The sequence below is a fragment of the Algoriphagus sp. NBT04N3 genome, from assembly GCF_019443765.1.
Classification (GTDB): Bacteria; Bacteroidota; Bacteroidia; order Cytophagales; family Cyclobacteriaceae; genus Algoriphagus; species Algoriphagus ornithinivorans.
The window spans coordinates 3,758,282-3,873,624 of the sequence record NZ_CP048415.1 but is presented as its reverse complement, the minus strand read 5'-3'; the positions used below and the strand labels follow the sequence as shown (position 1 = coordinate 3,873,624).

General features: G+C 41.0%; 102 protein-coding genes and 2 pseudogenes (1 of these 104 cut by a window edge). 63 read left to right on the top strand and 41 right to left on the bottom strand.

Going from position 1 to position 115,343, the window contains the following annotated elements:
• The first annotated feature begins 457 nt into the window (after window positions 1-457).
• The 3 genes from ltrA (GYM62_RS16805) to GYM62_RS21100 all read left to right on the top strand — a co-directional run bounded on the left by ltrA (GYM62_RS16805) (window position 458) and on the right by GYM62_RS21100 (window position 3,577).
• Window positions 458-1,738 carry a group II intron reverse transcriptase/maturase gene (ltrA, locus tag GYM62_RS16805; protein WP_219957260.1) on the top strand — a complete coding sequence of 427 codons (1,281 nt, stop codon included), beginning with the start codon at window positions 458-460 and terminating at the stop codon, window positions 1,736-1,738.
• Between the two features lie 586 nt (window positions 1,739-2,324).
• Window positions 2,325-3,260: a group II intron reverse transcriptase/maturase gene (gene ltrA / locus GYM62_RS16800; RefSeq protein ID WP_255590342.1), complete on the top strand. Its 936-nt coding sequence runs from the start codon at window positions 2,325-2,327 to the stop codon at window positions 3,258-3,260.
• A complete protein-coding gene (locus GYM62_RS21100; protein ID WP_255590341.1) occupies window positions 3,257-3,577 on the top strand; it encodes a group II intron maturase-specific domain-containing protein in 321 nt (106 codons plus the stop codon). Before ltrA (GYM62_RS16800) ends, GYM62_RS21100 begins: the two co-directional genes overlap by 4 nt.
• Window positions 3,578-4,236: 659 nt before the next feature.
• On the opposite strand, the gene GYM62_RS16795 is transcribed toward GYM62_RS21100, so the two are convergent.
• Window positions 4,237-4,608: a UDP-glucuronosyltransferase gene (locus tag GYM62_RS16795; protein ID WP_219957259.1), complete on the bottom strand. Its 372-nt coding sequence runs from the start codon at window positions 4,606-4,608 to the stop codon at window positions 4,237-4,239.
• A 170-nt stretch (window positions 4,609-4,778) separates the two neighbouring features.
• Here GYM62_RS16795 and glyA point away from each other — a divergent pair, with 170 nt between their 5' ends.
• The 3 genes from glyA (at window position 4,779) to rpiB (ending at window position 7,473) form a co-directional block, all read left to right on the top strand.
• Window positions 4,779-6,047 (top strand): serine hydroxymethyltransferase, encoded by a 1,269-nt coding sequence (glyA, locus tag GYM62_RS16790; RefSeq protein WP_219957258.1) that lies wholly within the window; start codon window positions 4,779-4,781, stop codon window positions 6,045-6,047.
• 17 nt (window positions 6,048-6,064) lie between these two features.
• Window positions 6,065-6,913, top strand: coding sequence for a twin-arginine translocase subunit TatC (tatC, locus tag GYM62_RS16785; RefSeq protein ID WP_091653566.1), 849 nt, complete (start codon window positions 6,065-6,067; stop codon window positions 6,911-6,913).
• 128 nt (window positions 6,914-7,041) lie between these two features.
• Window positions 7,042-7,473: a ribose 5-phosphate isomerase B gene (gene rpiB, locus GYM62_RS16780; protein ID WP_219957257.1), complete on the top strand. Its 432-nt coding sequence runs from the start codon at window positions 7,042-7,044 to the stop codon at window positions 7,471-7,473.
• Window positions 7,474-7,520: 47 nt separating this feature from the next.
• Here rpiB and pheS read toward each other — a convergent pair whose 3' ends face one another.
• Window positions 7,521-8,549, bottom strand: a complete 1,029-nt coding sequence (gene pheS, locus GYM62_RS16775; protein WP_219957256.1) for a phenylalanine--tRNA ligase subunit alpha — start codon at window positions 8,547-8,549, stop codon at window positions 7,521-7,523.
• A 298-nt stretch (window positions 8,550-8,847) separates the two neighbouring features.
• On the opposite strand from pheS, the gene GYM62_RS16770 reads away from it, so the two are divergent.
• Window positions 8,848-9,408, top strand: a complete 561-nt coding sequence (locus tag GYM62_RS16770) for a fasciclin domain-containing protein (RefSeq protein WP_219957255.1) — start codon at window positions 8,848-8,850, stop codon at window positions 9,406-9,408.
• A 515-nt stretch (window positions 9,409-9,923) separates the two neighbouring features.
• Here GYM62_RS16770 and GYM62_RS16765 read toward each other — a convergent pair.
• Together GYM62_RS16765 and ytxJ are read right to left on the bottom strand one after the other, a co-directional pair.
• Window positions 9,924-12,782 (bottom strand): outer membrane beta-barrel protein, encoded by a 2,859-nt coding sequence (locus tag GYM62_RS16765; protein ID WP_219957254.1) that lies wholly within the window; start codon window positions 12,780-12,782, stop codon window positions 9,924-9,926.
• Window positions 12,783-12,903: 121 nt separating this feature from the next.
• A complete protein-coding gene (gene ytxJ, locus GYM62_RS16760; RefSeq protein WP_219957253.1) occupies window positions 12,904-13,239 on the bottom strand; it encodes a bacillithiol system redox-active protein YtxJ in 336 nt (111 codons plus the stop codon).
• A 74-nt stretch (window positions 13,240-13,313) separates the two neighbouring features.
• Here ytxJ and GYM62_RS16755 point away from each other — a divergent pair, with 74 nt between their 5' ends.
• Window positions 13,314-14,714 carry a DUF4403 family protein gene (locus GYM62_RS16755; protein WP_219957252.1) on the top strand — a complete coding sequence of 467 codons (1,401 nt, stop codon included), beginning with the start codon at window positions 13,314-13,316 and terminating at the stop codon, window positions 14,712-14,714.
• Here the strand turns inward: GYM62_RS16755 and GYM62_RS16750 are convergent, their stop codons facing one another.
• The 7 genes from GYM62_RS16750 to GYM62_RS16720 all read right to left on the bottom strand — a co-directional run bounded on the left by GYM62_RS16750 (window position 14,715) and on the right by GYM62_RS16720 (window position 23,346).
• Window positions 14,715-15,386: a PolC-type DNA polymerase III gene (locus GYM62_RS16750; protein WP_219957251.1), complete on the bottom strand. Its 672-nt coding sequence runs from the start codon at window positions 15,384-15,386 to the stop codon at window positions 14,715-14,717.
• The gene (locus GYM62_RS16745) at window positions 15,383-17,317 is read right to left on the bottom strand and encodes a DUF294 nucleotidyltransferase-like domain-containing protein (RefSeq protein ID WP_219957250.1); all 1,935 of its coding nucleotides are present in this window, start codon (window positions 17,315-17,317) and stop codon (window positions 15,383-15,385) included. Before GYM62_RS16745 ends, GYM62_RS16750 begins: the two co-directional genes overlap by 4 nt.
• A gap of 74 nt (window positions 17,318-17,391) precedes the next feature.
• Window positions 17,392-19,284, bottom strand: coding sequence for an acetate--CoA ligase (gene acs / locus GYM62_RS16740; RefSeq protein WP_091653583.1), 1,893 nt, complete (start codon window positions 19,282-19,284; stop codon window positions 17,392-17,394).
• A 48-nt stretch (window positions 19,285-19,332) separates the two neighbouring features.
• Window positions 19,333-21,015: a sodium:solute symporter family protein gene (locus GYM62_RS16735; RefSeq protein WP_091653585.1), complete on the bottom strand. Its 1,683-nt coding sequence runs from the start codon at window positions 21,013-21,015 to the stop codon at window positions 19,333-19,335.
• A gap of 12 nt (window positions 21,016-21,027) precedes the next feature.
• The gene (locus GYM62_RS16730) at window positions 21,028-21,294 is read right to left on the bottom strand and encodes a DUF4212 domain-containing protein (RefSeq protein ID WP_219957249.1); all 267 of its coding nucleotides are present in this window, start codon (window positions 21,292-21,294) and stop codon (window positions 21,028-21,030) included.
• A gap of 119 nt (window positions 21,295-21,413) precedes the next feature.
• The gene (locus GYM62_RS16725; RefSeq protein ID WP_219957248.1) at window positions 21,414-22,166 is read right to left on the bottom strand and encodes a ZIP family metal transporter; all 753 of its coding nucleotides are present in this window, start codon (window positions 22,164-22,166) and stop codon (window positions 21,414-21,416) included.
• A gap of 115 nt (window positions 22,167-22,281) precedes the next feature.
• A complete protein-coding gene (locus GYM62_RS16720; RefSeq protein ID WP_219957247.1) occupies window positions 22,282-23,346 on the bottom strand; it encodes an FAD:protein FMN transferase in 1,065 nt (354 codons plus the stop codon).
• A gap of 275 nt (window positions 23,347-23,621) precedes the next feature.
• Between GYM62_RS16720 and ruvB the strand changes: the two genes are divergently transcribed.
• From ruvB to GYM62_RS16670, 10 genes and pseudogenes are all read left to right on the top strand, one after another.
• A complete protein-coding gene (gene ruvB, locus GYM62_RS16715) occupies window positions 23,622-24,653 on the top strand; it encodes a Holliday junction branch migration DNA helicase RuvB (protein ID WP_144606210.1) in 1,032 nt (343 codons plus the stop codon).
• Window positions 24,654-24,766: 113 nt separating this feature from the next.
• Window positions 24,767-25,411, top strand: a complete 645-nt coding sequence (locus GYM62_RS16710) for a hypothetical protein (RefSeq protein ID WP_219957246.1) — start codon at window positions 24,767-24,769, stop codon at window positions 25,409-25,411.
• Window positions 25,412-25,528: 117 nt separating this feature from the next.
• Window positions 25,529-25,906, top strand: coding sequence for a transposase (locus tag GYM62_RS16705; RefSeq protein WP_219956869.1), 378 nt, complete (start codon window positions 25,529-25,531; stop codon window positions 25,904-25,906).
• Between the two features lie 2 nt (window positions 25,907-25,908).
• Window positions 25,909-26,112 (top strand): hypothetical protein, encoded by a 204-nt coding sequence (locus GYM62_RS16700; RefSeq protein ID WP_219957245.1) that lies wholly within the window; start codon window positions 25,909-25,911, stop codon window positions 26,110-26,112.
• An 8-nt stretch (window positions 26,113-26,120) separates the two neighbouring features.
• On the top strand, window positions 26,121-26,723 hold the full coding sequence (locus GYM62_RS16695) for a DDE-type integrase/transposase/recombinase (RefSeq protein WP_255590410.1): 603 nt from the start codon (window positions 26,121-26,123) through the stop codon (window positions 26,721-26,723).
• A 47-nt stretch (window positions 26,724-26,770) separates the two neighbouring features.
• Window positions 26,771-27,367: a hypothetical protein gene (locus tag GYM62_RS16690; RefSeq protein ID WP_219957243.1), complete on the top strand. Its 597-nt coding sequence runs from the start codon at window positions 26,771-26,773 to the stop codon at window positions 27,365-27,367.
• 352 nt (window positions 27,368-27,719) lie between these two features.
• Window positions 27,720-27,971: a hypothetical protein gene (locus GYM62_RS16685; RefSeq protein WP_219957242.1), complete on the top strand. Its 252-nt coding sequence runs from the start codon at window positions 27,720-27,722 to the stop codon at window positions 27,969-27,971.
• 8 nt (window positions 27,972-27,979) lie between these two features.
• Window positions 27,980-28,138 (top strand): annotated as a pseudogene (locus tag GYM62_RS16680) (Holliday junction DNA helicase RuvB C-terminal domain-containing protein); the annotation flags it as partial.
• A gap of 52 nt (window positions 28,139-28,190) precedes the next feature.
• Complete coding sequence (locus tag GYM62_RS16675) at window positions 28,191-28,427, top strand: hypothetical protein (protein WP_219957241.1); 237 nt, start codon at window positions 28,191-28,193, stop codon at window positions 28,425-28,427.
• A complete protein-coding gene (locus tag GYM62_RS16670; protein WP_219957240.1) occupies window positions 28,412-28,705 on the top strand; it encodes a type II toxin-antitoxin system RelE/ParE family toxin in 294 nt (97 codons plus the stop codon). The genes GYM62_RS16675 and GYM62_RS16670 overlap by 16 nt, the downstream gene beginning before the upstream one ends.
• 48 nt (window positions 28,706-28,753) lie before the next feature.
• Here the strand turns inward: GYM62_RS16670 and GYM62_RS16665 are convergent, their stop codons facing one another.
• From GYM62_RS16665 to zwf, 3 genes are all read right to left on the bottom strand, one after another.
• On the bottom strand, window positions 28,754-29,806 hold the full coding sequence (locus tag GYM62_RS16665) for an NAD(P)-dependent alcohol dehydrogenase (RefSeq protein ID WP_219957239.1): 1,053 nt from the start codon (window positions 29,804-29,806) through the stop codon (window positions 28,754-28,756).
• 89 nt (window positions 29,807-29,895) lie between these two features.
• Window positions 29,896-30,609, bottom strand: coding sequence for a 6-phosphogluconolactonase (gene pgl / locus GYM62_RS16660; protein ID WP_219957238.1), 714 nt, complete (start codon window positions 30,607-30,609; stop codon window positions 29,896-29,898).
• Between the two features lie 21 nt (window positions 30,610-30,630).
• Window positions 30,631-32,163: a glucose-6-phosphate dehydrogenase gene (zwf, locus tag GYM62_RS16655; protein WP_091653609.1), complete on the bottom strand. Its 1,533-nt coding sequence runs from the start codon at window positions 32,161-32,163 to the stop codon at window positions 30,631-30,633.
• Window positions 32,164-32,355: 192 nt separating this feature from the next.
• Between zwf and gndA the strand changes: the two genes are divergently transcribed.
• Entirely contained in the window at window positions 32,356-33,768 is a 1,413-nt protein-coding gene (gndA, locus tag GYM62_RS16650) for an NADP-dependent phosphogluconate dehydrogenase (RefSeq protein ID WP_219957237.1), read from the top strand.
• 862 nt (window positions 33,769-34,630) lie between these two features.
• Here gndA and GYM62_RS16645 read toward each other — a convergent pair.
• The 4 genes from GYM62_RS16645 to GYM62_RS16630 all read right to left on the bottom strand — a co-directional run bounded on the left by GYM62_RS16645 (window position 34,631) and on the right by GYM62_RS16630 (window position 37,127).
• Window positions 34,631-35,047, bottom strand: a complete 417-nt coding sequence (locus GYM62_RS16645; RefSeq protein WP_219957236.1) for a hypothetical protein — start codon at window positions 35,045-35,047, stop codon at window positions 34,631-34,633.
• Window positions 35,044-35,622, bottom strand: a complete 579-nt coding sequence (locus GYM62_RS16640; RefSeq protein WP_219957235.1) for a hypothetical protein — start codon at window positions 35,620-35,622, stop codon at window positions 35,044-35,046. Before GYM62_RS16640 ends, GYM62_RS16645 begins: the two co-directional genes overlap by 4 nt.
• Window positions 35,623-35,944: 322 nt before the next feature.
• The gene (locus tag GYM62_RS16635) at window positions 35,945-36,448 is read right to left on the bottom strand and encodes a hypothetical protein (RefSeq protein ID WP_091653617.1); all 504 of its coding nucleotides are present in this window, start codon (window positions 36,446-36,448) and stop codon (window positions 35,945-35,947) included.
• A 115-nt stretch (window positions 36,449-36,563) separates the two neighbouring features.
• Window positions 36,564-37,127 (bottom strand): TIGR00730 family Rossman fold protein, encoded by a 564-nt coding sequence (locus tag GYM62_RS16630; protein WP_091653619.1) that lies wholly within the window; start codon window positions 37,125-37,127, stop codon window positions 36,564-36,566.
• Between the two features lie 92 nt (window positions 37,128-37,219).
• Here GYM62_RS16630 and GYM62_RS16625 point away from each other — a divergent pair, with 92 nt between their 5' ends.
• The 4 genes from GYM62_RS16625 to secDF all read left to right on the top strand — a co-directional run bounded on the left by GYM62_RS16625 (window position 37,220) and on the right by secDF (window position 41,918).
• Entirely contained in the window at window positions 37,220-37,801 is a 582-nt protein-coding gene (locus tag GYM62_RS16625; RefSeq protein WP_219957234.1) for a non-canonical purine NTP diphosphatase, read from the top strand.
• Between the two features lie 32 nt (window positions 37,802-37,833).
• Window positions 37,834-38,454, top strand: coding sequence for a uridine kinase (locus GYM62_RS16620; RefSeq protein ID WP_219957233.1), 621 nt, complete (start codon window positions 37,834-37,836; stop codon window positions 38,452-38,454).
• Window positions 38,455-38,510: 56 nt separating this feature from the next.
• On the top strand, window positions 38,511-38,855 hold the full coding sequence (locus tag GYM62_RS16615; protein WP_219957232.1) for a hypothetical protein: 345 nt from the start codon (window positions 38,511-38,513) through the stop codon (window positions 38,853-38,855).
• 90 nt (window positions 38,856-38,945) lie between these two features.
• Window positions 38,946-41,918 carry a protein translocase subunit SecDF gene (gene secDF, locus GYM62_RS16610; RefSeq protein WP_219957231.1) on the top strand — a complete coding sequence of 991 codons (2,973 nt, stop codon included), beginning with the start codon at window positions 38,946-38,948 and terminating at the stop codon, window positions 41,916-41,918.
• Window positions 41,919-42,144: 226 nt separating this feature from the next.
• Here secDF and GYM62_RS16605 read toward each other — a convergent pair whose 3' ends face one another.
• On the bottom strand, window positions 42,145-43,470 hold the full coding sequence (locus tag GYM62_RS16605) for a hypothetical protein (protein ID WP_219957230.1): 1,326 nt from the start codon (window positions 43,468-43,470) through the stop codon (window positions 42,145-42,147).
• A gap of 142 nt (window positions 43,471-43,612) precedes the next feature.
• On the opposite strand from GYM62_RS16605, the gene rbfA reads away from it, so the two are divergent.
• Both rbfA and GYM62_RS16595 read left to right on the top strand, forming a co-directional pair.
• Window positions 43,613-43,996, top strand: a complete 384-nt coding sequence (rbfA, locus tag GYM62_RS16600; protein WP_091653629.1) for a 30S ribosome-binding factor RbfA — start codon at window positions 43,613-43,615, stop codon at window positions 43,994-43,996.
• A gap of 9 nt (window positions 43,997-44,005) precedes the next feature.
• Window positions 44,006-45,232, top strand: a complete 1,227-nt coding sequence (locus tag GYM62_RS16595; protein WP_219957229.1) for an FtsX-like permease family protein — start codon at window positions 44,006-44,008, stop codon at window positions 45,230-45,232.
• Window positions 45,233-45,236: 4 nt separating this feature from the next.
• Here GYM62_RS16595 and GYM62_RS16590 read toward each other — a convergent pair whose 3' ends face one another.
• Window positions 45,237-46,415, bottom strand: a complete 1,179-nt coding sequence (locus GYM62_RS16590) for a tetratricopeptide repeat protein (RefSeq protein ID WP_219957228.1) — start codon at window positions 46,413-46,415, stop codon at window positions 45,237-45,239.
• Window positions 46,416-46,632: 217 nt separating this feature from the next.
• On the opposite strand from GYM62_RS16590, the gene GYM62_RS16585 reads away from it, so the two are divergent.
• From GYM62_RS16585 to GYM62_RS16570, 4 genes are all read left to right on the top strand, one after another.
• Complete coding sequence (locus tag GYM62_RS16585; RefSeq protein ID WP_219957227.1) at window positions 46,633-47,232, top strand: hypothetical protein; 600 nt, start codon at window positions 46,633-46,635, stop codon at window positions 47,230-47,232.
• Between the two features lie 88 nt (window positions 47,233-47,320).
• Window positions 47,321-48,442 carry an N-methyl-L-tryptophan oxidase gene (gene solA / locus GYM62_RS16580; RefSeq protein WP_219957226.1) on the top strand — a complete coding sequence of 374 codons (1,122 nt, stop codon included), beginning with the start codon at window positions 47,321-47,323 and terminating at the stop codon, window positions 48,440-48,442.
• Between the two features lie 75 nt (window positions 48,443-48,517).
• Window positions 48,518-50,308, top strand: a complete 1,791-nt coding sequence (locus GYM62_RS16575; protein ID WP_219957225.1) for an ABC transporter ATP-binding protein — start codon at window positions 48,518-48,520, stop codon at window positions 50,306-50,308.
• Window positions 50,309-50,391: 83 nt separating this feature from the next.
• A complete protein-coding gene (locus tag GYM62_RS16570) occupies window positions 50,392-51,180 on the top strand; it encodes a DUF3050 domain-containing protein (protein ID WP_219957224.1) in 789 nt (262 codons plus the stop codon).
• Here the strand turns inward: GYM62_RS16570 and GYM62_RS16565 are convergent.
• Complete coding sequence (locus GYM62_RS16565; protein ID WP_219957223.1) at window positions 51,177-51,848, bottom strand: class I SAM-dependent methyltransferase; 672 nt, start codon at window positions 51,846-51,848, stop codon at window positions 51,177-51,179. The genes GYM62_RS16570 and GYM62_RS16565 overlap by 4 nt on opposite strands.
• Before the next feature lie 156 nt (window positions 51,849-52,004).
• Here GYM62_RS16565 and GYM62_RS16560 point away from each other — a divergent pair, with 156 nt between their 5' ends.
• Complete coding sequence (locus GYM62_RS16560; protein ID WP_219957222.1) at window positions 52,005-53,375, top strand: exopolysaccharide biosynthesis polyprenyl glycosylphosphotransferase; 1,371 nt, start codon at window positions 52,005-52,007, stop codon at window positions 53,373-53,375.
• Window positions 53,375-54,295 carry a bifunctional 2-polyprenyl-6-hydroxyphenol methylase/3-demethylubiquinol 3-O-methyltransferase UbiG gene (locus GYM62_RS16555; RefSeq protein ID WP_219957221.1) on the top strand — a complete coding sequence of 307 codons (921 nt, stop codon included), beginning with the start codon at window positions 53,375-53,377 and terminating at the stop codon, window positions 54,293-54,295. The genes GYM62_RS16560 and GYM62_RS16555 overlap by 1 nt, the downstream gene beginning before the upstream one ends.
• Here GYM62_RS16555 and GYM62_RS16550 read toward each other — a convergent pair.
• Window positions 54,292-55,206, bottom strand: a complete 915-nt coding sequence (locus GYM62_RS16550) for a universal stress protein (protein WP_219957220.1) — start codon at window positions 55,204-55,206, stop codon at window positions 54,292-54,294. The genes GYM62_RS16555 and GYM62_RS16550 overlap by 4 nt on opposite strands.
• A gap of 213 nt (window positions 55,207-55,419) precedes the next feature.
• Here GYM62_RS16550 and thpR point away from each other — a divergent pair, with 213 nt between their 5' ends.
• The 3 genes from thpR (at window position 55,420) to GYM62_RS16535 (ending at window position 61,199) form a co-directional block, all read left to right on the top strand.
• The gene (thpR, locus tag GYM62_RS16545) at window positions 55,420-55,959 is read left to right on the top strand and encodes an RNA 2',3'-cyclic phosphodiesterase (RefSeq protein WP_219957219.1); all 540 of its coding nucleotides are present in this window, start codon (window positions 55,420-55,422) and stop codon (window positions 55,957-55,959) included.
• Between the two features lie 580 nt (window positions 55,960-56,539).
• The gene (locus GYM62_RS16540; RefSeq protein WP_219957218.1) at window positions 56,540-59,695 is read left to right on the top strand and encodes a SusC/RagA family TonB-linked outer membrane protein; all 3,156 of its coding nucleotides are present in this window, start codon (window positions 56,540-56,542) and stop codon (window positions 59,693-59,695) included.
• Between the two features lie 13 nt (window positions 59,696-59,708).
• The gene (locus GYM62_RS16535) at window positions 59,709-61,199 is read left to right on the top strand and encodes a RagB/SusD family nutrient uptake outer membrane protein (protein WP_219957217.1); all 1,491 of its coding nucleotides are present in this window, start codon (window positions 59,709-59,711) and stop codon (window positions 61,197-61,199) included.
• Window positions 61,200-61,295: 96 nt separating this feature from the next.
• Here GYM62_RS16535 and GYM62_RS16530 read toward each other — a convergent pair whose 3' ends face one another.
• A complete protein-coding gene (locus GYM62_RS16530) occupies window positions 61,296-61,787 on the bottom strand; it encodes a DUF6702 family protein (RefSeq protein ID WP_219957216.1) in 492 nt (163 codons plus the stop codon).
• An 82-nt stretch (window positions 61,788-61,869) separates the two neighbouring features.
• Here GYM62_RS16530 and GYM62_RS16525 point away from each other — a divergent pair, with 82 nt between their 5' ends.
• Together GYM62_RS16525 and GYM62_RS16520 are read left to right on the top strand one after the other, a co-directional pair.
• Window positions 61,870-62,451: a HupE/UreJ family protein gene (locus GYM62_RS16525; protein ID WP_091653659.1), complete on the top strand. Its 582-nt coding sequence runs from the start codon at window positions 61,870-61,872 to the stop codon at window positions 62,449-62,451.
• A 37-nt stretch (window positions 62,452-62,488) separates the two neighbouring features.
• On the top strand, window positions 62,489-64,804 hold the full coding sequence (locus GYM62_RS16520) for a M1 family metallopeptidase (protein WP_370627674.1): 2,316 nt from the start codon (window positions 62,489-62,491) through the stop codon (window positions 64,802-64,804).
• A 68-nt stretch (window positions 64,805-64,872) separates the two neighbouring features.
• Here GYM62_RS16520 and GYM62_RS16515 read toward each other — a convergent pair whose 3' ends face one another.
• Complete coding sequence (locus GYM62_RS16515) at window positions 64,873-65,982, bottom strand: amidohydrolase (protein ID WP_219957214.1); 1,110 nt, start codon at window positions 65,980-65,982, stop codon at window positions 64,873-64,875.
• A gap of 124 nt (window positions 65,983-66,106) precedes the next feature.
• Here GYM62_RS16515 and GYM62_RS16510 point away from each other — a divergent pair, with 124 nt between their 5' ends.
• The gene (locus tag GYM62_RS16510; RefSeq protein ID WP_219957213.1) at window positions 66,107-66,373 is read left to right on the top strand and encodes a hypothetical protein; all 267 of its coding nucleotides are present in this window, start codon (window positions 66,107-66,109) and stop codon (window positions 66,371-66,373) included.
• A complete protein-coding gene (locus tag GYM62_RS16505) occupies window positions 66,370-66,720 on the top strand; it encodes a type II toxin-antitoxin system RelE/ParE family toxin (RefSeq protein ID WP_219957212.1) in 351 nt (116 codons plus the stop codon). Before GYM62_RS16510 ends, GYM62_RS16505 begins: the two co-directional genes overlap by 4 nt.
• Window positions 66,721-67,420: 700 nt before the next feature.
• Here GYM62_RS16505 and GYM62_RS16500 read toward each other — a convergent pair.
• A complete protein-coding gene (locus tag GYM62_RS16500; RefSeq protein ID WP_219957211.1) occupies window positions 67,421-67,663 on the bottom strand; it encodes a hypothetical protein in 243 nt (80 codons plus the stop codon).
• Window positions 67,664-67,695: 32 nt separating this feature from the next.
• Here GYM62_RS16500 and GYM62_RS16495 point away from each other — a divergent pair, with 32 nt between their 5' ends.
• The 5 genes from GYM62_RS16495 to GYM62_RS16475 all read left to right on the top strand — a co-directional run bounded on the left by GYM62_RS16495 (window position 67,696) and on the right by GYM62_RS16475 (window position 74,368).
• Complete coding sequence (locus tag GYM62_RS16495; protein WP_175557884.1) at window positions 67,696-67,872, top strand: hypothetical protein; 177 nt, start codon at window positions 67,696-67,698, stop codon at window positions 67,870-67,872.
• 6 nt (window positions 67,873-67,878) lie between these two features.
• Window positions 67,879-68,475, top strand: coding sequence for a pseudouridine synthase (locus GYM62_RS16490; protein WP_219957210.1), 597 nt, complete (start codon window positions 67,879-67,881; stop codon window positions 68,473-68,475).
• 520 nt (window positions 68,476-68,995) lie between these two features.
• Window positions 68,996-69,967, top strand: coding sequence for a MoxR family ATPase (locus GYM62_RS16485; RefSeq protein ID WP_091653666.1), 972 nt, complete (start codon window positions 68,996-68,998; stop codon window positions 69,965-69,967).
• A gap of 185 nt (window positions 69,968-70,152) precedes the next feature.
• Window positions 70,153-71,385, top strand: coding sequence for a hypothetical protein (locus GYM62_RS16480; protein ID WP_255590409.1), 1,233 nt, complete (start codon window positions 70,153-70,155; stop codon window positions 71,383-71,385).
• A 79-nt stretch (window positions 71,386-71,464) separates the two neighbouring features.
• Window positions 71,465-74,368 carry a TonB-dependent receptor gene (locus tag GYM62_RS16475; RefSeq protein WP_144606707.1) on the top strand — a complete coding sequence of 968 codons (2,904 nt, stop codon included), beginning with the start codon at window positions 71,465-71,467 and terminating at the stop codon, window positions 74,366-74,368.
• A 66-nt stretch (window positions 74,369-74,434) separates the two neighbouring features.
• Here the strand turns inward: GYM62_RS16475 and GYM62_RS16470 are convergent, their stop codons facing one another.
• The gene (locus tag GYM62_RS16470; RefSeq protein ID WP_219957208.1) at window positions 74,435-74,920 is read right to left on the bottom strand and encodes a cupin domain-containing protein; all 486 of its coding nucleotides are present in this window, start codon (window positions 74,918-74,920) and stop codon (window positions 74,435-74,437) included.
• Window positions 74,921-76,015, bottom strand: coding sequence for a non-hydrolyzing UDP-N-acetylglucosamine 2-epimerase (wecB, locus tag GYM62_RS16465; protein WP_219957207.1), 1,095 nt, complete (start codon window positions 76,013-76,015; stop codon window positions 74,921-74,923).
• Between the two features lie 130 nt (window positions 76,016-76,145).
• Here wecB and GYM62_RS16460 point away from each other — a divergent pair, with 130 nt between their 5' ends.
• The 3 genes from GYM62_RS16460 to GYM62_RS16450 are packed head-to-tail and all read left to right on the top strand — an operon-like array spanning window position 76,146 to window position 79,040.
• The gene (locus GYM62_RS16460; protein ID WP_219957206.1) at window positions 76,146-76,811 is read left to right on the top strand and encodes a hypothetical protein; all 666 of its coding nucleotides are present in this window, start codon (window positions 76,146-76,148) and stop codon (window positions 76,809-76,811) included.
• 1 nt (window position 76,812) lies between these two features.
• Window positions 76,813-78,513, top strand: a complete 1,701-nt coding sequence (locus GYM62_RS16455) for a capsule assembly Wzi family protein (protein WP_219957205.1) — start codon at window positions 76,813-76,815, stop codon at window positions 78,511-78,513.
• Between the two features lie 11 nt (window positions 78,514-78,524).
• Complete coding sequence (locus tag GYM62_RS16450; RefSeq protein ID WP_144606717.1) at window positions 78,525-79,040, top strand: peptidylprolyl isomerase; 516 nt, start codon at window positions 78,525-78,527, stop codon at window positions 79,038-79,040.
• A 238-nt stretch (window positions 79,041-79,278) separates the two neighbouring features.
• Here GYM62_RS16450 and GYM62_RS16445 read toward each other — a convergent pair whose 3' ends face one another.
• Both GYM62_RS16445 and rlmH read right to left on the bottom strand, forming a co-directional pair.
• Window positions 79,279-80,118 carry a hypothetical protein gene (locus GYM62_RS16445; RefSeq protein WP_219957204.1) on the bottom strand — a complete coding sequence of 280 codons (840 nt, stop codon included), beginning with the start codon at window positions 80,116-80,118 and terminating at the stop codon, window positions 79,279-79,281.
• Between the two features lie 99 nt (window positions 80,119-80,217).
• Window positions 80,218-80,691, bottom strand: coding sequence for a 23S rRNA (pseudouridine(1915)-N(3))-methyltransferase RlmH (gene rlmH / locus GYM62_RS16440; RefSeq protein WP_219957203.1), 474 nt, complete (start codon window positions 80,689-80,691; stop codon window positions 80,218-80,220).
• Window positions 80,692-80,872: 181 nt separating this feature from the next.
• On the opposite strand from rlmH, the gene GYM62_RS16435 reads away from it, so the two are divergent.
• Entirely contained in the window at window positions 80,873-81,373 is a 501-nt protein-coding gene (locus GYM62_RS16435) for a fasciclin domain-containing protein (protein ID WP_219957202.1), read from the top strand.
• Between the two features lie 357 nt (window positions 81,374-81,730).
• Here the strand turns inward: GYM62_RS16435 and GYM62_RS16430 are convergent, their stop codons facing one another.
• On the bottom strand, window positions 81,731-82,204 hold the full coding sequence (locus GYM62_RS16430; RefSeq protein WP_091653685.1) for a YcxB family protein: 474 nt from the start codon (window positions 82,202-82,204) through the stop codon (window positions 81,731-81,733).
• A 151-nt stretch (window positions 82,205-82,355) separates the two neighbouring features.
• Between GYM62_RS16430 and GYM62_RS16425 the strand changes: the two genes are divergently transcribed.
• Window positions 82,356-82,586 (top strand): hypothetical protein, encoded by a 231-nt coding sequence (locus GYM62_RS16425; RefSeq protein WP_091653686.1) that lies wholly within the window; start codon window positions 82,356-82,358, stop codon window positions 82,584-82,586.
• Here GYM62_RS16425 and GYM62_RS16420 read toward each other — a convergent pair.
• Together GYM62_RS16420 and GYM62_RS16415 are read right to left on the bottom strand one after the other, a co-directional pair.
• On the bottom strand, window positions 82,583-82,993 hold the full coding sequence (locus tag GYM62_RS16420; RefSeq protein ID WP_091653688.1) for a Fur family transcriptional regulator: 411 nt from the start codon (window positions 82,991-82,993) through the stop codon (window positions 82,583-82,585). The two genes, GYM62_RS16425 and GYM62_RS16420, sit on opposite strands and share 4 nt — an antisense overlap.
• A gap of 92 nt (window positions 82,994-83,085) precedes the next feature.
• Window positions 83,086-85,617 carry a zinc-dependent metalloprotease gene (locus GYM62_RS16415; protein ID WP_144606724.1) on the bottom strand — a complete coding sequence of 844 codons (2,532 nt, stop codon included), beginning with the start codon at window positions 85,615-85,617 and terminating at the stop codon, window positions 83,086-83,088.
• A gap of 111 nt (window positions 85,618-85,728) precedes the next feature.
• Between GYM62_RS16415 and GYM62_RS16410 the strand changes: the two genes are divergently transcribed.
• Window positions 85,729-86,835: an NAD(P)/FAD-dependent oxidoreductase gene (locus tag GYM62_RS16410; protein WP_219957201.1), complete on the top strand. Its 1,107-nt coding sequence runs from the start codon at window positions 85,729-85,731 to the stop codon at window positions 86,833-86,835.
• On the opposite strand, the gene GYM62_RS16405 is transcribed toward GYM62_RS16410, so the two are convergent.
• The gene (locus GYM62_RS16405) at window positions 86,832-87,728 is read right to left on the bottom strand and encodes a UbiA family prenyltransferase (protein ID WP_219957200.1); all 897 of its coding nucleotides are present in this window, start codon (window positions 87,726-87,728) and stop codon (window positions 86,832-86,834) included. The two genes, GYM62_RS16410 and GYM62_RS16405, sit on opposite strands and share 4 nt — an antisense overlap.
• Window positions 87,729-87,817: 89 nt before the next feature.
• Here GYM62_RS16405 and GYM62_RS16400 point away from each other — a divergent pair, with 89 nt between their 5' ends.
• The 3 genes from GYM62_RS16400 to GYM62_RS16390 all read left to right on the top strand — a co-directional run bounded on the left by GYM62_RS16400 (window position 87,818) and on the right by GYM62_RS16390 (window position 90,543).
• Window positions 87,818-88,897 (top strand): type III polyketide synthase, encoded by a 1,080-nt coding sequence (locus tag GYM62_RS16400; protein WP_219957199.1) that lies wholly within the window; start codon window positions 87,818-87,820, stop codon window positions 88,895-88,897.
• A complete protein-coding gene (locus GYM62_RS16395; protein WP_219957198.1) occupies window positions 88,894-89,607 on the top strand; it encodes a methyltransferase domain-containing protein in 714 nt (237 codons plus the stop codon). Before GYM62_RS16400 ends, GYM62_RS16395 begins: the two co-directional genes overlap by 4 nt.
• A gap of 105 nt (window positions 89,608-89,712) precedes the next feature.
• Window positions 89,713-90,543 (top strand): mechanosensitive ion channel family protein, encoded by an 831-nt coding sequence (locus tag GYM62_RS16390; RefSeq protein WP_219957197.1) that lies wholly within the window; start codon window positions 89,713-89,715, stop codon window positions 90,541-90,543.
• 42 nt (window positions 90,544-90,585) lie between these two features.
• Here GYM62_RS16390 and GYM62_RS16385 read toward each other — a convergent pair whose 3' ends face one another.
• The 4 genes from GYM62_RS16385 to GYM62_RS16370 all read right to left on the bottom strand — a co-directional run bounded on the left by GYM62_RS16385 (window position 90,586) and on the right by GYM62_RS16370 (window position 93,226).
• Window positions 90,586-91,395: a hypothetical protein gene (locus GYM62_RS16385; RefSeq protein ID WP_219957196.1), complete on the bottom strand. Its 810-nt coding sequence runs from the start codon at window positions 91,393-91,395 to the stop codon at window positions 90,586-90,588.
• A 93-nt stretch (window positions 91,396-91,488) separates the two neighbouring features.
• Window positions 91,489-92,166: a nitroreductase family protein gene (locus GYM62_RS16380; protein WP_219957195.1), complete on the bottom strand. Its 678-nt coding sequence runs from the start codon at window positions 92,164-92,166 to the stop codon at window positions 91,489-91,491.
• Window positions 92,167-92,222: 56 nt separating this feature from the next.
• The gene (locus GYM62_RS16375) at window positions 92,223-93,041 is read right to left on the bottom strand and encodes a hypothetical protein (protein ID WP_219957194.1); all 819 of its coding nucleotides are present in this window, start codon (window positions 93,039-93,041) and stop codon (window positions 92,223-92,225) included.
• Between the two features lie 23 nt (window positions 93,042-93,064).
• Window positions 93,065-93,226 (bottom strand): hypothetical protein, encoded by a 162-nt coding sequence (locus GYM62_RS16370; protein ID WP_175557886.1) that lies wholly within the window; start codon window positions 93,224-93,226, stop codon window positions 93,065-93,067.
• 89 nt (window positions 93,227-93,315) lie between these two features.
• On the opposite strand from GYM62_RS16370, the gene GYM62_RS16365 reads away from it, so the two are divergent.
• The 5 genes from GYM62_RS16365 (at window position 93,316) to GYM62_RS16345 (ending at window position 97,191) form a co-directional block, all read left to right on the top strand.
• Window positions 93,316-95,085: a DNA mismatch repair protein gene (locus GYM62_RS16365; RefSeq protein ID WP_219957193.1), complete on the top strand. Its 1,770-nt coding sequence runs from the start codon at window positions 93,316-93,318 to the stop codon at window positions 95,083-95,085.
• 61 nt (window positions 95,086-95,146) lie between these two features.
• Window positions 95,147-95,293 (top strand): lmo0937 family membrane protein, encoded by a 147-nt coding sequence (locus GYM62_RS16360; RefSeq protein ID WP_144606742.1) that lies wholly within the window; start codon window positions 95,147-95,149, stop codon window positions 95,291-95,293.
• 69 nt (window positions 95,294-95,362) lie between these two features.
• Entirely contained in the window at window positions 95,363-96,499 is a 1,137-nt protein-coding gene (locus GYM62_RS16355) for a 5-(carboxyamino)imidazole ribonucleotide synthase (RefSeq protein WP_219957192.1), read from the top strand.
• Between the two features lie 2 nt (window positions 96,500-96,501).
• A complete protein-coding gene (purE, locus tag GYM62_RS16350) occupies window positions 96,502-97,020 on the top strand; it encodes a 5-(carboxyamino)imidazole ribonucleotide mutase (protein ID WP_091653706.1) in 519 nt (172 codons plus the stop codon).
• A gap of 9 nt (window positions 97,021-97,029) precedes the next feature.
• Entirely contained in the window at window positions 97,030-97,191 is a 162-nt protein-coding gene (locus GYM62_RS16345) for a hypothetical protein (RefSeq protein WP_219957191.1), read from the top strand.
• On the opposite strand, the gene GYM62_RS16340 is transcribed toward GYM62_RS16345, so the two are convergent.
• Window positions 97,181-97,639, bottom strand: coding sequence for a hypothetical protein (locus GYM62_RS16340; protein WP_219957190.1), 459 nt, complete (start codon window positions 97,637-97,639; stop codon window positions 97,181-97,183). The genes GYM62_RS16345 and GYM62_RS16340 overlap by 11 nt on opposite strands.
• A gap of 22 nt (window positions 97,640-97,661) precedes the next feature.
• Window positions 97,662-98,012 (bottom strand): DUF3127 domain-containing protein, encoded by a 351-nt coding sequence (locus GYM62_RS16335; protein ID WP_219957189.1) that lies wholly within the window; start codon window positions 98,010-98,012, stop codon window positions 97,662-97,664.
• 336 nt (window positions 98,013-98,348) lie between these two features.
• Here GYM62_RS16335 and GYM62_RS16330 point away from each other — a divergent pair, with 336 nt between their 5' ends.
• Together GYM62_RS16330 and GYM62_RS16325 are read left to right on the top strand one after the other, a co-directional pair.
• Window positions 98,349-98,951 carry an RNA polymerase sigma factor gene (locus GYM62_RS16330; RefSeq protein ID WP_091653712.1) on the top strand — a complete coding sequence of 201 codons (603 nt, stop codon included), beginning with the start codon at window positions 98,349-98,351 and terminating at the stop codon, window positions 98,949-98,951.
• Window positions 98,926-99,159, top strand: a complete 234-nt coding sequence (locus GYM62_RS16325; RefSeq protein WP_091653714.1) for a hypothetical protein — start codon at window positions 98,926-98,928, stop codon at window positions 99,157-99,159. Before GYM62_RS16330 ends, GYM62_RS16325 begins: the two co-directional genes overlap by 26 nt.
• 33 nt (window positions 99,160-99,192) lie before the next feature.
• On the opposite strand, the gene GYM62_RS16320 is transcribed toward GYM62_RS16325, so the two are convergent.
• Window positions 99,193-100,065: an alpha/beta hydrolase gene (locus GYM62_RS16320; RefSeq protein WP_219957188.1), complete on the bottom strand. Its 873-nt coding sequence runs from the start codon at window positions 100,063-100,065 to the stop codon at window positions 99,193-99,195.
• A 3-nt stretch (window positions 100,066-100,068) separates the two neighbouring features.
• Window positions 100,069-101,502, bottom strand: coding sequence for an aldehyde dehydrogenase family protein (locus tag GYM62_RS16315; protein WP_219957187.1), 1,434 nt, complete (start codon window positions 101,500-101,502; stop codon window positions 100,069-100,071).
• A gap of 615 nt (window positions 101,503-102,117) precedes the next feature.
• Here GYM62_RS16315 and GYM62_RS16310 point away from each other — a divergent pair.
• The 4 genes and pseudogenes from GYM62_RS16310 to GYM62_RS16295 all read left to right on the top strand — a co-directional run.
• Window positions 102,118-110,412: a gliding motility-associated C-terminal domain-containing protein gene (locus GYM62_RS16310; protein WP_219957186.1), complete on the top strand. Its 8,295-nt coding sequence runs from the start codon at window positions 102,118-102,120 to the stop codon at window positions 110,410-110,412.
• Window positions 110,413-110,424: 12 nt separating this feature from the next.
• Window positions 110,425-111,398 (top strand): annotated as a pseudogene (locus tag GYM62_RS16305) (type IX secretion system membrane protein PorP/SprF).
• Between the two features lies 1 nt (window position 111,399).
• Entirely contained in the window at window positions 111,400-113,814 is a 2,415-nt protein-coding gene (locus GYM62_RS16300; RefSeq protein WP_219957185.1) for an OmpA family protein, read from the top strand.
• A gap of 388 nt (window positions 113,815-114,202) precedes the next feature.
• On the top strand, window positions 114,203-115,343 hold the beginning of the coding sequence (locus tag GYM62_RS16295; RefSeq protein ID WP_219957184.1) for an Ig-like domain-containing protein. Its footprint extends 5,774 nt past the window's final position; only the first 1,141 of its 6,915 coding nucleotides appear in the window; the start codon lies at window positions 114,203-114,205; the stop codon falls past the right edge of the window.

Sequence of the window (115,343 nt, the reverse complement as noted above, 5' to 3'; positions counted from 1 at the left end):
AAAGATGGTCGTTCCAACGGGTGAAAGTCCCTTAAGCGCGGGAGTCGTTACCCGAAGCCAAGCAAGTGGCAAGGTGGTTTACCGTGAGGTATGCACTGAAGTAAGCCAGACTGCGGTGTCTGTACTGACGAAAAGGAACTCTATACTGAGGCTATGAGGCTGGATGAGGTAGCACATCATGCCGAAGTCCTAAGCTCTGGAAACAGAGATAAGCCAAAATAGTAGATAGAGCAGCGATAGACACAAGGATATTCATCTTACCGAGGGAGGTCTCTGGACGTCTGGAATGTCCAAGAGAAGTCAGCCGAGGTCATAGTAGTTATCGGAAACGAGCTGTAAATACTGCAGAGGTCTCACTGAATAACGAAGGACTGAACATTGAATCGCGTCCTAATTCGGATAGGAATCCCGCACATGCGAGATAGCCTATTCTTAAGCGGACAAGGAGAACAAAGTAATGATAGAAAGAGTACTTCAATCCAAAAACCTTTATAAAGCCTACCGTCAAGTAGTGGGTAATAAAGGCTCATCGGGAGTGGACGGTATGCAGGTGACCGAATTGAAGTCGTTTATCGACCAAGGCAGGACAGCTGTATTAACCGACATCCTGAAAAGGAGGTACGTACCTAAAGCTATCAGAGGGGTTGAAATCCCAAAGAGTAACGGAAAAACCAGATTACTCGGAGTCCCATGCGTAGTGGATAGATGGCTTCAACAGGCAGTTAGCCAGCAATTAGCCACCCGATTCGAATTAACTTTCGAAGAGGAGAGCCACGGTTTTCGACCCGGAAAGAACCTTCACGGAGCAGTAACACAAGCCCTGAAAAACATCAATGATGGCTATCAGGACATTGTGGACATTGACCTGAAAGGTTTCTTTGATGAGGTACAACACTACAAACTGCTTCAGTTAATCTACAATAGGGTAAAATGTCCCACAACTTTGTGGCTGATCCGAAAATGGCTGAGAGCACCAATCCAGATCAATGGAAAACTGCACAAACGCCGAAAGGGTATGCCACAGGGAAGTCCCCTGAGTCCATTGCTGTCCAATATATTATTGGACGAACTGGACAAGTACCTCAAAAGTAAAGGGTTGAAATTCGTGCGCTATGCCGATGACTTCAGTATCTATACTAAGTCCAAAGCATCCGCCCAAAAAGTAGGCAATGAAGTCTATCTGTTTCTGAAGAACAAACTGGATTTGCCTATCAACAAGGAGAAAAGCGGAATCCGAAGACCCTCTGACTTTGAGCTGCTAGGTCATGGCTTCGTGCCAACCTACAAAAAAGGGGAAAAGGGCAAATACCAACTGATAGTGAAGAAGCAAAGCTGGGTAAACCTGAAACGTAAGCTCAAATGGATCACCAAGAAAACCCTGCCATACAGTTTTGAGGAAAGGCTTCAAAAACTCAATGAGGTATGGATGGGATGGGTAAACAATTACCGACTGGCCAGTATTCAGGCCAAGCTCAAACAACTCGACGAGTGGCTGAGGAACCGACTCAGATATTGTATTTGGCACGACTGGAAGAAACCCGAGCGAAAACGTAAAAACCTAATCAGACTTGGAGTGGATCATGACCATGCTTACGCATGGAGCAGGACCAGAAAAGGAGGATGGGCTGTGGCCCAAAGTCCCATACTCGGAACAACAATTACGCTCTCTAGACTGAGAAGAAAAGGTTATCTAAGTATGCTGGACTATTACTCTAAATCAAAGCCTGAGATTCAATGAACCGCCGTATACGAGACCCGTACGTACGGTGGTGTGAGAGGCGCACCGTGGGCCTATGGCTCACGGCCGTCTACTCGATGTGTGCTGTGTAAGCTATGATAAAGATGAGGGCAGGCCCCTCGGTGAGGGTTGTTTAGGAACACTCACCAAACCACTTCTATGATGCATCTGCGGTAACAATGATGTGTGAAGCGATAGAAGAAAAGGCTGTTTAAATGGTCAGGTAAGGATAGAAGAGATGAGCGAAAGCGAACCTTCCGATGAAGTGACGAAAAGACCAGTCGTTGTCAAAATCCGGTTTATATCGAGAGGCCGGAGATAAGTATAGAAGGTGCCTAATTTACTGTCTATACGGCAACCGTCATAAAGGGGGCATGACTTCTATTCAGGCTTTATTGTGGAATCGCAGGAAGCCTATATGCTATGCCAAAAGGAAAACACAAGCAGGCAATACCTGTGAGTTGATTACTGATGAGTATATAGGTGACGGATGAAGTCGTAGTAGTGATGAAACTCCTGTAATGGGAGCGGAGCGAAGGGCTTCAATTATGCAGTTTTAATTTAAGAACAACTTAACTAGTTAAGGATGATTTTTAAAGAACAGACAAAGTCGGTACCAATTACCAAAGAGATGGTTTGGGAATCCTACAAGAAGGTAAAAAGTAATGGAGGTAGTGCAGGGATTGACCAGCAGAGCCTGTCGGAATTTGACAGGGTACGTTCCAAAGAACTGTACAAACTCTGGAACAGACTGGCTTCTGGAAGTTACTTTGCACCAGCGATAAAGCGGGTAACAATACCCAAGGCAGGGGGTAAGACCCGTCCTTTGGGAATTCCCACTGTAAGCGACAGGATTGCCCAACAGGTAGTAAAGACGTACCTAGAACCAAGGCTGGAATCAGTATTTGTGGACAATTCCTACGGATACCGCCCGAACAAAAATGCGCACACAGCAATCCAAAGCGTACAACAGAATGTACGTCGATACAGCTGGGTTATAGATTTGGATATACAGGAGTTCTTCGAAAATGTGAACCATGAGCTTTTGTTGAAAGCTTTGGAAAGACACGTTTCAGAGAAATGGGTATTGCTGTACATCAAAAGGTGGCTGGAAGCACCAGTCATACTTGAGGATGGTGCGGTCAAAGTATCCACGGGAAAAGGTACTCCTCAGGGAGGGGTAATCAGCCCGCTTCTTGCCAATCTTTACATGCATTATTGTGTTGATAAATGGCTGGAGAAATTCCATCCATCCGTAATCATGGTTCGGTATGCTGATGACCTTATTATCCATTGCAGTAGCTATCAGGAAGCTGTCAGAACACTTACAGATTTGAAGGATCGTTTAGAAAAATGCGGCTTGAGAGCCCATCCCGAAAAGACGAAAATTGTTTACTGTAAGAAGGAAGGCAGAAATCTGAATGATTACCCTGTACAGTTTGACTTTCTGGGCTTTAGTTTTCAGCCCATGAGAAACAGATTAAGAAATGGGGAAGCTTTCTGCAATTTGATTGTAAGATGAGCCGAAAGTCCAAAGTGCGCATCAACGGAGAACTCCGAAAGCTCAATTTCCATAACAAAACCCAAAGGGGTATTCAGGATCTGGCCATATTGCTAAATCCAAAGATACGAGGGTGGGTTCAATACTATGGGAAGATAAGCCGAAGAAGTCTAAAACCGGTGTTCTATTATCTGCACCATCGATTGATCAGGTGGATTCTGAACAAGTACAAGAGCTTTAAAGGAAGCAAGGTCAAAGCAGTGAAATGGCTTAGACAAGTTACGGTCTCTTATCCAAACCTGTTCTACCATTGGGAACTGGGATACAAGTTAGTCTAACTTGATAGACTATAAACCGACTGCATAATAAGAGCCGTATGAATCGAGAGGTTCACGTACGGTTCTGTGAGAGGTTTAGGGGTGGAATTCCCCTTTACCTACTCGACTCGATATTTTCTGGAATTTGTAATTAGGTAACTGAGAAATTGAGTCGGCTTTTGTTCAGGGTTCAGGGTTCAATGTTCACCGTTCATGCCCGTAAATCGTAATTCTATTATTATTTATTCGCTCGTCTAGGCATCTTGAAGAATAAATCTCATTTCTAATCACCGCTTTCACTTCGAAATTCAACATTCATCATTCGATGTTCGATATTTTCTGGAATGTATAATTAGGTAACTGAGAAATTTAGTAGGCTTTTGTTCAGGGTTCAATGTTCAATGTTCACCGTTCATGCCCGTAAATCGTAAATCGTAATTCTATTATTATTTATTCGCTCGTCTAGGCATCTTGAAGAATAAATCTCATTTCTAATCACCGCTTTCACTTCGAAGTTCCTCATTCGATGTTCGATATTTTCTGGAATGTATAATTGGGTAACTGAGAAATTGAGTCGGCTTTTGTTCAGGGTTCAGGGTTCAATGTTCACCGTTCATGCCCGTAAATCGTAATTCTAAAATTTCTAAATATCCTTCCCCATCCTCTTAGGTGCATCAAAACTACAAGCCAAAGCTCCTTCTCTTCTCCTCAAAGTATCTTTCCAACTCTGGATAAAACGCACTGCTTGCTTCAGGCACGCCATCCAAAACCAACTCCATTTTTCCATCCAATTCATCTTGATTGACCTGCATGCCTTCTATCAAATAAATTAAATCTTCCAGATTGAAAGGCTCCTCAATTTTTGATGGGTAAAGCATATAGTCATTTCCATAAAAATCCACCGCTTCCAAATGGATTTTGAAATCCATCTGGTGGGCATAAATACTGATCTGTTCGCCCCAAGTGGACTCCGGATAGTGGAGTTTGACCAACAAAACAGAGGAAACTTCTTCAGAAAAGTAAGTGGATGGCTGGAATTTGAAATCAATCATAATTTGAATTTACGAAGCTTCAGCCATGATTTATAGACTAGCTATGGATCTTCGCTTTTTTCAATCCCATTTCACATTGGATAATAAGGACTTTCGGGCTATTTTTGGTCCTGATTTCAAACAGGCTCAGTCTTGTTTTTTCCAATTAATAGGCTTTCAATTCCCTGATTATGAAAAGAGATACGGTTGTATTTGACCTCATCGCACAAGAAGAAGACAGACAGAAGCGCGGCATAGAGCTGATTGCTTCGGAAAATTTCACCAGCAAGCAGGTCATGGAGGCCGCAGGCAGTGTTTTGACCAATAAATATGCAGAAGGGCTTCCAAAAAAGCGCTACTATGGTGGATGCGAGGTGGTCGATGAGATCGAGCAAATTGCTATCGACAGAGCAAAGAAGCTCTTTGGTGCAACTTGGGCCAATGTGCAGCCCCATTCCGGTGCACAGGCTAATGCTGCTGTATTCTTGGCATGTTTGAAAGCCGGGGATCCTATCTTGGGCTTTGACCTGTCTCATGGTGGTCACCTAACTCATGGATCTCCAGTAAATTTTTCCGGAAAATTATACGATCCTCATTTTTATGGAGTAGAAGAAGAGACCGGGGTGATTGATTATGATAAGGTAGAAGCCAAGGCATTAGAAGTAAAACCAAAAATGATCATTTGCGGAGCTTCTGCATACTCTAGAGACTGGGATTATGAGCGTTTGAGAGATATTGCTGATCAGGTAGGAGCATTATTGTTGGCGGATATTTCCCATCCCTCAGGATTGATTGCAAGAGGCTTGTTGAATGATCCATTGGAGTTCTGTCATATCGTGACCACCACTACTCACAAGACCCTGAGAGGACCTAGAGGGGGCTTGATCTTGATGAGAGAAGACTTTGACAATCCTTGGGGATTGACTACTCCAAAAGGCGAAATCAAGAAGATGTCTTCTTTGCTGGATATGGGTGTGTTCCCAGGTACTCAGGGAGGACCATTAGAGCATATTATCGCAGCTAAGGCAGTTGCATTTGAAGAGGCCTTGTCTGATGAATATATGACTTATATTCTTCAAGTGAAGAAAAATGCAGCCGTAATGGCAGAAGAGTTCGTAAGTCTGGGATATCAGTTGATTTCAGGAGGAACTGACAATCATTTGATGCTAATTGATCTTCGAAATAAGAATCTTACTGGAAAGCTGGCAGAAGAAACATTAGGCAAAGTAGATATCACTATCAATAAAAACATGGTCCCATTCGATACCAAGTCTCCATTTGTGACTTCCGGGATGCGAGTAGGAACTGCCGCGGTCACCACCCGTGGTCTGAAGGAAGAAGATATGAAAAAGATCGTTCAGCTGATTGACCGAGCTTTGCGAAATCATGACAATGAAAGTGAATTGCAGAGCATCCGTGCAGAAGTCAATAAGTGGATGATTCAGTTTCCATTATACTAAAAGCGAAACAAACCAACGTGGCATTAGACCAATATCAAGAGGAAGAGGAGGGAATGTCCTTTTTGGACCATTTAGAAGCTCTCCGCTGGCATTTGCTGCGATCTGTGGCAGCCATTCTGATTTTCTCAGTGATTGCATTTCTATCCAAAAGCATTGTTTTTGGAATCATTATCCTGGGCCCATCCAAGGTGGATTTTCTCACCTATCGGGTGCTTTGTGATATCAGTGATTATTTGGGAATTGCAGCATTGTGTATTGACGAACTCCCATTTACCATTCAAAGTAGGCAGATGACGGGGCAGTTTTCCATGCACATGACCTCCAGTTTTGTGGTGGGTTTTGTGGTGGCTTTCCCATATGTATTCTGGGAGTTTTGGAAATTTATCAGCCCAGGATTGTATGATCAGGAAAAAAACGCGGCTCGGGGAGCTGTTTTCTTCGTGAGTTTGTTGTTCTTCTTAGGGGCAGCCTTTGGATATTATATCCTTTCTCCTTTATCGATCAACTTCCTTTCCAACTATCAGTTGGATCCGTCGATCTTAAATGAGTTTGATATATCTTCCTATGTGACTACCCTTATCATGCTGGTATTGGCTTCTGCGATTATGTTCCAGTTGCCGGTAGTCATCTATTTCTTGTCTATGTCAGGACTGGTTACCTCAGGAATGCTGAGAGCTTATAGAAGACATGCGATTGTCGTGATATTGGTTCTGGCGGCCGTAATTACCCCTCCGGATGTAATTTCTCAGTTGCTGATCGCCATGCCTATCTTGGTCCTGTACGAAGCTGGAATTAATATCGCTAAACGTTTGGAGAAAAAGCGGGCGATTAAGGAAGCCGAGTATGCGAAAAAAGAAGCTGAATAGAAGTCTGAATTCTTAAGTCTAAAAGCTGAAGGCGATATGAATTAAAGCCTACAAAAAATTTAGCGCTTAAGTCTATGGATAGAGGTTAAGAGCTGCCCGTAAATCGTAAATCGTAAATCAAAAATAAAATGAAGATTGCAATCGGAGGCGATCATGCCGGATTTGAATACAAAGAGAAGTTGGTTCAGAAACTGGAAAGCTTAGGCCATGAGGTCAAAGATTTTGGACCTTTCTCTGATGCTTCTGTGGATTATCCAGACTATGTGCATCCCTTAAGCACTGCTATTGAAAATGGAGAATACGAGCTGGGCATTGTTATCTGCGGATCCGGAAATGGAGTAGCAATTACGGCCAACAAGCATCAAGGAATCCGTGCGGCCCTTTGCTGGAATGAGGAGTTGGCAGCTTTAGCTCGTCTGCATAACAATGCCAATGTTTTGGCTCTTCCTGCCAGATTTATTTCCTACGAGCTTGCAGAAAAACTGGCTGAGACCTTCCTAAACACCCCCTTCGAAGGCGGACGACATGCTAATCGGGTGAATAAGATTGCTTGTAGTTGATAGGCTAAAGTAGAAGAAAAAAGCCCGACAATTTGCCGGGCTTAAATCTAGAGTAAGGGTTTGAATTGCCTTAGGAAGCGCACATCGTTTTCAGTGAATAAGCGCAAATCCTTGATTTGATATTTGAGCATGGCGATTCGCTCAATTCCCATTCCGAAGGCAAAGCCCGTGTATTTTTTGGAGTCAATGCCGCAGTTTTCAAGGACATTTGGATCTACCATTCCAGAACCCCCGATCTCTACCCAACCTGTTCCTTTACATATGGTACAACCTTTTCCTCCACAAATCAGGCAAGAAATATCAATCTCTGCACTGGGTTCGGTGAAAGGAAAATAAGAAGGGCGGAAGCGAACTTTGGTTTCCTTACCAAACATCTCTTTGGCAAAGTGATACAGGGTGTTTTTTAAATCCGCGAATCCAACGTTCTCATCAACATACAATCCTTCAACCTGATGGAAGATGCAATGTGCCCTTGCAGAAATAGCTTCATTTCTATACACTCTTCCAGGAGAAAGAGTGCGGATGGGAGGTTTTTGATTTTCCATTACTCTTACCTGTACAGAGGAAGTATGGGTACGCAAAGCGATGTCAGGATTTTTCTCGATAAAAAAGGTGTCCTGCATCTCCCTTGCCGGATGGTTTTCAGGGAAGTTGAGAGCAGTAAAATTATGCCAGTCGTCTTCGATTTCCGGTCCTTCGGATAGGTTGAAACCAATGCGCTCGAATATTTCTATGATGCGTTGACGAGTTGCAGTCAATGGGTGAATGCCTCCTATATCTTGGTTGGATGGAGGTAGGGTTAGGTCAATATTGGCAGATTTGGATTTTTTATTCGCAGAATTGACTTTTTCTATCAGCTCCTGAAACTTCTCCTCTGCAAGTTGCTTGACTCCATTGACCAATTGTCCATAGGCACGCTTTTCCTCATTCGGGATTTTTCCCATATCTGCGAAGAGAGCACCCACAACACTTTTTTTGGAGATATACTCCATGCGGTAAGCTTCCAACTCTTCGGGATTATTGGCATCTGCAGATGCAATTGCGGCCTTGATGGCATCGATTTTTTCCTGATACATGAGATTCAGATTAATCAAGTCGCAAAGCTACAATTTTTGACTTAAAAGGCCTATTGGAGGATTGGTTTATCGCTATCGTTGTTCCGGATTGCAAATCCCGAACTCGTATGGTAGGTTTTGTAATCCAAATTTCAAATCATAATAAAATATCCCTTAAGCATGTATCAAACTCTTCAAGGGGCCTTAAGCCCTTTGAGGGTACTTGGTACAGACTTTTTAAAATATTTTTCAATTTCTCTCAATCCAGTTTTTGCTGGGCCCTCGTAATTCCTTCCAAATACAAAAAACACTACAAACCATGAAAAATTTCTTAAAAGTAGCTTTAGTAGCATTTGTTTTCTTATCAGCCAATGTGGCTTTTGCACAAATGGAGAAGACAGTAGAAGTAGGTGGCGCACCTATGTATCCTTCCAAAAACATTGTTGAAAATGCAGTAAACTCTGCAGATCACACTACCCTGGTAGCAGCTGTAAAAGCAGCAGGATTGGTAGAGACATTACAAGGAAAAGGTCCATTCACCGTTTTTGCTCCTGAAAACTCCGCTTTCGCAAAATTGCCAAACGGAACAGTAGAAACACTTTTGAAGCCGGAGAACAAAGGTCAATTGACAGCAGTTTTGACTTACCATGTAGTTGCTGGTAAAATGGGTTCTAAGGACATCGCAGACGCAATTAAAAAAGGTAACGGAAAAGCGGTATTGACTACTGTACAAGGTGGTAAATTGACTGCTTGGATGAAAGGTAAAGACTTATATATCACCGACGAAAACGGTGGTCAGTCAAAAGTAACTATCGCAGACGTATGGCAGTCAAACGGAGTAATTCACTCTGTAGACACTGTAGTACTTCCTAAAATGTGATAAGGTAAAGTTAGGGTTAAATAGCAAAAAGCCGGCGGGGATGTGCTCCGTCGGCTTTTTTTATTTTTTAGAGCGTTATTATTTTTCTACGTATTAACAGGAGTTCAAATAGTTATGCTACAAAGTCGGCCTCTAACTTGAAAATAACTCAATAACCAATAACATTTTCCCTGCGTTTCCGCGAGCAATTTTAAAAACTACAGAGGGGACATAGCCTCTTTGCCTTTTCCATCCTTTGCGGGAGATAAAACCGCTGCGTCGCCGCGCCACTGCGAGCCATTTTATTTAACCACATAGGATTCACAATAGCACACATAGTTTGTGACAAAGGTGAAATCTTAGTTTGAAAATAACTCAATAACCAATAACCTTTCCCCTGCTTTTCCGCGAGCAATTTTAAAAACCACCGAGGGAACATAGGAAATATAGCCTCTTTGCCTTTTCCAACCTTTGCGGGAATATCATTGGGCCACTACTAGCATTTTTAGCCTTCTGATTTTAGCCTTCTCACTTTCCTACCAGGTTCTTCCTCCACTCGGCCTACCTCTATTCCAAGGACTGTTATCCGGCTCGGGCTCTTTGAAATTCCCAATGATATAAGTAAAGGTTAGCATCCCGTATCGGGTTAAAACATTGGTGAATACATCCGTAATCGCGACATCAGAAATAGTTCTACTGATGCTGTTATTTTGATTTAATAAGTCAAAAACCACCACTTTCAACTCGGCCTTATTGTTTTTGGCAAAGCGGAAGCCACCTTCAATATTCCACAACCACACAGACTGATCAAAACCTTCAGACAAGCCGCTGTAAAGCATATTATTCACATTATTGCCTACAAACAGTTTTCCATTGTTGGGAGAGAAATACAAACGAATATTGGACTCCTGCACATAATAATTTTGATCCAAATTAGCCTGCAAACTGGAATTAACGATAGTATAAGTACCTGTAGTACTTACCGAGAAATCCACATTCTTGCTGATATTGGAGCTAATCGTAATGCCCTGGCTTAATTCAATGTTGTCATTCAAATTCAGATCACCATTGATCAGTCCAGGAGTTCGGTTGAAGCCTAGTCTTGTATTGGTATTGAATTGTAATTTCAACTTCGGAATTGGCATCCCATAGGTCGCAAAAGCCCTCACTCTCCAATTCCCATCCAAGTTCACTGGCTGAGAGATTTGACCTCCGGGTCTCAGGAGGATTTCTCCATTGATCAAAGTGTCTTGGGAAGCCACAAAGGTGCTGTTTCCAATAAAATTACTGGTTGCAGAATAGTTGATGAAGGTGAAAAAGGTCTTAGACTTTTCCAGATTGACTTTGGCGATGTTTGCAAAAATGTTGTGGTTATAGCTTTGGCCCAGGGTAGGGTTACCCACTGATAGATTTAAAGGATTTTGATTATTGACCACGTTTTGTAACTCATTTACACTTGGCTCATCAGTATCAGTTCTATATCGAATCCTCCAGGAAAAACCTGTTTCTCTATTTCGGAAGTTAATATTTGCACTCGGTAAAATATTGTTGAAATCCCTTCTGAATACTCCCTCTGTCGGGAAGAAGGCCTCATTGTCTAAGCGGGCATTTTGGTAGTCTAGGTTCAAATTAATATTCCAGCCATTATTGGTATAGGCATAGCCGGATCGTAGTCTTTGAGTGATAAATTTATTGTCAAATTCATTACTCAAAGCTGTATCCAACACTGGCAGGTTTTCCTCATTAAAGACTCTGGTTTTTTGGTCTGCCCTGGTTTTGTTGTTGGCTATTTGGTAGCCAAAAGTACTTATGGATTTTTCTCCCAATGGCTCCGTCCAGGTAGTGTTGACCCTATAATTAAAGCCCCGATTTAATCCGTCTGTTTCTTGGGTTGTGGTATCTAAAGTATTTCTTCTATACTCTCTGCTCGCTGCTAATAAGTCGGAAAACTGATCCCTATTGTTCCATACCGTATTGATATCAGTAGAGAGAGTTCTTCCCTTTTTGTCAAACTTATATCTGTAAGTCAGATTGTTTGCCAAATTGAAAGCCTGAGTTTCTGCATTGGAAGTAGATCTTAAGGCAGAAAGAGAATCACCCGTACTCGCATAGGTTAATGCATCCCTGTCACTGAAGGTGCGGTTGGTTTGAAAAGAAATGGATGGAGTGATGATCAAACTGTTTTTCTCATTCAAATCCGCTTCAATTCGGGCATTGGCTCTGTGGTTGAAGTTTTCCACATTATTGATCAGACTTTCTTCATAAAACTGACTTAGCCCTTGGTTGACGATCGTTTCCCGATTGGTCAACTGACGCAGGGTGTTGTTGGTATTATTGAAAAAATAACTTCCGGTAAAGTTTACCTTCTTGCCCCATTTGTCTGAATAATTCAGGCCCAAGGCATTGGTAGCTATGATTCCAATGTCATTGCCTACAAAGAAGTTGTTGTTTCCTCCTCCGAAGCGCCCACCACCAAATCTTCTACCTCCTCCTCCCGAGGCATTGGCGGTTACCCCTGCCAAATCTTGAGAAGAAAAGTTTTGCTGATTGACATTGTTGAAAAGTCCTAAGATCGATACTCTTCGGTCTCCATTAAATAAGTTCAAGCTGCCCCCTGCGGAATAGCGATCATCTGTACCATAGCCTGCATAGGCTCTTCCAAATTGCCCATTTTTCTTGTCTGAGCGAAGGATGATATTGATGGTTTTGGTGTAGTTACCGTCATCAAAACCCGTAAGTCTGCTTTGGTCTGAGCGTTGATCTAAGACTTCTACGCGTTCAATGGCATCAGCTGGAAGGTTTCTTAAGGCAATGCTGGGATCCGAACCGAAAAATTCGCGTCCATCCACCAATACCCTCTGAACCTGTTCTCCCTGAGCTTGTATCTGCCCATTTTGAAATGTAACTCCCGGAAGCTTTCTGATTAAGTCTTCTGCCTGAGCATTTTCTCTGGTTTTGAAAGCATTGGCATTAAAGGAGGTAGTATCTCCTTTTTGTTCTCCAACTGGAACTTGCCCTTCAATCAAAACTTCCCCTAATACCTTGGTGTCCTCAAGTAAGATCAAATCTCCCAAATCCACGGGCTCTCTCATGCTGTGGATTTTAGTGATAGTTCTATATCCTATAAAAGTGATTTCTATTTTAACCTGAGGGATATTTGGACGGATGATTTCAAATTTTCCTTGTCCATCCGTTACAGTCCCCCTCAAAAGTGAATCGGTTACTGTTTTGATTTGCACATTGGCACCAACCATAGGCTGGTTAATAGATCCGTCAATCACGGTGCCGGTAAATTTTCGCTCCTGTCTCTCAGCTCCTTCGGGCCTTTGTGCCAAAGCTGTCAATGTCGTCAAAAAGCAAAAAATTAAAGTAATAATTGGGTAGTTCTTTTTCATACAATTGCAAAGTTCATCTTCTTTGACTGTATGAAAAAGGCAAAGGTTTAGTCACTCTTTACTAAAAAATAAGAGTGGGGAGAAGTGGGGATAAAAGGCTGAATAAGGCTTTTAACAGCGTTTAAATTTTTGCCATTAAATCAGAATAATTGATCCCAAAGTGAGAATTGTCGTAAACAGCCCCCTCATCCCTTACAATGATGACCTGAGGAGACTCATGTGGTACGCCAAATACTTGTTCTACGAGGTTTGAAAGATTTCTATGCGCAATGAGATCTAAAAAATAAGGAACTAGCTTCTGTTCATCCTCTGCTTTCCAATTTCTCAATAGTCTGTCCAAGGACATGCTACTGACTGAGCAACGTGTACTGTGCTTAAAAATCATCACAGGTCTTTCTTTGCTAAGCGCTTTTATTTCCTCAATTTGAGCTTCTTCTGTTAATTTTTTCCAATTCATCACTTCTTATCCTTTAATTGGGACAATACTTGCAGGGAGTAATTAGTTCCTTATTAGATTCATTGAAATTACAAATGATCCATCAATTCGCAACTCAATTGCAAAAATATAGTATTCCTCTCATATTTCTCAGTATCCTGCTTGTTGGGTGCAAAAGTTTAGATATTTCTAATCCAGGACCCTTGCCTGAAATCCCACCGGCTACCTCCGAGGTCAACGTTCCTTTGACTATGCCGAAGGCTACTCTCAATAAGATATTTAATTCCCAACTTCCAGTTAATTTGGTTTCTGAGGAAAATTTGGATTTAGGTAGCGGTATAGAGGGAAATCTTCAATTGAGTAGAGTTGGGAATATCTCATGGGTAGCTTTGGATAGCCAAACAATTCAAATGACTCTTCCTTTAAAAGTAAAAGGTGATTTAGGGTTGAAGAGGGGTGGATTGGGAAGTTTATTTAGGGGAAAAGTGCCATTGGATGAGCAGTTTGCTCCCGTATTTCGAGTGAATCCCCAGATCAATCCAGACTGGAGCCTGAGTGTCAAGCAATTTGAATTGATGGATTTAGGAGGGAATTTTGCACTGGATGTACTAGGGATGAAACTGGATTTGAGCGGATTGTTGGAAAGGGAAATCCGGGCTTGGGCGAAAGAAAATTTACGCCCCGAACAAAAACTGGTAAATATGAAGCCCATGATTGACTTGGCATGGGAACAGGCAGGTAAGCCTTTTATGGTAAACTGGGAGGGCGGCGCTCAGGCCTTTTCTATTCAGCCTCAATCCGTGAGATTAAAAGAGTATTTTGACCAATCCGAGAACTTTCATCTTTGGTTGGGTTTAAATGGAAAAATCAACACCCATCCCGCTAATGCAGCACCTTCTAGAGCTTTTCCTCTTCCGGCTCTAAGTACCAATTCAGATTCAGAAAATCATCTGGAGATCACATTGCCTTTTCAAATGAGTTATGCTGAGCTGGATGCTTTGATGGCAGAGAATTTTCTGGGAAAAACATTCAGAGCTGATAGGAAGACATTGTTGACTTTAGCCAATCTCAAAACTCAATCTTTTGGGGAAAGACTGGCTATTACCTGTGATTTCGTGGCTGACCGGGAAAATGGTGAGCGGATGGAAGGAAACTTCTTTGTGGTCGGGAAGCCTGCCTACGATAGAAAGTCGGAAAGTCTGATTTTCGAAGATGTTAATTTCAAAGTGATGAGCGATAATTCCAGAGCCAAGTTGGGCATCGCGCTTAAAAAGGGAAAAATTATCCGTCAGATTGAAAAAAGGGCTGTTTTTCCGATAGGGGATTTGTTGGAAGATAGCTTGGGAGGCATTCAGGAAAGATTGGGTCTGGAGACTCCTATCGCTAATTTGTCTATCCAAAATCTTGAAATATCTCCCTCGGGATTTTATCCTACCCGTTCTGGCTTGCAGGTGATGATGAAAGCCCAAGGGAAAATAGGGGTCAACTGGAAGTAATCAGCGAAATAACTCCTGATACGTAAGAATCCCCTTTTTCTCGGCCTGCTTTAATAACTTCAATAATATTTGAGCGGTCAGAAATGCATCACCTCCAGCAGTATGCCGGTCTTCTTTGGGGATGTTGAACTTCTCGCACAAAGCATCCAGGCTGTAATCTTCTTTCCTAACCCTATTCCAGTCTACTTGGGGGCCAAAATCCAAACGCACAGCCAAATTCATCGTGTCAATTTTTGGATTAGGGAATTGATTAAATCCAAAGGGTTGAAAAGTCTTGCATAGAAGGTCCAAATCAAATCCAATATGATGGCCTACGATAATGGATCCTCGCAGATTACCCAGTAGCTCCTGACAAAAGGTTTTTAGCTCAATTGGATTTTTGGGATGAATCAAGCCATGTATTGTTGCAGATTTTCCAGGAGATTTCTCAGATGCAAATTGCCATTCTTTGGAACTGCTGATTTTGATTTTTTCCTCTTCAATCCCTATGATACCGCAGGATAATAATTCATCTTTCTTAGAATCAAAACCAGTGGCCTCAGTATCCAAGACTACAAAGCTCAACTGCTGGATTTTTCGGATTCCGGGAATAGACTTCTTCGCCTCCGTTAAATAAGCCTTAAGCCAAGGAGGCTGCTCCTCTTTTTTTCTTCCAAAAGGCCACCAACTCATTTCCTGAAGTAGGCTAGTTGAAAACGCACTTCCACAATATCTTGTAATTCAGCCAATGGTGAAAAGGTATTCTTCAGCAATTGTCTTTGAAGTTTCCCCATATGTTCCGGAGAAATGAATCTGCCACTATTATCATTTTGAAGTCCTTCCAATGCTCTCATCCTCATCAGGATTTCATAGGCCTTTCCGGCTTGGTTGAAAAGAGATTCGTAATTAGGTTCCAGCTGCCCTAATTTTTCAAAGCGCTTAAATGTATTATTGATCCCTGTTATTCCGTGGCTCAAGACCAAAAGTCTGGCTAGGTCCGCCAAGGGCATCATTGCTCTGGCTTTGATATCAAACTGGTCTCTATGTTCCCCAGATTTTTCCACCATAAAATCTTTAAAAAAGCCGAGTGGAGGTGGGTTTTTTAAAGCATTTTGAGCCATAAAGCTCAGAAAAGCCTTTTTGGACTGAATTTCCTCATATATATGGGCACTGAGCTCATCAGTTAGAGAAGAGCTACCGGTGATTTTTCTGAAGTCAAAAAAGATAGAGGCCTGCATTAAGGATTCTTGAGTAGGCGAAAGAATCCACTCTGAGAAATATTCTTTCCACTTGCTCAGAGGCTGTACCCATTTGGGATTGGAGGCCATAATCTCACCCGGGCAAGATGCAAACCCACATGCAAGGAGAACTTCCACTATTTCGGAACCCATTAGATGGAAATAGTTTGCTGCTTTCACTTGAACCGAAGCCGGGAGGTCCTCATAAATCAGGGCATTGTCTTGGTCAGTTCTTAGTAGCTGCTCTTCCCTTCCCTCCGAGCCCAAAGAAATAAAGGCAAATTTGATTCCCTGCATCTCCGGAAATTCGGGTGCTAGTTTGCTCCTGGCAATTTTGGTTGCTTGTTGAATGATGACATCATTGATTTCAGTCATGACCGAGGCCACAAAATCCATGGATACCTCATTTTCCAAATAATAGCGAAGCATTGTCTCGGCTCTATCCCGAATGGCACGCATTTCTGTGAGATCGGTAGTATTGAGTAGGGCATTGATCAAAACTGCAGGACTATTGCCCATGGAAAGCAGCACGTCATGATCCGATAGAATCCCACAAACAGGACTTTCGGCGCTCCCGTCTTCGGTCAGGATCAAATGATGCAGCCTATTTTTAATCATACTCAAATACAAGTCTGAAAAGCTGCTGTCTCTTTTTTTGGTGATCACAGGTGAGCTCATGATTTGCTTCACAGGCAAATCCAGTGATATTGCTTTTGCGACAACCTTGGTTCGAAGGTCCTTATCGGTGATGATTCCTACGGGGTATTTATCGGAATTGATAATTACGACTGAACTCACCTCCTTTTCTGCCATTTTTTCTGCAGCTTGTTGTATGCTAGATTCTGGAGCAATACAGACTACATTTTCTGAAAATCGAATTTCAGACTGATCTGAAAAAATAAGTAAAGAGTGGTCATTATTGTCTTTTTTGAAAATCCCCCTAGCTTTCTGTCCTGCAGAAAGATCCTGCCGTATCACGACCTGTCCTGATGCGAAACCTGCTGCAAAAAAGAGAGCTACTTTGCTGTTTCTCTGCAGAATTTCTTCAAAAGCATTGACAGGGATGCAATACACCAGTGAATTTTCCAATACAGCTGCAGTGAGGATATAGGGTCTTTTTCCCAATAAGGCCAAGACTCCAAACACATCCCCTTCATCACAAAAGTCTTTGGTCTCCTCCCCGTCTTTCAATTCGATTTGGCCTTCTTTCAGGATAAAAAAATAGGCTTCCGGGGCATCTCCTTTTTCAAATAGAATTTCACCTTTTTCGTGGTATTGAATTTCTATTTGAGAGGCCACGGAGGCTAAGTCATCTTGGTTCAAGAAGGAAAAGGGAGGATGTTTTTTTAGAAATTCCTGAACCCGATTGACAATGACATTGGCCATACTTGTTGAAGAAGTTTAGATGCAAGATACAAGTTCTATTTTCTTGTATCCTGCATCCAATTCAGAAATCCGGGTTACTTTCTGCCTTCAATAATCTGAGTTACCACCTCAGGATCAAGAAGTGTACTGGTATCTCCCATATTATCCAGATTATTTTCTGCGACTTTTCTCAATATTCTCCGCATAATCTTACCAGATCTGGTTTTGGGTAAACCTGGCACAATTTGAATTTTATCAGGCTTGGCGATCGGGCCGATAATTTTAGAAACGGTATCCTTGATTTCGTTGACCAAGTTTTCCTCCGTTCTATTCTTCATGTCACAGATTACGTAAGCATAAATACCCTGGCCTTTGACTTCGTGTGGATAACCTACTACCGCAGATTCTATTACCAATGGGTGCTCATTGATGGCATTTTCTACTTCTGCGGTGCCCATTCTATGTCCGGAAACATTAATCACATCGTCTACTCGTCCTAAAATTCTATAATATCCATCATGGTCTCTTTTGACACCATCTCCTGTAAAATACATGTCCTTGTAAGTGGAGAAGTAGGTTTGTTTGCATCGATCATGATCACCATAAGTGGTACGGATCATAGAAGGCCATGGAAACTTAATACAGAGGTTTCCTTCCACCCCATTTCCCGTGAGCTCATTTCCTTCCGCATCCACTATGCATAATTGAATTCCGGGAAGAGGCAAAGTTGCATATGCTGGTTTTGTCGGAGTGATTCCCGCAAGAGGGGAAACCATAATTCCTCCTGTTTCAGTCTGCCACCAAGTATCTACAATGGGACATTTTCCTTTTCCTATATGCGTATGATACCAATGCCAAGCTTCCTCATTTATGGGCTCACCAACTGAGCCAAGCACTTTCAATGAGCTCAAATCATATCCTTCGATAGGTTCTGTGCCGTGGGCTTGCAGAGCCCTAATGGCTGTAGGTGCCGTGTAAAACTGATTTACTTGATGTTTTTCCACCACTGCCCAAAATCTTCCTGCATCAGGAAAAGTAGGTACTCCTTCAAACATCAAAGTGGTTGCTCCTGCTAGTAAAGGTCCATACACGATATAGGAGTGCCCGGTAATCCAGCCAATATCTGCGGTACACCAGTAAATATCCCCTGGAGAATATTGAAATACATTTTCAAAGGAGTATTTGGTATAAACCATATATCCTCCAGTGGTATGAACAACCCCTTTTGGTTTGCCGGTAGAACCTGAAGTGTAAAGGATAAAGAGCATATCCTCCGAGTCCATTTCCTCTGCTTTATTTTCCTCTTTCTCTTCTTTGATTACATCATGCCACCAATGATCCCTTCCAGATTTCATGTTGATCTCCTGGTGGGTTCTTTGGTAAACAATCACGGTTTCCACGGAGGATTTCTCCAATGCCTCGTCGACTACATCTTTGACAGGAATTTTTTTATTTCCTCTGAAATTCCCATCTGCTGTTAAGATTGCCTTTGCCTGACAATCATTCACTCTATCAGCCAAAGCAGAGGCGCTAAATCCAGCGAATACCACAGAGTGAATGGCACCAATTCTAGCACAGGCAAGCATAGCTACAGCTGCCTCTGGTACCATAGGCATATAAATAATGACCCGATCACCTTTTCCGATTCCTTTCGCTTTCAGTGCATTGGAAAATTGGCAAACTGCGTGATAAAGCTCTTTATATGTAAGCGTACGTCCAGCTTCTTTTGGATCGTTAGGCTCCCAAATAATAGCGGGCCGATCGCCAATTGTATAGAGGTGTCTTTCAAAAATATTCTCAGTGATATTCAGTTTACCATTGATAAACCATTTGACATCTGGGTCCCGAAAATTCCATTTTAAGGTTTTAGACCATCTTTTTCTCCAATGAAAAGAATCTGCGACCCGAGACCAGAACTCCTCTGGCTGGGCAACACTTTTCTGGTATTCATACAAATATCCGCTGAGTGTGTGTAATCGATCGCTCATTTCTACTTTAGGTTTATTGTAAAAAAGGGCTTTTGCCCTGAATTTTTTCTAATGGGTCGGCTTTCCCGCTCCTCGGGGAATTCGAATTTCCTCTATCATTTCTTGTACGTCCTGAGGAGGTGGAGGGGTTAAGCTTGATACTAAAATACAAATTAGAAAATTGAGAATCATTCCCAGAGACCCAATCCCCTCAGGGGAAATGCCAAACCACCAATGCTCAGAAGTATTGAGTTCGGGACTGATAAACTTGAAATAAATGATGTAGCCCAAGGTGAAGACCAGTCCAGTTAACATTCCGGCGATGGCGCCTTCTTTATTAATCCTACTCGAAAAGATTCCCATAATGATGACAGGGAAAAAGGAAGCTGCCGCTAAGCCAAAGGCAAAAGCAACTACTTGAGCCACAAAACCGGGAGGGTTTACTCCAAAATAACCCGCCAATATCACTGCTCCGGCTGCGGCAATTCGGGCAATACGCAATTCCTTCTTTTCTGTGATGCCAGGATTATAAGTTTTTACCAAATCTCTGGAAACCGAAGTGGAGATAACTAATAGAAGTCCCGCTGCTGTGGATAATGCTGCCGCCATAGCCCCTGCTGCAACCAGACCAACCACCCAGTTGGGAAGTTTTGCTATTTCCGGAGAGGCCAGCACCATGATATCACGGTCTATATTCAACTCATTGGTTTCGGGATCCGGCAGGTATTGGACTTTTCCGTCTCCATTTTTGTCTTCTACTTGAATTAAATCAGTTTTTTGCCAAGTAGCAATCCAGGTAGGCAGCTCATCCATTCTCTTTTCCGAGGTGGAATTGATGGCATTGTAAATTCCAAATGCGGCTACCGCTGGAGCAGTGGTGTATAAAATGGCTATAAAGACTAAAGCATAGCCAGCCGAAAGCCGTGCATCTTTGACTCTGGGAACTGTGAAAAACCGCACAATCACATGAGGCAAACCAGCAGTACCAACCATCAAAGCCAATGTGATCATGAATATATCAGTCATACTTTTCCTGCCTGAGGTATATTCTGCAAATCCTAAATCTGCCAAAACACCATCCAGCTTATCCAATAGATAGGTGCCTTCTTCCAACTCTCCACCCAATCCCAATTGGGGAATTGGATTACCAGTCAATTGCATGGAGATGAAAATAGCCGGAACCATATAGGCGAAAATGAGCACACAGTACTGGGCGACCTGAGTGTAAGTGATTCCTTTCATGCCTCCTAACACGGCATAGAAAAAAACGATACACATTCCTATCACTACACCCCATTCAATCGGTACTTCCAAATAGCGGGAAAAAACAATTCCAACTCCCCTCATTTGCCCAGCCACATAGGTGAAGGATATAAATAAGGCACAAATGACTGCTACTATTTTTGCTGTTTTGGAATAGTAGCGATCGCCCACAAAATCAGGAACAGTAAATTTTCCAAACTTTCGCAGATAAGGAGCAAGCAAGAGAGCCAATAATACATAGCCTCCGGTCCAGCCCATGAGATATACCGATCCATCGTATCCCGCAAACGAGATCAGGCCTGCCATGGAAATAAAAGAAGCTGCTGACATCCAATCTGCAGCCGTTGCCATCCCGTTTGCCAAGGGGGAAACTCCTCCTCCAGCTACGTAAAATTCTTTAGTGGAACCAGCTCTAGTCCAAATGGCTATTCCAATGTAAACGGCGAAAGAGACTCCTACGAGTAAATAAGTCCAGGTGAGGATTTCCATGAGTGGGTTAGGTTATTCTTCGTTTACGTCAAATTCCTTATCCAGCCGATTCATGCGGTAGACATAAATAAAAATCAAAACCACAAATGCATAAATAGATCCTTGCTGTGCAAACCAGAAACCTAATTTGAAGCCTCCTAGCCTGATTTGATTGAGTTCTTCAACCCATAGGATTCCAAATTCAAAGGATACGAGAAACCAGAAAAAGAGTAGAATTAACAAGGTCTGAAGATTTTTTCTCCAGTAGCGTTTTGTATTTATTTTGGGTTGGGAAGGCATAGATTCTTTGGCTTTATAAATGCTTCAGCATATAAAGTAGCAGGTGAATCCACGTAAATGCAACCTGTTTTATATAAAAATTAAAATTTTTTAAAAAGTCAGCCTAGCTAAACGAAATTTTATAGCAAATATTCAGAGGCAATCGCTAAGGCTGCGGCAAAGAAGCTTACCAAAAGCTTGCTGGTTTGAAGCTTATGTTGTGGGCTGCTTTCGAAGAATATGGTTGTGGAAATGTGAAGAAATCCTCCTGCAACGAGCCCGTACAAAACACCGATTCCTTCTTTTTCCAAAACTCCTTGCTGGAATAAAAAGGCACTTGAAAACATTCCTAAAGGAGATGCTAATGCGAAAAGTGTTAATAGAATCAAGGTCCATTTTTTCGAAAGCTCGGATGAAAGTACCGCGGCTAAAGCAAAAGCTGCTGGACCTTTGTGCATGATGATTCCTGCCAAAATGGTATTCTCGCTATGGCCATGAGCCACTTCTTCTACCACACCCTCCATCAAGCTTCCATGGGATAGTAGGGTGCCTTCCAAAAATGCGTGGATAAATAGTCCAATCATGACAGTCATCACTCCTCCTTTTCCGGAACCGTGATGATGGTGAATATGTCCGTGTTCTATTCCGCTAGATAAATATTCTAAAATCTGCTGAAATAAAAAGCCAATCAAAATGTACAGTCCCATACTAGAACTGCTGTAAGTGCTGTCAAAAAGTTCGGGAATTATGTGGAGAATGGTGATGGAAAAAAGGTATGAGCCCGCAAAAACCAGTACTAGCTTGAAATATTTATCACGGAAATCCGGTGCAAAAAAGACCAAAGATCCCGCAATCATTGCAGTTAGAAAAAGAAGAATAAAGTTGGTTCCCATGCGAATTGATCAGCTTTTCCTTTCAAAATCCAAGAAAAGCTGGGTTTATAACCCTCGCAAAGGTAATAAAATTCAATAATGTTGCATTTATTTTAAATGCTGTGAATCTGTGTTCTTATTCCTGAACGAAGGATAGGTATGGCTTTAGGCTTTCAGTGGCATAAGTTCCATAGCTTCCATCCGGATTACTATAGATTAGAAATACTTCGATTTCTTTGATCCCTTCTGATAGAGCAATAGCCCTTTCAGTACCCATTACCATCATGGCTGTTGCATAGGCATCCGCAGTCATGCAATCATTAGCTAGTACAGTAGCGCTAAGCAAATTATGTCTTACAGGATAGCCAGTTTTAGGATTAATGGTGTGAGATATCTTGATGGAATCTTGCACATAAAAGTTCCTGTAATTCCCTGAAGTAGCCATACCCTTATTGTTTAAGGCAATAATGCTGTATAGTTCCGATGCATTGGATTCTTCTTCAGGTCTATTTACACCCACTTTCCAGAGTTCGCCTTTTTCATTTACTCCACGCGCCACTAATTCCCCACCTATTTCTACCAAATAATTTGACAATCCTTTGCTGCTCAAAAATTTGGCTACCACATCCACTCCTTGTCCTTTGGCAATAGCAGAAAAGTCTAGATATACGCCAGGAACCTTTTTTCTCAATTGCTTTGAATCAAAATCAATTTTGTCAAACCCAACCATTCTCAGCATGTTTTGAATATCCACTGAGTCTTTTAACTGCGGTCCACCAGGTCCAAATCCCCATACATTCACCAAAGGACCAACTGTTGGATCAAATGCCCCTTCAGTTTTCTGATAGATTTCTTTGCTTGCCTTCAACACTTGAGGTAGGAAAGGCAATTGAAAATTCAAAGAGTCTCCCTGATTGAACCGACTTAATTCCGAGTCCGAGATATAGGTGGATAGGCTTTGGTTGAAAACAACCAATAGAGAGTCAATAGATTTTTTAAAGTCCCGATTTTCAGTATCCAAATAGGTGACTGAGTAAGTTGTACCCATTGTTTGGCCTGATAAAGTCACTTTTCCAGATTGAGCAGCCTCTTCCAAGGTGATTTCAGGTGATTTTTCCCGGTTTCTCCAAGTGTAGACTACCACTACCAATAGGAGAAGAACCAGGGAGTAAATGATATTTTTTCGGGTATTTGGGCGCATTTCGAATCTATTTTGGACTCAAAGTTAAGGCTTATTTTTGCTTGGCCTGTCAATTTCTTACTTCAAAATTATGATAGCTCCCATGGCTATTTATTTGAATCTTTTGAGAAAAATTACTGCCTTTAAGAATTTACCAGGTTAACCTTGCTTTGGTAGAAACCAATGGTTTTAGATACTTCTGTCTTCTGTCTTCCCTCCCACTAATCAAAGAGAATTTGGTTGAGGGTATCATTAGGGATCATCATATTTCTATATTTGTAAGCTAGCGAAGAATCATGAGAGAAGATTATCTGAGAGGAGACGAGGAGCATTTGAGTTCCAAAGACAAGGAATTTGAAAAAGCACTCCGTCCATTAAGTTTTGAGGATTTTACAGGTCAGGCCAAAATCGTTGAGAACCTGAGGGTATTCGTTTTGGCTGCTAAAAACAGAAACGAACCTCTGGATCATGTCTTATTGCATGGCCCTCCGGGACTGGGGAAAACCACCCTAAGCCATATTATTGCCAATGAACTGAAGGCCGGAATCAAAATCACCTCAGGCCCAGTCTTAGATAAACCCTCGGATCTTGCTGGACTTTTAACGAATCTTGAAGAAGGAGACGTGCTTTTTATCGATGAAATCCACCGTCTCAATCCTATAGTGGAGGAGTATCTGTACTCTGCGATGGAAGACTTCCGGATCGATATCATGTTGGATTCGGGGCCTAATGCAAGATCAGTTCAAATTTCTCTCAGTCCCTTTACCTTGATCGGAGCTACCACCCGTTCGGGCCTATTGACTTCTCCCTTGAGAGCCAGGTTTGGAATCAATTCCAGACTGGAATATTATGATGCAAAATTGCTCACAGATATCGTGTCCCGATCTGCAGGGATTTTGCAAACTCCTATAGACGAAATTGCAGCTTTTGAAATTGCCAGAAGGAGCCGCGGAACGCCGAGAATTGCAAATATGCTTTTGAGAAGAACGCGGGATTTTGCTGAAGTCAAAGGTGATGGAACCATCACATTGGATATAGCAAAATTTGCCTTAAATGCCTTAGACGTGGATGAAAATGGCCTGGATGAAATGGATAATAGAATTCTGCTGACCATCATTGAAAAGTTTAAAGGCGGACCTGTAGGCTTGAGCACCATTGCCACAGCCTGCGGGGAAGAAGCGGAAACCATTGAGGAAGTATATGAGCCTTTTCTGATTCAGGAAGGATATATGAAACGAACAGCCCGAGGAAGAATGGCTACTGAACTGGCATACAAGCATCTAAAAATCAAGCCAGCCCAAGGAATGGGAGGTTTGTTTGATATATAAAATTAGGCATCATGAGCATCCTCAAATATTTCCTTTTGTTCTGCTGCTATAGAAGTTAGACTTGCCTAAAACCGATCACGAATCTTTTTTTGGAGATCTACTACTACTAAAAAGTGATAAGAATAATAGTTTTATTTTCAGGTGTCTTAATTCTGTCATCTTGTGAACGAAAAACTTCACCAAAGGCTTTAATAGAAGGTGCATCCGACAGTATCCCGATGACAGAGAATATTTTAAGATCTCCCATTACCCACGGGGATACTCCCATCTGGTACTACAATGAATCCGAAAATTTAATCATTGAGGAAATCGCCGAAACTATTCCGGAGAATCAGGTTTTTCTCAACGAATTAGCTATAGCAGACTATCCAAAAACGCCTGATAATCTGCCTGAGAGCTTTGTCCTTACCCAGCATGAAAATCAAATCGATATTGCCAATTATCGAAATGTGAAGGATTCAGTATGGGTACAATACAGTCAAGGAAAGCTTACATTCTTAGAATTTAAAAATTACAGCAATACAGATTTTAGGCTGGAGGATTTGCCAGTTTTCCAAATAACTTTGGATGATTACAAAAAGCGATATCCTGGTTCTTATAGCTTACGAAACTTATTCCCTTCTTATCTTTTTCAGGATTATAATAAACTAGATAGTGTAGAGACCATAGACCTGACTTTTCTATGGGTGGAAGGTGCAAGGATGGATATCATCTGGCTGAATAAGTATGCGGCGCATGTAGAGTTTAGGTTTTTTTGATAGGGAAACAGCTAACCATAGAAGTTATCTTTCTTCAAGGAGAATAGTTAGTTATCTATTTTGTTCCTAACCGCTTAAATAACTGGACCAGTTTTGTTGCCTAAACTTAGGAACAAAATGATCGAAGACTTACTTAAAAACGCGCGACTTTCTTCCGGTGGTCGAAAGCTACTCACTTCACAACAAAAAGCCTTTATTGTAGAAGATTGGGAAAGTTCTGGCTTATCTTGTCCTGAATATTGTCGCCGACACGGGCTGATCACCAGTCAGGTGTATAGCTGGCGTTCACTTGCTAAATCAGGAGCCATTATGAGTATCAAAAATCAAGGTGACCTACATTCCAAAGCTGAATTGGAAATGCTTAGAAAAGAGAATGAAGAGCTCAAGAAGGCTCTCGGGGAATCTACTTTGGATATTAAGATCCTAAAAAAAAAGTTAGAGATGGATCAACTTCGAAACAAGAAATTGAATCGTTATCCAGACAATTCGGAGTAAGCATGAATAGGATTATCAAGACACTGGGAGTCGCCAAATCCTCTGTATATTATAAAGCAAAGCCCTATCCTGAACGAAAAAGGACAGTGCGAAAAGAACTGTGTGAGCAGATGAAACTGGCTGTTGTAGAAATCACGGCAAAGAAATCCACCTATGGGGTACCCGGGTCAAGGCGCTGCTCAAACGGGATTATGGGCTCAACGTGACCAAATACATGGTGCACCGCTACATGAAGGAAGAAGGGTTGTTGATTACCCGACACCGAACCAGAGGCAGCAGCAGATCCCATACAGGGCAGATAGCAGTAGAAACACCTAATACGCGATGGGCTAGTGATATCACTTCGATTAAATGCTGGAATGGGGAAAAGCTCCGGGTGGCCTTTCTTCTCGACTGTTGTGACAGGTCCATCATCGCCTGGAAAGCAGGAAAACATATGCAGGCAGTTGATATTGAATTAATGGTTCAAGAAGCCTTACATATCCGCTTTGGAGAGAGTTTGCCTGAACCGGATACACTGCAGTTTTTACATGGCAATGGACCGGAATTCATTGAAAAAAAGCTCAGAGCCAGCTTGAAATCCTGGAATATAATCGATTGTAATACCCCAACCTATTCACCACAATCAAACGGGATGTGTGAAGCCTTCAATGCTACATTTAAACGAGATTATGTCTATGAGAGCTGCCTGGATAATCCAAAAACCGTACACAGGCAAATACAGAAGTGGATGAATGAATACAATACATATGCACCACATTCTGCATTAGAAATGAAAACACCAAATGAATTTTATAACTTTAAAATCGCTGCATAACTAGTCCAACTTTCAAGCGGAAAGGGCATTTTATCTAAAAGCGAAAAATGGAATTAAGGAAAGAGCATTTGGAATTCGAAAAAATCATTGAGAGTATAGTTGGACTTAGAGTTTCTTCAGTAAGTTATCATTCTAGGGTGGAGAGAATGATTACATCTAAATCCTTTCAAGAATCCCATTTTAAGCAAATTGATTCAGTCGATTTTTCAGTTTTGATACAAAGTCAGAATAATAAAAAGATTGAAATTTTATGGGATAGTTCCTTTTTTCAATACGGAGTTGGTATAAAGATAAATGAAGACAGTCCTTTTGAGAATTATCAAATTACAGATGTGAGTAATTCCCTTATTTGGAATAATACGATAGGACAAACTATTGAAAATATTACTGTTAATTGGGATGTAGCAATTGAAGAAAACTTAGATGGAAGTATTATAAGAAAGATTCTTTATCCTCAATCACTTGTTCTATCATTTTCCAATTCAAACAAAATTTTTGTTTCCGCAACTGGATTTTTAGAAAGAGATGATGAGCAAGTATATCCATACTTAGACAAATTAACTATTACCCAAGATGAAGCATTGGCAAAGCAAACTAGAATGATACCCCCATTTTCAGTGAAGGTCAGAAGTCAGAAGGGATGACTTACCATCAAATATTTCTGACGCTCTGAGGAATAGGGTATTAAGTTTATCGACAAGATATTCGGCTCACACCGAAATCGCATCCATGCTAGGCAGTAAAAGTTAGACCGTAGTAGGTGATACACTTCCAATGGAACAATTACTTATGGAATTTCAAAGGGGCTTTCCCCATCCCAAATTAAAGCTTTTCTTAGTAGTGGGATCCCAAGAATAGTAACAAATGCAAGATGGGGGATTCAATAATTTGTGGAATTTCAGGGAAAAGCAATAGCATTAATATATCTAATGGTACAAACCATGGAAAGATGATTACTTACTTATTAAACGCTTACAGACAAGAATAAATCTTGTATTGATTCATTGGGACCCAATAAGAATTCAGAATTTCGGGGTTTTTGCTCACAATGTTTATATGGAATATGTCAGATATATTGATCCAATTATTGAAGTTATTTCTGTGAAGATTGAGCTCGAAAAATTGCTTTTAGATTTGGCAACTGATGTTACCGGACTTGATATCGAAAATAAAAAATTAAGGTTAGAAATTGAACGTCTTGTTAAAAGGCTTATGGAGATTTATAAAGAAGAGGAATTCAAAAGATAATTAAAATAAAAGAAGCCGAGACTATTGAAGAAGTGTATGAGCCTTTTCTGATTCAGGAAGGCTATATGAAACGAACAGCCCGAGGAAGAATGGCCACTGAACTGGCATACAAGCATCTAAAAATCAAGCCAGCCCAAGGATGGGAGGTTTGTTTGATGTTTAATTAAAGAACAAGATCACTTTTCTTTCGTAAATTAAGTTCTTGAAAGAATTTTGCTTATGAGTATTTCAAACCTAAAATCTGCAATAATTTCCAAAGTCTCCTCTTTAAATGATGAGAAGCTTTTAGAGGAAATTAATAGAATTCTTGATCTTGAAGTAGATCTTGTCTCTAGTTATATACTAAGTTCAGAAGAAAAGAAATCAATTGAAAAGGGCTTAGAGGACATCCAAGAAAATCGAGTTTATTCCACTGAGCAAGCAGAAAAGCTGTTAAGGGAATGGTTAGGGAAATAGAGTGGACCCTTTCGTCCATTCAAGATAGGCTCGAAATCTATACTTATTGGAAGAATCGAAATAAATCCACACTATTTAGTGAAAAGCTAGAAGCTATTTTTCTCAAGGCAGCAAATATAATCGCTGAAAACCCACTTATTGGGATAGAGTCAGATTATGAGGGAGTGAGAGTGAAAGTGATGAAAGGATTCAAAATTTTTTACTCCTATTCTGAAGACAAAATACAAATACTCAGAGTATGGGATCCAAGGCAAAACCCCAGAAAGCTAAAAATCTGAGATAGCTTTAAAAAAAAAGGCCTAGAATAATTCTCTAGGCCTTTTACTTTACTTTTTCAGCGAAGCCATATCAATCACAAATCGATAATGAACATCACCCGCGATGGTGCGCTCATAAGCTTCGTTGATTTTTTCAATAGGAATTACTTCCACATCTGATACAATTCCATGCTCTGCACAGAAGTCGAGCATTTCCTGGGTTTCCTTGATACCCCCTATTAAGGAGCCTGCTAAACTTTTTCTTCCAAAAATCAAGGAAGTAGCGTGAATCTGTTCAGGAGTTGGCGGAACGCCAAGCAATACCATCACTCCATCAGTGCGAAGAAGATTCAGGTAAGCAGAGTAATCATGCGACGCGGACACGGTATCAATAATGATATCATAAGACCCCTTCAAGCGCTTCATATTTTTAGGATCTGTAGTCAACTCAAAGTGATGAGCTCCCAATGAATCGGCATCCTTAGCTTTTTCAGGCGAACGACTTAACATGGTAACTTCCGCTCCCATTGCAGAGGCAAGTTTCACGGCCATATGTCCCAAACCTCCCAATCCTACAACTGCTACTTTATCCCCTTTTTTAACATTCCAATGCCGTAAAGGAGAATATGTGGTGATCCCGGCGCAAAGTAATGGAGCTACCCCTTCCAAAGGAAGTTTATCCGAAACACTCAATACAAAATTTTCAGTGACAACTATGGAAGAGGAATAGCCTCCATAGGTAATGGTTTTCTTGTCTTGTAAGTAAGAATTATAGGTGCCGGACATTCCATTTTCACAAAATTGCTCCAAATCAGCCTCACAGTTTTGGCACTTTTGGCAAGAGTCCACCATGCAGCCAACCCCTACAGTATCACCAACTTTGAATTTGGAGACTTCCTGTCCTACGGCAGTTACTTTTCCTACGATTTCATGGCCCGGGACTACCGGATACATGGTAGAGCCTCCCCATTCATTTCTTGCAGTGTGGATATCAGAGTGGCAAACTCCGCAATACAAAATTTCAATTTCAACATCCTTTGCCCCGACAGATCTTCTTTCTAGATCGTAAGGTCCAAGAGGTTTTTCTGCCTCAAAGGCAGCATAAGCTTTAACAGTTTTCATAAAAAAGGATTTATGGTTTGAGATGGAACACGATGTGAGACAGATAAGTTTTCAACGTAAAAAGCCATCGGGTTTCGATGGCTTTCCAATTACTTTATTTCTTGAGCAGCTTCTTGGTCCAGATACCAGACCAAAGAGTCACTGCTGGGATTGACCATGCTGGCAGGGTAACTATTATATTCTCCCTCTCTTCGAATGACCTCCCTTACTTTTTCTTTTTTGCTTGCACCAGTGACCAAGAAAACAACGTGTTTGGCTTGATTAATTACTCTACCCGTTATGGTGACTCTTTTTTGTCCTGAATCAGGGTGGGTAGCTACTTTACAATTTCTGGATGAATCCCAGAGATAAATGGAGTTGGGAAAAATGGATGCGGTATGACCATCATCACCCATGCCTAATATCACCAAGTCAAACTGAGGTATTCCTTTTTCCAAAGGAAGCGTTTTATCCAAAAGCTCCGCATATCTCAAAGCTTCTTCCTCAGGATCATTTTCTCCCAAAACACGAAATACATTGGCTTCAGGAATGGATATCTTAGAAAGCAGATGATCTACAGTCATTTTATAATTGCTTTCTGAATCTGTGGGCGGAACACATCTTTCATCTCCCCAAAAGAAAAAAACTTTGCTCCAATCAATCTTATTTCTGTATTCTGAAGCTAAATAATCGAAAACAGTTTTTGGAGTACTTCCTCCCGATAGAGCCACAAATAGCTGCTCTTGGGATTGCACCAATTCTGCAAAATAAGCCGAAAAAGACTTGGCTACTTCTGTTTTATTTTCGAGAATTTTAATTTCCATAGCTCTATAGTAAGGTTTAAATTAGCATAGAATACAAAAGCCTGACTCGTCAGTTAGTAAGTCACCGGGGTTTCTCCAGCCAAAACTGTCTTCTATCAATTCATCTGAGTTTTTAGGCCCCCATGTTCCAGCTGCATATCCATAAGTATTGACAGATGGATTGTTTTCCCAGCACTCCAGAATAGGATCTACAAATCTCCAAGCTGCTTCTACTTCATCCGCTCTAGCATAGAGGGTGGTATCTCCCTGCATGGCATCCAATAAAAGACGCTCATACGCATCCATGACTTGGGCGGAATCCAAGTCTGAATAATAGAAGTCCATGTTGGCTTGCTCGACATGAAATCCGAGACCGGGAACTTTCACTCCAAATTTCAAAAGAACTCCTTCATCTGGTTGAATCCTTATGATAAGCTTATTATCCTTTTTGTAGACATCCTGGCTTTTGAAAACCTCGTGGTGTGGGGTTTTAAAATGGATTACTACTTCTGTTACCTTGGTAGGCATGGCCTTTCCTGTTCGAACGTAGAACGGAACATCTTTCCATCTCCAATTATCAACGTAGAATTTGAGGGCAGCAAATGTTTCCGTGGTAGATTCAGGATTTACACCTTCTTCTTCCCGGTATCCTTTGACTTTCTTTCCTCCAATTGTGGATCCTACATATTGGCCTCTTAAGGTATTTTTAATGATAGTTTCCTCATCTTTCATGATGCGCAATGATTTCAAGGCTTTTACCTTTTCATCTCGGATTTCTTCTGCATCAGAACTGATCGGTGGCTCCATTACGATCAAGGAAACAATTTGAAGCAAATGGCTTTGGAACATATCTCTCAATGCCCCGGACTTATCATAATATCCACCTCTTTTCTCTACCCCTACTGTTTCAGCATTGGTGATTTCCACATGATGGATATAGCGTCGGTTCCAAAGTGGTTCGAAGATGGAGTTGGAGAAGCGGGTTACCAATAAGTTTTGAACCGTTTCTTTTCCCAGGTAATGATCAATTCTATATACCTGTCCTTCATTGAAATAATAATGGAGCCCATCATTCAATGCTTTCGCAGACTTCAGGTTATATCCAAATGGTTTTTCTACGATCAATCTTCTCCAGCCTTTTTCTTCCTTGGTCAATCCTGCATCATGAAGGTTTTTGGCGATGGTTTCATATAAGCTGGGAGGAGTAGATAGATAAAAGATCAGATTTCCGTCTGTTCCATGTTCCTCATCCAGCTGATTGATTCTTTTGGCTAACTTTTCGTAAGAAGCATCATAATCAGTGCCTAGGTCTTCATAGTAAAGCTTATCGGCAAACTTCTGTACAAAGTCTTTTTCCTCCTTGGCTATTTTTTTCTGAAGAAACTCGCTTTCAAGTACAACCTTAGACCGAAACTCCTCACTTCCCATATTACTTCTACTCACTCCTAAAACCACAAAGTTTTCCGGTAAATGCTGGCCTTTGTAGAGGTTGTAAATGGCTGGAATTAATTTTCTGGCAGTCAAATCACCCGAAGCTCCAAAAATAATTAGCATTTGGTTTAGGGTTTTTTTCATCAAATCAGCGGGATTAGGGTGTGTTTTAGGAAGCAAAAATCTGAATCTTTCTCAATACTTTTTTGGAAAAAAGCAGGCATGCTCCGTAGGATAGGTTAATTTTGAATTCGAATCGTAAAAATAAGGCTTATTTATTTTAAACTTCGAGCAAATAATAGATTAAGCTGGAAAAAGCGAGAAAGCATAAAAAAGATGGAGCAAAAGCAATTTGATTTTGGACTGATTGGCCTGGGCGTGATGGGCCGAAACTTTATTTTAAACGTAGCGGACAATGATTTCAAAGCCTTTGGCTATGATTTGGATCCCGAGAAAGTTTCAGCATTGATCAAAGAAGGCGGTAATCCCGAAAGAGTAAATGCTAGCTCAGACTTGAAAACATTTATTGCTTCCCTTTCCTCACCTCGTAAAATCATGCTTTTGGTTCCTGCTGGAAAAATTGTTGACCAGGTGATTGAGGATTTAATTCCTCATTTGGATAAAGGAGATATTATTATTGATGGAGGAAATTCATTTTTCACCGATACAGATCGAAGAGATACCTACTTGCAAGAGAAAGGGATTCACTTTTTTGGTTCCGGTGTTTCCGGTGGGGCTGAAGGGGCCAGAAAAGGTCCAAGCATTATGCCTGGGGGGAATAAGGAAGCCTATGAGCATGTGCGTCCAGTTTTTGAAGCGGTTGCTGCCAAATACAAAGGTGAACCTTGTGTTGCCTACTTAGGTCCTAAGTCTGCAGGCAATTATGTAAAAATGGTTCATAATGGAATTGAGTATGCACTTATGCAGCTAACCTCTGAGATTTATGACCTGCTGAAAAAGGCTGGAAATCTTACGAATGACGAACTTCATGAGGTTTATGCCTCTTGGAATAAGGATAGGCTACAATCATTTTTGGTTGAGATCACTTCAGAAATCTTCCTTCAAAAAGATGAGTTTTCTGATGGAAGATTGGTAGACCAGATTTTGGATAAAGCCAAACAAAAAGGAACAGGAAAGTGGACCTCTCAAAATGCGATGGACTTGGGGATACCTATACCGACCATTGATATGGCGGTAAGTATGCGTGAGATCTCAGCTTTGAAAGATCAGCGAATCCAGGCAGATAAACTATATCATAGACCAGCTTTGGTGGCCATGGATAAGGATCAACTGATCCACCAAGCAGAACAGGCACTGTATTTTTCTTTTATAGTTTCTTATGCACAAGGCTTACACCAGTTGGCCGAGGCATCCAGAGAATACGGGTATGAACTGAATTTGGCCCAGATTTCAAAAATTTGGAGAGCAGGGTGCATTATTCGTGCAGGTTTGTTGGCAGATATTGCTGAGGCCTTTGAGGCGGATCCTCAACTTACTAATTTGTTGCTATCTCCTTCTTTTGTCAAGCAGGTGCAGGACTGTCTACCAGCGGTGAGAAAAACAGTGATATACGCTGCTGAATTTGGAATTCCAGTTCCCGGATTATTTTCTTCATTAAGCTATTTTGATGCATTCACTTCAGGAAGATTACCTTTGAACCTAATCCAGGCTCAGCGAGATCATTTCGGTTCGCATACCTACGAAAGAATCGATAGAGAGGGAATCTTCCATACCGAGTGGGGGGAGTAAGTTAATGGTAATTAGTTATTAGGAAAGCTTGAGAAAATACTCGCGGCGACGCAGAGGCGCAGCATTTTTTCTCCCGCAAAGACTGGAAGAGGCTAAGTATCCTCTGTGGTTTTTAAAATTGCTCGCGGAAACGCAGATGAAAAGTTATTGGTTATTGAGTAATAGGTTATTAGGGTCGTCCCCCTATTCCGATGACAGGAGTTCTAAGTCTGACTCTTTTAGCATCAGAGGCAACGGTTATTGAGTTATTAGTTATTAAGGGCGGTCCATTATTCATGATGAAGGATGTATTTCCTAATAACTGGTCTTTCATTTTTAGCAGGGGAGAAAGGTTGGAAAAAAACTTTGCGATCTCCTTTGCGCCTTCAGCGGCTCAGCGGTACAAATTAATCTCGAAAATAGCGCAGCGGCATCGCGATATTGTCTCCCGCTAAGAATTTAAGAAGCAAAGAAAAAGTTTAAAGTTTGGACGTCACTGCGAGCGCAGCTTGCGGAGCGCGGCAGTCTCAATTTCTCTAGCTGAGTTGCAACGGAGCAGCGATAATGTATCCCGCAAAGAAAAGAAGTGGCTAAGAGTTTAGAATGCTATGTTTTCTATCATTCCTATGCTGTTTAAAAATAATGGCTTGCAGAGGCGCGGCGACGCAACGGTTTTATCTCTCGCAAAGACTGGAAGAGGCAAAGAGTTTAGCATGTTATGTTTTCAATCTCTTGTAAGCGATTAAAATATGCTTTCAGGTTAGAAAAATAAAGAGTGAAAGAAGCAAGATTTTTCAAAGATTTCGTAAAACGCAACGCAGATTCTTTGAGCGCATAAATCCGCAATTTTCACCAATCTGATGGGTGTTTTGACATTTTTAAGTTAAAACATTATCGCAGAATTCTGATCAGGCTTCAATTTTCTAAAAGATAGAATATTTCCACGAGGCATATAGATGAGAGTTAATTGCTCATGGTTTAATGTTTCCAGATAATAACAAAAAACAAATCCCTCTTCATCTTTAATTTGAAGGTACTTCTGATCTTTCAAATCCGTTTCCTTGTATTCGCTACAAGTGGTTTCCCAATCAAGAATGTTAAAAACCCCTGAACTTGATTCGTTTTGGCCCTCATATTCACTTTGAAATAAGAAAGGGTTAGAAAACTCCCAAATGAGCTTTTGATCTTCCTCACTTATCCATTTTCCAATTATAGCCCGAGGTATGAATTCTTGTGAAAAGCCAATTGGAATTCCCGAAAAACCAAAAAGAAACAAGAAAACAGCAATCAATTTTTTCATTCGATAGATTGATCTTTTGGGAATCGAGAACGGATTGGTTGTCCATTACTATATACAGTAGTTCCTATCCAGCTTTCATCCCAATTATATAAATTAAATTCTCCAGAAAAATTATTGGGGATATTCAAGTAGCCTATCAGGTGAAAATTATTCGCTGAAAAGATGTGCTCCGTGTCTTCAGAATTAATTTTTAAAAAATATGGTGCATATTCCTTTTCCTGTTTTTTTACCAAAACTAGAGAGGTTCGTACGGATTTAGGGGGCTTTTTATTTCCTGTGACGCCAAACATCATCCCATTTGGATAGTGAACCGGAATCTCAATAGCTGTGCGATTTTTGGAATCAATCAAAACCAAAGCTCTTTCCCAATTGAACTCCCGAGTCAAAAATTTGGGATCTAATCTATCTGATTTAGTTTGTAAAGCTTTCAAGTCCATGGCTTCTTGATTTTGCTGTAACCATTCTCTCGCCTCTATGACTTCAGGGCTTAATCTCTTCAGATCTGGATTTAAACCGTCTTGCACACAAGCGGAAACTGAAAGGACAAAAATTAATAGATATACAATTTTTCGCATGGAGTATTTAAAAGTAGGATTCTCCTTTCAATAAAATAAAATCTGAAACAATTACAAAGAAGCTAGTTGGTTTTTAATTTTGTTTGATCTCCATCAAAGAGGCAAAGTGTTTTTTCAATTGTCTATTCTAAACTAAAAACACTGATTTTCTCAGCGAACTCTTTGCTCCCTACACGTCTTTTTGGGTTAAAATCAATCCACCTTTAACTCAGACCTCAATTTTAAGACATAAAAAATCTCAAAAGTCCCTGTGTCCTTCGTAAATCTTAAATCAGAACTCAAAAATAGCTATTGAAGTATAAGAGTTTCTTCAACACCTCTTTTACCCTACTTTCATTCGTAGCTCGCCTTGCCTTTTGACGATTTTCAGGTCAAAATACTGATTGATAAAAGCCTTGCAATTATTCTCAGCCCATTCAGCTCGGGATTCTGTGTCATACAGAACAGTCATTCTAAGCATGGTTTTGACATACTGCTCATGATTACCCAGCTCCTTCACGTAATTGATGAATGAATTTTCCCAATCCTCTTTAAACTTTTCGAAATGAGATTTTCCGTCAAAAAGTAATTCCAATTGATTATCTCCATGCTTAAATCGGTAGATTCCACAAAGCTGGCGGTAAATCATACGGATTCGGTCTGTTGGAAATTCAAAGCTGTCAAGAATCCTAGCATAGGTCTGATCCATTAGCTGCAATGGATTGTACAGGTATGTGTAGGAGCGCTTTAGCTCATAAATCATCTGCTCCAAAAGTTCCTCCTCCAGCACAAACTGAGCCTGTCTCAGGATATAGTTTTTGTCTAATGGAAAGAGTTTTTCGATCATAAAGCCTTGAATAACTGAGCAAAAATAGAAAAAACTGATGAAAGTCTCGGAATAAGCTTGAAGTTTTAACGTATAAAAACAAATATTAGTCTGAAAATCACCCCAAAAGAAAAAACTACCAATCAGCGGGTCTCCGTGCTTGATATGCCGCCATTTGATCCAATAAATCCACTGGGTCATCAGAAACTATGAGAAGCTCTTCCTGCTCTGGATACAAGAATCCAGAATCCATCGCATGGTTCAAGAAATCAATCAATTTGTCATAATAACCATTGACATTGTATAAGGCCAAGGGCTTTTGAATATAATGCAACTGGTTGAGCGTCATGATTTCGAAAAGCTCTTCGAGGGTTCCTATTCCGCCAGGCATGGCAATAAATCCATCTCCTCTTTCTGCCATCAGCCATTTCCTATCTCTCATCGTTTCTACCACAATCAACTCCGTGCAGCCCGTATGAGCGACTTCCCGATCAACTAGCTTTTGGGGAATTATCCCAAGGACTTCTTTATTTCCTGCCAGCATCTCATCGGCTATTACCCCCATCAATCCTACTCTTCCTGCTCCATACACTAAGGAAAGGTCTCTTTTGATCATTTCATGAGCTAAAGCTCTTGCAGCAGATTCAAATACAGAAGAATTTCCTTTTTTGGATCCGCAATAAATGGTGACTTTTTTCATACTATTAAAATCTGTTTTCGAAGTTAGAGCTTTGATCCTGCATACCCAAGTTCAACCGTGTCAGCCCATAGATATTTTTCTATTTTTGAATTATGAAAATCTGTTTTGCTACCAATAATGCCAAGAAAATAGAAGAGGTAAAAGCTGCTCTTGGTGATAAATTTCAAATTGTTTCTTTGCTGGAAATAGGTTGCCACGAAGAATTACCGGAAACTGGAAATACGCTCGAGCACAATGCATTTCAAAAAGCCCGATATGTCAAGGAGAATTATGGAGTAGATTGTTTTGCGGATGATACCGGCTTGGAAGTGGAGGCTTTGGATGGAGCTCCGGGTGTGTACTCTGGAAGGTACTCTGGAGAACCCCGATCAGACGAGCGGAATATTGATAAACTTTTGGAGAATCTGAGAGGCAAAGCAAATCGTAAAGCGAGGTTTAGAACTGTCATAGCATTGATTCTGGATGGAAAAGAACATCAATTCGAAGGAATAGCGGAAGGACAGATACTTGATAAGCGGATTGGTGAAAAAGGTTTTGGATACGACCCGGTATTTCAGCCAGAAGGATATGAGAAGACTTTTGCAGAATTGAGTATGGATGAGAAAAACCAAATTTCCCACCGGGGAAAGGCAGTAAATCAATTGATTAAATTTCTAAGCCAAAGAAAATTCTGATAAAAGGGTGAAAATGATTTAACTTTGTGCCCATGCAAAAGCCATTTATCGTCGGGATCACTGGGGGTTCTGCTTCAGGAAAGACCCTTTTCTTAGAGCGTTTATTGAGTACTTTTGAACCCGGCGAGGTTTGTCTTATTTCTCAGGATAATTATTACAAACCCAGACACTTGCAGCCCGTAGATGCCCAAGGGATACATAATTTCGATACTCCTTTTAGCATTGATTTTGAAGCCTATGCTTCTGATATCCGTAAAATCCAAGCTGGAGAAACTGTACAAAGGGAAGAATACACTTTTAATAATGCTGCTAAAAAGCCAAAAATGCTGACTTTCAATTCAGCTCCAGTGGTAGTAGTGGAGGGAATATTTGTTCTTTATTATCCCGAATTGGCAGAGTTGTTAGATTTGAAAATTTTTATCGATGCCAAAGACCATATTAAACTCAAAAGAAGAATCATCCGAGATAAAGTAGAAAGAGGCTATGACCTGGATGATGTGCTTTATCGATACGAAATGCACGTCATGCCTACCTATGAAAAATATATCAAGCCTTTCAAAAATGAGGCGGATTTGATCGTTCCAAACAATCATAGTTTCGATAAAGCGCTGGAAGTGATCCGTACTTATTTGAGAGCCAAGTCTGGTAAATAAGCAAAAAAACATAGCTAAATTACTTGGGAATCAAAATATGGCTATATTTGCATCCCATGAATAGCAAGAAGACAAATAGCAATCTTTTGAAGCAGCGGGTCACCGTTTTGCTTGCTTTGCTTTTGTGTTTCTTCATCTCTTCAGTAGAATATACTGCATTGGACGAGTCGGTTCAAACCGAGCAACATACCAATTCTGATCAAGAACAAACTTTTTTGAGCGTTGCAGTAGATGCCGTAGTTCCATTTGCGGTTCAGGTGACCCACACAGTATTCTATTTGATATATGAAATTGTCAGCTTCGAGCCCAGATCTTTTGTAGCAGAAGCTGTTTCCATTATTCAGCCCAATCAGCTGGTTGAAATACTTTTTGAGCGGATTATATCCACTAAAGGACCCTAAAACCCTCTTTTTTCTAATTTAAATCTGCAAGCTGCTCTGCAGCATTGCCTAATTCTGTATTCACAAATAATAATTTAATATCTAATCCCTATGCAAAACAAAGGTGTCATTGTGTTTTTGACAGTGATTATTACAGGCCTCTGTCTGTACTATCTGTCATTCACATTTGTATCTAATGGCATTCAGAAAAATGCATCCGAGTATGCAACTGATGCTTCCGGCAATGTTGATTTTGCCAAAAGAAGAGCTTATCTGGATTCCATCTGGAGAGAGCCTGTTTACAATTTTCTAGGTGCTGATTTTACTTATCAGGAGATCAAAGAAACCGAACTTGGTTTGGGTCTGGATCTTCAAGGAGGTATGCACGTGACTTTGGAAGTTTCCCCGGTGGAAATCGTCAAAGGTCTGGCAGGAAATCCCAAAGATGAAGGCTTTAACAAAGCAGTAGAAGATGCCAGACAGGCAGCAAAAACCTCTACAGATAAATTTGTCAACCTATTCTATTCCGCTTGGCAGTCCAATAATCCAAATAAAAAGCTAAGCAGCATTTTCGCAACAGCTGCGAACAGAGGAAGAATCTCTTTGGAGTCTTCTGATTCTGAAATTTTGGATATCATAGACAAAGAAGTTGAAAATGCGATCGATCGTTCTTTCAACATTTTGAGAACTCGTATCGACCGTTTTGGTACTTCTCAGCCAAATATTCAGAGAATCCAAGGTTCTGGAAGAATCCAAATCGAGCTTCCAGGTGTGGATAATCAGGAAAGAGTTAGAAACTTGCTTCAAGGTGTAGCTAAACTTCAGTTCTGGGAAGTAGCTGAATTGAATGATTTAGGCGGTTCTTTGGAAGCAGTAAATGCGGCTTGGGTTGCTGACAACAAATCTTCCAACACTCCTGCTGCTGCTGATACAGTTTCCACAGAAAATATGTCTGAGGAAGATTCTCTAAGAAATGCTTTGGAAAAGCAGTTGGCAGAGATTGACCCGTTGAATCCTAGCACAGATGTTTCTCCAGTTTTCAGCTTGTTGTATCCAAATTACGGTTTGGCTTATCAGGTGAGAGATACCGTTGTGATCAACAGAATATTGAAAAACCCTGATTACAACTCTCTTTTACCAAGAGATATCAAATTGCTTTGGGGAGTAAAACCATTCACTCCGGAAGGAACTAGCGACGAGGTTCTCGAACTTTACGCTATCAAGGCTCCAAGAGGAACAGATGAAGCTCCTTTGGAAGGAGATGTGGTGACAGATGCCCGTCAGGTTTTGGATCAAACTTCCAGACCTGCAGTTTCCATGCAGATGAATGCTGAAGGAGCTAGAAAATGGAGATCCTTGACCGCTGCCAATATTGGAAAAAGAATTGCAGTTGTACTAGACAACTATGTATATACAGCTCCAGTAGTAAACGGTGAAATTCCTACAGGACAATCTGAAATTTCAGGTTCTTTCAGCCTTCAGGAAGCTCAGGATTTGGCTAATATCTTGAAGTCAGGTTCTCTTCCAGCGCCTACTCAAATCGTAGAAGAAAGTATCATTGGTCCAACATTGGGTAAAGAAGCTCAAAGTCAAGGCGTGTTCTCTATGATTTCCGGTTTGGTGATCGTAGTGCTATTCATGTTGGCTTACTATTCTAAAGGTGGACTTGTAGCAATTGCTGCATTGGTGTTCAACATCTTCTTTATCCTAGGAATTCTAGCTCAGTTAGGTGCTGCACTTACATTGCCAGGTATCGCAGGTATCGTGTTAACCATTGGTATGTCCATTGATGCGAACGTTCTGATTTTCGAGCGTATCAAGGAAGAACTTAGAAATGGAGCAGGATTGATTGCGGCAATTAACTCTGGTTACAATAAGGCATTCTCTGCTATTTTGGACTCCAACGTCACTACCTTCTTGACCGGTGCTATTTTGTACGCCTTGGGTCAGGGTCCTGTTAAAGGATTTGCAATCGTATTGATGATCGGTATTGCTTCTTCATTTTTCTCTGCGGTATTCATCACAAGAGTAATTGTGTCTTGGATGAGCAAAAAAGGTGACAAGAGCTCTATCAGCTTCTCTTCTCCAATTGCAAAAAATACATTGAGCAGCTTAAACTTCGATTTCTTAGGAAAGCGTAAAATAGCTTATTTGATCTCTTCAGGAATTATTATCCTTGGTTTAGGGATTGCTGCTGTCAATGGATTGAAATTCGGTGTTGACTTTACTGGAGGTAGATCTTACATCGTAGCTTTTGAAGAGCCAGTAGTTCCTTCTGAACTGAAAGTCGGTTTGGATGGTGAATTTGATGGTTCAGTAGAGGTGAAAACATACGGTGCAAACAATGTATTGAAAGTTACTACTTCCTACTTGATCAATGAAGATGATGATGCTTCTAACAAACAAGTAGAGGAAAAAGTAAAATCAGGAATTGCATCAGTAACTGGATTGACTTTCACAGATGATGCTGAAAATCTTACTTCAGGACAGTTTGCTATCACAGGTTCATCCAAAGTAGGAGCTACAGTTGCAGATGATATCAAAGCTTCCTCTGTGGAGGCGATGCTAGCTGCATTGATTGCCATCTTCCTTTATATCTTGGTGAGATTCCGTAAGTGGCAATTCTCTTTGGCTTCCATCATCGCATTGATTCACGATACATTATTTGTGATTGCAGCCTTTGCTATTGCAAGCGCATTTGGGGCAACCTTCGAAATCGATCAAGTATTTATTGCAGCGGTGTTGACAGTGATTGGTTATTCCATCAACGATACCGTGATCGTATTTGACCGAATCAGAGAGAATATCGAAAACAGAGGTACTGGTAAGCTTGTGAAAATCTTTAATGATGCCATTAATCAGACATTAGGACGTACTTTGATTACTTCATTCACAACATTGATTGTGGTAATTGTACTCTTGATATTTGGTGGCGAAGTGTTAAGAGGATTCTCTTTCGCATTGTTCATCGGTATCCTAGTAGGTACTTATTCTTCCGTATACATCGCTACTCCTATTGTAGTAGACTTGATGAAGCGTGAGATTGAAAGTGAAAAAGAGAAAGAAGCTAAAAAAGTCAGCTAATCTCTAGCCTATATAATTGTAAAGCCACTCCTTTTTGAAGGGAGTGGCTTTTTTAATTACTTGCTATGCAGACTTAGCTGGATAGGGTTTTGAGGCGATTTTATTTTAAGAATTTTCCCTTACCGGATACCTAGTAAAGATTAGCAATCAATTTTTATTACAAGAAATCTGAAAGCATTTCTATTCGAAAGAAATCGGCATTGATAGAAAGGATTTTGAAGCCTCTTTATTTCAGTCTATAAATTCCATTGCTTTCCAGTCTATATTCTCTTGCCAGTTCTGGATAATCTTTCAGTAGCTTTTCAAAAACTCCCTCCTGATCCAAAATAAGCGAAGGCCTTTGGCTTTGGATCAACTGGAATAATTTGGCGCGTTGCGGAAGGCTTCTATCCATTTCAAGGAATAGCTTGCTTAGATGGAAGTTCAAAAAAGGTCCTTCGAAGGTTCCAATGAGGTAAGGACTGATGTCGTCTCCTAATATCATCATTCCTTTTCCATCATATTTGGCTGAAGAATTTTCTTTGATGAAGTAGTCGGATTCTTTTTTTACTTCCTCAGACATCCACCACCAGCTAAATGCAGGCAAAGCGATAATAAGAAGATAAAAAGCTATGGTGGCAATGCTTTTTTTGACAGTCAGAAAAAATGGTGTAATCAAATAACTAAGTCCCGGAAGTAAAATAACCAATTGAAACCCTGCCTGTCTTTTTGAAAAGAAAATACTCAGTACAGCAAAAATTAGCCAAATGACCATCAATTGTCTTTGTTTTTGCTGATTGATGGTGGAAGCTCTAAAGACTGAACTGAAAAACAAACCTACCAAAGCAAGTAAAACCGGAAGCGCACCTAAAATCAACCAATTCAAATAAGGTTGATATAGGTACTTTTCGGATACAAAGATCAATGGCCATATTTCTATTGCTTCATCTAATCCATTATTCCAATAGTAAAAAACAGAGATCAATAATATGGGCAAGAGATATCCCATGAGAGAAAGCATCAGTTGTCTAAATGAAAACCCACTGATAGCAATGCCTACTAAAATCATGTAGGGAAGGAAAACCACGTAGATAGGATGAAATCCTGTAGCAAGTCCTCCATAAATACCGATCAACAAGGTTGATTCGGTGCTGTCTTTTTGGAGTACTGTTTGTGAGAAAAGCTTGGATAAGGCCAAAACCAAGAATGTACTTCCCAATAATGCGGGTGAAAGACTTAAGGTATCAAAGCTGATATGGAAAAGCGCCAACATGATGATAGCTGGCAAATAGGTGTTTTCATCATAAACCCGGTATTTGATTAATACGTTGTTCCAGAAAACAACTTGGAACAAGACTAAAATCCTTCCAAGAATTTCCAGCATGAGCGGATTCCTGCCAAAAAGAAAATCCAACAAGGAAAATAATCCTGCTGATAATGGCCCGGTATCATCAATAATGTGTTGGTAAAGAAAAACACCATTGCCAAGGCGCTCTCCTAATAACATCCAATTTAGCTGTGTAGCAGTAATCGGAAAATCCGAAAATAGGATGTAAATAAGGCTCCAAATCACCAGGAACAGCAATATTCCTATGAGTCGGAAAGGATCGTTTACTTTGAAAAATTGATACAAGGTGTTGGGTATTCGTTAAGGATTGCCCCGAAATTAAAGCTTGCCCAAGTATTTCGCTAAATTTGTACCACAAATACTTTATATGGAAAGTAAAAGACAACAAAAACACGCAAAACTCCTGCAAAAGGAGTTAGGAGAAATTTTTCAAAAAGAGGCTAGACATCTTGTTGGTAAAGCCATGGTTACTATTACCAGGGTGTTGGTTAGTCCCGACCTAGGTGTAGCCAAGGTTTATCTGAGCTTTTTGCTGGCAGATCCTCAGTCTACCTATGAGTTGATCAATGATCATAAAAAGGAAATCAGACTTTATCTGAGCAAGAGAATCGGGAAATCTGTTCGAATTATCCCTGAGCTCGCCTTTTTTCCTGATGAATCAGCCTCTTATGCTCAGCATATGGACAAAGTCATTTCCGGTCTGGATATTCCACCTGCACCTGAGGAAGAAGAAGAGGAAGACGAAGATTAATTTCAGCGATTGAATCTCAGTTATTTTATAGCGGCCCGGTATTTCCGAAGTAAAAAAAAGCGGAATTTCATCACTGTGCTTTCTACCATATCTATGGTGGGAGTTGCAGTGGGTACTATGGCTTTGGTCATTGTCATGTCTGTTTTCAATGGTTTGGAGGACTTGATCCGTGGGCTTTTTGCCAGCTTTGATGCCGAATTAAAAGTAGAAGCGAGCCTGGGTAAAAGTTTTGAGGTGGATGAAGAATGGCTTGGAGGAATTAGGGCCATTGAGGGCGTCGCGGTATTAACAGAAGTGATCGAGGACAATGCCTTATTAGACTATAAAGGCAATCAGTTGGTAGGAACGATCAAGGGTGTATCGGATAATTTTCTGGAACAAGACCGATTTACCCGTGGATATTTTTGGGGAGACACCACACTGGGGACTGACCTGAGACCCGGAGCTATTCTGGGGAGAGGTGTTGGATTTTTTCTTTCAGTCAATCTGGATGATCAGAATGTTCCTTTAAAAGTTTTTTATCCCAAAGCACCCCGCAGTGCTGCCACCTTAGATCCAAGCCAGTTATATGCTTCGGCAGTTTTGGACCCGGTAGCTTTCTTCTCTGTTGAAAGACAATTCGATGATGAATATGTCATTGCACCCTTAAACTTTACCCGCGACCTTTTGAATTACGGAAATCGAAGAACTTCCCTAGAAATCAAAGTAGCAAAAGGAAATACTGTTGCGGAAGTTCAAAAAAGACTAAAAGCCCATTTAGGAAGTGATTTCACTGTGAAAAATACGGATGAACAGCATGCGGGATTATTAAGAACAGTGAAATTGGAAAAACTTTTTGTCTTCCTGACGCTCACGTTTATTCTGGCGATAGCCTCATTTAATATTTTCTTTTCTCTGAGTATGCTGGCTATTGAGAAGAAAAAGGACATTGCTGTTCTCAAAGCCATGGGAGCTCCAGATCGATTGATTCAAAAAATATTTTTGAAGCAGGGAGCTTTAATAGCCTTTACAGGTGCTTTGATTGGTTTGGTCATGGGCTATTTGATTTGCCTCGCCCAGCAATCTTTTGGTTTAGTATCCTTGGGAATTGCCTCTGCTGTGGTCGATGCTTATCCGGTTCGGATTGTACTTTCAGATTTTGTTTGGATCAGTTTAGCAGTCGTCACCATTACATTGCTTGCTTCTTGGAGGCCAGCTTTTATAGCTTCTAGAGTAGATACTATCAAAGAGCTTTAAAAAATTAATTGCAGATTTTTTGCTTGACCTCTCCTATATTTTCCATTCCGAGTTGCACTGCTTTGGTCAGATCATTACAGGCATCAGATGCCCGATTCAGTCTGTGTAAAGTAATCCCTCTGTGATAATATCCGCTGGCATTGCTGGGATCAATACTGATTAATTGTATGAAATCAGCCAAGGCCAATTCGGTCTTATTTTGATAATATCGGGCTTGTCCTCTCCCCAAAAGCAATTCAGGCTCTTGCTCAGTCAGAAACATAGCTTCGGTAAAATCCTGTTCAGCCTTGATCCAATTTTTCAGTTTGGCATATGTTTTTGCTCGGTAAAACCAGTTTTCCGCATCCTCTGGATGCAGTGATATAGCTTCTGAAAAGTCGGTCAATGCCCCTTTGAAGTCTGATTGGGAAAATTTATAATAGCCTCTAATCTTCCACGGCAGAGGGTTTTCAGGATCCGTAGAGATTGCTTTGGTCAATTCTTCCAATTTCTCCCTGTCCCCTCCCTGACGGATGCTCAAGACTCGCTGCTTAGCCAGATAATGATCAGGATTGATTTGCAAGGCTTTTTCCAAGGCAATCAAGGCTGCCTGATCCTGCTTTTCATCCATGAGTAGCTTGCCTTTTTCAGCATAGAAATCTGACTCAAGTGGACTATAGTATATAGCAGAGTCCAATAGGGAAATGGCAGTTTCAACTTGCCCTTGGCCAGCTTTACTCAAAGATAAAAGATATAAAATCTGAGAAGGGTTTTCGGATTGGTCGGTGAAAATGGAAGAAACTCCACTGTCTGTACCGGAGGTTTTATAGATAATTCGGGTAGTCTCTCCTTTAGGTAATCTTCTATAGGTTTTAAAATCAGCCTCAGCCTCTTCAAATCTTTTTAATCGAAGAAATAAGCGCCCCCTATGCAAATAGACGGGAGTCATCTCAGGATTGAGCGCCAAGGCTTGGTTGTAGTTTTCCAAAGCCAAAAAATCACTCATTCCATCAAATTGCTCGTAAACTTGACCCAAGTACCAATAACCTTCAGGGTCTCGTGGATTTTCTCGCAACCAGTTGTCAAAAAGGAGAAAAGCAGACTCATAATCTCCCTCATTATAGGCCTGAATTCCTAAATCAAAATCATTTTCCTGGGCGAAGGTGCTAATGCCCAACCCAAACATTAAAATGAAAATGAACACGTATTTTATCATCGGGATTTTTTTTCAAGGTAATTTTTTTCGAAACATGTAGAAAATCCACAGCATTTTTGGGATATCATTCCGGAGATTTTATCCCATTGATTTACGATCAAAAATCAACTTTTGGTCAGGCCTTTCCAAAAAAAGGCCATAATTTTGAAAATGAGGCACGTTTCTTGGTTTCTCAGCCCTTAGTAAATAGTAAAACACCTAATTTATGAAAAAAATTACCCTCAGCTTAATGGTTGGCATTTTCTCTTTTTTTTCTGCCAGCATTCAGGCTCAGGAGTCCTCAGAATCTCAAAACTCATTGAACTCCGGTACCATCGATTCCCAATTTGAATACATCTACGATGCTTCCAATAATTATCAGGAATATAAAGTAGTTAAGAAAAGTAATCTGGATAAGTTAAGATCCAATATGCTGGATTCAATGAGGACCATGAGGGCGGAAGTAATGGAGCTCAAAACCCAGCTGACTTCCAAAAATGATAGCATTTCCAGTTTAAATCAGGTTCTAGATCAAACTGAAGCTGAAAAGCAGGAAGCTATAGAAGCGAAGGATAATTTTTCAATTTTTGGAATAGCTATTCATAAGGCCGTTTATTCTTCTCTGATGTGGCTATTTGTTGGAGGATTAGGGATTGCATTAGCATTTTTCTCCTTTCAATATTTCAGGAGCTTCAAGAAGATTCGAAAAGCCCAAAAGGACTTGGAAGAGGTTCAGGAAGAATTTGATCAACATAGAAAAAACACTTTAGAGCGAGAGCGGAAACTCAAAAGGGAACTGATCGACGCCCAAATGGGGAAAGATTGATCGTAGAATTATCCTTGATTTCGGAATTAATGTAGTTCATAAGTGCTTCAACTGCTTCTAATGATTATTTTGGTTCAAAGTTTTTAGCATGAAGCAAGTCGATATAGCTGTAGTCGGTCTGGGAGCTGTTGGGTCAGCTGCCTTGTACTTTTTATCAAAATCAGGTTTTTCAGTTCTAGGATTAGATCGCTTTGACCCACCTCATGCGATGGGCTCTTCTCACGGTGAAACCAGAATTACACGGCTTGCAGTAGGCGAAGGGGAAGAGTATGTGAACTTTGCCCAAAGATCTCAGGAGATATGGAAACAAATGGAGCAAGATTCGGGAAACCAGCTTTTCATACCTTGTGGAGGAATTTTATTGGATTCTGGAGTTCAGCCATGGTCCAAGCATGGAGGAGAGGGGTTTTTTGAACGAACCAAAAGTATTGCGCAAAAGCGCTCCATCTCTCATGAATTGTTGGGTTCCGAAGAATTGGAAAAGCGCTATGGGGTATTTGACTTACCTAAAACTGGAGCTGTTTATTTTGAACCTAGTGCGGGCTATCTTTTTCCCGAAAAAATAATTGAAACCCAGTTGGATTTGGCCCTGAAGCAAGGCGCGCAACTGAGAGTTCATGCGCCTTTGATTGAATTGGAACAAACCGAACAAGGAGTCTGTCTACAACTCAAGGAAGAAAAGATCATGGCTCAAAGAGTCCTTTTATGCAATGGTGGCTGGATCAAGGACTTTCTGCCAGAGAATCAAGCCTATAAATTCAAGATTTGTAGACAGGTTTTGCATTGGATAAAAATTGAGGATCAGTCTCTGGATTTTGGTAATCTTCCCGTTTTTATGTGGGGATTTGGACCCCAAGCTGAGGACTTTATCTATGGCTTTCCCAGTTTGGATGGAGAGTCGATCAAAGTGGCCACAGAATCTTTCATAGATTCATTACATCCGGACTTTTTGAATAGGTCAGTGAGCCAAACCGAACAGGAGGAATTTTGGAATCAAAAAATCCAGGGCAAAATCAAAGGGCTTAAAAAAGAGTTTCTCAAATCTGAGGTTTGTTTTTACACTGTGAGGGAGGATTCAAAATTTGTGATAGGCAAGCATCCTGATTCTCCAATGACTTGGATGGTATCCGCATGTTCCGGTCATGGATTTAAGCACTCTGCTGCTATTGGAGAGAAGATGAGTCAGCAGCTTTTGGCCAGCTTGGCTTAATTCCTCAGACTATCCGAGTCTTTTCCCTTTTTTCTAAGTAAAAGGTCTATTTTTGCAGATTGAAGTAATAGTACTATGGCCAAGAAGAGAGGAACTGCTTTGGAAGAGCACGAAAAGCGGAAGTTGAATAAGCAGAGTTTTCAGAAATTAAGTGGGATTTTCAGGTTTTTATTACCCTATAAATGGACCTTTATTGCGGGTTTATTTTTCCTCCTGCTGTCTTCTTTAACCTTATTGACGTTTCCTTTTGTTGCAGGAAAGCTGATAGATACCGCCCAAGGAGAAGACTGGATAGTTTCTGATATCAATACTATAGCCTTGATGTTAGTAGGGATTCTAGCTGTGCAAAGTATTTTTTCCTTTTTCAGAGTATGGTTATTTGCACTTGTCTCTGAAAGGTCCATGCGGGATATCCGGCAGTCGCTTTACAATAGGCTTTTGAGGTTGCCGATGACCTTTTTTGACAAAAGAAGAACAGGGGAATTGATCTCTAGAATCACTTCCGATGTCAGTTTGCTCCAGGATACCTTTTCAGTGACCCTAGCAGAATTATTCCGACAGGTAGTTACGCTGATTGCAGGGATTGCTTTTCTGTTTTTCACCACCCCCAAATTGACCTTTTTCATGTTGGGGACCTTCCCAATTTTGGTATTGGTTGCAATGGTTTTCGGTCGATTTATTCGTGGACTTTCCAAAAAGACTCAAGACGAATTAGCTGCTGCCAATGTGATTGTAGAAGAAACTTTGCAGTCTATCAGTACAGTCAAATCATTTGTGGGAGAAGCGTATGAATCTAGCCGATATTCAAAAGGTCTAAACAGAGTAGTGCATGTAGCCTTGAAGACAGCCAAATTCAGAGGGGCATTCATATCATTTATCATTTTTGCACTATTTGGAGGAATCGTAGCGGTCATGTGGTACGGCGCAAGCTTGGTGGCTTCCGGCGAAATGAGTATTGGTGAATTAGTATCCTTTGTTTTGTATACCACTTTTATAGGAGGCTCTATCGCAGGTTTGGGAGATATCTACAGTCAGATCCAAAAAGCAATAGGAAGTTCTGAGCGGGTCTTGGAAATTTTGGATGAAAAAGTTGAGGAAAGCAGCGAGTTTCGGGTGGATAATCTGGAGGGAAAAATTGAATTCGAACAGGTCGTTTTTTCCTACCCTACCAGACCGGAGCTTCAGGTTTTGAAGGATTTAAGCTTTTATGTCAATCCTGGTGAAAAAATTGCCTTGGCAGGACATTCAGGAGCTGGTAAGTCTACCATCATACAACTTTTGCTTAAGTTTTATGAAGTGCACCAAGGGGAGATTAAAATTGATGGGCAGAATCTAAATCGTTGGAATCTGGAACAATTGCGTTCCCATATCGGAATGGTGCCTCAGGAGGTTTTATTATTTGGTGGGTCCATTCGGGAGAATATTGCTTATGCCAAGCCTAATGCCAGCGAGGAAGAAATAATCATGGCTGCCAAAAAAGCCAATGCTTGGCAGTTTATTTCTCAGTTTCCGGAAGGCTTAGATACCTTGGTTGGAGAGAGGGGAGTTAAGCTTTCAGGTGGACAGAGGCAAAGAGTAGCAATCGCCAGAGCCATTTTGAAAGACCCTTCTATCTTGATTTTAGATGAAGCAACCTCTTCCTTGGATGCGGAGTCTGAGCATCTGGTACAGGAGGCTTTGGATGAATTGATGAAAGGTAGAACCACAATCATAATCGCTCACAGATTAGCGACCATTAGAAAAGTGGATAGAATATATGTGCTAAGCGAAGGGAAAATTGTAGAGCAGGGAAATCATTTGCAGCTTTTAGAGCAGGAGGACGGCTTTTATGCGAATTTAGTACGCCTTCAGTTTGCCGAAAACTAAATATCTACCATAGGCATTTTCAATTAAAATTTCTGAACATTTGACCATCCAAGGATAGTTTATATTCCGTAATTGAAATGATTATGAATAATTCACTGGAAATATTGGTGGCCTCCGTGGCCAAAGAGAGAGAAGAGTTGTTGAAGCATCCAATTTACCAGCATTTGAATGGGTTGGATGATTTTAGGATTTTCATGGAGTACCATGTGTTTGCAGTTTGGGACTTCATGTCACTGCTGAAAGCATTACAACATAGATTGACCGGGATGTCACTTCCTTGGTTGCCTGCATCGGACCCATTGGTTGCTCGATTGATCAATGATATCGTATTAGCTGAAGAAAGTGATGAGGATGGAGAAGGTGGCTATTGCAGTCACTTTGAACTTTATCTAAGAGCCATGAGTGAGGCGGGAGCTTCTACTTCAAGAATAGAGAAGTTGATTGAGTCTCTTTCCTCTGGAGCTAAACTGGATGAGGCCATGAAAGTGGCTAAAGTTCCGGATTTTGTACAGCAGTTTTTACGGGTGAATTATCAAACTGCTTTGTTTGGAGAAGCCCATGAAATCGCCGCTTCCTTTACTTTGGGCAGAGAAGATTTGATCCCGGATTTATTCCGACAGATTGTGCAGGAGTTGATCAAAAATCAGCCAGATGAATTAAAAACTTTGGCTTATTACTTTGATAGACATATTCACCTGGACGAGGAGGAGCATGGACCATTGGCTTGGAGAATGGTAGAAATGCTATTAGAGTCTGATTTGCATTTAGACCAAGCAACTGCAGCGGGTAAAGATGCATTGGAGGCAAGAAAAATCCTTTGGGATGGTATACATCACGAACTGCTTAAACGAAAAGCAGCTTTAGCATACTAATAAAAATTATGGGCCGTGATTGACTTCGTTAGTCCGGCCACTTTTTCTTTGAATATTTTAGAATTAGGAAAAAGACTTTTCATTTCCTTTTCATCCAATAGCCTGATTTCTTCCAGGTATTGTTTCGCTTCTGATTCCGACCATTTTCTGAGCCTACTCAGTTTTGTTTTTGTCAGAATAGATAAAAGTAAATTTTTTGGAAAGTATTGAGCGAAAGGCAAAGCATAATGAGCTTCTACAGGAAAATATTTATTGGGTGTCTGAACGAAATGTTTTTGACCCACTCTTAAAATTTCCTTGGCCATTTTTTCCTGGTTTTCAAAAGTGTATAAATGCTCTATTACTGAGTTGGAAAAGACCAGATCAAAATAATCATCCTTATATTGAGGGAGGGAAGTAGCGTCTCCTGCAATGGATTGAAGTTTGGGGTGCTTTGTATCTTCAGTGCTCAAATTGAGGAGAACAATCTCTATTTGAGGAAGGTTTAATAGACGACTTCCTTTCCAAAAATAGGCAGTTCCTCCTACATCCAAGACCTTGATTGCTTGGTCTTTTTGGAAGTGTTGAAAAAAAAGATTTTCAAATACAGCTAAACGTTTTTGACGGAATTTTGCCCCTAGAGAAGCTGGGTTTTCCGAAGAAGCGAATAGATTTGAGATAAAATTCATGAGCGCCTTTGGGGCTTTTTGTATAATAATTTATCATCAAAAGTAAGCATGCTTGACGATTCTTTTCTTAATTTTGGTTTTGAAATACTAAAAACCAGAGAAAAGATCGGCTTAGCCTGATTTTTGATAAAATATGATTGTTTGCTATAGATTTTTATGAAGCGTAGATTCGATAAGTATTTTCCCTGGCTTTTTGTGAGCAGTGACTTTATTGCCTCTCTTGTTTCTCTATTTCTTTGTAATTTTTTTCTTACCCAAATTGGTCTTTTTAACGGCGCTGATCTAGACGCATTACTTCCACTCTCAGTCCTGTGGCTTTTAATTGCTGCTTTGAGGAAAGATTATAAAATCGGCCGAACTGATGAATATGACCATACACTTCGACATCTAACTGGAACTGTTTTCTGGTTTGTAGGCGCAGCGGCGGTTCTTTGGGTTCCTTTTAATACCCCTTCCATACAGGTGATTCCAATTCTTGCTTTGGGAATAGGAATGCTGGTGATCATGGGGATATTCCGGGTTGGAGTACATATGTTGCTTCGCCAGTATAGAGTAAAAGGAAATAATTATCGGAATGCAGTTATAGTCGGAAAAGGGGGGACAAGCCCTAAACTCGCAGACGTATTCAAGATTAGAAAAGACTTTGGAATTAACTTCCTCGGATATTTTGACAATCAAGCAGACTGTAACCAAACTCGTGGAGGTATAGATGATTTCTTTAGCGAAGCTCCAGGATTGGACCTGGATCTGATTTATATCCACGAGCATTTAGAACCCAAATTGGTCAAGAAGATTATTGGCTACGCTGACGAGAATTATATCAAAGTAAAAATGATTCCGGGAGGCAGCTTACAATTGGAGAAAAATCTAAGCTTCTCCAGATACGGGGATTTCTTTGTAATCAATGTCAATGAAATTCCACTGGATCATGCGATCAACAGCATCATGAAGCGTGCTTTTGATGTCATTTTCGCCAGTTTTGTGATCGTCTTTATCCTTTCTTGGCTGATTCCATTGGTAGGTATTCTGATCAAATTGGAATCAAGAGGTCCAATCTTTTTTATCCAAAAAAGAAATGGGGTAAATAACCGTGAGTTCAATTGTTTAAAATTCCGATCCATGACTCCCAACGATTATGCGGACACCCATCAGGCTGTAAAAAATGATCCAAGAGTCACCAGAATTGGATCTTTTTTGAGAACCTCCTCTTTGGACGAGATGCCCCAATTCATCAATGTGTTGTTGGGTGACATGTCAATTGTGGGACCAAGACCTCATACAATCCCGATGAATAAGACATTCAAATCCCAAATTGAGCGTTATAATTCAAGACATAAAATCCGTCCGGGAATTACAGGTTTGGCTCAGGTGAGAGGATACAGGGGTGAAATCGAAAACCCACATCAAATTCGTTCAAGAGTAAAGCTGGATTCTTTTTATATCAACAATTGGTCATTTTTGTTGGATATGGGCATAATGATCAAGACAATCCATGAATTGCTTTTCAACCGTGAAAATGCCTACTAGTGAACGACAGGCAATGTCCATTCTGTAAAAGTACCCACCTTACCCAGTTTCAAGCTTACGAGCGAATGTTTGGAGCAGGAGATAGTTTCTCTTACTTAGAATGCTTGGATTGCTTATCGCTTCAGATTGATCAAATACCTGAAAATCTTTCCGATTACTATTCAGGATCCTATTATTCTTTTGTCCCTCTTGTGCCTTCAAGTTTGATATCCAAAGCTTTCAAGGCTCTTCGTGCAAAACTTTTTCTCCAATTAGGGATGAGCTTTTTTGCCCCCAAAGTTTATGGGTATTGGTTAAAAAATGTATTTCAAAGATTCAATCAGTCTATAGCAGATGTGGGCTGTGGTAATGGACAGTTATTATATGAGTTACACTGTTCGGGATTCAAGAATTTGACGGGATTTGATCCTTTTTTAGAAAAAGATCAAGTGCTTGGGAAAGGCTTGAGTCTCCAAAAAATGGACTTTTTGGATTCAGATCAGACCTTTGATTTGATTATGATGCATCATTCTTTCGAGCATATGTCAAATCCCGAAAGTGTGCTGAAAGCTTGTAAAGAAAGGCTGAACCCTGGAGGAACCCTCTTGATTAGGCTTCCAATCACAGATGGACAAGTCTGGAAAGACAAAAGAGCTAATTGGGTTCAGCTCGATGCTCCAAGACATTTGGTCATTCCTTCCATCAGCGGTTTGAAAGCATTGGCTAAAACTCAAGGGCTGAAATTATCATATATGGAGTTTGATTCTACCGCTTTTCAATTTTGGGGAACAGCCTTGTATGAGCAAGGTCATAGTTTAGAGGTAGATGAAAATGAGTTTTTTTCCTCAGAAGAGATGAGTGATTTTCATAAAAAAGCCTCCCTGTATAATCAGGAAGGCCGTGGAGATCAAGCTCTCTTTATATTGAAGAAGGCTGATTAGATTCTGAATAATGCTTCGAAAAAGCCCATGGTTTCTCCCTTTTTCTTGAAAATGATCATGGGGAGCACATTATTAACTTTGATTAATTTTTCAGCAGTACTACCGAGAAGGATTGCAGCTGACTTAGTCCTGCCGCGAGAACCCATGATAAACATATCCACATCCATTTTGTGAGCTTCCTTCAATAAAGTTTCACCCATATCTTCGCCCTCATCAAGGATAAAATCGCATTCTAATTCTGGGTGGTTATGCTTGGATACAAAGTTTTTGTAATCCTTACGCGCATTTTCTTTCATGATCTCCACAAATTCATCATAGGATTTTCCCGTTTTGGAATAGCCCTGTGGAACATGAAAGATATGAACGGGTATTAATTTGGCATTTAATTGATCGGCAATCCGCTCTCCAAAATCATAGATCATGTGATTGTGATCTGAGAAATCGGTAGGAATCATAATTTGTTTAGGTAGTTCCGGAGCTCTCTTTTCCTGAAGAAGCATCACCGAGCAGGGAGCTTTTTTTGCCACGCCATTTGCCAAGGCTCCTGAACCCTTCAAGGTTTCCTTTCTACCCATAATGATTAAATCAACATCTTTGATTTTTGCCCACCTTAAGAATGTTTCTAGAGGATGTTCTCCTTCCTCAGCAAATACCTCTATTTCAATATCCTTTGGGAAATTTTGGGCGTCAATTTTCTTTTGCATGATCGCCTCAACTGACTCGTCTCCTGCAGCCAATAAATTTGGGTACTGGGATAGAATCTCATCCGGAATAGCCAAATTTTTTGAAACGTGAACAAAATAGCATTTCTCTACTCCTAAAAACTTTAGAAAAACGACTGTCTTTTGGATTAGAATCTCATCCATCTCGGTCATATCGAGACCAATCATCACTTTGGAAAAAAACTTCATAGGGCGTTTATTGATTAATAGCCTTAATTTAAAAGATTGCTTGGGTTATTTAAACAGTTTTTATGTTTTTACCTCAGGAATCCTCTCTAAGGTAACAGAATGAGATGAATTGTACACAAGAATAAAAATTGATTCCCTATAGATTTGAAGTTCAAACTTTGTAGAAACTTCTTAAAACTATATCTATTCCAAAAATATGATTCTATGAAAAACATGCAGAAATATTTTCTAGCCATACTCCCACCTCAAGAGTTTTTAGAAAAAGTGGAGGAGCTAAAGTTACATCTGCGTGAAAAATTCAATGTAAAGTATGCTTTAAAGTCCCCTGCCCATGTTACGGTGAAAATGCCTTTTTCATATGATGAGCATAAGGAGGAAAAGTTAGCTTCCATGCTACAGGATTTTTGTAGTAATAAAAGCACTTTCGGAATGAGAGTGAAAGGCGTGGATACTTTTGGTAAAAGAGTGATTTTTTTGGATATAAAAGCAGAGCAAGACTTATATACTTTTCAATCAGATCTAAAAAAGTTTCTGAAAACCCAAGTTCACCTTCCAGATGAATTGAGTGACAGAAACTATCATCCCCATATGACTGTAGCCTTTAAAGACTTAAAGAGGCAGATTTTTGAAGCAGTTTTCCAGGAAGTAAAGGAGGCGAAGCTTGAAAGTGAATTCCAGATTTCAGAATTGACTTTGTTGAAAAGGTTAAATGGCAAATGGTCTCCTCACATGAATTTTTTATTAAAAAATTAATCAAAATCTAATTTTAACACCACTCAGCTTGGTTTTTCTAGCTTTTAACAAAAAAAGAAAGAAAAATTTAATTTTGAGTTTTGTCTAATAGGGATTACTATTTTTCTAACCGATTATCATCCTTTTGAGCTAATTGAAGTAAAATTAAAAGAGAAATTAAATTTTGAATAATTTCATTTTTTGTTTTTATAATTCTGTGATTCAAATTTTAAAATCGGACATTGCAAAACTTTATTTTTAGAAATCGATTGCACAATAGGCAAAAACAGAATTAAATATTGAAAAAAATGATAAATATTTAATTTAATATTTTTTGGATAAAACTAAGAAACGGAATTTAAAATAATTTTAAATCAAAATAGCAAAATTTTTTATTGTAAAATTTATAAAAATAGAAATTCTATATCAGAAAACACTGTCCGGACACTAAATATGATTTAAAAAATTCTAAAAAAATTAAAATAATAAAATTTTATTCTGAAAACTTAACCTTTTTTAAGTTTTACCAAATTTGCTCCTTTAGCTATTTGCTTTTTCATTAGCCGATTCGAAAAACAAATCATCTATTAAAATTTAACCTATGAAGAAAGTTTTACTGGGATTTGTGATCATGCTCTTAACAGCTGTTTCGGTCATGGCACAAAACAGAACGATCACCGGTAGGGTGACTTCACCTGAGGAGCCAGAAGGCTTGATCGGAGTGAATGTCTTGGTGAAAGGAACGACCATTGGCGTCGTAACTGACCTGGATGGTAGGTACACCATTTTGGTACCTGCAAATGCATCAACATTGGTATTTAGCTATATCGGTTATATCAGTGTGGAAGAGCAGATCGGTAATAGATCTGAAATCAATGTTACCATGAGAGAAGATGCTCAAAATCTTCAAGAGGTAATTATTACTGCTTATGGAGGTACTGCTGATAAAGGAAACTTTACCGGTTCAGCAATAGCCTTGAAAGGAGATCAGATAGCCAATCGTCCTATCAACAACGTGGTAAATGCCATTGAAGGTCAGGCACCGGGTGTAATCACCACTTCTGCTTCAGGTCAGCCGGGTTCTACTCCTGCTGTAAGAATCAGAGGTATTGGTTCTGTGAACTCTTCTTCTGCACCTCTTTACGTTGTGGATGGAGTACCTTATGATGGGGACCTATCTAACCTTAACCCTGAAGATATTGCTGACATGACCATCTTGAAAGATGCTTCTTCAGCTGCATTGTATGGTTCTAGAGCGGCAAATGGTGTAATTATGATTACCACCAAAACCGGTCAGAAAAATAAGCCAACCTTCAATGTGAGAGTTCAGCAAGGTGTATCCAGCAGAGCTTTGCCAGAATATGACAGAGTAAATGCTGACCAGTATTACCCTTTAGTTTGGGAATCATTGAGAAATAGCCAATTGGGCAATGGAGCTACTCCTGATGCCGCAGCTACTTTTGCATCCAATAACTTGATCAATATTTTGGGTTATAATGTCTACAATGTTCCAAACAATCAAATCGTAGGAACTGACGGTAGACTAAACTCGAATGCTGTAAACAATTTTGTTGGGCTTAATTGGTTTGATGAATTGCAGAGAACAGGGGACAGAAAAGAATATAATATGACTTATTCTGGTGGCTCTGAGAAAACTGATTTTTATACCTCTTTCAACTACTTGAATGAGAAAGGTTTCATTATCAATTCTGATATTGAGCGTTTCACTGGTCGTTTGAATGTAAATACTCAAGCTACTAACTGGTTGAAAACTGGTATCAACCTTTCAGCAACCATGAGTGAGGGAAATAATGCAAGAGATGGAGGAAGCTCCAGCTTTGTGAACCCATTCTTTACTGCTAGATCCATGGGTCCTATTTATCCGGTTTTTGCTCAAAATATGCAAACTGGTGGATTCATCTTGGATGAATTTGGCAACAAAATTTTCGATTTAGGTGATCTAGAAGAATTTGGTCTTCCAAGAAGAGGTGCTGGTGCTTATCCAGGACGTCATGTAGTTCAGGAGACTTTATTGAACGTCGATCGTTTTGACAGAGATGTTATCTCTTCCAGAGCTTATGTAGAAGCTAAGTTCTTGAAGGACTTTACTTTCAGAACCAACATCGCCACTGATATCACTTCTTTGCTGAATATTGGTTATGACAATACTATCGTAGGTGATGGTGCTCCAGCTGGACGTACAAGAAGAGAGAATATCAGAATCAATTCTCTAACCTTCAACCAGTTATTGACTTATTCAAAAACTTTCAACGACAAGCATTTCGTGGAAGCTTTGGTAGGTCATGAAAACTATGATTTCAGAAGAACAAGACAGTTTATCTCTAAGCAGGATCAGATCTTGGCTGGAAATATCGAGCCTGACAATTTTGTTACTATCAACTCTGCTTCTGGAAGAACTGATGTGGACAGAATCGAGTCTTACCTTTCCAGAGTAAACTATGTGTACGATGATAAATACTCTTTCTCTGCTTCTTGGAGAACAGATGGATCATCCAGATTCTTTAGAGATGTAAGATGGGGTACTTTCTTCTCAGTAGGTGCAGCTTGGTCAATTGATCAAGAAAATTTCTTCAATTCTAACTTCTTCCAGCTATTCAAATTAAGAGCTTCTTATGGTGAGGTTGGAAACAACGGTATTCAAAATTCAAATAACGCTCAAAATTACTACCCTTGGCAAGCATTGTATGACCTAGGTTTCAACAATGCTTCTGAGCCAGGTATTTTGCAGGCTTCACTTTCTGCTTTGGATCTACAGTGGGAATCCAACAATACCTATGATCTAGGTTTGGACTTCGCATTTGGAAATAGATTCTCAGGTACTTTGGAGTTCTTCAACAGAGAGTCTAGCAACCTGCTTTTCGAAGTTCCTTTGTCTTTGACTACGGGTTTAGAGAACAGATTCCAAAATATCGGTACCATGTCGAATAAAGGGATTGAATTCAATATTGGTGGAGATGTGATGAGAAGAGGAGCTTTCAAATGGAATGCTAATGTGAACGTTTCTACTTTCAAAAATGAATTCAAAGAGCTTCCATTCGAGGAGCAAATTGTAGGTACTAAAAAGTATGTGGTTGGTAGATCAATCTTTGATTTCTGGTTGAGAGACTGGTACGGTGTAGATCCAGAAACTGGTGAAGGTCTTTATAGAGCTGAAGAGTATGCTGAAAATGACCCAACTACCAGAATTATCGGGCAGGATACAGTTACTACCAGATTCCAAAATGCAAGATTCCATTTTGCAGGAAATGCAATCCCAGACTTCTTTGGTGGATTGTCCAATACCTTCTCTTACAAAGGATTATCCTTGAATGTCCTAGTAAGCTTTGCAGTAGGTGGAGATATTTATGATGGAATCTATGCAGGTTTGATGGGTGCTGATCCTGATGGAGGAGCTGCTCACGTGGATATCTTGAACAGATGGAGACAGCCTGGAGATATTACAGAAGTTCCTAAGATGGATGTAACCGGTGCTGCTCAAACCAATGTCGCATCAGACAGGTGGCTAACCGATGCTTCTTATCTCAACTTACGTGCAATCAATCTCTCTTACACCCTTCCTAGAACTTTATTGGAAAGATGGAAAATGAGAGGAGCTACCGTATACCTAGCCGGTGAAAACTTAGGCTGGTTGTCTTCAAGAAGCGGTATGTATGTATCTGGAACCTTTAGTGGTACTACTTCTAATACTTTCACTCCGGCGAGAACATTCACGCTGGGACTTAATGTGAATCTGTAATTTACAAAAGACCATGAAGAAATTATTAAGTAAAATATTCTTACTCGGCGCCATTCTAAGTTTTGGATGTGCTGAGGACTATTTGGATACCCTACCTACGGATGCGGTATCTGAAAATGCAGTCTTTACGACTACGCAAAATGCGATGACAGCCCTTAATGGGATTCACAGATCCATGTTTATCCGTTACGACTCCCAAGGTCAGCCGGGTGAAGGTGGGGTGATGATTATGCGCGAGGTTTTGGGCGAAGATGTGGTAATGACCGGTATCGCTAATGGTTGGTTTGTATCCATGTCTAGATGGTTAAACCACGTCAATGAAAACAGTGGTGACGTAAGGTTCGTGTGGAGATTTTATTACAAAATCATCGGTAACGCAAACATGATCATCGCTAATATTGACAATGCTGCAGGCCCTCAAACTGAAAAGGATGAGATCAAAGGGCAGGCATTAGCATACAGAGCTTGGGCTCACTTCAACTTGGTACAGCTATTTGCTGAGCGATATCAGGCAGGTGGAAACAACGGTCAATTAGGCGTACCATTGGTTTTGGAGCCAATTACTGAAGGTGGAGCCAGAAATACCGTCGAAGAAGTGTATACTCAAGTGAATGCAGATTTGGATGCAGCGATTGCTTTATTGGGTGAAGGCCGAAATGCTAAATCCCATATCAATGTCAATGTTGCTAGAGGAATCAAGGCTAGAGTTGCTTTGACTCAAGGGAACTTTGCTCAAGCGGCTACTTTGGCAAACCAGGCTCGTCAAGGCTATGACTTGATGTCTGCTTCTCAATTATATGAAGGATTCAACAATGTGGATAATCCAGAATGGATGTGGGGAAGCAAGCAAATCGACGATCAGCAGACCTTCTTTGCTTCTTTCTTCGCTTACATGTCTGTTAATTTCAGCTCTACCAATATTAGAGGTAATCCTAAGGCAATCAATAGCTCTTTGTATGCTAAGATTTCTCCTACTGATGCCAGAAAAGGTTTGTGGGATCCAAATGCAGGAACAGCGGCTTTGAGAGATCCATTTATAGATGAGGTTACTTTGAGTTCTTTCGCAAAAAGAAACTTCATGAACAGAAAGTTTGTAGCTCAGGCTAATGCTTCTTCTGTAGGTGATGTTCCTTATATGAGAGCATCTGAAATGATTTTGATCGAGGCTGAGGCTTTGGCAAGAAGCGGAAACGGTGCACAGGCTGCCCAAGTTCTATTTGAATTGGCTTCTCAAAGAGATCCTGAGTATACGCTTTCAACCAACACGGGTGCAGCTTTGATAGAAGAGATCATGACTCAAAGAAGAATTGAGCTTTGGGGCGAGGGATTCCGATTCTATGACTTGAAGCGCTTGAATCTTTCATTGGATAGAAATGGCGCAAACCATGTAGCCACAGTAATCAACTCTAAATATGAAGAACCTGCTGGTACGCCTAACTGGCAGTTCAAAATTCCAATTGCGGAGTTGAATGCAAATGACAAAATGGTGCAGAACCCATCTTAATAAGAGGAAAGCAATTTGTTTAAATCATCCAAGTCCGGCTCTTAGGAGTCGGACTTTTTTTGTTTAAAATTTATAGGGCTAAAAATTAAAACTTTATCAGAATTCTATCTGTCCACTTTCCATCCCTTTGCCCAAAAGCAAGCTTTTTGGACTTTTGCTGTTTTTATACACATGAATGATGTTTTGCTGGGAAGAAAAATTCTTAATCAAGATGCTGTTTTGAACCCGAATCTTAGCTTTCCACGGTAGAGGAAGAGACTCCATATAAAACCAGGCAGCATCTTCTTCGATTTCATAGCCCAAATATTTCAGAGTAGCAGGGCTTCCATCCAGCCATATTTTATTGTGATGGAGTAGATATGCCTGAATTTGAGCATTTAATTTTTCTGGATTCTCAGGATTCAAAAAATCCACCTTTTCTCCATGAAAATCTCCTAAAGCTTCTTCCAAATCGTCCCAAAAAATCTTCTGAGCGATTTCCAATCGTTGACTTTCAGGATTTTGCCGGATTTCTGTCAAAGAGATAAAATAAGGATGACTGAGTACCATCCATCCCAGAGAAATCAAGGAGATGTAAAACTGTTGCATTTGAAAGGGATTGCTTGTCTTTTATGGGAATAAACCTGTATTATTGCCCCAATTTACTTCAATCGAGGTATTTTCTGAGTTTATGAATTCATTTGAACTGTATTTCCGTCTTGGCCTGAAGCATATTTTGGATATCCAAGGCTATGATCATATCCTATTTGTCTTGGCGCTTTGTGCTGTTTTTATAGCCAGAGATTGGCGAAAGATCGTGATTTTGGTGACAGCTTTCACCATTGGTCACTCCCTTACCCTTGCTTTGGCCACTTTTAAAGTTATTCAGGTACGATCCGATGTAATCGAATTCCTGATTCCTGTCACCATAGCCATTACTGCCTTTACTACTATCTTGAAGCCAAGACCTTCTACGGGCAAAGGTATTCAAATGAATTATTTTCTCGCGCTGTTTTTTGGTTTGATCCATGGTTTGGGTTTTTCTAATTATCTGCGGGAGCTATTGGGAAAAGAGGCTGTTATCTGGAAACCTCTCCTTGCTTTTAATCTAGGTCTGGAAGCCGGACAATTGATCATTGTTGGTGCCTATCTATTGGTGACCTCTATCCTGGTAGGGATAGCTGGTGTAAACAGAAAGGAGTGGACCCTGGTTATGGCAGCAATGGTTTTCGGGATTTCCTTGATGATGATGCTTGAAACGAAATTTTGGTAAATAAAATATAACTATGAAAAAAACAGGACTAGTTTGGATGCTCTTGGCCCTAATGACTGCTCAGGTTTTCGGGCAGGCTCGTCGTTCAGAGCAAAACCACGGCGAACGATTTGAGCAGCTGGGTACCATGCTACGATCTCCCAATGTCTACAGGACTGCCTCTGGTGCTCCGGGACATATGTATTGGCAGCAAAAAGCCAATTATGTGATCGACGTGGAACTCAATGATGATAATCAATCCGTCAAGGGAAAGGAAACCATCACTTATATCAATAACTCTCCTGATCAACTCACCTATCTTTGGGTTCAGTTGGAAGAAAATCAAAGAGGTCCTCAATCCGAAGCACCTTTGGTAGCCGAAAGCAGTATCAATTCCCGAATGACTTTAGGAACTTTGCAGGGAATCCTCTGGGAAAATGATGAATATGGCTATAAAGTACTGAATGTAAAGGACGCTCAAGGCAATCCACTTTCTGTGGCTGTCAATAAGACCATGATGCGAATTGATCTTCCTATGCCTTTAAAGGCGGGTGAGAGCTTCACTTTTGCTGTTGACTGGTCCTTTAATATCACAGACAGAATGTCCTACATTTCCGGTAGACCTGGTTATGAATTCTTCCCAGAAGATGGGAACTATATCTATACCATGGCAGAGTGGTTTCCTAGAATGGCTGTTTACTCTGATTTCGAAGGATGGCAGAACAAACAGTTTTTGGGAAGAGGTGAATTTGCCTTGACTTTTGGGGATTATGAAGTAAGAATCACCGTGCCTGCTGATCACATGGTAGGAGCTACCGGAGTTTTACAAAATCCTGAAGAAGTATTATCTGCTACGGAATTGCAGCGATGGAATAAAGCTAAGCAGACCTTTGATAATCCTGTAATTATCAGAACTCAGGCAGAGGCTGAAAAATTGGAAAAAGGAAAATCCAAAGACAAGAAAACCTGGATTTTCAAAGCTGAGAATGTCCGCGATTTTGCTTGGACTTCCTCCAGAAAATTTATCTGGGACGCTATGGCAGTGAAGCAGGGAGGAAAAGATGTCATGGCGATGTCTTACTATGCCAAGGAGGCCAATCCTCTGTGGGAGCAATATTCAACCCGAGTAGTAGCTCATACTATTAAATCTTATTCAGCACATACATTTGACTACCCATATCCAACTGCTATCTCTGTGGAAGCAAGTAATGGTATGGAATACCCGATGATCTGTTTCAATTACGGAAGACCAGACAAGGATGGCACCTATTCAGAAGCAGTGAAGTATGGAATGATTTCAGTAATCATTCACGAAGTAGGCCACAATTTCTTCCCGATGATCGTCAACTCAGACGAGAGACAGTGGACTTGGATGGATGAAGGCTTGAATACCTTCATGCAGTTTATGGCAGAGCAGGAATGGGATAGAAATTATCCATCCAGAAGAGGCCCTGCACATAAGATTGTTCCTTACATGAGAAGTGATAAGAGCATGCTTGAGCCGATCATGACTAACTCAGAAAATATCATTCAGTTTGGTCCAAATGCATACGCTAAGCCAGCTACTGCTTTGAATATTTTGAGAGAGACAGTGATGGGCAGAGAGCTGTTTGATTTTGCCTTCAGAGAGTATGCTAGAAGATGGATGTTTAAGCATCCAACCCCTGAAGACCTTTTCAGAACAATGGAAGATGCATCTGCAGTTGATCTGGACTGGTTCTGGAGAGGATGGTTTTATGGAACAGAACCTGTAGATATTGCTATTCAGGATGTGAAGTGGTTTAAACTAGACAACAGAACTCCGGCTCAGAAAAAAGCTGATCAAAAAGCTGCATTTGACCTGGAAGAAAGCTATGTATCTAAGAATTATAACAAAGCTGATGTGCCCCAAACAGTAGTGGAGGCAGATCCTGCCACCAGAGATTTTTATAATTCTTACAATCCATTTACTGTGAGCCCTGAAGACGAGGAAGAGTATAAGAAGTTTATGGCCAGTCTTTCTCCAAAAGAAAAAGAGCTCCTGAATTCCAATATGAACTTCTACGAGATCACCTTTGAAAATGTGGGTGGTTTGGTAATGCCATTGATCATTGAATTTCAATATGCTGACGGAACCTCTGAGATCGAGCGGATTCCTGCTGAAATCTGGAAGCTCAATGAAACTCAGGTAACCAAAGTTTTCCCGAAGAAGAAAGAAGTGGTACAGTTTATATTGGACCCTATGCGTGAGACTGCGGATATCGATGAGTCTAGTAATTACTGGCCAAGACAATATCAGCCAACCCGATTTGAATTGTACAAAAGCCGAGGTGGAGCCAGAGGAGCTTCTGTAGGTGACAATCCAATGAAAAAAGCTCAGAGCAAGAAAAAGTAAGCTTTAGGCTTTCAATATTATTTTTAAGCCCTCCAAAGTTTTTCCTTTCTCAGGAGAATTTGGAGGGTTTATTTTTTTATGATCTCCTCAAAAACCTTCACCCCCGTCTCAATCAACTCATCCGGGAAGTCGTAGGTCGGTTCATGGAGTTGAGGGCAATTCTCACCTGAGCCTAGTCCAAACAAAAAGGAAGGGCAGTGCTGACTAAACAATCCAAAATCTTCCGACCAATTGAAGGGCTCGGCTTTTTCTACGGCTTTAAGCCCTAATTCCACAGCAGCAACTTTTACGACCTCATACAATTCTTGATCATTGTGCGATACCGCAAATTTCTCAACAAATTCTACTTCCAATTTTAAGCGCTCCTCGCTTGCTATTTTTTTAGCCAAAGCTTGTGCTTTTTCAATTAGCAAGTCCAGATCTTTTTGGTCATAAGCTCTTAGGGTCATACTTAAACTTCCCTTGCCTGCACTCGTCCCAAAAGCCAAACTTCCCAATTCAACATGGATCAGCGTGAGTAAAGAAAAGCCTGGAATTTCCTTGGGCAATTGGGGAAGCTGATGCATCAGTTGGGCTAGGGCCTGTGCAGGGTTGATTCCGGCGTCGGGATGGGCAGAGTGGGAGGTTTTCCCGGTGAAATGTAGACGCATTCCTGTACTTCCTGCTGCAAATGTTCCTTTTCTAAGCACCACCTGATGAAGCGGAAATCCGGGTAAGTTATGTAGGGCAAAGGCATAATCGGGCCTGATTTCCTCAAATCGGGAATCATTTAGAATTGCCTGAGCTCCTTCTCCTGTTTCTTCGGCAGGTTGAAAGAGAAGCACCACTTCTCCACTTTCGGGCCTCTCTTGAGCCAACTTTTCTCCCAATCCACAGATAATTGCCATGTGTCCGTCATGGCCACAAAGGTGGGCCTTTCCGGAGACAGTGCTTTGGTAGCTTGGATTTCCTTTTTCCTCGATAGGCAAGGCGTCCAATTCACAACGAAAGAGCAGGCGTTTTCCTGGGTTTTTACCCTTGAAAATGAAAGCTAAGCCCGTTCCTCCCAAGCCTTCAATTGTCTCATCTGGATTCAAAGGCTTAAAAAAGTCCAGAATTCTCTGGGCAGTTTGGCTTTCTTCTCCAGCTATTTCTGGATGTTTGTGAAGCGTATGCCGAAGTTGGATTAGTGAATTCATGATGTTAATGTCTAGTTTCCTCGATTTCTTTTCAAAACAAGAGTACCTCTTGGTATAATACTTCAAATATTGACATTATATGAAGTATTCGGTAAATTTAAATTATCAATTTCTAGAATAGATCATGGCAAAAACGGAATCACTAAATATAGCTTTGACTGATGAGATGAAAAAATTTATCACTAGTCAATCAGGTAAGGGTACTTTATATGCTACACCTAGTGAGTATGTTCGGGACCTTATTCGTCATGAGCGTGATCGCATAGAAGCTGCGTCTTTACGTGCAGCCATAGTTGACGGATATCAGGACGTGTTGCATGGACGAACTCGTGAGTTTTCTGGAGATTTGATGGCGGATTTGAAATTACATCAGAAGGATGTTGAAAAGTGAAAAGAATACTTCTTACTTCAAGAGCACTTTCTGATCTTCAGGAAATCTATGAATTTTCCATTTCTGAATGGGGTGAATCAACAGCCCTAAAGTATATGTTGGGAATAGAAGATTGCCTAAAACTTTTACAGGAAAATGAAGGGCTACTAAAATCAAATAAAATTATATCATCAAGATTTATGGTGTATCCAGTTCAAAAGCATTTTTTAATTTGTGATATCATCGATGATGCGATTTGCGTTCTTACCATAAGGCATACTTCCATTAATTTATTGGAGCGGTTGAAAAAGTTAGAGCCTACATTGGAAGATGAGGCTAAAGCGATTTATAAAAAATCAATAAAGTAAGTTTTCCTTTGCTTCGCTTTGTCGCCGCGAGCTTTTTTTAAAAACCACATAGAGAGGATAGAAAACATAGCTTCATTCAGCTTTTGCTTCTTTTATCCTTTTCGGGAGCTCAAAAAATATCGAACATCGAATGATGAATAATGAAGTGTAGTGAACACCCTACAGCGATCCCCTTTAATTACTCGATTAATCAATTACACAATTACTTATCAATGAGATTATCTCTTTGCCTCTTCATTTCTTTGCGGGAGAATAAAATCATTCGCCGCTGCGTCGCCGCGAGCTTTTTAAAAACCACATAGAGAGGATAGAAAACATAGTTTTATAAATTTTTGTCTCTGCGAGATACTTTTTCAACGCAGAGCCGCGGAGGTCGCAAAGAATATCGCAAAGTAATCTTTTGTACTATTTTCTTTTGACGCTAATAAAGTCAGTCCATGAGACAGGAAAAATATTTTGCGTTTGGAATTGAGTTGAGACCTAAATAACTAATAACTCAATAACCAATAACTCTTCCCCGCGCCTCTGGGAGCGTATTTCAATTATATTACTTTATTCCTGAGTCAAAAACTCCAAATTCTTCCATGCCTACAGCATAGTGATGATGTCTGCATATATCATTACTACCTAGCTCAAATCCCTACGGGATTTACATTACTCTCAAATATCTCTTCGCGCCTTTCATTCATAATGGGAAAGATTATGTCCTAGAACTAGTTGAACTCTGAACTATGAACATTTGAACTTTAAAAATCATCATTGATATCCAAAAGCTTGGAGCATCAATTACACAGTTACTCAGGACCTCTCCTTGCGTCTCCTCCAGAAACCCAACAGACCTAGCTTCTAATTTTTTATCTCCCTGGTTTTCAATTGGAATCATTTTTGTCTCAATTTTTTCAGTAACGGTTGGGAACTTACCTTCCTTTCTTGTTATTTTCATCCAATCACTTCAACCTTTAACCAAACACTTTTATGAGCGAGATAGAAAAAAAACAAATCGAAGAGCAAATCACTGCTCTAAGAGCTAAGCTTACTGGTGACATGTTTGCAGACATGGAGATTCGAGACAAAATTCATAATCTGGAAATGGTATTGAATGGTACCAAGCCGGGTGGTCAATACATTGATTGTGTAGGTTGCGGAAGTTAATCAGTTTTGAATCGATACTTTATTATTTATAAGCCCTTTGGGGTTTTGAGCCAATTTAGCGGAGAGGGGCAGACACTTGCCTCTCTTTTTCATTTTCCCAAAACAGTCTATCCTGTAGGTCGATTGGATAAGGATAGCGAGGGTTTGTTGCTGATTACTGATGATAAGCAGCTTAACCATCAATTGCTAAATCCCCGATTTGCTCATCAACGAACCTATCTGGCTCAGGTGGAGGGTATACCAGATGCAGAATCTTTGCGTCAACTGGAAAAGGGAGTAGAAATCAATTTGGATGGGAAGATGTACCATACCAAACCTGCTTTGGCTAAAATTCCCTATGAGATTCCAGCTTTGCCTGATAGAGATCCGCCGATTCGTTACCGCAAAAATGTGCCGGATACCTGGATTGCTTTAACATTAATTGAAGGTAAAAATAGACAAGTAAGAAAAATGACTGCGGCGGTTGGATTTCCCACCTTGAGATTGGTGAGATGGTCTATGGAGAAGCTGAGCATTGAAGGCTTCCAAGTGGGAGAGGTAAGAGAAATGGGGCAAGATGAAGTATATCGTGCCTTGGGATTGAGTGGTTTCCGTAGAAAATGATTAATACTCTCCTAAATAGGAGAAGATATAATGGAATTTTTTACCGCTAAGACGCTAAGTACGCAAAGAGATTCACAGGGGGTTTTTCGGTATAGACCATCAATGCCCAATAACTAATAACCGATAACTACTTCCAAAGTACCCTAAGACTGCCACGCTCTGAAAGCTCCGCTCGCAGTGAAGGAAATAACTTTGCCACTTCCCTTCTTTGCGGGAAACAACATCGCCGCGTCGCTGCGCCACCGCGAGATTTTTTTTCACCACATAGCCACAGAAGTTTAGGTAAAAGTAGAGCCTTTGTCTGAACGAGAACCCAATAACTAATAACCAATAACTACTTCCAAACTACCCAAAGACTGCCACGCTCCGCAAGCTCCGCTCGCAGTGACGATAAAACCTTACTTCTTAAAAAATCCTAAAATCCCGCTTAGCACTCTGACTTTACCACTTCTAAGAATTAAGATTGCGTCTGGGATAAAATGTCCTATTTTTGAGGTTATCTGAGTAAAAAACCAAATCCATGCATCAGGATAAAATAGCAGCAGTCATACAGGAAGTAAGAAAAGTAGTTGTCGGTCAGGATAAAATGGTCAACCGCTTATTGATAGGGCTCTTTACCAATGGCCATATTCTATTGGAAGGTGTTCCCGGTCTTGCGAAGACCCTGACAGTAAATACTCTTGCCAAAGTATTGCACTTGGATTTTAACCGAATTCAGTTCACTCCGGATCTCTTGCCTTCAGATTTGATTGGTACAATGATCTACAATCAGCAAACGGCTAATTTTGAAGTAAAGAAAGGACCAATTTTCGCCAATTTGATTTTGGCTGATGAGGTAAACCGATCTCCCGCCAAGGTTCAGTCGGCTTTGCTAGAGGCGATGCAGGAAAAGCAAGTAACCATCGGCGAGACTACTTTTCCATTAGATAGGCCATTTTTGGTATTGGCTACCCAAAACCCGGTGGATCAGGAAGGTACTTATCCTCTTCCTGAAGCTCAGGTCGATCGATTTATGATGAAAGTTCATATCGAGTATCCAAGTAAGGCTGATGAAATGGAGGTTATGAGGAGAATGGCTAATATGTCCTTCAATTCAGAGGTCAACGCAGTGCTTTCCAAGCAGGATATTTTTGATATCAGAAATGAGATCAATGCTATCAATATTGCTGAGCCTTTGGAGCAGTATATTATTGAGTTGGTTTTTGCAACCAGATTCCCGGAACAATACGGTTTAAAAAACGAAGCGAAGTACATTCAATTTGGGGTTTCTCCCCGTGCAAGTATCAATTTGAATCTCGCTTCGAAAGCTGTTGCCTATATGGATGGCCGTGATTATGTGCTTCCTGAGGATATCAAAGAAATCGCAGAAGATGTGCTAAATCACAGAATTATACTGAATTACGAAGCAGAAGCTGATAATATCAACACTCGTGACCTAGTTAAAATATTGTTGGAAAAGGTACCGATTAACAAGACGGTAACATTGAAATAATACAATTTAGCTTTTAAAAGGGCTTTCTGAGAGGAAAGCCTTTTTTTATGCATTTTTTGTTAATACAATATTAAATTCTGTATTCATTTTTAAAAAAAGCATAATTCGAATAATTCTCTTGCAGGTAAAAATTGATACACTTTTGTAACGTGAAAACGAACAAAACCACATTCAATTTATACCCAATGAAAAAATTCAACTCTTTCTTAATGATTTTAGCAGCTGCCCTTATTGGGTTCTCGAGCTGTATTGAAGGTAATGAAAGGCCAGATCTTGGCGATGATAACGGTCAGGATGATGAGGTACTAGTTTCCTCTAATATCACTTCAAATACTACCTGGGAAACAGGCAAAACTTATGTTTTGGGAGGAAGAATTACTGTGACTTCCGGGAATACATTGACTATTCAGCCAGGAACAATCATCAAAGGTGAAGTTGGTACAGGTTCAAATGCAACTGCTTTGATCATTGCAAGAGGTGCAAAAATCAATGCTGCAGGTACAGCTAGCTCGCCTATCATTTTTACAACTATTGCAGATGAAATTCAGCCTGGACAAATCGAATCTCCTAACCTTGAGCCAAATTTAAATGGTTTGTGGGGTGGTCTGATTATCCTTGGTAATGCGAGAGGATCTTTCCCAGGTGATGTTGCGGAGATCCAAATAGAAGGTATTCCACCTTCAGATTCAAATGGACTTTATGGAGGAACTAATGACGCTGACAATTCAGGAGTTTTAAAATATGTATCCATTAGACATGGTGGCGCCAACATTGGTGAAGGAAACGAAATCAACGGTTTGACTCTTGGTGGTGTAGGTTCCGGCACTGTTATCGAAAATGTAGAAGTTGTTGCTAATCAGGATGATGGAATCGAGTGGTTTGGTGGAACAGTAAACGTGACTAATGCTTTGGTATGGAATGCAGGTGATGATGCCTTGGATACTGACCAAGCTTGGGCTGGTACTTTAGATAACTTCATTGTCATCGCAGGTAGCGAAACTGACCACTGTTTGGAAATTGACGGACCAGAAGGTTCTTACCTAGCTGCTCATACTTTAAAGAATGGATCTGTAAAAGGAAACAATGTAGCAGAGCTGGCTGACTTCAGAGATGGAGCAAGAGGTACTTTCGAAAACATTTACTTCTTCGGGTTTGCTGATCCGGCATCCACAGACGGAAGAGGCGATTTCTCTTTGAGTGGAGATAAAACCCTAGCCACTTTTGCAGATGGCTCTCTAAAATTTGCTAATCTTCAAATCACTCTAGCTAATAACGTGGCCTTAGCTACTGTATTCAGAGCTGGCACTGCTACTCATGCAACTGCAGTTGCTGCAGGAGCTAACACAGTTGGAGCCAACAAAGCCGCATTCAATACTTGGTCATGGGCCGCTGTTTCTGGTCAATTGGCTGATTTCTAAACTCAAAAAATAAAAGGAAGAAAGGGTTTGCAAGGTCCTTTCTTCCTTTTCTAAAAAGTATTCAATTACAAATTGCTGTATGAAAAATAAATCTAAAAATCTCTTCGCCAAAAAAACGGTGATCTTGATTATCCTGGTTTTGACCCAGGTTATTGCCGGTTTTGCCTTTGCGCAAAAGGGTACCATCCGGGGGGCTATTTATGAGCAGGCTACCGGTGAACCTCTCTTCGGGGTTTCAGTGCTTGTGAAAGAAACAGGAACTGGAGCGGTAACTGATTTTGATGGAAAATTTGAAATTCAGGTTGAACCAGGATCTTACTCTCTACAGATTTCCTACATTTCTTACGCTACTATTCAGTTGACTGAAGTAGAAGTAAAGACCGGAGCTGTCAATGTATTGAATGATATCTTGATGGCAGATGAAGCTTCTGAATTGGAAACTGTGACAATTGCAGCTTCTGCAATCAGAACTACAGAATCTGCTTTGATGTCTGTGAAAAGAAATGCAGCCAATCTAATGGATGGTATTTCTGCAAGCTCTTTCCGTCAAATCGGTGATGGTGATGCAGCTTCTGCAGTAAAACGAGTTACCGGTGTTTCTATCGAAGGAGGAAAATACATTTACGTAAGAGGCCTAGGAGACAGATATACCAAGACTGTATTGAATGGTGTTGATATTCCTGGTTTGGATCCGGATAGAAACTCTATCCAAATGGATATCTTCCCAACGAATGTGATTGACAATATCATTGTTTCAAAGTCATTCACAGCAGAACTTCCAGCTGATTTTACCGGTGGAGTGGTAGATATTGAGACCAAGGATTTTCCTGAGGAGAAAAATATGCGATTGAGCCTAAGTGGTGGCTTGACTCCTTCCATGCACTTTAATTCCAGTTACCTGAAGTATGACGGTGGTCAGACAGATTGGCTAGGTTTCGACGATGGTACAAGAGCTATCCCTACAGATGGTAGAACTAACATTCCACAATATGGACAGGCGGTAGGTAACCCTAACGGAGCAAGAGGGATGGAATATCAGGAGATTTTGGGAAGCTTCAACAGAACGTTAGGAGGATATAGAACTAACAGCTTGATGGATTTGGGTGTTAGCTTTTCTCTAGGAAATCAAGTTGCAAGAACCAAAGCAACTTGGGGTTATAACTTTGCTCTGACTTACAAAAATGAAACAGAGTTTTACCAGGATGCCGAATTCAACCTTTTTGCAAAACCAAGACAGGCTAATGACACTGAGCTAGAACCTCTGGAAAGACAAAGAGGTGACTACGGTGTAAACAATGTTTTGTTGGGAGGACTTGCAGGGATTGCTTTGAAAACTGATAATTCCAAGTACAAATTGAATATCATGCACCTTCAAAATGGTGAATCCAAAGCTGGTGAATTTGATTTCGTCAATACTAACCTTGGAGCAAACTTTGAAGCGAAGCAGTATAACTTGGAGTATAGCCAAAGAGGACTTACCAGTGTTTTATTGGGAGGTACACATTTCTTTAATGCCAGAGATTGGGAAGTAAACTGGAAATTGGCACCGACCAGATCTACTATTGAAGATCCGGACATCAGATTTACAAGATTCAGAGTTCCTACCAATACCATTTCTACTGAAGTAGGTTTACCTGCAAGAATCTGGAGAAATTTGGAAGAATACAGTGTAGTGGGTAAAGTAGATATAGCTAAATCCCTTTCTTTATTCCAAAGAGAATCAAAAGTAAAGTTTGGATCTAATTATGTGTTCAAATACCGTGACTTCAATATCCAAAGCTTCCAATTTGCAACTGGTGACACTGAATTCGTAGGAGATCCAAACGAAATTCTAAGAGATGAGAACTTATTCTCTGGGACAAACAGAAATGGAGTAAGATACAATGCGGATTTTATTCCAATCAACCCTAATGAGTATCAATCTATCGCTACCAATGTAGCGGGTTATGCTTCTGTTGAAGCGAAACCAGCAGATAAATTAAAGGCAATTGTTGGCTTGAGAGTAGAGAAATTCAATCAGTACTATACAGGTACTAACCAAACCGGAACCATCAACTTTGATTTGGTGACTATGTTGGATGATATTGATTTCTTCCCGACAGTGAACTTGATCTACAACTTGAAAGACAATCAGAATCTAAGACTTTCTGCTTCCAGAACTATCGCAAGACCATCTTTCAAAGAATTGTCTTATGCTGAGATTCTAGATCCGATTACCGGTAGAACTTTCATCGGTGGCTTGTACCCTGAGACTACCAATGGTGGTACAGAGGTGCTTTGGGATGGAAACTTGGTTTCAACAAGAATCAACAACTTTGATATCAGATGGGAAGCATTCCAAGAAAGAGGTCAAATGCTTTCTGTCAGTGCCTTCTACAAAACTTTCGACAGACCTATCGAAATGGTGCAGTTTCTTGCTGACCCGGGTACTTTCCAACCAAGAAACGTAGGAAACGGTACAGTAGCAGGATTGGAATTTGAATTCAGAAAGTCTTTGGCTTTTATCACACCTGCTTTGGAGAAATTCAACTGGAATACAAACGTAACTGTAACCGAGTCCCGGATCAAAATGTCAGAATCTGAATTCAGATCCAGATCATTGACTGCCAGAGAAGGAGAAGTAGTGGAAGACACAAGAGATATGGCTGGACAGGCTCCTTACATTATCAATACAGGTTTGGCATACCAAGATTATAACAAAGGCTGGGAAGCTGGTGTATTCTACAATGTGCAGGGTTCTACTTTGAACTATGTGGGTTTTGGAAACAGAACAGACACTTACACAGTACCTTTCCATAGCTTAAACTTGAATATCAATAAGTCATTTGGAGCTGATGAGAGAATCCAGGCTGGATTTGGAGTTCAGAATATCCTAAATGATAAAAGAGAAATGGTGTTTAGATCTTTCGCAGCGCAAGATCAGATCTTTACTAGCCTTGCTCCAGGCTTGAGAATGAACTTTAAAGTAGCATTTTCTTTCTAAGGATTAATTACCACAATGAAAAAGGCTTCCGAAGAGATTTGGAAGCCTTTGTTTTTTGCATCGTAGCTAAGTTAATCGATGTATTATTTCTTTTTCTTCCGGATAAAGTGCCAAAAGGCTTTCTGTGGAAAACAGCTCAAAGTCTTCAAAATCAAAACCCGGTGATACTACGCAGGATACCAGCGCATAAGAACCCAGCGAATCAACACTGCTTCCAAAGATTGTTTTAGCCTGAACCAACCGCTGTGGTTGACAACTTTCTTCATTCGCTGGACCTAATGACATGATTTGATGTCCTTCTTCCGAAAGTGTATGAACAGAAAGTGGGCTGCCCTCATGCCAAAACCATATCTCATCACTTTGAATTCGATGGAAGCGTGAGATATTTTCTGAGGTCAATAGAAAATAAATAGCTGTACTTAAATTCCTTTTTCCCTGTTGGGTTTCTATGATTTCAGGAGATCTATAAATTTCCCTGTAAAAACCACCTTCAGGGTGCGTTTGCATCTGAAGACTTTTCACTAAGAATTCTACTCTTTCCTGAGTATTCATTTATTGATAGGTTTCCATCAAAATTGAGACAATTCTATCCGCTGTTTTTCCGTCCCACATTGGAATTCCCTGGTATTGCTTCCAATCCCCATTCATGATTTTTTCCAGGTATGGTCGAAGTTTGGCAGGGTCTGTACCTACCAATTCGTTGGTGCCCAAATAAATGGTTTCTGGTCTTTCAGTATTATCTCTTAAGGTTACACAAGGCACATTCATGATAGATGCCTCCTCGGTAATACCTCCTGAATCGGTAATGACACCTTTTGCATTTTTTACCAAATAATTGAATTCCAAATAACCCAAAGGCTCACACATGTGAAGATTAGGAGCGTCAATGCCTATGGCTTGAAGGTTTTTGGCTGTTCTTGGGTGAACAGGGAATATGATTGGTAAGCCTTGAGTTCCTTCCAAAATAGCATCAATCATCGCCTTTAGCTTTTGCTCCTGATCCACATTGGCAGGTCTGTGCATGGTCATTACGAAGTATTTTCCCTTTTCCAGCCCATCAAAAATAGCTCCTTCGGGCTTTTGGAATCTAGGCATCTGGGCCATTAGCGTATCTATCATGGTATTTCCCACAAAGTGAATTTTACTTTCAGGGAAGCCGCTTTTCCTAAGATTCTCATTAGCTATTTCTGAGGTGGTAAAAAAGTGGTCAGTGATAGAATCTGTGACCATCCTATTGATTTCTTCGGGCATACTTAAATCGCCTGAGCGAATTCCGCCCTCTACATGAGCTACATCAATACAAAGTTTTTTAGCTGCAATAGAGCAGGCCAAGGTGCTGGTGACATCTCCCACGACAATTACCAAATCAGTGGGGTTTTCCATCAATTCTTTTTCAAAAGCCACCATGATAGAGGCTGTTTGCTCTGCCTGAGTTCCGCCTCCGCCTCCCAGATTCGCATGGGGCTCAGGAATGTTTAATTGCTCAAAAAAGTCTCCGGACATTTTTTTATCATAGTGTTGTCCTGTGTGAACCAATCGAAAATTGATGTTTTTCCCATTCTCTTGCTGTTTCAGGATAGCATGAATGATGGGAGCAATTTTCATAAAATTAGGCCGTGCACCTGCGACAATAGTAAAAGTTGGCATAGTATAACTTTGGTTTGGGGCAAAAATAAGAAATGATGACTCAGTTCTATGATATTTAGGCACTTTTCCAGTCTTCTAATTGGCTGCTTTTTTGTTTCTTTGTAGCTAGAGTTTTATCAGATTCGGACATATGAATATTTGGACCTGGAAGCGGGGTAGAAATTTGCTTTCTTTTTTAATACTAACTTTTGCCATCAGCGCCTGCACAGATACCTTGGAATCATCGGTAGTGGTTTATGATAATGATTTTTCCACGCTGGATTTAAAAGGCTTTGAAAACGGAAGGCTGTTTATTTTCCAAAATGATACGATTGCAGGGCATTACCACAATGAGGAAGTATCTGTAAAATTGGACAATCTTCCATCACACAATATGTTGAAAATTACCACAGAAGTCTTGATTCATGACAGCTGGGATGGCAATGCGGATGATGGTTTGTCCGGGCCAGATTACTGGTTCTTCGGGATAGATGATGAGGAAATATTCAGAACGACATTTTCTAATTCACCCTGTGAATCTACGTTTTGTCTTTACCAGTCATTTCCGAATTCATATTTTCGGCAGAATGTACCCAAATCTGGTAGTACTAGAACCAATATGCCTGGATTATGCATATTTGGTGCTTTCCCTAATTACACCAGTAGATATACTGTTTCCAAAATCATCAGACATCAAAGTTCAGATGTGAAGATTTTTTGGAATTCTGAATTACGCCAAGAGAATAGTCCGGACCCTAAATGTGATGAGTCTTGGTCCTTGGCAAAAATTACCGTTGAAGCATTGATCGTTAATTAATATGGGGTACAAAAACACATTCAAACAGTCATTGATTTTGGTATTTTTTGCGATTAGCTTTTATCCAGCTTTTTCGCAAACCATCCCACTTGGTACTCCCTTATTAGATGAGTATTTGAGAAGAGCTCAATTGCTGGGAAAAGTTGATTCTACCTCCAGTTGGATGATACGTCCATTATATCCTACTGAAGCTTTCGGAGTTAAGGACGGATTTGATTTGGACAGTTCGATAGTAGATTTTGATCAAAGTCGAACTCATAAAAGATTTGGTCCGGAAGAAAAAGGTAAGTTTTTACTGCTTCCTGCTTCTTACCGAATGCAGTATAACTCTACTTATGCATTTGGAACCAATGATGGAGCTTTTATACCAAATAGAGGCTTACAGCATTTACTCAGCATTGGAACCTATTTAGAATATGAGGGACTTTCTTTGCAGTTTCAACCCGAGCTTTTGCTCGCGCAAAACAAAGATTACATAGGTTTCCCGATCGAGCATCAAGCCACCATCCTATTTTATTATGAATACATGAATAGGATAGATATGCCTGAGCGATTTGGGACTGGTTCTTACAATAAATTCTTTTTGGGACAGTCCAGCTTGAGGTATAATTACAAAGAATATTCTATTGGGGTTTCTACAGAAAATTTATGGTGGGGTCCCGGTCGAAGAAACTCCCTTCTTTTGGGAAATAATGCTCCGGGTTTTCTCCATTTTACTCTTAATACCAGAAAGCCTGTTCAATCCAAAATCGGTTCTTTTGAAGGGCAACTGATTTCCGGGTTTTTGAAATCCACGGATTTCTCACCTCCTCATCCTGATTATTCTATCCAACAAAATCCAGTTCTCATTCCAAAAAGAGAAAATGGAGACCGCTACCTGGGAGGCTTAGTTTTGACTTATCAGCCTAAATGGGTTCCTGGTTTATTCTTAGGATATGGCTCTGTGAACCATATGTACAGAGAAGATATGACAAGCTTTGCAGATGGCTTGCCTGTTTTCAATGGTCGAAAGGGGCCTGAAAATGTAGAAGATCCTATCCGCGACAAGAGGCAACAATTTAGCTCAGGATTTTTCAGATGGTTGAGTGCCGAAGGTCATTTTGAATTTTATGGAGAATACGGGACTCGAGGGAATAGCTTTCGAACGGGGGATTTTATGATCACACCTGAAAAAGGCAGGGCATTTACTTTTGGGTTTTCCCACTTGATGCCTTTGAAAAAGCAAGGAAGGTATTTCCAGATTAGTTCTGAAATGACTCAAACCGGTCAGACTATTCGGGAAGAAATCAGACAACTTCGCACTTGGTACATCCATGATTACGTGCGACATGGATATACTCATCAGGGGCAGGTTTTAGGAGTAGGAAATGGTCCGGGAAGTAATCAGATTTTTGTGGAATTCGCATGGGTGGATCAAATGAACCGAATCGGATTTCAGATGGAGCGAATTGTCTACAATAATGATTTCTACTATTACCGATACGAAGCTTCTAAGGATTTTAGAAATAAATATGTGGATTTAGTGCCTTCCTTAGTGGCAGACTGGAGATTTGGAAATATTCTGGTCAGTGGGAAATTTCAATATGTAAATACCCTCAATTACAAATGGTTCCTCGAAAACCAGCCGGATCAATATTTTGTCCCTGGTTTTGACAGAAAGAATTCCGTAGCACATTTGGGAGTTGCCTATTTATTCAAATAATCAAATTAATAATGATAGCTGAAAAAGATAAAGTGGTTTCGATCGCTTACACCTTAAAGGTAGACGACGGAGAGTCCGGTCAGGAGTTATTTGAAGAGGTAGGAGAAGCTCAAGCATTTCCGTTTTTGTTTGGACATCAAAATGTACTTCCCAAATTGGAGGAAGTGCTTTCAGGGAAAAAAGCAGGGGATACCTTCTCAGTTTTCATTGACTTTGAAAATGGCTATGGAGATTATGATGAAAATAAAAAAGTCATTATCCCGAAGGCGAATTTCAAAGAAGACGGAAAAAAGAATAAGGATATTCTGAAAGTCGGTAGAGTAATTCCCATGCAAGATGATAAGGGAAATCAAATGCGCGGAGAAATCATCAAGGTCGACTATAGAGGAGTTCATATGGATTTTAATCCACCTCTGGCAGGATATGATTTATACTTTGAAGGAAAGATTGTTGCAATTCGTGAGGCTGAAAAAGAAGAAATAGAACATGGCCATGTTCATGGCCCAGGAGGCCATCATCACGATTAAATGATCAATGCCCTGTCTCAAGATAGGGCATTTGTCGTATTGTATAGATTTAATTTGCTCTATAAATTTGATTTTATAACCCACAATCGAAATGGATACAGTCAAAGTTTGGGTAGCAAGAATAGCCTTAATCTTGTTTATTTTGATGTTTTTGATGTGATTTTTAGAAGACTGGAATGATTCGGGGTGATCGGTAACAGTCAACAAGGTCTCTTTTCGGGGGGAAAGAGGCCATTTTTTATTTTCTTAAGTCTATGCCCAGATTTTTGTAGGCCTGATCAATGGCAAGATTTTTTAATCCTTCAATTCTTTCTGACTCGTAAAGTTTATAAGCCTTTTCCAATTGAACTGCCGCCACTCGATAGGATTGCTCATTGAAATGCAAAATAGCATCATTGTAATATTGCAAACCTGCCAATTGGGTCAAGTTGATTTTTCTAAAAATGGTTTTTTCACTTTCAGATTGATTGGGACTACCGATTCTTTGTCTCAGATCCAAATAGCTGGATGCCTCTTCCGGAGCATAGGCTTTTAGATAATTCTTTACTTCTCCTGGATTAGTTATCATGCCGCCAATTCTCAAAGTGCTTTCCAAAATGATTGGATTCTGATCCACATTGACAATTAAAAATACATGGTAATCGGTCTCTACGATTTCGAAGTCAAATCCATATTTATTCAAAATCATTCCAAGTGTCGCAGTACCACTCACGCAGTCGAACTTGCCTTCGGATAGCATTTGATTGAAAGTAGCGTGCTGCTCGTAAGTTTTGAATAAATTCTGATGACTCTTTTCAAATAGGGTGCGGATGAACTTAAGGCTCTTTCCCTTTTTCTCAAATTTCTTGTCTAATGTTGAAATATGCTCTTCCCATTTCTGAGCATGCATTTCATTTTCGGCATGTACCGCTCTAAAAAGTGCCAAATAATCTGATTCGCTTAGACTTTTTTCCCAAAGAGATTTCTCGATTTCAGTTTCAAAAGGAAGGTCATTCGGTAACACAGAGCTCTCCTGGGACCACGCAGTAAGCATGCTCAGCAAGAAAAAGAGACTGGTTAGGAATGATTTGATCTTCATTTTGTAATGTCAATGTTACCAAATATATCATAAAGTTAACAATTTGGTAACATTGGAAAAAATATTTGGAAAAACTTAACATACTTTTTTTTAGATAAATCATTGATGGTGATAAGGTTCTCCTCTTAAAATAGTCATGGCTCGGTAAATTTGCTCCGCAATGAATGGCCGGATCATCTGATGGGAAAAGGTCATTTTGGAAAGAGATATTTTTCCATTGGCCCTTTGATATACCACATCCGAAAAGCCATAGGGGCCGCCGATTACAAAAATCAACTGCTTGATTCCAGCATTCATTTTTTTCTGCAAAAAGTCTGAAAATCCAATAGAATCGAAGCTTTTTCCATTTTCATCCAATAATATTAACTCATCGGATAAATTGATTTTCTTTAGAATTAACTCTCCCTCTTTTTCTTTTTGGGCAGATTGGGACAGAGACTTGGTGTTTTTGAGATCAGGAATAATCTCCCATTCAAACCTGAGATAATGTCCTATTCGCTGGGAATAGATTTCTGTTAATTCCTGAATAGCAGGATGATCTGTCTTTCCTATGGCAATAATTTTGATCAGCATAGTCAAAGATGCAAATTTCTTCAGGTTTTACTTTTTAGATTTTCGACTAATTTTTTACCACTCATTGGACTTTGTTACCGTCCTAAACTCCTCAGGGCCATTTAAAATTTCTTAACAAAGTCCTCACAAACAATCCTTTAGCGGGGAGGTTTTCTATTCCTAAACCAAAACTTTAACTATCATGAAAAAAATTGGAAGTATTTTAATTCTGGCCATGTTTTTTGTTGCCTCAGCTTTTGCCCCAAGAACTCAAAATGTGCATGAGGTAGAGGCAGATATTGTTGACTTGGCGGTAAGTACAGATTTTCTTTCTACGCTTGTTGCAGCTGTGAAAGCGGGTGACCTAGTAGATGTATTGAAAGGTGACGGACCTTTTACTGTATTCGCACCAACCAATGATGCTTTTGCTGCATTGCCAGCTGGTACTGTAGAGAATTTATTGAAGCCTGAAAACAAAGACAAACTGGTAGCAGTATTGACCTACCATGTCGTACCAGGTAAAATCATGTCGTCAGACTTGAAAAATGGTCAGAAGGCTACTACGGTGCAGGGTAGTGCTGTGACTGTAACTTTGAAAGACGGAAAAGCTATGATCAATGATGCAACTGTTACCGCTGCTGATATCGAAGCAGATAATGGTGTGGTGCACGTGATCGATAAAGTGATCTTGCCTCCGATGTAAGATCTAAGCTCGAAGAAAAACGAATGCCTGTCGAAAGACAGGCATTTTTTTATTTTTAAAGATCCTTTTTTAAGCCAGCTGGTATGTTCAGATTACCATTAGCTTGGGGGATAAGATCAAAATTTGTAAGCTTTACTCTTCGATCTTCCAATCAGTCAAGCCAGAAAAGTATGGCAACTTGTGAAATTGAAGAGAATCAAATTTTTATTTTTTGGATATCCGCTTTCTTACCAGTATTTACAAAAATATGGCTTGTTGTCTGCTGAAAGGATCAGAATCCGGAAGCTACCGTCTTCGGTCATCCAGCCTGTCAAGCAAGGAAAATAAGGCAACTGGTATGATTGCGGAAAATCAGATTTATTTTATCAGTTCTTTTCTCTTCAGAATAGTCTCCATGAATTTTTTCTCATTCTCCGAATTGAAAATTTTATATGGAAGGTGAATAAACTGGGCTTTGGACATGTAAAGGATAAACGCGTCCTTTCCCATCTCAGCCCTTTTGATCATATTCCACTGTACAGGCATTCCCTGGCGGGCATTGATTTTCATCAGAATTTGTCTGGAGTCAATTTCATAAGCCATCTTTTCAAAGATCACTTTGTTTTGTTCCATTTGAGTTACTCCGGTAAACTGAATCGCCCAAAACAGCACATATAATCCATAAGCTATCAAGGCTCCTATAATCCACCAGATAGATGCAATCCAGAAATATCCGCAACAAATTGCCAAGGCTATCAAAATCACCCACCATTGCTCTTTCAAAACACTGGTAAGGCCCATCTTAATATATGTTCCGGTTGGTAATTGGTATTTTTTAGTTTTAACAATCATCACTTTTCGATTTTCAGACCGCAAATATCCAAGTATCCTAGGGATAAAACAAGCCGAATAAAATGATAGATACTTTAGAAATTAAGAAACAATTCGCCTAAGTCATTGATTTAAAAAGTGTATTGATTTATCTTAAGTAAAATTTTTCTTTATGAGCAGTTTGGTTATCAACCTATTCTTAGCGGGTTTTGCCTATGTCATTGTGATTTACTTTGTAGCCACCATGACAAAAAATTCGCTGAAAAAGGGAAAAAGTAATGGTGATGATGGAGATGGTGGGATTGAAAATCAAAGCCCGCCTAAAATTGATTTGCCTCCTGGAGTCATTTGGCCCACTAGCCCAAAAAGCCCGAAAAAGTCTCCTGAACCAGTAGATGTTTAATGGCATTTTTCACAAACCCCCTGTACCAATAAGCTCATTTCTTTTTTCTTAAAGCCTTTAGGAAGTTTGATGTCAGGTAGACTGATGCTGTCCAAGCAGGTTGTTTCACCACAGATTTCGCATTTGAAATGCACATGCTCATGATCGTGCTCATGCTCATCTTCATGAGAGCATAATGCATATTTAGTGGCTCCGCTATCATCCAAGACTTTATGAATGATATCCTTTTCCAAAAAAGTGTTGAGGCTTCTGTAAATAGTTACCCGGTCAAATTGATTCTCCAGTTTATTTTCCAGGTCACTATGCGCCAAGGCTACCTGTCTATCCAAAAACTCCTGAATAATATCCAAGCGGCAGTCAGTGATGCGTAGCTTATGTCTTTTTAATATGGAAAGCGGTGTCAACATGCGTTCAATTATTCTGCAAATTAAGGAATTTGAACTTTTACAAAAAAAGGCGCCCAGAATTGGACGCCTTTCTTGATATAACTGGAATCCAATTATTTTGGATCCAAAATTTGAGCTATTCTTTCTGCCAAATCCTCCAAGTGTAACTTAGACATGGTATCAGAAGTTCGCGGAATAGCTGATCTGATTTGTCTTTGAAGGGTTTTCAGCTCTCCTCTCGCCATCGGTCTGATATCAGACTGAGAAGCGTTGATTTGAGGCCCTACAAATCTTCTGAATGCTGCAGGCACATTGGGCTCATCACCTGTCAATAAGAGCTCCAATCTTTCGATATGCGCTCTCTGAAGCGCTCTTCTGTGCACATCTATGCTTCTTCCTGCTGGCAGTTCGGTCCAAATGCCTTTTCTTAAATCATCGAATAATTCCGTGATTTTATAAGCATCGTTTCCGTTTAGAGCTTCGTTTTCGATGACTCTACCCAATCGGCCCCAATCCAGGATTCCGTTTAGAGTACCTACTTGTAAGCCTCTGATTCTTTCCAAAGCTCCAAAGTCGCCTGTTCTCGCGATGATTTCTTCTTCCATCATCCAAGTTGGAGTTTGGAATAAATTCTCATTCAAGAAGGCTACAGCTGATTTCTGAAGGTTTTTAGGGTTGTGTGAATACACTGGCTCGCCTTGTCCGGTCGCTTTATAAACTTCCATTACTCCGCCCACATGGGTTCTTACGTGTCCCATATATCTATTGAACTGACCTAAAACCTGTCCGTACATTTCTTCCAAATCTGAGAAGTTTTTGTAAGGCTTGTCCTCTTCAGCGGTCCACTCCATTAGATTAGGCATAATTCTCTTTAGGTTCTTAATTCCATACTCAGAAGCTTTCATGGAATTGTCTCCCAAGTCTTCACTTTGGGTGGTCGGATCATAAGAATTTCCCTGACGTCCATATCTGTATACAGGATCACCTTTTTTCGCCAGAATCCACTGATCTAGAGTTGGCAGCTCCTCTTCTGGAGTTTTTGCATCTGGAATAGGTCTATAGCCCCAAGCGATAGCATATTTATCATAAGGTCCTACATCTGGCATTAAACTTACGCCCTCGTCTTCAGGCTGAGCGATATAATTAAATCTCGCATAGTCCATAATAGATGGAGCTGTTCCCATTTCTGCAGTGAACTTTGGATCACGTAGTTTTTCCACAGGATAAGCATGAGAAGAGGCGAAGTTGTGTGGCAAACCAAGGGTGTGACCCACTTCGTGCGCTGATACAAATCGGATCAATCGTCCCATTACTTCATCTTTGAACTTCACACTTCTAGCTTCTGGATTGATAGCAGCTGTTTGGATGAAGTACCAGTTTCTCAAAAGGTTCATCACATTGTGATACCAGCCGATATCTGATTCGATGATTTCTCCGGATCTTGGGTCAGATACGTGAGGTCCGTAGGCATTTTGAATGTCAGATGCAAAGTAGCGGATTACCGAGTAACGAGCATCTTCCGGGCTCCAGGTAGGATCTTCCTCAGGAGAAGGAGCTTCTTTTGCTATAATGGCATTTTTGAAACCTGCCGCTTCAAAAGCTTTTTGCCAATCTTCCACACCTTGCTTTAGATAAGGAACCCATTTGGTAGGAGTAGCAGGATCGATATAATAAACGATAGGTTTTTTAGGCTCTACCAATTCTCCACGCTTGAATTTCTCCATGTCTTCCTCTTTCACTTCCAGTCTCCAACGATCTAGGAATCTACGTGATTCGGCTTTTTGTGCATCTGCACCATAATCCACATAGGACCTACCGAACCAACCCACTCTCTGGTCAGCAAGACGCTGCATCATTGGCTCCTTTGGAAGTAAAACCATAGAGGAGTTCATTTCCAAAGTGATCAATCCTGTTGAGCTGTTTGATGGTGGCTCAGCAGCCGCGTAAGTCAAAACATAGCGGGCTTCAATATTGATAGGGTAGGTATTGATATGAACGATGTATGAACGATCTCCATCCAGTCGCTGCACTCTGTACTGTGTTCTTCTGTTTCTCTGAAGACCAAGTGCCTGCACATCTTTTGCAAACAAATCAGTAGCCTCAATCACAGTTCCTGTAGAATCTGTTGCTTTGGATTTGACATCAAATCTTTGAAGTATAGGCTCCAAGTTGGAGTTTTGAACAGCCTTTGCGATAGGCAAAGAATCAGCAGCATAATTATCTACCGAAACTACTTTCAAAAGGACTGCATCCTTTTCTTTCTCCCATCGAAGCATCAAGGTGTTGGTTCTTTCTCCTCCATATCCAATTCCGTCAGCAGTTTTTGCAATGGTGGTCACCATCAACATATCTCTGCCAAACAAGGAATCAGGAATTTCATAGAAATATTTATCGTCTATTTCATGAACTTTGAATAATCCGGTTTTGGATTTTGCATCTTTAGTGATGACATCCTTGTAGGGTTTTGGACCTTTGTTATTTCCGCCATTTTGGGGTCTAGCTGGCGGAGTAGTGGCTGCTGGGGTGTTTTTGGAATCTTTCTTTTTCTTTTTCTGAGCAAAAGCATCCTCAGAATAGAACATGACACCAAGCAACCCAATCAGCAATGTAAATCTCCTCAGAAATTTGGGTAGCGTGTTTTTCATAAGTATTAGTTTTATTTTCGATTTAAATAACCTTCAAAAAGAGCTAAGTGTAAACTCTGAAACTTAATTTTTGATGGACGGTTTATTCATGGAGTTAAAGGCAGAACATTGTTGATTAAGAAAAGGGTAATCGTAGTAGGTGGAGGGCTGGCTGGTTTGATAGCTGCCTGTCAATTGGCCAAAAATGGACACTTGGTCCAACTGTTTGAAAAAAAGCAATATCCTTTTCACAGGGTTTGTGGGGAATATGTGTCCAATGAGGTTTTAGATTTTTTAAAAAGAGAAAATCTATTCCCTGAGACAGCACATTTCCCATCCATTTCCAAATTTGAATTTTCAGATACAAAGGGGAATACTGTTTCTATGGATTTGGATCTGGGGGGCTTTGGAATCAGTAGGTTTTTATTGGATGATTTTTTAGCCAACAAGGCAATACAGCTGGGCGTGGAATTATTACAAAATAAGCCAGTCGAAAATATCAATTTTAACTCTGATGTATTCGAAGTAATTACTCAGGATCAAAGTAGTTATGAAGCTGACTTCGTCATAGCTGCCCATGGTAAAAGATCTAAACTCGATAAAGTTCTGAATCGGCCTTTTATTGAAAAACGTAGTCCCTACATTGGGGTCAAATACCATATCCGAACTGATGCCTCCAAAGAAACTGTTGCTCTTCATAATTTTAAAGCAGGCTATTGTGGACTGAATGCCATTGAGGAAGAAAAATTTAATCTATGTTATTTAGGATCCCGTGATGAGCTGAGAAAATACGGTTCTATTCCAGAGATGGAGGCTCAAACTTTGTTTAAGAATCCCAAATTGAAAGAGATTTTCAATTCAAGTGATTTTTTGTTCGAAAAGCCAGAGGTGATCAATGAGATCAATTTTGAATTTAAAAGACCGGTAGAAAATCATGTGCTGATGGCAGGTGATGCAGCGGGTTTGATTACTCCCCTTTGTGGAAATGGAATGGCCATGGCGATTCATTCAGGAAAACTGGCAGCAGAGGCCATTCATCGATTTGATTACAGAGAGGAAGTAGAGAAAAATTACCAAAGAAATTGGAATATGAATTTTAGCCGAAGGCTGAGAGTTGGAAGGGTCGTTCAACGTTTGTTTGGTTCGGAATCAGCTTCCTCTTTTGCCAGATTTTTATTGTCAGATTTTCCTGCCATCGGTAAAGTGATCATGAAAAACACTCATGGTACACCTATCTAATAGGCCAAAACCTGCAAAATTTGAGTGTTTTCTAGAAAATAATAAAAGAAGAAGGCATTCAGAATCAAAGCTGAAACACTGTTCATCCCCATGGTCCAAGAGTAGTTGGCGTACTTTTCAGGATTGATTCTGACGAAATTAAACCAAAGAAGAAAGTAAAGAATGATTGGAGCCATGGCTCCCAAATACACCCAAAAGTAGTACTCCTGATTTCTATCCAGAAAGAACCAAACAAATCCAGCCCCTGTAAGAGCGAAAATCAGCGCTGAAAACCCAAATGTACCTTTGATCCCCAAATATCTACTCAAAGTCATATCTCCTCTTCTGGCATCTTCTCTATGCTGATAAACTTGTGTCAAAGGGTAGTTACCCCATAGCATCAGGGAAGTTAATAGGCCTGGAATCATGACATGGGGCTTGAGGAAGATATTCCAACCAAAATCACTCAAGCCTGCATAAGCCATTGCAAAAGTGAAGTAACCCTGGAAAAGCCCGGCAATCAACCAGCTCAGCCAAGGATATTTTTTAAGCCGTATGGATGGGTGGCTATATGCCATACTGACTAATCCGTAGACTAAAAGCATGCTGCTGAAGGCGAAGCTGATTTTGAATGCCAAAATCAAAGCTATAGCAAAAAAAACAAGGGATAACCAATAAAGATCTGGGGTTACTTTAGGAGGATTTTTGATTCCCCCAATGCTTTCCTCATCCTTGTCATAGTAACTATTATACCCATTGCTGGATGGGTAAAGAAATAAATGTAAGGATAAAAAAACCCACAGCATTCGCTCTCCATTGAGATTTGGGGTTAATGCCAAGGCAAAAAAGTAAACTGGAAGCAGGAATAAAGAAAATGGAATCCTGAGGTGCTTTAAACTGGAACGAGTGATCATATCGTAAACTTAGGCTAAATAACCTTTAGAATAGTGTGTGGTTTACTTGCTAATCATCTAATTTAGAAATATTCAGTTAACTTGATCTTATGAGCACTTTTATTAACAGTATAGGATTGGCAAATCCCGGTAATCCCATTCTTCAAGAAAATATTGCCGGATTTATGAAAATTGCTCACGGATTAGATGAGAGAGAAGGGCGGAAGCTTTCATTTTTATACAGAAAATCAGGAATCAATACCCGGTTTAGCGTTTTGACTGATTTTGAAAAAGCTAACCATGAAGACTTTGAATTCTTTCCTAAAAGCAAAAATCTGGAGCCCTTTCCCAGCACCAAATCAAGAATGGGTGTTTTTACCCAAGAGGCTCCTAGACTTTGCGAGGAAGCTGTTCTGAATTGTATCTCTGGGTCTCATATTTCCAAAGATCAAATCACCCATTTGATTCTGGTTTCCTGTACGGGAATGGTTGCGCCGGGAGTAGAATTGGAATTAATGAAAAGGTTGGACTTGGAAGACACTGTGGAACGTTATTGTGTTCACTTCATGGGTTGTTATGCTGCCTTTACAGGATTGAAGTTAGCTGATAAAATTATCCGCTCGGATTCTCAGGCTAAGGTATTGGTGGTTACGGTTGAGCTGTGCACCCTTCATTTCCAAAAGGACTATTTAGAAGATAATATTTTGGCCAATTCCCTTTTTGGAGATGGGGCGGCAGCGGCATTGGTTTCGTCCAGTCCCTCAGGTTTGGCGATCAAATCCTACCTAAGTAGAGTGCTGAGAGAAGGCGAGCAGGATATGGCTTGGGGAATAGGTGATTTTGGTTTTGAAATGAAGTTGACCAAATATATTCCAAGCCTTTTGGACGGGGGTATCCAGCAACTCAAAGCAATGTTTGAGGATAAGTTCAATCTGTCCAAGATCAAAAATTTTGCAATTCATCCTGGAGGAATGCAGATTTTGGCTAAAGTTCAGGAAGCATTCGGATTGGGAAAAGAAGTGAATTTTCACGCCATGGAAGTATTGAAGCAATTTGGCAATATGTCTTCCGCGACGATTTTATTTGTATTGTCGAGAATGATGAAGGATGTGGAGATTGAAGGAGATATTCTCTCTATGGGTTTTGGCCCCGGCTTGACATTGGAAACTCTTTTATTGGAAAAGGCATGAGTCGGTTCTCACAACGTTGCGAAGACAAAGAGTTGATGGATGATTTGGATTGCTCCGGTGAAGAACTTGAGCAAACATTAAAGGAGCTGAAAATAATTAATAAGCTATTGGGAGGTAATTATGTGACTACCAATGGACTTAGAAAGCTGATTGGAAAATCAACTGATAAAACTTTTTCAGTGGCAGATATAGGCTGTGGAGGTGGAGATATGATCCGAGTCATGGATGATTGGGCAATTTCCCGTGGCCTTAAGATAAAATTTACCGGAATTGATGCGAATCGGAACATTATAGACCTCGCGAAGGTTAGGTTAGCAGATAAGCCGGAGATTGACTGGACAATTCAGAATGTTTTTGACCCGGCTTTTTTAAATCATCGGGTAGATATCATTACCTGTACGCTCTTTACACATCATTTTACTTCCCAAGAATTGGTTGATTTACTTTCTGCTTTTAGAAAGAAAGCCAAGGTGGGAATTATCATTAACGATTTGCATCGCCATCCACTTGCGTATTATAGTATCAAGTGGTTGACACGGATTTTCAGCAGGTCTAAAATGGTTCAAAACGATGCGCCGCTTTCTGTGCTGAGGAGTTTTTCGAGAGAGGATTGGGAGAATATTTTGAAAGCGTCAGGATTCAAATCCTGGAAAATAAAGTGGTACTGGGCCTTCCGATGGCAAATCCTGATTTCATGTGTCTATAATTGATTTTCAAAGGCCACATGGAGTCTCGCATGCTTGATAGTCATTCCGATGTGTGACGGCTACTTCATGCTCGATTTCATTTGTTTAATTTAAACTAAATCATTTTCAATGGAAATTACACCAGAAACCTTATCAAAAATTACCGAACAGGGCATAGAACTAGCCTATACCATTGTTCCCAAAATAATTTATGCGATCATTTTTTATGTCGTAGGTCGCTTCATAGTCAACAAGCTTGTTAAGGGTTTTAAAAGAGTCCTAGAAAAGAGGGATGACAACCCCTCGTTGAATAATTTTTTAGTAGGAGTTGTCAAAGTAATTTTAAATGTGACCCTCTTTATTGGGGTTGCCACCACCATTGGAGTTGAGTTTGCCTCCTTTGTAGCAATTTTGGGTGCTGCAGGTTTGGCGATTGGTCTGGCACTGCAAGGATCCTTATCCAATTTTGCAGGTGGAGTTTTGATTTTATTATTCAAGCCCTTTCAAGTAAATGATGTAATAGTTGCTCAGGGTCATACAGGCGTGGTGAGAAAAATTGATATTCTTTATACTCACATGACGACTTTTGACAATAAGGAGATTATTATTCCAAATGGTAGTCTGGCGAACAACGATATTGTCAACATGAATACTCAGGAAAATAGAAGGGCCGATTTAACAGTCGGAGTAGCCTATGGAACTGATATCAAAAAAGCGAGGCAGATTATTTTGGATGTATTTGATAAGGACGAGCGAGCATTGAAAGATCCAGCTCCAGTGGTCTATCTGACTAATTTCGGAGATAGTTCTCTTGATCTATCAGTTCGAGTATGGGCTAAGACAGCAGATGTATGGCCTTTGTATTGGGATGGTATGGAAGCTATTAATGATGCATTTGAGAAAAATGATATTGAAATTCCGTTCCCTCAGAGAGTGGTACACAAAGCAGAAATCAGCTAATCAAAAAAGGCGATCATTTGATCGCCTTTTTTTGCTTAATTATTAATCCCTAGAAAGGTTAATGGTTTTACTTCGGTCACCTCTAGATAAGGTGATCTCCCTATCACATGTCCCGTCTCCAAAATTGATAGTAAGTAATGCTTTACCTTCAAGTTTTCTTGCCAGGATGCCACTGCTAGGGATTCTGATGCCACTGGCCACGCATCTTTGAAAAAAGACCAAAGGCTGGAGAATTTCTGATTTGAACTCTTTTCCTTCTCGGTTTTTACCTATTGTAGTACCAGTAAGTTCCCATCTCATTCCATCAGAGGATGCACTTGGTAAATAGACTTTCTTCTGGTGTCTGGATGCAAAAGTTCTGAAGCTTCCATCAGGCCAAATCATTTTACCTGCTTCTACAACCATGTTAAAGGTAAAGCTCTTGGAGTTTTCGTCGAAACCAAGGTTTTTTACAACTCTAATTCCTTCAATTTTCCTTTCATTCACATAGTAATTATCGAAAGTTGTGGTGATTACGGTTCCTGGTGCCCAATATCTTCCGGTATATTTTACAATGATTTTACCTTTTCGAATGACACCCCTTGGACTGCTACATCCTTCACCAAAGTCAATGATCATAGTTTTTTCTCCTGGCGACCAAGTGATTATAGCCCGGTCACAAAGGTCTTCTTCTAAAGCAACCATGTTTCTATCCCCAAAATCATTTCTTTGAAAGCCTGTTAGGACCACCTCATCAATATCCTCCAAGGAGTTAGTGAACTCTGTCTCCTGTGATGCTTCTACACTGTCTTGTTCTTGAACAAGTACAGAATCTTCATTTTCTTGGCATCCCCCTAAAAATAAAAATGCCATCAAGAAAGCCAGTAGATTTGTTGTTTGCCTGTATTTCATCGCTTTGTGGTTAATGTTTGTTACATGCTTTAGATGCAAAAACAGTATTCAGGTTTAATATCTGATCAAAATTTCTTCTAATTGCTTTCTTTCAATGTCTGGCACAAAGGTTTCTTTGGCGGGATAGCCAACTGGCAAAAGGAGAAAGGGTTTTTCATGTTTGGGCCTTTGGAGGATATCTGAAAGGAAATTCATAGGACTGGGGGTATGAGTAACAGTTACAAGCCCTGCCTGATGAATTGCGGCAATCAAAAAACCACAGGCTATCCCTACAGATTCATTTACATAATAATGCTGAATCTTTTCTCCATTCAGCATTCCATAAGACTGTTTGAAAACGACTATCAAATAGGGAGCGATTTCTAAAAAGGGCTTTTCCCAGTCCGTACCCAATGGAGCGAGGTCATTCTTCCAGGACTCAGGCATTCTGCTTGTATAGCTTATTTTTTCCTCCTCCTCTGCCGCAATTCTGATTTGCTTTTTCATTTCCGGATCAGAAATCAAACAAAATGTCCAGGGCTGTTTATGAGCTCCCGATGGTGCTGTTCCTGCTGTCTGGATGATATTTTCCATCACGTCCAAAGGGATATTTCTAGAATCAAACTCCCGTACTGTCCTCCTTTGATTCATAAATTCAAAGTATTTTTTTGCAGCAGTCTGACTCTCTTGGTCAGAATACTTGGGCCTCCTGTAGGAAACGTGCAGGTGACCATTGATCAGTTTTTTTTCCATGGCAATAAAAAACGGCTACCTGAGAAAGATAGCCGTTTGAATTGATTCTTTGAAGTTTAATCAAATGTAATTTCTTTTGAACCACCCGGATAAGTGAGTATGACTGTTTTATCGCAGGCCCCTGTTCCATAGTCAATTCTAACCTCAGCTCCTCCCGATACAAACCCCAATACTCCGCTACTAGGGATTAACACTCCTGAATCCACGCAGTCTTGAGTAACTGTAAGAGGGGAGATGGTGGAAGAATTAAAATTGGCTCCGGCTCTTCCCTTGCCATTGGCAGTTCCTGTAATTTCAATCTGATATCCCTGACTTCCCAAACTGACTTGTCTTACTTGTTCCGAATTAAAGCTCACAAAGGTATTATCCGGCCAAGTGACTTTTCCATTGTTGACCTCTACGGTCAAATTCACTTTGCTATTAATTAGGTCTATGCCCGTGTTGGTGATTTTTCGCCTTCCCTCTACTTTCAGACCTTCCACTTCATAGCCATCGAAAGTAGTGGTGACAGAGGCTCCCGGAAAGAGAAAATTACCTGTGTAATCCAGGATTACCTTTCCTTTTCTGGTGATGCCTGAAGAACTGGTGCATCCCTGACCAAAATCAACAATAATCTTTTTAGTATCTCTATTGACGTTGATATCCACACCGGCGCAGATTGATTCATTTTGGCTAGCCATTATTCTAGCACCAAGACCACTGGATTCCAAAACCGTCAAGGTGTAGTTGTCCATGTCTTCATAAACTCTATTGACAGCGATTTCATCATTAACTGCAGATAAATCTGGCTCAGGAAACACCGAGTTGGAGTCTGAGCAACTCTGCAAGCCTAGGTATAAAAGACCTACCAGAGCCATATTTAATAGTTTTTTCATAGATTTTAATTAATGGTTAAAAATCACTTAGGCTTTGATTTGTTAGCACCTTTGGAGGAATTACTTGCGCACCCAATATTTTTGGTGAAAGATACATCTTCCGGAAAAATTCCTTGATTGGCGAGTGAACCCATATCAAACTCCTCTGATTCCTCATTTGGATTCTTTTTTTTCTTGCTTTTCATGACGTGTTTAAAGTTAGGACAAGTATTGGCTCTGTCAAAGTGAAGGGATTTCTTTCTTACTGTAATTAGTCAATGACCTATATTTGGGGATGAAGTATTTTGATTTTAAAAACGCTGACTTAGAGGATAAAATTTCCAAACTCAGGAAAAAAACCGCCTCTCTGTCTTTTTTGAGGCTGCTGACATTCCTGGGATTAATAGGCTTTTTTGTTTTGATGATAGCAGAATCCATGATTTGGGGATTGGTATGGATTGGTTTTATTATCCTGTTTATTCACTTGATCAAGTCCTATAATTTTTGGAAAGACCAAGAAGCCATATACAAGGCTTTGGATCAAATCAATCAAAATGAGACTTTGAGGCAGGAAAGAAAATTGGAAAGCTTAGACCCAGGTATAGAATATTTGGATAAAAAACACCCTTTCTGCAATGATTTGGATCTTTTTGGAAGTCATTCAGTTTTTCAGCTGCTCAACCATACTGTGAGCCCTGAGGCTAAAAATCAGCTTGCGAATTTATTGAAATCACCGATTGCCATTGAGGAATCTGAACAAAACCGGAAAGCTATAGATGAGCTAGCAGAATCTCCAGATTTTCTAAAAGCCTTTGAAGCAGTTGGGAAGGCCTTTTTCAATTCAGATGTCAAGCATCATCAATGGGAGGATTGGTTAAAATCCGAGGATAAAAGAGTTCCATGGTCACTTTTTGTAGGATGTTTGGGCCTTTTAGGAGGGATCATCTTAGGGGTATTGGTCTACATCAGCTTAGTTCCTTCAGCTTTTTTGGGAGTTTGGGTACTGATTGGGATGGCATTATTGGGATTTGTCTTTAAACCCTTGCAACTGGCAGCGGAAAAAATCCCTTCTCAGTCAACTTTAAAGACCTTCAAAAACTGGTTAGTTCTTTTGGAGAATCAGCGATTTGAATCATCGGCCCTGCTAAGGGATTTGGAAGTTTTTCAAGACAAAAATCATAGAGCATCCGAAGTTCTCAAAGAGCTGGATAGCCTTGGACTTTGGGTTCAAAACAGGATCAATATCTTATATATCCCAATCAATCTATTCTTTTGGACTGACCTTTTGCTCTATTACAAGATGGTCAAATGGAAAGCTCGGTTTGGAAAATTAGTTAGCAAATATCCTCATATTTTATCCAAATGGGAGGTTTGGGTTTCTTTAGCATCATTCCGGTCTGAATTGGAAGCTGATGGAGAAGTTTTCATAAAAAATGGATTAGAATTGGAAACAACTGCTCTTTATCACCCGCTTTTGCCTAAGGGGAAAGCCGTGGCTAATGATTTTTCGATTTCGGAAAAGCAAAAGCTCAGCCTTTTAACAGGGTCAAATATGTCCGGGAAAACTACCTTCATGCGGACTTTGGGAGTGAATATTGTTTTGGTAAACATAGGATTGAGGCCTTTTGCAGAAAAGATGGAATTGGGCCAATTTCAGCTTTATACCAGTATGAGAAATACCGATAGTTTGGGTGAAAGCGTGAGTTCCTTTTATGCGGAACTTAACAGGATCAAAACTCTAATCGATTTGATTGAATCTGGAGTACCTGTTTTCTTTCTTTTGGATGAAATTCTGAAAGGCACCAATACCGAGGATAGAATAGCTGGAAGTGAGGCATTGATACGGCAATTAAAAGATAGTAAGGCTTTGGGTATCATAAGTACCCATGATATAGAATTGGCTGCGCTTGAAGATCAGATTCCTTATGTAAAAAACTATAGTTTTCATTCAGAAATACATAATCGGAGTATTGACTTTGATTACAAATTGAAAAAAGGACCATGCACAAGTTTTAATGCCCATAAACTGATGGAGTTGATGGGCATTAAGTTCCATAAAAGGTGAGGTGGATATTGTTTGATTTTGTATATTGAATAACATTTTGTTTCACTTAAATTTTACTACTATGAATTCGCTTTTGTATTTAGTGGCGGTTATTTTAGTTATTGGTTGGATCTTGGGTTTTTTCGTGTATAGTGTAGGAGGTTTGATCCATATTTTGCTGGTATTGGCACTGATATCAATCATTTTAAGATTGATTCGGGGAAGATAAGTACCAGTTAAAATCAGCGATATCAACAATCTGAAGGATTATCCTTCAGATTGTTTTATTTTTGGCCTAATGAAAAGCGCAAAATCATCCATTCTCGGTGTGTTGGGTGGTGGGCAGCTGGGACGCATGCTCATTCAGTCAGCCATCAATTACAATCAGGACATTCATATTTTGGACCCGGATCCTCAAGCTCCCTGCAAGGACTTGGCTCAAAAATTCACTTGTGGATCTCTCAAAGATTTTGATACGGTTTATGCCTTTGGGCAAGATTGTGATGTAATTACAGTAGAGATTGAAAGTGTTAATACGGACGCTTTAGCCAAATTAGAATCTGAAGGAAAGCAGGTTTTTCCGCAGCCTCATATTTTGAAACTGATTCAGGATAAAAGAGAGCAAAAGCAGTTCTATCAAAAAAATGGAATTCCAACAGCTGAGTTTATCTTGACAGAAAACAAAGCTGAAGTTATAAAAAATAAAGGCTTTTTACCGGCTGTTAATAAACTGGGAAAAGAAGGCTATGATGGAAGAGGGGTTCAGATATTAAGGAGTGAATCTGATTTGGATCAAGCTTTTGATGCACCGGGTCTTTTGGAGAAACTCATTGATTTTGACAAAGAGATTGCGGTGACTGTTGCTAGGAATAAAAATGGAGACTTGATTGCCTATCCTGCGGTCGAATGTGCTTTCCACCCTACGGCAAATTTGGTAGAATTTCTTTTTGCGCCAGCTGAGATAGCAGATTCAGTAGAAAAGAAGGCTCAGGGAATAGCAAAAGAAGTCATTCTCAAGCTGGATATGGTAGGGATTTTGGCAGTGGAAATGTTTGTGACAAAGTCTGGGGATGTGTTGGTCAATGAAATTGCACCTAGGCCACATAATAGTGGCCACCATACCATAGAAGCCAATTTTACTTCTCAATTCGAGCAGCATTTACGTTCTGTGATGAATTGGCCTTTGGGTAATCCAGACTTAAGATGTCCTGCTGCCATGATTAATCTTTTGGGGGAGGATGGATTCACAGGCGAGGCAATTGTAGAAGGTCAAGAAGATGCCTTGGCTGAAAAAGGAGTTTACATCCATCTTTATGGTAAAAAACTAACCAAGCCTTTCCGAAAAATGGGGCATGTAACGTTATTGGATGAGGATATAGAGCAATTAAAAGTAAGAGCACAACGAATTAAAGATTTGATTAAAATAAAAGCATAAGGATGAATCCACAGGTAGGAATTATAATGGGAAGTCAGTCTGATCTTCCAATCATGGCAGAAGCAGCAGCTATTTTGGAAGAGTTAGGGGTAAGTTTTGAAGTGACCATAGTATCTGCTCACAGAACGCCGGATCGGATGGTGGATTATGCAAGGTCCGCTAGAGATAGAGGTCTAAAGGTAATTATTGCAGGTGCAGGTGGTGCTGCACATTTACCCGGGATGGTTGCTTCTATGACCAGTTTGCCTGTTATCGGAGTTCCTGTTAAGAGTTCCAATTCTATTGACGGTTGGGACAGCGTGCTTTCAATTCTTCAGATGCCAGGAGGAATTCCAGTCGCTACAGTTGCCCTGAATGGCGCCAAAAATGCAGGAATCTTAGCAGCATCTATGATTGGGGCTTATGAGCCAAAGATTGGGAAGAATTTAGATGAGTTTAAAAATTCTTTGAAGGTTAAAGTAGAAAAAACTGCCAAAGACCTTGAGTCCTTAGGCTGGAAAGGAATGCTCAAAGACAGCTAATCTCGAGTTATGAGTTCTAAATGGAAGAGAATTATCAAATTCAAAATCGGGGATGTTCCATGGGAAATCCCCTTAAATGTGCTTCTTTTGTTAATTTTTATTGCCATTGTGATGATGGCAGGAGGGGCCTATCTAGGCTTTAAGTTTGCCTCAGGACAGCTTAATCCATAAACATTCCCCACCCGTCATCAGATTTTTTATCAGAATCAAAAGTTGTTATCCAAGAAAGAAAAAGCTTTCTAAAGTCTTCGATTGCCACCCTTAATAATTCCAGATGTTCTTCAGCATGTGTTTCTTCCAAGGCCAGTTGATAGGTCATAGAGTTGAGACTTTTGGCATGAAGTTTCATGAGAACAGCATTTTCCATTTTGGTGATGAAATCAGGGATATTTTCTGCAGCACTGAACTTGGCGCTCATGATAGCGGCATCTTCCATCATGATATTCCCATATAGTTCTCTTCTTGCTTCATCCAAGCTTCCCACTAATGCCCTGGTCAAGCCGATGATTTCCTTTGATTTTTTCATCAAAGGATGCTTGAAAATTCTCTCCTGTTCCTTGCGGTAATCAAATTCCCCGTCTTCCTCAAAATCAGGTTCATCATCAAAGTCGTCCCACATGCTTAAAAAATTTTATTGGCTATTAGAAAGGTAATTTATCCTCTTCGCTATCCGAGTAAAAGGTATCTACTTCAGGAGCATTGGAAGAAGGAGCGGATCCATTACCACCGTTTTTATCAACTCTATATGCTTTGACTTCTGTATACCAACGATTGTTATATTCACGGCTTTCTACGTCCACACTCATTGTGACATTTTCACCCACTTCCATTCCGAATTGATCGATCTTATCTCCCCAAATGGCAACGCATACTTTTTTAGGATATTGACCTGGAGTTTCAATAATAAATTCCTGCTTTCTCCAAGCATTTCCGCTTTTTGAATTTCCACTTACCTCAGGTAGTTTTTGAATTACTTTTCCGCTTAATTCCATTTTTACTAATTAATTTACTTGATAAACGAAGGTAAGCAAAAGCAGGGAAAGTCTGGTTTTAGGCGTGGGAAAACAAAAGGCCTCAAATTATTTTTTTAACAATTCTTGGCATTAAGATTGAGTTTTAAGCAAGTGTTCTCTTAATATTTTAAAATGAATTGTAAGAGAATTTGAGTTCTGCAAAATATACTTTGGCAAGTAAGAAATTTCTGGAATTGCTCCATTTTTTCTTTGCATCCAACGTATCAAAAGCATACTTTTAAAATTGTTTTAAAATCTTCCACTCTAAAAAAATACTATGGCTTAGACTTTTACGTTCTTCATAAACTAAATCAAATGAGTAAGCGAATAGGTCCTAAGGACAGCGAGTTGATAGCTCAGTATAGAAATGGCAGTGAAGCTGCTTTTGATCATTTAGTAGATCGGTATAAGTCTAAAGTTTACACCACCATATTCCTGATCGTCAAAGATCAGGATTTGGCTGAGGACATCCTCCAGGATGTTTTTGTGAAAGTGGTTAAAACTCTCAACTCAGATAAGTACAATGAGGAGGGTAAATTTCAACCCTGGATTATGAGGATTGCTCATAACCTGGCGATTGATCACTTTAGAAAATCCCGTCGCTATCCTACCATTATGATGGAGGATGGTTCGAATATTTTCAATTCCCTGAAATTTTCTGATGGAAATGCAGAAGAAAAACAGGTAAGAGAAGAAGAAATCGATCTAGTAAAGCGTTTAATAGAGGAGTTGCCTGAAGCTCAAAAAGAAGTCTTAATCATGAGACACTATATGGACATGAGTTTTCAGGAAATTGCAGATCAGACAGGAGTAAGTATCAATACTGCTCTGGGGAGAATGCGATATGCGCTGATCCATCTGAGGAAGAAAATGAAACAATTAAATTTTGCCTATGATAAAACCATTTACCCCAAATGACCTGATTAGATATATCTATCAGGAAATGCCGGAGGTAGAACAAGAGCTCTTAATGCAGGCCTTGCACAAAGATGAAAACCTGATGCAAGATTACATGGAATTGCTGAGCGCGATAGAGCAATTGGATTTACTCCAAATCAATCCTTCGGAAAAAGTAGTACAAGCTATCAAGTTGAAAGCTAAATCTACGGGACTTCAAAAAGTCTGATACTGGTAACCCCGCTTTGGCGGGGTTTTTTTATTAGTTGGCACGGATAAAAGCTGAGGCTGCCTGTATCAACTCCACATTGGTGGAAGGAGTAAAGCCATGCCCTTGACCCTCAATTCTCCTAAATTCATGAGGTACGGAGTTTTCTTGTAGTTTACTTTTCAAAAGATCACTCTGTGAAATGGGGACAACTGTGTCTGCTGTTCCATGGAAAAATATGGTAGGCACAGAATTGCTGTTTATATAATTGACCGGACTGGATTCCAAGTATGCTTGGGTTTTGTTTTCTGGAGTCCCCTGAAGAATTTCTGTAAGTCCCAATGCAGTCAAAGAATTAAAATTGAATAGTTCAGCCAAATCAGTAGGGGGAAAGAAAGCAATTACCGCTTGAATATTCCCAATCTCAGGATTCTTATAGCCATGCAAAAGGGCTAAATGTCCTCCCGCACTTGCTCCGGCTATCACAATTTGGTTTCCTACATTCCATTCGTCTTGTTGTGAAATAATGTATTCTATTGCACTCTTGACGTCATTTTCCTGAGTTGGAAATGGATTTTGCCTACTCAAAAAATCAAAAAGTCTATAATTGATTGCTACATACGCATATTCTGGAAATGCTTGATCCAATAATGGTTTAACCTGAGCAAACTCATTTTTGCTTCCATCAATCCAAGCTCCTCCGTGTATATATATAAGGAGTGGGGTGTTTTTCATGCTCCTTCCACCTGGTAGAAAAACATCCATGGTCTGTCGCATATCGGACCCATAAGAAACATTGGAAAGCTCCAATGCAGGTAAAGGTGCGTTTGGGTCCAGGTTTTCATCTGGACTGCAAGAGAAAATCAGGAAGATAAAAGCCAAGAAAAAAAATAACTCTGCTTTTTTGAAGGGGAGTTTAGCCAGCATCTTTTAGAACCATTTTATTAAAGAGTTAATCAACTGTTTTGTTTTTAGTCCGTAGGGTGGTCTGAGAAGAGTAACGTTATTAAGTCCAACACGTTGCTTCAAAATTCCCTTTTCATTACTAAATGCCAAAAATCCATGATATCCATGGGCTTTTCCAATACCACTGTTATTCACCCCTCCAAATGGGAGTTCATTATGTAGGAAGTGTAAAACACAGTCATTAATCACAGCATTGCCAGAGCTGGTTTGGTGAAGGATTAATTCCTGTTCAGCTTTTTCCTGGGAAAATACATACAAGGCCAAGGCTTTAGGTTTGGCATTGATATAATTGATGGCCTGTTGAAGGTCTGAATAGGTGATGATGGGTAAGATGGGTCCAAATATTTCCTCCTCAGCTATTTTCATGGAGTCAGAAATTCCCGTAATCAGGGTGGGTTCCAGATAGCGGTGATGCTGATTTCTTTTACCACCAAATTCAATAACTGCCCCTTTTTCTTCAGCATCCTTCAGGTAGTCATCCAGTCTCTGAAAATGTCTGTCATTCACTATTCGAGCTAAATCCGGTGATTTCTCAATCCCTTCATATTTAGGGTCGTACATTTCCTGAATTCCAATTTTTAGTTCACTCAATAGGAGATCTTTTTGGCTTTCATGAACGAGAATATAATCTGGAGCCACACAGGTCTGTCCACAGTTGACCAGTTTTCCCCAGATGAGCTTTTTGGCTGTGTCTTGGATATCAGCTGATTCGGTAACAATCGCTGGTGATTTACCTCCTAACTCGAGAGTTACAGAACTGAGGTTTTTGGCAGCATTTTCCATCACGATCTTTCCTACTTGAGGACTTCCGGTGAAGAAAATATGATCAAAAGGGAGTGCTAGTAATTCTTTGGATACTTCTGCATCACCTTGAAAAACAGCAACCTGATCTTTGGGAAATATTTCTGAAATCATTTCTTCAATGAGAGCGGAAGTTGCGGGCGTCATTTCAGAAGGTTTGATGATTGCTGTGCACCCTGCAGCGATTGCAGAAACCAAGGGGCCAATAGCCAGATTAAATGGGTAATTCCAAGGGGCGATGATGAGAGCTGTTCCTTTGGGTTCGGGCTGGATGTAAGCTTTTGTTCCGAGCATGGGAAGAGGGGTGCTCTGGGACCTAGACTTCATCCAGGATTTGAGGTTTTTTAAGGCATGGTTAATTTCAGAAGTGACAGGAAAAACCTCGCTTAGGTCAGTTTCAGTTTTAGGTTTTTGAAAATCCTTCCAAAGAGCCTCATGTATTTGGGAATGATTAGCTTGTATCCAATTTCGAATTTCTTTTAATCGGCCCTTTCTTTCCTCCAATGTGGAGGTTCTCCATGTGATAGAAGTTTTCTGCTGGCTCTCAAAAACCGATGCAATTTCAGAGTTAGGGTTTTGGTTATTTTGTTCTTCCATGGAGGGAATATAGCAAAATTCATTCGGGCTAATATTTCAAAAACCTGCTGATCAAGTTTTTATGATTTTTGTCAACTTTTCTCATTTTGTTTAATTAAATACAAAAATCCTTAAACAAAAATGCATTTTAATGACATATTTTTTCATTTCACATCTAAAAAACTGCTTTTTATCAAAAAATAAATCACCAATTGTTTGGTGATGAAAAACAAAAAAGTGTATTTTTACGGCATAAATTTTATAGTCTAATAGAATTTAGGTTCAGTAAACAAAGGTTTATTGGAAAAAGAGAAATGATTTTGGACTTCAGGAAAAGGAATTTGAACTGAGGTTGTGACCACAAAAGGTACAGTATAGAGCAACGTTTACGAACTCGAAATTTTAAATACAAAAAATATGGACACTTTATCCATTAATCGATTAAGCCATTTGAAAAAATATGGTGGATTTTTTAGTCAGATAAATCATTGGTTGAGAATATATTCAATTTATTTAAGATTTTTTTTGGGGTTTTTGGCTTTTTTCAGTTTCATCTCGTTTAGTGTAGCCCAATTTAGCGGAACGCCTCCTTTGATAATCAATCCGAATAGCCCACCAAGTTGTCCTCAAAACAATGTGACAATTACAGATTTAGAGTTTAGAGATTCTGAAGGAAAGGTAATTGATCCAAATGCAGATTATGAACCAGGAGACATTATTGAAGGGTTTATTTTTGCGCAGTTCGGGGGTAGATCTAGTAACGCCTACAACCTCTACGTTCAATATGAGGTTTTTATTGATGGAGTAAAAGAAGGCTCTACTCAATTTGATTGTCTCTTCTCTGGAGAAAATGTCCCAAATGATGGAAATAACTATTATCAGTTAGCTCCTTTCACATTAGAAGCCGGCCAAGAGATTGAGCTGAAGAACATTTACATGACGTGGAGAACAGGAAATGCGGGTAATGGCTTATGTCCTGCCGACCTTGGGAATGCTCAGTGTTACTGGTCAGGTGAGGGCTTGTTAGTTCGTACTCCTTTGGTTGCAGACTTTGATTTTTTAACTAATTGTGATGATTTTTCTGTTCAGTTTACTGATGAGACCACTGGTGGTGAAGTTGGAAATTATGATTGGAGTTGGGATTTTGATGGTTTAGGATCTAGTGATCTCCAAAACCCAAAATTTGACTTTGGATCAGCTGGTGAATATGATGTTACATTAACAGTAACAAGTGGCCTTCTACCTCCAAAGTCAATTACCAAAACCGTATCTCTTTATCCAAATCTTCAACTATCATTTATTAAAGTGGATGATGATTGTACTCCTAATTCTACAGGTTCGATTGATATCACCGTTCAAGGAGGTTTGGGTCAATATACTTATGCATGGACTACGCAAGATGGAAGTGGATTAGTTGCCTCGGATGAAGATCAAACGGGCCTTTCTGAAGGTATATATAACGTAACAGTAACTGATGAGCGTGGATGTTCTGTTATAGAGCAAATACAAATAATTAAACCATCAGAGTCACCTGCACCGAGTCCTGCAAACTTTGAATTTTGTGAAGGATCTGGAGATCAGCTTCTTTCCGTCACTCCGGCAGAAGGATATGAAATCCTTTGGTACGATGAAAATCAAAATTTACTTCAATCAGCTCCTACTGTAGACACGGATATCGCTGGCCAATCAACATTTTTTATATCTCAGTTAAAAGAAGGGGAATGTGAGAGCATGAAAGCGCAAATTAATGTTATTGTTAACCCAGCGCCTTCAGCTCCGGAAGCAGATGATGAGGAGATCTGTGAGACTTCACCATTCACGAACTTAACAGCGACAGCAACAGTAGAAGAAGGCTTCAGTGTAATCTGGTATACAAGCGAAGACGGAGAGGGCACTACCCAGACTCCAAGTCTGACTGAAGTAGGAACAGTTACCTACTATGCAGCAGCAATCAACGATGAGACAGGTTGTGAGAGTCTGGAAAGAACTCCAGTAACCTTGACGATCAATGCAGCTCCTGCTGCTCCGGTATCCGGAGGTGATCAGGAGATCTGCGAGACTGAGCCATTCACCAGCTTAACAGCGACCGCTACAGTAGGAGAAGGATTCAGTGTGATCTGGTACACTAGCGCAGACGGAGAGGGCACTACCCAGACTCCAAGTCTGACTGAAGTAGGTACGGTTACGTACTATGCAGCAGCAGTGAATGATGAGACAGGTTGTGAGAGTTTGACAAGAACTCCAGTAAACTTGACGATCAATGCAGCTCCTGCTGCTCCGGTATCCGGAGGTGATCAGGAGATCTGCGAGACTGATCCATTCACCAGCTTAACAGCGACAGCGACAGTAGGAGAAGGCTTCAGTGTGATCTGGTACACTAGCGCAGACGGAGAGGGCACTACCCAGACTCCAAGCTTGACTGAATTAGGTACGGTTACTTACTATGCAGCAGCAGTGAATGATGAGACAGGTTGTGAGAGTTTGACAAGAACTCCAGTGACCTTGACGATCAATGCAGCACCTGCTGCTCCGGTATCCGGAGGTGATCAAGAGATCTGCGAGACTGATCCATTCACCAGCTTAACAGCGACAGCAACAGTAGGAGAAGGCTTCAGTGTGATCTGGTATACAAGTGAAGACGGAGAGGGCACTACCCAGACTCCAAGCTTGACTGAAGTAGGTACGGTTACGTACTATGCAGCAGCAATCAACGATGAGACAGGTTGTGAGAGTCTGGAAAGAACTCCAGTAACCTTGACGATCAATGCAGCTCCTGCTGCTCCGGTATCCGGAGGTGATCAGGAGATCTGCGAGACTGAGCCATTCACCAGCTTAACAGCGACCGCTACAGTAGGAGAAGGATTCAGTGTGATCTGGTACACTAGCGCAGACGGAGAGGGCACTACCCAGACTCCAAGCTTGACTGAATTAGGTACGGTTACTTACTATGCAGCAGCAGTGAATGATGAGACAGGTTGTGAGAGTTTGACAAGAACTCCAGTAAACTTGACGATCAATGCAGCTCCTGCTGCTCCGGTATCCGGAGGTGATCAGGAGATCTGCGAGACTGATCCATTCACCAGCTTAACAGCGACCGCTACAGTAGGAGAAGGTTTCAGTGTGATCTGGTATACAAGCGAAGACGGAGAGGGCACTACCCAGACTCCAAGTCTGACTGAAGTAGGTACGGTTACGTACTATGCAGCAGCAATCAACGATGAGACAGGTTGTGAGAGTTTGACAAGAACTCCAGTAACCTTGACTATCAATGCAGCACCTGCTGCTCCGGTATCAGGTGGCAATCAGGTAGAGTGTCTGAAGGATCCTATCCAGACCTTAACGGCAACAGCTACAGTTGGAGAAGGATTTACCTTGGTATGGTATACATCAGCAGATGGTACTGAAATCACAGAAAGTCCGACTTTAAATGAAGTAGGCACAGTTACTTATTATGCAGCTGCTATAAACAATGAAACAGGATGTGAGAGTTTGACTAGAACAGCAGTATTGCTTTCTATCTTGGATTCTCCAGAACCTCCTATTAGCGGAGGAGATATAACAATTTGTGAAGGAGACGCTGAAAAAATCACAGCAACTGCCTCAGGCCCTGGTACCATTGTATGGTATGATCAGCCTGAAGGAGGAAATGTAATTGAAGATCCAAGCTTAAGTGAAGTAGGTACAGTAACATACTATGCGCAGTCTGAAGGAGAGAGCTGTTCAAGCCTGGAAAGAACTCCAGTAACCTTGACGATCAATGCAGCACCTGCTGCTCCGGTATCCGGAGGAGATCAGGAGATCTGCGAGACTGAGCCATTCACCAGCTTAACAGCGACAGCGACAGTAGGAGAAGGTTTCAGTGTGATCTGGTACACTAGCGCAGACGGAGAGGGCACTACCCAGACTCCAAGTCTGACTGAAGTAGGAACAGTTACTTACTATGCATCATCAGTGAACGATGAGACAGGTTGTGAGAGTTTGACAAGAACTCCAGTGACCTTGACTATCAATGCAGCACCAGCTGCTCCGGTATCCGGAGGAGACCAGGAGATCTGCGAGACTGATCCATTCACCAGCTTAACAGCGACAGCAACAGTAGGAGAAGGCTTCAGTGTGATCTGGTACACCAGCGCAGACGGAGAGGGCACTACCCAGACTCCAAGCTTGACTGAAGTAGGTACGGTTACGTACTATGCAGCAGCAATCAACGATGAAACAGGTTGTGAGAGTCTGGAAAGAACTCCAGTGACCTTGACGATCAATGCAGCACCTGATGCACCGGTATCCGGAGGAGATCAAGAGATCTGCGAGACTGATCCATTCACCAGCTTAACAGCGACAGCAACAGTAGGAGAAGGTTTCAGTGTAATCTGGTACACCAGCGCAGACGGAGAGGGCACTACCCAAACTCCAAGCTTGACTGAAGTAGGAACAGTTACTTACTATGCAGCAGCAATCAACGATGAGACAGGTTGTGAGAGTTTGACAAGAACTCCGGTGACCTTGACTATCAATGCAGCACCTGATGCACCGGTATCCGGAGGTGATCAAGAGATCTGCGAGACTGATCCATTCACCAGCTTAACAGCGACCGCAACGGTAGGAGAAGGATTCAGTGTGATCTGGTACACCAGCGCAGACGGAGAGGGCACTACCCAGACTCCAAGCTTGACTGAAGTAGGTATGGTTACGTACTATGCAGCAGCAATCAACGATGAGACAGGTTGTGAGAGTTTGACAAGAACTCCGGTAACCTTGACGATCAATGCAGCACCTGCTGCTCCGGTATCCGGAGGAGATCAGGAGATCTGCGAGACTGATCCATTCACCAGCTTAACAGCGACAGCAACAGTAGGAGAAGGTTTCAGTGTGATCTGGTATACAAGCGAAGACGGAGAGGGAACTACCCAGACTCCAAGCTTGACTGAAGTAGGTACGGTTACGTACTATGCAGCAGCAATCAACGATGAGACAGGTTGTGAGAGTTTGACAAGAACTCCAGTAACCTTGACTATCAATGCAGCACCTGCTGCTCCGGTATCAGGTGGCAATCAGGTAGAGTGTCTGAAGGATCCTATCCAGACCTTAACGGCAACAGCTACAGTTGGAGAAGGATTTACCTTGGTATGGTATACATCAGCAGATGGTACTGAAATCACAGAAAGTCCGACTTTAAATGAAGTAGGCACAGTTACTTATTATGCAGCTGCTATAAACAATGAAACAGGATGTGAGAGTTTGACTAGAACAGCAGTATTGCTTTCTATCTTGGATTCTCCAGAACCTCCTATTAGCGGAGGAGATATAACAATTTGTGAAGGAGACGCTGAAAAAATCACAGCAACTGCCTCAGGCCCTGGTACCATTGTATGGTATGATCAGCCTGAAGGAGGAAATGTAATTGAAGATCCAAGCTTAAGTGAAGTAGGTACAGTAACATACTATGCGCAGTCTGAAGGAGAGAGCTGTTCAAGCCTGGAAAGAACTCCAGTAACCTTGACGATCAATGCAGCACCTGCTGCTCCGGTATCCGGAGGAGATCAGGAGATCTGCGAGACTGAGCCATTCACCAGCTTAACAGCGACAGCGACAGTAGGAGAAGGTTTCAGTGTGATCTGGTACACTAGCGCAGACGGAGATGGCACTACCCAGACTCCAAGTCTGACTGAAGTAGGAACAGTTACTTACTATGCATCATCAGTGAACGATGAGACAGGTTGTGAGAGTTTGACAAGAACTCCAGTGACCTTGACTATCAATGCAGCACCAGCTGCTCCGGTATCCGGAGGAGACCAGGAGATCTGCGAGACTGATCCATTCACCAGCTTAACAGCGACAGCAACAGTAGGAGAAGGCTTCAGTGTGATCTGGTACACCAGCGCAGACGGAGAGGGCACTACCCAGACTCCAAGCTTGACTGAAGTAGGTACGGTTACGTACTATGCAGCAGCAATCAACGATGAAACAGGTTGTGAGAGTCTGGAAAGAACTCCAGTGACCTTGACGATCAATGCAGCACCTGATGCACCGGTATCCGGAGGAGATCAAGAGATCTGCGAGACTGATCCATTCACCAGCTTAACAGCGACAGCAACAGTAGGAGAAGGTTTCAGTGTAATCTGGTACACCAGCGCAGACGGAGAGGGCACTACCCAAACTCCAAGCTTGACTGAAGTAGGAACAGTTACTTACTATGCAGCAGCAATCAACGATGAGACAGGTTGTGAGAGTTTGACAAGAACTCCGGTGACCTTGACTATCAATGCAGCACCTGATGCACCGGTATCCGGAGGTGATCAAGAGATCTGCGAGACTGATCCATTCACCAGCTTAACAGCGACCGCAACGGTAGGAGAAGGATTCAGTGTGATCTGGTACACCAGCGCAGACGGAGAGGGAACTACCCAGACTCCAAGCCTGACAGAAGTAGGTACGGTTACTTACTATGCAGCATCAGTGAATGATGAGACAGGCTGTGAAAGTTTGACAAGAACTCCAGTTACCTTGACCATCAATGCAGCTCCAACTGCTCCGGTATCCGGTGGAGATCAGGAGATCTGCGAAACTGCACCGTTCACCAGCTTAACAGCGACAGCAACGGTAGGAGAAGGCTTCAGCGTGATCTGGTATACAAGTGAAAACGGAGAGGGAACTACCCAGACTCCAAGCCTGACAGAAGTAGGTACGGTTACTTACTATGCAGCATCAGTAAATGATGAGACAGGCTGTGAAAGCTTAACGAGAACTCCAGTTACTTTGACCATCAATCCAGCTCCAACTGCTCCGGTATCCGGAGGAAACCAAGAAACTTGTTTCATTGAAGAAGGTCAGACTTTAACCGCTACCGCATCTGTTCCTCAAGGATTCTCGATAGTTTGGTATAATGCACCTGTTGGAGGAGCTATAGTAAGCCCTACTTTAAGTGAAGTTGGAACTGTTACGTACTATGCTGCCGCAATTAATAATTCTACGGGTTGTGAAGGCATAAATAGAACAGCCGTTACACTAACATTAAATACATGTTTAATTTCCATTGAAAAAACAGCTGATGTTGAGTCGGTGTCTGTTGCAGGTCAAATTGTAACCTATACCTTGACAATTAGAAATCTCAGTACAATTACTTTAACTAATGTAAATGTGGTTGATCCTCTAACTGGATTAGATCAAACCATTCCTTCTATTGAAGTTGGTGGTATAGTACAGATTGAGACACAATATGCAGTAACTCAAGAAGACATTGACAGTGGCGAGGTTGAGAATATAGCTTCTGTGACCGGTAATGCTGGTGAAGAAGAAGTATCTGATGATGCTACTCTAGTTGTACCTGCTGACCAGAATCCGGATATCCAGATTGAGATCACGGATAATGATGTAGTAATTACTGAAGCAGGCCAAGATATACCTTACACCATTACGGTGACCAATACAGGAAATACAACACTTACCAATGTGACGGTAGTGGATACCAAAACAGGTTTGGTGGTGAACATCGGAACTTTGAAACCGGGAGAAACCAAAACTGTGGAAACCACTTATCCTGTAACCCAGAATGATGTGGATGCCGGAGAGGTTACCAACGAAGCGAGTGTAACGGGTGAGAGTCCTAATCCTGGCGACGATGATCCTACGGACAATGATTCGGTGACTACGCCAATCACCCCAGCCCCTGGCATATCGATTGTGAAGAGCAGCGATAAGTCTGAGATCCGAGATTTGGGTGAGACAGTGACTTATACGCTGGTAGTGACCAACACGGGCAATGTGACGCTGACCAATATTGTGGTAACAGATCCACTGACCGGGTTGAATGAAGTAATCGAGACGCTGGCTCCAGGAGAGAGCGTAACGATAGAGACAAGCTACGTGGTGACCCAGGAAGATCTGGACCGAGGCAGTCTGGTGAATGTGGCTAATGTAATCGGAGAGACTCCTGATGGTGAAGAGATCGGAGACGAGGATGAAGTGAGCATCGGAGTAGGTATCCGTGAGATCATCGCCAATGACGATGACTTCGGAACTTACTTTGTGAGCTACGGCGGCAGACTGGGCAACATTCTGGAGAACGATCTGTTGGACGGCCAGAGACCTGACCCTGCGGATGTGGACTTCGAATTCACGGAGCTGGACGGAGTGATCGGTTTGCTGATCGACGAGAACGGAGATCTGAGCCTGATACCGGGAGTGAACGAAGCCAGAGAATATACTTTACGCTATGTGTTGCGTGAGGTGGCCAACCCGAACAACAGTGACGATGCATTTGTGGTGTTCAGGTTATTGAACGACAATGTGAACCTGGGCGTGAGCAAAGAGGCACTGAGTGACGAGGTGTTCGAGGGTGACGAGTTCGAGTATGAGATTGTGGTGGTGAACCAGGGAGGCACGGATGCCAGAAACGTGGTGATCACGGACAATCTACCGAACGGAGTGACGTATCTGAGCAACCGAGTGGAGAGCAACAGTGCGAACGTGGAAGTAAACGTGAACGTGTCTGGCTCTGCGATTACCTGGAGGATACCATTCTTCCCTGCCGATGCGAGGATTGTGTTCCGAGTTCGGGTGAAGGCGGGAGCTGCGGGTACGGTGACCAATACGGTGATCGTAGGCGCTGACGAGGATGACACGGATGAGTCGGATAATCAGGACAGTGATGTGACTGAAATCAGACCGTTCCACATTCCAAACGTGATCACGCCGAACAACGACGGACTGAACGACACCTTCGAGATCCAGGGACTGAATAAGTTTGTAAGTAATGAGATTACTATTATCAATCGATTTGGTGATCATGTCCTTGAACAAAGCAATTATAGAAATGACTGGAATGCTCCAGGCCAAAAAGCAGGTACTTACTTCTACATCCTTGTGACAGTAGACAGTCAGGGAAGAGAACATGTGTTCAAAGGCTGGATCCACGTAATTAAAAACGATTAATTAAGAAGCGTTATGAAAAAGACTTTTAAAATAGTTGGATTGACCTTGTTGATAGCTCTATGGGCTTTTACGGGGACTTTTGCCCAGCAGCTTCCACAGTTCAGTCAGTATATTTTCAACGGGCTGCATGTGAATCCGGGCTATGCGGGCTACAAGGGAGAGCCTTATATCCAGAGTACGTACCGGACGCAGTGGATCCGTTTCCCGGGCAGTCCGGAGACGTTCACGGTGACTGCGGACCTGAGTGCGAACGAGGGTACGATGGGCTTTGGGATTTCGATATTGAGTGACAACATCGGGCCTGCGCGTACGAACACGGGACTGTTGACTTATGCGTACCGTATCCAGACGGGAGCGAGGAGCTTTTTGGGACTGGGAGTGAGTGCGGGTTTGTCGGAGTATGCGATAGACGGGAGCATGCTGGACCCGAATGATTTTCCGGATCCGGACATTCCGGAGGGACGGATCAACATGTTTGTTCCGAACCTGAATACGGGATTGTTTTTCCACAGTGACCGTTTTTATGCGGGTTTCAGTGTGTACAACATGATCGGGAAGCGTGCCTTGGAGCGGGAGGATTTTGCTTTGGCCTACCATGATTTTCACTACTATCTGACGATGGGGCGCTGTTTGATCTGGGCAGCACGGTGAAGTTCAAGCCGAGTTTCCTGATCAAGGAGGTGAAGGGTGCGCCGACGAATTACGACCTGAACGCGATGTTTCTGTTCGGGGAGCGGATCTGGGTGGGGGGTTCCTACCGTTCGAACATGAAGATCTGGAACGACAACTTACCGGAGAACCTGTCGAACAGGAATGCGTTTGCGACCATCATTGAGATTTTCGCGACAGACAGGATCCGTTTGGGCTATGCGTATGACCACAACCTGAACGTGTTGCAGGACTACAGGACGAACTCGCATGAGCTATCGGTAGGCTTTTATATGATTCCGAGAAAAGCAGTAATGAGAAACCAAAGATGGTTCTGATATGAAAAAGACACTGATGATATTGAGCCTTTCGACGGGCCTATTTTTAGGAGCGGTGACGGTATCTGAAGCCCAGAAGTCTCGGGTTCGCTATGCGGACCAGCAGATGGAGCTGATGAACTACCGCCATGCGATCGAAGAGTATAAGCTGGCCTATGCGAAGAAGCCGGGCTACGAGCTGGCGGTGAAGCTGGCCGAGGCCCACGAGACGGCCCGTGATTACGACGGGAGCTACGAATGGTGGAAGAACGTGGTGGGCTATGAGCAGGCGGATTCGGAGGATTATCTGAACTACCTGTCGGCGGCACAGCGTACGGGCCGGATGGATGCGGTGGAGAGCGATCTGGCAGGAAAGGAAGTGAACGTGGATTCGCTGAAGCAGAACCTGGAGCAGCTGATCAGCCCTTCGAGCAGGAAGAAGGTGAAGCTGGAGAACGTGCAGGAACTGAACTCGGAGGCCTCGGACTTTCTGGTGGCCAAGGACGGCTCGGACAACCTGTATTTTGTATCGGACCGCGGGGCGACGTTCAGCCGGAAGATGCCGGGTATCCGGATAGACGGACGGAACAAGATGTTCAGCGACCAGGGGAATGACTATACGGGCAGGAACTTTTTCGGACTGTACAGAAAAAGTGCAGACGGGGAACTGGAGGAGCTGGTGTCGAACATTCCGGGGACCTACAATTTTTCGGATCCGAGTTATGCAAAGCAGGCAGGCCTGCTGTTTTACTCGGTGACCAGAGACATCAAGAAAGTAAGAAAAGACAGAAACATCGCAGTACAGCCGGAGATCTACTACAGCAAGGTGACCCCCGAGGGGACGCTGGAAGGCTACATGGCCTTTCCCTACAACGACTCGCTGGCATACTCGGTGATGAACCCTTTCATAGACGAACAGTCGAAGCGGCTGTACTTTGCCTCCGACCGTCAGGATGGAGCGTGGGGAGAGTCCTATGGGGGATATGACATTTATTATTCGTCCTATGATGAGAACATGGTGTTTTCCACTCCTGTGAATGCGGGAGCGGCGGTGAACACGAAGGGAGACGAGACCCATCCGTTCCGCAAAGGGGACAAGTTTTACTTTTCCTCTACGGGCCACCCGAGAGTGGGAGGTATGGACGTGTACATGGCCGACTTCAGCCCTTCGGGGATCAGCAATGTGCAGAACATGGGCATGCCGATCAACTCGCTGTCGGATGACTTCGGTTACCGGGAGCTGGAGAACGGAGACATTTACCTGGCCTCGAACCGCAAGGGAGGAATGGGTCTGGATGACCTGTACCTGATCGAGGAAGTGTACAAGCAGTTTCTGGCGCGGGTGATTGACTGCGACGGACTGGTGATGACAGACAGTTACATGGCCACGCTGCGGGACAATACCCAGAACGGGAACGTGCAGACACAGCGGAACGGAACGGGAGCACTGGCAGCAGAACTGGAGCCGGACAGTGACTTTTCACTGACGATCTCCAAGCCGGGCTACTTTACGGTGACAGACAACGCGATCACCACCAAAGGCTTTGCTGGAGACACGCTGAAGCGGGAATACACGCTGAAGCCGATCCCGTATCAGCTGCCGGTGTTTGTGGACATTGTGTACTACGACCTGGACAAGTACGTGATCAGAAAGGACGCGAAGCCGGCCCTGGACAAGATCGCCGAGATCATGCAGAAGTATCCGTTCCTGGATTTGCTGGTGGCCTCGCATACCGACTCCAGAGCCTCGGATGAATACAACATCAAGCTGTCAAACAACCGTGCGACGGCAGTGACCGAATACATGGCGCAGTACAACATCGCAGCCGAACGCATCCGTCTGGAATGGTTCGGGGAGCAGAAGCTGGTGAACGACTGCGGGAACGGGGTGCCGTGTTCGGAGGCGAACCATCAGCTGAACAGAAGATCGGAGCTGGTGCTGGAAGCCTTCCCGGATCCGACCAAGCAGTATGATATCCCGGAAGCGCTGAAAGATATGGACTTCTGTAACCCGGAAGACATCTTTGAGGTGCTGAACAAGGAGATCAGCGACATCCCGACGATCTATTTTGACTTTGACAAGGCGATGCTGCGTTCGGTGCACAAGCAGGAGCTGGAGCGCGTGGCGATCATGCTGGAGCGGATGCCGAACCTGATGCTGTACATCGAGGGCCATACCGACCAGCGGGGCAGTGACACGTATAATGAGAAGCTGTCCGAGCGCAGATCGAAAGCGGTGATGGACTACCTGATCAAGCGCGGGGTGACCGGAGACCGAATGGAACACCAGTGGTTTGGGGAGACGCGTCCGGTGCATGACTGCAACCAGGTGAGCTGTACTTCGGCGATGCACCAGCTGAACAGAAGGACAGAACTGAGAGTAGGCAAGTCGGCGTTTACCTACACGGGCAGACAGAAGAAAGTGAACACGATGTGATACAGGATAAGTTTATAGAGTATTAGTCAAAAAAAGAGGATCCAGTTTGGATCCTTTTTTTATGAAGACTTCTATTTTTTTCTCTTCTTTCAGTCCAGGATTCTCATTCATTTCGTATATGCTGAAAATATTTAAAAAGTATTTCAAATAAAAAAAAATGCATTTTAAATAAAAAAAGATTTGCAAACACTTGGAAATGAAAAACATAAAAGTGTATTTTTATAGCAAATATCTGGTTATAAGAATTAATAGGTTGATTTGATTCCCTTTCTTTACCCACTTATATGCAATTTGAAATGTTCTAAGTCTCTCATAACAAAGGGATAAGAACCAAAAAAGAAAACCTATAGAACACGTTTACGAACTCGAAATTTTAAATACTAGCGATATGGATCAGTTATCCGGTTATTTGCCTAGAGGTAGGAGAAGTTCCTTATTTAGGGATTTCCAAAATCTCAAAAAGCTGGGGAATACATTTAGTTATTTTTTATTCTTCACAACGTTTTGGCTTTTTTCTTTTATTTCTAACGCTCAGATTCAAATTATTCCTTTAACCCAACCGACAGGGGGATTCCATATTGATGGAAATTTGAGGGCAAATGACCCTTTGACTGGAATTGGTGATTGGATCCCAGGGGCCGTAGGAATTGGAGGAAATCTATATAGGTTGACTGGTGCTCCAATTAATGGAGTAACATCTTTTCGGGTCGAAGACCCTTATGCGGGTGGTCCAGGGACAGATCGTGGATTTGATGGTGGAAATAAATTTAATGACAATCCAAACACATGGGGTTGGACAGCTGGGAATGTTAATCCCGGAAAAAATGACATCAATAATATTTTTTATCACCTAGGTAAATCTACAACCACTGGCTTTGAAGGGGATTGGATTTTAATTTCTGGTGATAGAAAAGAAGTGCAAGGTACCAGTTACATTGATTTTGAATTTTTGCAGAATTCTCTGATCAGGACGGGAACTGGAAGCTCTGGTGGATTTTCCTCCTCTGGTCCAGATGGAGGAAGAACTGTCAATGATTTATTGATAGCAGTTGAATATACAAAAGGAGGTTCAAGTGCGACGATTAAAGCATATAGATGGGAAGCTGTTTCGGGAAGTTTTGATTATGTATTTAAAGGTATTGTTAATTCCACAGCTTATCCATTAGGAACCGCATACGGGACTACTAATTCAAGTTCAATAGCTGTTCCATATGGTGCTTTTGGCTCCACCACCTATGAACCCCAGCAATGGGTTGAGGTTGGGGTAAACCTAACCAAATTATTGGGTCAAATAGACCCATGTCTAGGAATAATAGTAAAATCAATTTTTGTAAAAACAAAGGCATCTGATTCCAATACAGCCGATATTAAAGACTTTATAGATCCTATACCTGTAAATTTGGCATTTGGTACAGCTACAATCTCTTATGATCAAAGTCCTTATTGTGCTGGTTCAGGGACTGCGGCTGTTAATAGAAATGGTGTAGATGGAGGTAAGTATACTTATACTGCTCAAACTCAAGGGTCAG

What these genes read in the sequence shown, in the direction of transcription:
- pgl (WP_219957238.1), bottom strand. Translation starts at nt 30,609, where the DNA reads ATGGAAATTAAAATTCTCGAAAATAAAACAGAAGTAGCCAAGTCTTTT.
- GYM62_RS16405 (WP_219957200.1), bottom strand. Translation starts at nt 87,728, where the DNA reads ATGATCACTCGTTCCAGTTTAAAGCACCTCAGGATTCCATTTTCTTTA.
- GYM62_RS16745 (WP_219957250.1), bottom strand. Translation starts at nt 17,317, where the DNA reads ATGGCCAATGTCATTGTCAATCGGGTTCAGGAATTTCTAAAAAAACAT.
- GYM62_RS16495 (WP_175557884.1), top strand. Translation starts at nt 67,696, where the DNA reads ATGAGCGAGATAGAAAAAAAACAAATCGAAGAGCAAATCACTGCTCTA.
- GYM62_RS16395 (WP_219957198.1), top strand. Translation starts at nt 88,894, where the DNA reads ATGAGTCGGTTCTCACAACGTTGCGAAGACAAAGAGTTGATGGATGAT.
- GYM62_RS16315 (WP_219957187.1), bottom strand. Translation starts at nt 101,502, where the DNA reads ATGGAAGAACAAAATAACCAAAACCCTAACTCTGAAATTGCATCGGTT.
- GYM62_RS16645 (WP_219957236.1), bottom strand. Translation starts at nt 35,047, where the DNA reads ATGAAAAAATTGATTGCTGTTTTCTTGTTTCTTTTTGGTTTTTCGGGA.
- GYM62_RS16460 (WP_219957206.1), top strand. Translation starts at nt 76,146, where the DNA reads ATGAATATTTGGACCTGGAAGCGGGGTAGAAATTTGCTTTCTTTTTTA.
- pheS (WP_219957256.1), bottom strand. Translation starts at nt 8,549, where the DNA reads ATGTATCAGGAAAAAATCGATGCCATCAAGGCCGCAATTGCATCTGCA.
- GYM62_RS16345 (WP_219957191.1), top strand. Translation starts at nt 97,030, where the DNA reads ATGAGTTCTAAATGGAAGAGAATTATCAAATTCAAAATCGGGGATGTT.
- GYM62_RS16455 (WP_219957205.1), top strand. Translation starts at nt 76,813, where the DNA reads ATGGGGTACAAAAACACATTCAAACAGTCATTGATTTTGGTATTTTTT.
- secDF (WP_219957231.1), top strand. Translation starts at nt 38,946, where the DNA reads ATGCAAAACAAAGGTGTCATTGTGTTTTTGACAGTGATTATTACAGGC.
- GYM62_RS16520 (WP_370627674.1), top strand. Translation starts at nt 62,489, where the DNA reads ATGCTCTTGGCCCTAATGACTGCTCAGGTTTTCGGGCAGGCTCGTCGT.
- GYM62_RS16665 (WP_219957239.1), bottom strand. Translation starts at nt 29,806, where the DNA reads ATGAAAACTGTTAAAGCTTATGCTGCCTTTGAGGCAGAAAAACCTCTT.
- GYM62_RS21100 (WP_255590341.1), top strand. Translation starts at nt 3,257, where the DNA reads ATGAGCCGAAAGTCCAAAGTGCGCATCAACGGAGAACTCCGAAAGCTC.
- glyA (WP_219957258.1), top strand. Translation starts at nt 4,779, where the DNA reads ATGAAAAGAGATACGGTTGTATTTGACCTCATCGCACAAGAAGAAGAC.
- GYM62_RS16325 (WP_091653714.1), top strand. Translation starts at nt 98,926, where the DNA reads ATGATAAAACCATTTACCCCAAATGACCTGATTAGATATATCTATCAG.
- GYM62_RS16500 (WP_219957211.1), bottom strand. Translation starts at nt 67,663, where the DNA reads ATGAAAATAACAAGAAAGGAAGGTAAGTTCCCAACCGTTACTGAAAAA.
- GYM62_RS16435 (WP_219957202.1), top strand. Translation starts at nt 80,873, where the DNA reads ATGAAAAAAATTGGAAGTATTTTAATTCTGGCCATGTTTTTTGTTGCC.
- gndA (WP_219957237.1), top strand. Translation starts at nt 32,356, where the DNA reads ATGGAGCAAAAGCAATTTGATTTTGGACTGATTGGCCTGGGCGTGATG.
- GYM62_RS16420 (WP_091653688.1), bottom strand. Translation starts at nt 82,993, where the DNA reads ATGTTGACACCGCTTTCCATATTAAAAAGACATAAGCTACGCATCACT.
- GYM62_RS16765 (WP_219957254.1), bottom strand. Translation starts at nt 12,782, where the DNA reads ATGAAAAAGAACTACCCAATTATTACTTTAATTTTTTGCTTTTTGACG.
- GYM62_RS16550 (WP_219957220.1), bottom strand. Translation starts at nt 55,206, where the DNA reads ATGAAGTTTTTTTCCAAAGTGATGATTGGTCTCGATATGACCGAGATG.
- GYM62_RS16585 (WP_219957227.1), top strand. Translation starts at nt 46,633, where the DNA reads ATGAAAAAAATTACCCTCAGCTTAATGGTTGGCATTTTCTCTTTTTTT.
- rbfA (WP_091653629.1), top strand. Translation starts at nt 43,613, where the DNA reads ATGGAAAGTAAAAGACAACAAAAACACGCAAAACTCCTGCAAAAGGAG.
- GYM62_RS16330 (WP_091653712.1), top strand. Translation starts at nt 98,349, where the DNA reads ATGAGTAAGCGAATAGGTCCTAAGGACAGCGAGTTGATAGCTCAGTAT.
- GYM62_RS16560 (WP_219957222.1), top strand. Translation starts at nt 52,005, where the DNA reads ATGAAGCGTAGATTCGATAAGTATTTTCCCTGGCTTTTTGTGAGCAGT.
- GYM62_RS16480 (WP_255590409.1), top strand. Translation starts at nt 70,153, where the DNA reads ATGAAAAAATTCAACTCTTTCTTAATGATTTTAGCAGCTGCCCTTATT.
- GYM62_RS16615 (WP_219957232.1), top strand. Translation starts at nt 38,511, where the DNA reads ATGAATAGCAAGAAGACAAATAGCAATCTTTTGAAGCAGCGGGTCACC.
- GYM62_RS16535 (WP_219957217.1), top strand. Translation starts at nt 59,709, where the DNA reads ATGAAGAAATTATTAAGTAAAATATTCTTACTCGGCGCCATTCTAAGT.
- GYM62_RS16720 (WP_219957247.1), bottom strand. Translation starts at nt 23,346, where the DNA reads ATGCGCCCAAATACCCGAAAAAATATCATTTACTCCCTGGTTCTTCTC.
- GYM62_RS16300 (WP_219957185.1), top strand. Translation starts at nt 111,400, where the DNA reads ATGAAAAAGACACTGATGATATTGAGCCTTTCGACGGGCCTATTTTTA.
- GYM62_RS16675 (WP_219957241.1), top strand. Translation starts at nt 28,191, where the DNA reads ATGAGTATTTCAAACCTAAAATCTGCAATAATTTCCAAAGTCTCCTCT.
- GYM62_RS16515 (WP_219957214.1), bottom strand. Translation starts at nt 65,982, where the DNA reads ATGAATTCACTAATCCAACTTCGGCATACGCTTCACAAACATCCAGAA.
- GYM62_RS16625 (WP_219957234.1), top strand. Translation starts at nt 37,220, where the DNA reads ATGAAAATCTGTTTTGCTACCAATAATGCCAAGAAAATAGAAGAGGTA.
- GYM62_RS16380 (WP_219957195.1), bottom strand. Translation starts at nt 92,166, where the DNA reads ATGGAAAAAAAACTGATCAATGGTCACCTGCACGTTTCCTACAGGAGG.
- GYM62_RS16530 (WP_219957216.1), bottom strand. Translation starts at nt 61,787, where the DNA reads ATGCAACAGTTTTACATCTCCTTGATTTCTCTGGGATGGATGGTACTC.
- GYM62_RS16630 (WP_091653619.1), bottom strand. Translation starts at nt 37,127, where the DNA reads ATGAAAAAAGTCACCATTTATTGCGGATCCAAAAAAGGAAATTCTTCT.
- GYM62_RS16370 (WP_175557886.1), bottom strand. Translation starts at nt 93,226, where the DNA reads ATGAAAAGCAAGAAAAAAAAGAATCCAAATGAGGAATCAGAGGAGTTT.
- ltrA (WP_219957260.1), top strand. Translation starts at nt 458, where the DNA reads ATGATAGAAAGAGTACTTCAATCCAAAAACCTTTATAAAGCCTACCGT.
- GYM62_RS16750 (WP_219957251.1), bottom strand. Translation starts at nt 15,386, where the DNA reads ATGAGTTGGTGGCCTTTTGGAAGAAAAAAAGAGGAGCAGCCTCCTTGG.
- GYM62_RS16575 (WP_219957225.1), top strand. Translation starts at nt 48,518, where the DNA reads ATGGCCAAGAAGAGAGGAACTGCTTTGGAAGAGCACGAAAAGCGGAAG.
- ruvB (WP_144606210.1), top strand. Translation starts at nt 23,622, where the DNA reads ATGAGAGAAGATTATCTGAGAGGAGACGAGGAGCATTTGAGTTCCAAA.
- GYM62_RS16635 (WP_091653617.1), bottom strand. Translation starts at nt 36,448, where the DNA reads ATGATCGAAAAACTCTTTCCATTAGACAAAAACTATATCCTGAGACAG.
- GYM62_RS16570 (WP_219957224.1), top strand. Translation starts at nt 50,392, where the DNA reads ATGAATAATTCACTGGAAATATTGGTGGCCTCCGTGGCCAAAGAGAGA.
- thpR (WP_219957219.1), top strand. Translation starts at nt 55,420, where the DNA reads ATGCAGAAATATTTTCTAGCCATACTCCCACCTCAAGAGTTTTTAGAA.
- GYM62_RS16620 (WP_219957233.1), top strand. Translation starts at nt 37,834, where the DNA reads ATGCAAAAGCCATTTATCGTCGGGATCACTGGGGGTTCTGCTTCAGGA.
- GYM62_RS16735 (WP_091653585.1), bottom strand. Translation starts at nt 21,015, where the DNA reads ATGGAAATCCTCACCTGGACTTATTTACTCGTAGGAGTCTCTTTCGCC.
- zwf (WP_091653609.1), bottom strand. Translation starts at nt 32,163, where the DNA reads ATGAAAAAAACCCTAAACCAAATGCTAATTATTTTTGGAGCTTCGGGT.
- GYM62_RS16770 (WP_219957255.1), top strand. Translation starts at nt 8,848, where the DNA reads ATGAAAAATTTCTTAAAAGTAGCTTTAGTAGCATTTGTTTTCTTATCA.
- GYM62_RS16795 (WP_219957259.1), bottom strand. Translation starts at nt 4,608, where the DNA reads ATGATTGATTTCAAATTCCAGCCATCCACTTACTTTTCTGAAGAAGTT.
- GYM62_RS16730 (WP_219957249.1), bottom strand. Translation starts at nt 21,294, where the DNA reads ATGCCTTCCCAACCCAAAATAAATACAAAACGCTACTGGAGAAAAAAT.
- GYM62_RS16355 (WP_219957192.1), top strand. Translation starts at nt 95,363, where the DNA reads ATGAAAAGCGCAAAATCATCCATTCTCGGTGTGTTGGGTGGTGGGCAG.
- GYM62_RS16510 (WP_219957213.1), top strand. Translation starts at nt 66,107, where the DNA reads ATGGCAAAAACGGAATCACTAAATATAGCTTTGACTGATGAGATGAAA.
- GYM62_RS16425 (WP_091653686.1), top strand. Translation starts at nt 82,356, where the DNA reads ATGAGCAGTTTGGTTATCAACCTATTCTTAGCGGGTTTTGCCTATGTC.
- GYM62_RS16430 (WP_091653685.1), bottom strand. Translation starts at nt 82,204, where the DNA reads ATGATTGTTAAAACTAAAAAATACCAATTACCAACCGGAACATATATT.
- GYM62_RS16445 (WP_219957204.1), bottom strand. Translation starts at nt 80,118, where the DNA reads ATGAAGATCAAATCATTCCTAACCAGTCTCTTTTTCTTGCTGAGCATG.
- GYM62_RS16360 (WP_144606742.1), top strand. Translation starts at nt 95,147, where the DNA reads ATGAATTCGCTTTTGTATTTAGTGGCGGTTATTTTAGTTATTGGTTGG.
- GYM62_RS16640 (WP_219957235.1), bottom strand. Translation starts at nt 35,622, where the DNA reads ATGCGAAAAATTGTATATCTATTAATTTTTGTCCTTTCAGTTTCCGCT.
- GYM62_RS16540 (WP_219957218.1), top strand. Translation starts at nt 56,540, where the DNA reads ATGAAGAAAGTTTTACTGGGATTTGTGATCATGCTCTTAACAGCTGTT.
- GYM62_RS16695 (WP_255590410.1), top strand. Translation starts at nt 26,121, where the DNA reads ATGGTGCACCGCTACATGAAGGAAGAAGGGTTGTTGATTACCCGACAC.
- acs (WP_091653583.1), bottom strand. Translation starts at nt 19,284, where the DNA reads ATGAGCGATCGATTACACACACTCAGCGGATATTTGTATGAATACCAG.
- GYM62_RS16670 (WP_219957240.1), top strand. Translation starts at nt 28,412, where the DNA reads ATGGTTAGGGAAATAGAGTGGACCCTTTCGTCCATTCAAGATAGGCTC.
- GYM62_RS16365 (WP_219957193.1), top strand. Translation starts at nt 93,316, where the DNA reads ATGAAGTATTTTGATTTTAAAAACGCTGACTTAGAGGATAAAATTTCC.
- GYM62_RS16725 (WP_219957248.1), bottom strand. Translation starts at nt 22,166, where the DNA reads ATGGGAACCAACTTTATTCTTCTTTTTCTAACTGCAATGATTGCGGGA.
- GYM62_RS16415 (WP_144606724.1), bottom strand. Translation starts at nt 85,617, where the DNA reads ATGAAAAACACGCTACCCAAATTTCTGAGGAGATTTACATTGCTGATT.
- GYM62_RS16340 (WP_219957190.1), bottom strand. Translation starts at nt 97,639, where the DNA reads ATGTGGGACGACTTTGATGATGAACCTGATTTTGAGGAAGACGGGGAA.
- GYM62_RS16375 (WP_219957194.1), bottom strand. Translation starts at nt 93,041, where the DNA reads ATGAAAAAACTATTAAATATGGCTCTGGTAGGTCTTTTATACCTAGGC.
- GYM62_RS16320 (WP_219957188.1), bottom strand. Translation starts at nt 100,065, where the DNA reads ATGCTGGCTAAACTCCCCTTCAAAAAAGCAGAGTTATTTTTTTTCTTG.
- ytxJ (WP_219957253.1), bottom strand. Translation starts at nt 13,239, where the DNA reads ATGAATTGGAAAAAATTAACAGAAGAAGCTCAAATTGAGGAAATAAAA.
- GYM62_RS16485 (WP_091653666.1), top strand. Translation starts at nt 68,996, where the DNA reads ATGCATCAGGATAAAATAGCAGCAGTCATACAGGAAGTAAGAAAAGTA.
- GYM62_RS16700 (WP_219957245.1), top strand. Translation starts at nt 25,909, where the DNA reads ATGAATAGGATTATCAAGACACTGGGAGTCGCCAAATCCTCTGTATAT.
- GYM62_RS16335 (WP_219957189.1), bottom strand. Translation starts at nt 98,012, where the DNA reads ATGGAATTAAGCGGAAAAGTAATTCAAAAACTACCTGAGGTAAGTGGA.
- GYM62_RS16385 (WP_219957196.1), bottom strand. Translation starts at nt 91,395, where the DNA reads ATGGCATTTTTATTTTTAGGGGGATGCCAAGAAAATGAAGATTCTGTA.
- wecB (WP_219957207.1), bottom strand. Translation starts at nt 76,015, where the DNA reads ATGCCAACTTTTACTATTGTCGCAGGTGCACGGCCTAATTTTATGAAA.
- GYM62_RS16470 (WP_219957208.1), bottom strand. Translation starts at nt 74,920, where the DNA reads ATGAATACTCAGGAAAGAGTAGAATTCTTAGTGAAAAGTCTTCAGATG.
- GYM62_RS16390 (WP_219957197.1), top strand. Translation starts at nt 89,713, where the DNA reads ATGGAAATTACACCAGAAACCTTATCAAAAATTACCGAACAGGGCATA.
- solA (WP_219957226.1), top strand. Translation starts at nt 47,321, where the DNA reads ATGAAGCAAGTCGATATAGCTGTAGTCGGTCTGGGAGCTGTTGGGTCA.
- GYM62_RS16755 (WP_219957252.1), top strand. Translation starts at nt 13,314, where the DNA reads ATGATCCATCAATTCGCAACTCAATTGCAAAAATATAGTATTCCTCTC.
- GYM62_RS16400 (WP_219957199.1), top strand. Translation starts at nt 87,818, where the DNA reads ATGAGCACTTTTATTAACAGTATAGGATTGGCAAATCCCGGTAATCCC.
- ltrA (WP_255590342.1), top strand. Translation starts at nt 2,325, where the DNA reads ATGATTTTTAAAGAACAGACAAAGTCGGTACCAATTACCAAAGAGATG.
- rlmH (WP_219957203.1), bottom strand. Translation starts at nt 80,691, where the DNA reads ATGCTGATCAAAATTATTGCCATAGGAAAGACAGATCATCCTGCTATT.
- GYM62_RS16525 (WP_091653659.1), top strand. Translation starts at nt 61,870, where the DNA reads ATGAATTCATTTGAACTGTATTTCCGTCTTGGCCTGAAGCATATTTTG.
- GYM62_RS16705 (WP_219956869.1), top strand. Translation starts at nt 25,529, where the DNA reads ATGATCGAAGACTTACTTAAAAACGCGCGACTTTCTTCCGGTGGTCGA.
- GYM62_RS16690 (WP_219957243.1), top strand. Translation starts at nt 26,771, where the DNA reads ATGGAATTAAGGAAAGAGCATTTGGAATTCGAAAAAATCATTGAGAGT.
- GYM62_RS16450 (WP_144606717.1), top strand. Translation starts at nt 78,525, where the DNA reads ATGATAGCTGAAAAAGATAAAGTGGTTTCGATCGCTTACACCTTAAAG.
- GYM62_RS16475 (WP_144606707.1), top strand. Translation starts at nt 71,465, where the DNA reads ATGAAAAATAAATCTAAAAATCTCTTCGCCAAAAAAACGGTGATCTTG.
- purE (WP_091653706.1), top strand. Translation starts at nt 96,502, where the DNA reads ATGAATCCACAGGTAGGAATTATAATGGGAAGTCAGTCTGATCTTCCA.
- GYM62_RS16565 (WP_219957223.1), bottom strand. Translation starts at nt 51,848, where the DNA reads ATGAATTTTATCTCAAATCTATTCGCTTCTTCGGAAAACCCAGCTTCT.
- rpiB (WP_219957257.1), top strand. Translation starts at nt 7,042, where the DNA reads ATGAAGATTGCAATCGGAGGCGATCATGCCGGATTTGAATACAAAGAG.